Consider the following 112,908-nt stretch of genomic DNA (forward strand, 5'->3'; position numbering starts at 1 on the left):
CCCCGGGTGCGTAGTCCGCCAGCCGGTCGGCGAGCTCGATCGCCGAGGGATGCGCGTACGACCAGATCGGGAAGAACGCGAGCTGCTCGGCCTGCTTGGCGGCGACCTCGGCGAGGCGCCGGCGTCCGTGGCCGGCGTTCACGACGAAGAGGCCCGAGAGGCCGTCGAAGTACTTGCGGCCCTCCACATCGAAGATGTGATGGCCCTCGCCGCGGGTGATGATCGGCACTCCCGACGTCGCCATCGTGGACTGCCGGGAGAAGTGCATCCAGAGGTGGTCCTTGGCCTTCTGCTGCAGGTCCGCGTTGTCGTAGCGCACGTCGAGGCTCGTCGGTGAGTCGAGGGTGGTCATGGCTGTCCTCCTGGTTCGGGTCGCCCGCTCAGCGGGTGCCCCAGTTGTAGAACTGCTTCTGCAGCTTCAGGTATACGAAGGTCTCGGTGCTCTGCACGCCGGGCAGGTTGCGGATGCGCGAGTTCAGCAGGTTGATGAGTTCCTCGTCGTTCTCGCAGACCACCTCGGCGAGCAGGTCGAAGCTGCCGGCCGTGAGCACGACGTAGTCGAGCTCGGGGATCTCGGCGAGCTGCTCGGCGAGTTCTCGGGTGTCGCCGCCGGCGCGGATGCCGATCATGGCCTGCCGGGTGAAGCCCAACTGCATCGGATCGGTCACGGCGACGATCTGCATGACGCCCGATTCGGTGAGCCGCTGCACGCGCTGACGGACCGCGGCCTCCGACAGGCCGACCGCCTTGCCGATGTCGGCGTACGACCGCCGGCCGTCGGCCTGGAGCTGCTCGATGATCGCCTTGGAGACGTCGTCGAGGTGCACCGGCCGCAGCTGCGCCGAACGCGCGGAGTTCGTCATGCGTCGATCATGTCAGCGACGGATGCCGCTGGCAAGCGATTCCGTCGAAACCAGCGCGGTTCGCAACTGATTCCATACAATGCCATCTCCTATGTGGTGGATCCCACGGGATGAGTCCTTCGGGGACGTGTCGTGGCGCACGATGCCAGACTGGTCCACATGGTGGTCGGATCCGTCACGAGCGCGGCGGTGCCGGGCGCGCCCGCATGGGACATCGTCGTCGGCGACCGCTTCATCGCCGCGATCGCCGCGCCGGCGCCCGACGCGGCGACCACGGCCCTGGCGGCGGCAGCTGCCGACGAGACGGTGACCATCGAGGCCCTCGTCGGCCTGGTCCCGCTCGGCGGCGCCGACGCGGTGGAGTCCTTCGGCATCGTCTGGTGGCCGGGCGACTCGCCCGCCGAGGTGACGGCCGTCGTGCGCGGCGACGCCGTCGTCGACCTCACGTCGCCCGGCGGCACGAGGCGGTTCGACGCGCGCGACATCCGTCCCTGGCACCTCGCCGACTTCGACGCCGTGATCGCGATCCGCATCGTCGGGGCGGATGCGCCGCTCGATCACCTCGGCGAGACGAACGACGTGGTGGCGCACGCGCGCGCCAGCCTGCGCGCCTCGGCCCTCGAGTGGAACTCGCCCGCCGCGCCCCGGCGACCCCGGGCATCCGCCGCCGATGCCGACACCATCCTCATGGGCCGCGCACGGCCCGTCGCCGGCGCGGCCGGGCCGAACGCCGACGCTGAGCCCGGTACGCCCCTGGACTCGGCCGACACGATCCTCACTCCACGCCGGTCATCCGGTGCCGGCAGCCCGGTCCCCTCCGGACACGCGGCGGGTGCGCCCGTCACCGAGTCGCAACCGTCGTCGGCGGTGGATGCGCCCCAGCGGACGTCGACCGTGCCGTTCGTCGCCGAGGGGATACCCACGGCACCCGCGCCACCACCGCCGACCCTGGCCATCCCGGCGTTCCGGATCGGCGACGGCCGGCCGCATCCCATCGCCGGCCCGGTGCTCATCGGGCGCCGCCCGCTGGCGCCGCGCATTCCCGCGGCCGGAGCCCCGCCGGAGCTCGTGACCGTCTCCTCCCCGCGCGGTGCGGTCTCGGCCACGCACCTCGAGCTCCGGGTGGAGGGCACCCGCGTCGTCGCGACCGACCTGCGGTCGACGAACGGCACCACCGTGCACGGCAGGTCGGGCACGCGTCGCCTGCGCGCCGGCGAATCGATCGTCGTGGCACCGGGCACGCGACTCGACCTCGGAGACGATACGATCGTCGAGATCCTCCCAGCCCCCGTCGTTCCCCCCTCGAGCGAACCGAGCAGACAGCAGGCAGCGCCGTGACGCAGATCGGCAACGGAAACGCCAAGCACCGCATCACGCTGCCCGACGGCACCGAGGTGACGATCGCGTGGGCCGCCGTGACCGACACCGGCCTGCGACGCGAGGTCAACGAGGACAGCTTCGTGGCGCAGGCGCCCATCTTCGCGGTGGCCGACGGCATGGGCGGCCATGCCGCCGGCGACTTCGCGAGCGCCGCGGTCGTGACCCGCCTGGCCGAGCACGGCGGGCGCCTCACGATGGGCACGCCCGAGATCGACTCGGCCCTTCGTCTCGCCGTGCAGGACATGGGCCGGGGCGCCGGCGTCACCGATGAGGGCAGCGGCACCACGGTGACCGGCGCGGCCCTCGGGGCCATCTCCGACGAGCCGGCGTGGATCGTCTTCAACATCGGCGACTCCCGCGTCTATCGCCTCGTCGGCGGCGTGCTCGAGCAGCTCACCGTCGACCACTCGATCGTGCAGGAACTCGTCGACGCCGGCCAGATCACGCGCGAGGAGGCCGACACCCACCCGCATTCGAACGTCATCACGCGGGCCGTCGGGTTCCACGAGGCGCCGATTCCCGACTACCGCGCGATCGCCGTGGAGGAGGGCATGCGCCTCCTGATCTGCTCCGACGGGCTGACCAAGGAGCTGACCGCCTACGGCATCCGCCACTTCCTCGTCGCGAACCAGAAGCCCGAGAAGGCCGCGCGACAGCTCGTCGAGGCCGCGCTCGGCAACGGCGGCCGCGACAACGTCACCGTCGTCGTGGTCGACGTGCTGAAGGTCGTGCGACCGGCCGGTGCGGTGTGGCGCGGTCGCGGCGACGACAGCGACCTCGACTGACGGATGCCGCGGGCCCGCGGCCTTCTGCACAACCTCAGGTGCGGCATCCGCGGCCAATCTACAATGGGGGCACCGGGCGCCCGCCGGACCTCCGAGCGCCGACGCACCCGACGCTGGGAGGAACGTGACGAGGCGCCTGCCGTCCACCCCGCCGAACCTGCCCGGGTTCGCGTTCATCAGGGTGCTCGGATCCGGCGGATTCGCCGACGTCTTCCTCTACGAGCAGAACATGCCGCGACGCCTCGTCGCCGTCAAGGTGCTCCTCGCGGAGGTCGTCAACGACGAGCTCAGGCAGATGTTCCAGGCCGAGGCGAACCTCATGGCGCAGCTGTCGTCGCACCCGTCGATCCTCACCGTCTACCAGGCGAGCGTCGCCGCCGACGGACGGCCCTACCTCGTCATGGAGTACTGCTCGTCGACCCTCGGCCAGCGGTACCGGGCCGTGCAACTGCCGCTCGCCGAGGTGCTCTCCATCGGCGTGCGCATCGCGAGCGCCGTCGAGACCGCGCACCGCCAGGGCGTGCTGCACCGCGACATCAAGCCCTCGAACATCCTCACAACGGCCTACGGACATCCCGTGCTGTCGGACTTCGGCATCGCGTCGACCCTCGGCGAGGCGGAGACCAGCGACGCGGTGGGCCTCTCCATTCCGTGGTCGGCGCCCGAGGTGCTGCACGACGACGTGTCGGGCACCGTCGCGAGCGAGGTCTGGTCGCTCGGCGCGACCGTCTACTCGCTCATCGCCGGTCGGAGCCCGTTCGAGGTGCCGGGCGGCGACAACGGCACCGCCGCCCTCATGGGGCGCATCGAGAAGGCCAAGCCCGCGCCGACGGGTCGCGTCGACGTGCCGCGCAGCCTCGAACGCGTGCTCGCACGGGCGATGTCGAAGCGGCCGCAGGACCGCCAGGCCAGCGCGCTCGAGTTCATCAGGGACCTGCAGGCGGTCGAGGAGGGGCTCGGGCTGCTGCAGACGCCGCTGGAGGTCGCCATGGACGACTGGGCGCTCGCCACGGCCGTCGACCTCGACGAGCGCACCCGCATCGGCGGGCAGCACGCCGTCGCCGACGCGAAGGGCTCCCGTCGCCGCACTCGCCGCTCGGCCCCGCGCGGCCCGGGCACCATCCTGAGGACGGACACCCGGTCGCACGACGACACGACCGGCCGCGCACGCACCGCACCGCCGACCACGAAGCGGGTCGTCTGGGGAATCTCGATCGCCGCGGCGCTCATCGTCGTGCTCGTCGGCGCCGGCGTCTTCGCCGCGGTGCAGGGGGCACGCGGCATCCCCGTCGTCACCGACGTGCACGGCACCGCCGCGGGCACCACGGTGACCTTCACCTGGGACGACCCCGGCATCGAGGGCGGTGACGCGTACGTGGTCGCCGTCGACGGCGTCGCGTCCCCCATGCAGCGGGACGCGAGCTACGTGGTGACCGTGGCAGACGGCGACCGCGTGTGCGCGACCGTCACCGTCACCCGCGACGGCAAGTCCGGTGCGCCGAGCGCGGAGCGCTGCGTCGACGTCGAGGAGGGCGTCGGATGATGCGGGTCCCGCAGCTCGGACGCCACCGGTCGGCCCTCGCCACGGTCGGGGCGGTCACCGCCGTCGTCGCCGTGGTGGCCGTCGTCGCCGTGGCCTCGGGCGGGTACGCGGCGCAGCGGATGGACCTCGGCGACGCCTCGGTCTGGGTCGTGAACGACGAAGACCAGTCGGTCGGCCGGGCCAACACCGCCATCCTGGAGCTCAACTCGGTCGTCGAGACCGGTGGATCCACGTCCGACATCCTCCAGCAGGGCGCGACGGTGCTCGTCCTCGACCAAGACCGCGCGAGCGTCGGCATCGTCGACCCCACCACGTCGAAGATCACGAAGTCCGTCGCGGTGCCCCCCGACGAGACGACCCTCGCGCTCGCCGGCGACCGGGTCGTCGTCGCGTCGGGCGGTGCGGTGTGGTCCGTGCCGGCCTCCGGGTTCGCGGACTTCGACAGCGACGCCGAACCCTCCCTGACGTTCGGAGCGGGCGCCGTGACCTCGGTCGACCCCGCGGGGGTGCTGTTCGCCTACACGCCCTCGACGGGTGACGTCGCGCGCGTCGACGCCGCCGATGAGGAGACGGTCGCCGAGCGTTGGCAGGCGCGCCCGCTCGACGGCGATCCCGAGGTGCAGATCACGTCCATCGGCGAGCGGTGGGTCGTGCTCGACGCCGATTCGCGGCGCCTCCTCCTCGACGGGCGCGAGGTCGACCTCTCGGGGGTGCTCGGCGCCACCGACGACCCGGTGCTCCAGGTTCCGGCGCTCACCGGCGATTCGGTCGCCATCGCGTTCCGGGGCGGCGTCATCAGCGTCGGCCTCGACGGCGGCGAGCCCCGGGTCGTCCGCGAGGGCGTGAACGGTGCGCCCGCCGCGCCGGTCATGCACGACGGTTGCCTCCACGCGGCCTGGGGCCGAGATGCCTGGCGCTCGTGCGCGCCGGACGATCCCGGCGACCTCACCCGGCTCGACGGTGCCGCCCCGGGCAGCGCGCTGGCCTTCGCGGTGAACGGCACCACGCTCGTCCTGAACGATCGCAAGTCCGGACGGACCTGGACCGCCGCCGACGGCTACGCGCTCATCGACAACTGGGACGAGCTCCTCGAGACCCAGCACGACGAGGAGACGATCGAGCAGAACGATCCCGAGACCGAGCCGACCGTCGAGAAGACGCAGGTTCCGCCGATCGCCGTCGACGACGAGCTCGGCGCCCGTCCCGGCCGCTCCACGCTGCTGCCCGTGCTCCTGAACGACTACGACGCGAACGGCGACGTCCTCGTCGTCGACGCCGTCGACGGCGAGATGCCGCCCGGTGCACGCCTCGACCCGGTGTCGAACAACCAGCAGCTGCAGCTGACGCTCGATCCGGCGGCATCCGGCAGCATGTCCTTCGGCTACACCGTCGGCGACGGCCGTGGCGGAACGGCGCACGCGGTGGTGGCCGTGACGGTGCGCGACCCCGAGGAGAACTCGCCGCCGAAGCAGCAGCGCGAGAACCACGCCTCGGTCGAGGCCGGCGGCCGCGTGACCACCGCGGTGCTGGGCGACTGGATCGACCCCGACGGCGACCCGTTCTTCCTCGAGTCCGCCGCGGTGGACGCGCCCGATCGCCTGTCGTCGACCGCGGAGGGCATCGTCGTCTTCGACGAGGCCGGCGGCGCCGGAGCCGCCCGCACCGTTGGGCTCGCGGTCTCCGACGGCCGCGACACCGGCAGCGGCGTCCTCACGGTCTCGGTGCGCGCACCAGGCGACGTCCCGCTCATCGCCGAGCCGTTCGTGGAGCTCGCCACGGCCGGCGAGGAGATCAAGATCGATCCGCTCCGGCACGTGCGGGGCGGATCGGGGACCTACCGACTGAGCGCGGTGCCGGCCAAGCCCGACGTGCAGGTCGTGCCCGACTTCGACGGGGGCAGCTTCCGCTTCACGAGCGCCGACGTGCGCACCCACTACCTCGAGTACTCGGTGACCGACGGCACGCAGACGGCCACGGGCCTGGTCCGGGTCGACGTCTCGGCGCCGCCCGACCGCGACACGACGCCCATCACCGTGCCGCACACGGCGTTCCTGCGCGTCAAGCAGCCGGTCGACGTCGACGTGCTCGCGACCGACATCGATCCGACGGGCGGCGTGCTCATCGTCACGGGCATCACCGACGATGCCGGCGACGAGGGGGTGCGCGTCGAGGTCGTCGACCATCGGATCCTGCGCATCACCCTCGACCGGCCGCTGGCGACCGGGTCCACGACCGTCGGATACCGAGTGAGCAACGGGCTCGCCGAAGCCGACGGCCAGGTGACGCTCGTCGAGGTGCCGCCTCCGACCCGCGCCCAGCCCCCGGTCGCCGCGCCCGACACCATCGCGGCGCGCACGGGCGACGTCATCGACATCCGCGTCCTCGACAACGACGAGCATCCCGATGCGATGCCGTTCACGCTCGCCCCCGACCTCGAAGCGAAGCCCGCCGGCGGGTTCCTGTTCGCGGCGGGCGACCGGCTGCGGTACTACGCGCCAGAGGAGGCGGGCGAGTTCCAGGCGACGTACCGCATCGTGGCGTCCGACGGGCAGACCGCGACCGCCACCGTGAGCATCTCGGTCCGCGACGCGGACCCCGAGACCAACTCCGCGCCCGTGCCGCCGTCGATCACCGCGCGCGTGATCGCGGGCGAGAAGGTCCGCATCCCCATCCCCCTCGGCGGTACCGACCCCGACGGCGACTCCGTGCAACTGCTCGGCCAGGAGTCGAACCCCGAGCGCGGCGCCGTCATCGCACGCGGCGCGGACTGGCTCGAATACCAGGCCGGCGACTACTCCCCGGGAACCGACACCTTCCAGTACTCCGTGGTCGACGCCCTCGGGGAGCGCGCCATCGGCTCCATCCGGGTCGGCATCGCCCCCAAGTTCGACGGCGCCCGGCTGCCGATCGCGGTGGCGGACGAGGTCACCGTGCGCCCCGGGCGCACCATCTCGGTGCGCGTGCTCGACAACGACTCCGATCCCGACGGGGGCTCGCTCGAGATCACGAAGCTCGAGCCGAACACCGAGGGGGCGACGGGCGAGATCGACGGCGACACGGTGCGGGTCGAGGTGCCCGACGTCGAGGGCGAGACGGCCTTCTGGTACACGATCGAGAACGACCGGCTGGGTACCGCGTCCGCCTTCCTGCGAGTCATCGCCGCCGACGACGCTCCGCTCGCACGCCCCGAGGCATCCGACACCGTGCTGAGCCTGAGCGACATCCTCGACGAGGACGTCGTCGACGTCGAGGTGCTGCGCAACGTGTTCCTCGCCGACGGCGATGCCGCCGACCTGACCGTCGGGCTCGTATCGGGCTACGACTCGGGTGCACAGGTGCGTCGCGACGGCAGCATCCGCGTGACCGTCGAGGACCGTCGCCAGATCATCCCGTTCTCCGTGAGCCACCGCGAGGATCCGAGCGTCGTCTCGTACGCGTTCATCTGGGTGCCGGGCCGCGACGACGCGCTGCCGCAGTTGCGCCGGGACGCGCCCGACGTGGAGGTGCGAAGCGGCGCGGAGGTCGTCCTCGAGCTCGACGACTACGTCATCGCCGCGTCGGGCCGTCCGGTGCGGATCGCCGACGAGGCCAGCGTGCGCGCCTCGCACAGCGACGGCACCGACCTCGTCGTCGACGAGGACACGGTGCGGTTCCGCAGCGAGACGGGCTACTTCGGCCCGGCATCGCTGTCGATGACCGTGACCGATGGCGAATCCGGCACGGATCCCGCCGGCCGCACCGGCACGATCGTCATCCCCATCGACGTGCAGCCCACCGAGGACCAGCCGCCCACGTTCGTCGGCGGGGTGATCGACTTCGAACCCGGCCAGTCGAAGACCATCGACCTCGTGAAGCTCACCACCTACCCCTACCCCGAGCACCAGGACGAGCTGGCCTTCCGCATCCTCGAGCCGCGGCCCGACGGGTTCTCGCTGTCGCTCGACGGGCAGGAGCTCACCATCTCGGCCGCCGAGGCGAGCCGGACCGAGGGCAGGCCCACCGTCTCCATCGCCGTGCGCGACGAAGCGCACGAGGGCACGGCCGGCCGCATCGAACTGCGCGTGGTGCCCTCGACTCGCCCCCTCGCCCAACCCGCCCCCGACTACGCCGTCACGGCCCGCGGCCGCACGACCACCATCGACGTGCTCGCGAACGACCGGGGTACGAACCCCTTCCCGGGCACGCCCTTGCGCGTCGTGCGGGTGACCGGGATCGGCGACGACCTGCCCGCCGGCGTGCGCGTCGTTCCGAGCGCCGACCGGTCGACGCTCACTGTCGACGTCGACCAGCGCGCCGAACCCATCAACACGACCCTGCAGTACCAGGTGGCCGACGCGACCGAGGATCCCAGCAGGTACGCCTGGGGCTCCGTCACGATCTCCGTACAGGACCGGCCGGATCCGGTGACCCAGCCGCAGGTGACCGGATTCGGCGACCGCACCCTCGACGTCGCCTTCGGGGCGGGCGGCTTCAACAACTCGCCGATCACCGGCTACGAGATCTCCCTGATCGACGCCGTCGGGGGCGAGGTGCTCGACACCTCCTCCTGCGCGGCGACGACCTGCACCGTGCCGACGCCGGGGAACGGGCAGGGCAACGCCGTGCGTGTCCGCATCCAGGCCCGCAACGACATCGGCCTCTCCGATGCGGTCGAGGCGCCGGGTCCCATCTGGTCCGACGTCATCCCGCCGCCGCCGGCGGACCTTCGCGCGCTTCCGCTCGACGGGCGCCTCCGGATCGAGTGGTCGCCGGTCGACTCGGGCGGCGGCAGCCAGGTCGGCTCCTACGTCGTGAACGTCGCCGGCGTCTCGAGCGAGGTCGACGCGGGCGCCGCCTGCACGCCCACGCTGTGCACCACCGAGTCCCAGGGCATCGCGAACGGCACGCAGGTCCCGTTCACCGTCAGCGCCCGCAACCAGGCGTACCCCGCACTCGCGGCCTGGACCGAGGCCGGGGGCACCGGCACGCCGTTCGGGTCGCCGATCGCAGGCGGCATCTCCGTGGTCGGCGACGCGGCCGCGGGCACCGTCACGGTCTCGTGGTCGCCGTTCGAGGGGAACGGCGACGCGATCGGCGGCTACTTCGTGCAGCGGCTCGCCGACGGGCAGACGGGCGTGCCCTCCGGTCCGCAGGCCTGCTCGGTCACCGCGCCCGCGCCCGGCCAGGTCCTCGCTCCTGCCAGCGGCGGCTCCGTCGCCGAGGTCGTCCAGGTCGGGTCGGATGCCTCGAGTGTGCAGTTCTCCGGCACCGTGACCGAGTCGACGCGGTACTCGTTCGTCGTCTGGGGATTCAACCGTGCCGCCTGCGTGAACACCGAGGTCGCCGGCATCGTCGTGCGCCCGGCACCGGGTGCCGTCAACAGCGTGCAGAGCGACATGTCGTGGATGAACGAGGAGACGTGGGACCGCTACATCTCGAGCGTCGACGCCGGTGCGCCTCGCCTCCAGATCGTCGCGGTCGACGGCAACGGCGCGCAGCTCGGACAGCCGACGGACTTCCGCGGGTCGGGCTGGCTCCGCGCGCTCCTCAACCGGCCGTTCGGCGAGTCCGCCCGCTTCCAGGTGCGTTCGTGCTCGCTCTGGGGCAGCTGCGGGCCGTGGTCGGCGATCATGCCGTCCAGCGCGAGCCCGTCGCTGACGTTCGCCTTGTCGAGCCGGGTGTGGGATGCGGCGTCCAAGACGTGGTCATGGGCGGCCGCCCCCGACAACTCCGGCCTGCCCGCCGCTTTCAGCTGCGGCACCGAGGACGGCCGCAACTCGCGGAACGCGCAGTCGGCGAACACCTGCCAGGTGCCCGACGCGAACGAGGCCGACCGGGTCTGGTTGGATGTTGAGGTCGCGGGTGTGACCGCCAGGTACTGGAACCGATGAGCGAGGAGCAACGATGACGATGACCCCCGAGGAGGCGACGCGCTTCGCCGCGAACCTCGACCGACTGGTCGGTGCGGTCGAGGAGGTGCTGCTCGGCAAGAACCGGGTCGTGCGCCTCGCGTTCACGGCGCTCCTCAGCGAGGGCCACCTGCTGCTCGACGACGTGCCCGGCACCGGCAAGACCTCGCTCGCTCGCGCCATGGCCCAGTCGGTCGCGGGCACCAGCAACCGGGTGCAGTTCACGCCCGACCTGCTCCCGGGCGACATCACCGGCGTCACCGTCTACGACCAGCGCAGCGGCGTGTTCGAGTTCCACCCCGGTCCGATCTTCGCGAACATCGTGCTCGCCGATGAGATCAACCGTGCCAGCCCCAAGACGCAGTCTGCGCTGCTCGAGGTGATGGAGGAGGGCCAGGTCACCGTCGATGGCCGGACGCATCCGGTGGGGCATCCGTTCATGGTCATCGCGACCCAGAACCCCGTGGAACAGGCTGGCACCTACCGGCTGCCCGAGGCGCAGCTCGACCGGTTCCTCATGCGGTCGTCCATCGGCTACCCCGATCACGCATCCACCATTCGCATCCTCGAGGGCGCCGACCAGCGGGCGCACGACCAGCGGGTGCCGTCGCAGCTGGACGCCGCCGAGATCGTCGACATGGCCGCCCTCGCGCGCACGGTGTACGTCGACCCCACCATCCACGACTACGTCTCCCGACTCGTCGACGCCACCCGCACGGCCCGCGAGGTGCGTCTCGGAGTCAGCGTCCGCGGCGCGCTCGCGCTCATCCGCGCTGCCAAGACCCACGCCGCCGGGCGCGGACGACACTACGTCGTGCCCGACGACGTCAAGGCGCTCGCCGAGCCCGTGCTCGCGCACCGCCTGATCCTCGACCCCGAGGCCGAGTTCGACGGCGTGACGACCTCGAACATGATCGCCCAGGTGCTCATCGAGACGCCGCCTCCCTCCAGCAGGCAGGCCGTGTGAGTTTCACCCAGACCCGCACGACGATCCCCGAGGAGGCCAAGACAGAGGGCCTGCTCGCGGTCGTCATCGGTCGCGTCGTCGTCGGCGTCCTCGCCGCGGCGGGGGTCGTCGCGGGCTGGGCGCGAGCCGTGCAGGGCGTCGTCACGCCGGTCGGCTGGGCGACCATCGCCGGCAGCGTGGCCGCGCTCGCCGTCGGCTACGCCTGGGGCTGGGCCGAGTTCATCGCCATCGGCTGGGGCCTCGCCCTCCTCGTCGCCGCGGCATCCGTCTGGCTGATCGGTCGCGGCGCCTCGACGATCGAGCTGACCCTGCCGACACCGCGCGTGGTCGTGGGCGAGCTCGCCGAGGCCCGGCTCGTGGCGGCGAACCCCGGACGGCGGCGGTTCGGCGGCGTGCAGCTGGAGCTGCCCGTCGGCGGCAAGGTGCTCGAGCGGGTCCTGCCCGGCCTGCCGAAGGGCGGGGCGTTCGACGAGCAGTTCCGGATTCCCACGGACCGGCGGGGCATCGTCCCGATCGGACCCGCCCGAACCGTGCGAGCCGATCCGGTGGGGCTGATGCGGCGCGAGATCGTCTGGTCGCAGACGGTCGACCTGCACGTGCACCCGCGCACCATCGCCATCGCTGCCCTCAGCTCGGGCTTCATCCGCGATCTCGAGGGCTCGCCGACGCGCGACCTCACGGCGAGCGACATTGCCTTCCACGCATTGCGCGAGTACGTCCCGGGCGACGACCGCCGATTCATCCATTGGAAGAGCTCGGCGAAGACCGGCACGTTCATGGTGCGCCAGTTCGAGGAGACGCGCAGGAGCCGGCTGATGGTCCTGCTCGACCTCGAGCCCGGCGCCTACGTGGACGACGCGGAGTTCGAACTCGCCGTGAGCGCCGCGGCCTCCGTCGGCGCTCGCGCCATCCGCGACGCGCGGACGGTGTCGTTCGTGGTGTCCGGCCGGAACCACGACGGCATCGCGTCGCGCATCAGCGGCATGCGTGAACTCCCGACCGTCTCGCGCGACCGGCTGCTCGACGCGCTCTGCGTGGTCGAGCCCGATGAGCAGGCCGTGCTGCTGCCCGACGTCGCCCGGGCCGCGGCCGAAGGACTGCCCGGGCTCTCGCTCGCGTTCCTCGTGAGCGGCACGGCCCGCGGCGTCGCGCCCCTCCGCTCGGCCGCCTCCCGCCTGCCCGGGGGTGTGGAGGCGGTGGCCGTGCAGTGCTCGCCCGAAGGCGAGGCCACCGCTCGCACCGTGGCCGGCCTGACGGTGTTCGGCATCGGCTACCTCGAGGACCTCCGGTCGATGCTCGCGAGATCGGCGTCGGTCACATGAGCACCGCACGTCGGCCGGTGCCGACGCGGCGATTCTGGTCGACCGCGATCAGCGTCGCGCTCGTGGTCGCCATGCTCACGGCGGCGATGATCCCCTGGTGGCCGGTCTACGAGAGCCCGGCATTCCTCATCGCGGCCGGTGTCGCGATCGTCGCCGGGTCGGCCATCGGGATCGGCGGCGCGACCTTCCACTGGCCCGCCTGGGCGGTCGTGATCGTCCTGTTCGGCGCCTACGCGCTCCTGGGCGTGCCCGTCGCCGTGCCGAGCCGCGCCATCGGGGGAGTGATCCCGAGCCCGCAGGGCCTCATCGAGCTCGTCGCCGGCGCAGCGCTCTCGTGGAAGCAGCTCGTCACGATCGCCGTGCCCGTCGGCTCCTACCAGGCGCTGCTCGTCCCGCCGTTCCTGCTGGGTCTCGTGGCCTCGACCTGCGCCGTGACCATCGCGCTGCGCAGCCGGAGGCCGGCAGCGGCCGTCATCCCGCCGGCGGTCCTGCTCCTCACCGGGATCGCCATGGGCGTGGTGCACGCGGCCCTCGCCGTCGAGACGGGCCTCATCTTCCTCATCACGGCCGTGGCCTGGCTCGTGCGCGTCGCGATCGCCAACCGCCGCGCCATCACGAGCGGCCGACCCGTGGAGGCGGCGCTCGCCGACGCCCGCCGTGTCCTCGGCGCGTCGGCGATCGTCGCCGTCGCGCTGATCGGCTCGGCCGCGGCATCCGTCGCACTGCCGACACCAGCGCGCAGCGTCGTTCGCGCCGAACTCCAGCCGCCGTTCGAGCCGCGCGCGCAGCAGAGCCCGCTCACCGGGTTCCGTGCGGCGTTCGAGCCCGACGTCGCCGACGACGAGATGCTGGCCGTCCGCGGCCTCCCGCCGGGGAGCGGGCTGCGCATCGCGGCCCTCGACACCTACGACGGGATCGTGTACTCGGTCGGCGGCACCGACGGCTCGGCCGAGTCCGGTCGCTTCACCCGCGTGCCGTATCGGCTCGACCAGACCGACGTCGACGGCGAGCAGACCGAGATCGAGGTGGAGGTCCTCGGCTACTCGGATGTGTGGGTGCCGGGCATCGGGCAGCTCGAGCGCATCTCCTTCGCCGGACCGCGCGCCGAGGTGCTCGCCGACGGATTCTTCTACAACGACGTGACCGGAACCGGGGCGATCAGGGCCGGCCTCACCCAGGGCGATCGCTACACGGCGAGATCGGTGACGCCCGTGCGGTCCGAAGCCCTCGCGGAGCTCGATCCGGGCACCAGCGTGCTTCCCGCCGCGCCCGACCTGCCCGACGGGTTGTCGGAGCTCCTCGACGCGTGGGCTCCCGCGTCGGAGGAACCCGGTGAACGGCTCCGTGACATCGTCGACGGGTTCCAGCGCGACGGGTTCGTGAGCCATGGGGTCGGCGACGAGCAGCCGAGCCGCTCGGGCCACGCGCTCGACCGACTGGACGAGCTCGCGAACGTTCGACCGATGCTCGGCGACGGCGAGCAGTACGCCGTCGCCGCGGCGCTGATGGCCAGGGAGATCGGCTTCCCGGCGCGCGTGGTGGTGGGATACCTCGCGTCACCGGATGCCGCTGCAGCCGACGCGCCTGCCGATGACGACGGCACCGTGGTGTTCCGCAGTCGCGACCGACAGGCGTGGATCGAGATCCAGACCTCGGATGGCGCATGGGTCCCCGTCAACCCGAACCCCGACGTGCGCGACATCCCCGAGCGCGAACCCGACCAGCCGACGGTCGTCTCACGGCCCCAGTCGGCCCTGCCGCCACCGGCCGAGCGCACGCCCGTGGAGGAGCTCGACTCGGACCCCGACCTCTCCCTGGACGAGCCTGATGACGGCGCCGAGCCGTGGGTCGCCGCGCTGCTGGCCGGACTCACGATCGCCGGGTTCGTGGCGCTGGGACTCGCCCTGCTGATCAGCCCGTTCCTCGCCGTCATCGTCGCCAAGATCCGGCGACGCCGGGTGCGCCGCCGTGCACCGACGCCCGTGGAGCGCATCGAGGGCGGCTGGCAGGAGTTCGCGGACACCGCGGCCGACTACGGCTACCCGATCCGGCCGAACACGACCCGTGCCGAGCAGGCCGCCACGGTCGGCGGACTGGCACCGCTCGTGCTGGCCTCCGTCGTGGATCGTGCGGTGTTCGCGCCCGACGGTCCGACCGACGGAGACGACGAGCGCGTGTGGGACGTGGTCGACGAGCTCCAGGAACGACTCGGCGCGCCCCGCAGCCGCCTCGAGCGACTCCGGGCGGCGATCTCCCTCACCTCGCTCGGCGGGTACGCTGTCACGCGGAGAGGAGCCAAGCCGTGACGTGTGCGATCTGCGGGGCGGAGCTCCCCGAGGGGGCGATGTTCTGCGGCGACTGCGGCAGCTCCACCAGCGCCACACCCGAGTCGCGTCGTCGATCCGACCCGCGTCCCGGTGATACCACGGCGATCGAGCGCCCTGCACGGCGCAACAGCGGCGTCATCAGCATCCCGGTGGACGGATTCCGGGCAGCGTCGGCGATATCCGGGCCGGACGCGCCCACCGCCGACAGCGCGGTCGAAGACGTCGAGGCGATCGCGGCTCCGACCTTCGTGCTGGCGTTCAGCACCGGCGAGACGCGCATGGTCTTCGGCACCGGGCTCATCGGTCGCAAACCTCTGCCGCAACCGGGGGAGCGGTTCGACCATCTCGTGCAGATCGCCGATGGTTCGCTCTCCGTCTCGAAGACCCATCTCGAGTTCGGCGAGCACGAGGGGGTGCTCTGGATCGCCGATCGGTTCTCAGGCAACGGCACGATCGTGCGTCGTCCCGACGACGGGGCCGTGAGGTGCGAGCCCGGACGGCGATACCTCGTGCCCCGGGGCAGCCGGGTCGAGCTCGCCGAGCAGTCGTTCGTCGTGGCCTGATCACGCCCCCGGGGCGGTCCAGGCCGCCGCAGGCGGCTCCGAGCACTCGTCCTCGACAGGTGAGCGGATGCCGCGAGCGCGGCTTCACACGGCCGAGGGGCTCGCTCCCGCGCTCGGGGATGATCGGATCACGGGGTGGACGCACCGCCGAACGACACCGCCGCTCTGCTCCCGGAGCACGCCCACGTCACCCCACTGGCCCTGCCGGCGCATCCGCCGCCGCCCACCTCACCGGGCTTCCCGTGGATCGCCTCGGTCGCCCCGATCGCGGGTGCCGCCATGCTCTGGGCGATCACGGGATCCGCCCTCTCCCTGGCGTTCGCAGCGCTGGGTCCCGTCGCCGCAATCGCCTCGCTCGTCGACGCGCGGCGACACGCTCGCCGGGCGACGAGGCGGGCCGCGGTCGACCGCGCGGCGGCGATCGACGAGCTGAGAGCGGCCGTGGCGGCACGGCACGAGCTGGAACGAGCCGTCGCGTGGCATCGGGCCACCCCGTCCCGTCGGATCACGGAGGACGTCCGCCCGTTCGAGTGGCGCGAGGGGCCACCCGGCTTCGTCCTCGTCGGCAGCGGCGGCGCGCAGAGCTCGCTCCGCATCGACGGCACGGCGGTCGACGACGGCGATCGTGAGCTCCTCGCGCTCGCGGCTCGGCTCGATCGCGCGCCGGTCCACGTTCCCGTCGACGGGGGGATCGGCATCGTCGGCCCCTCGCCGCTCGCGCATGCCCTCGCTCGTGCCCTCGTCGTGCAGCTTGCCCATCGCTGCCGTCCCGACACCACGCACATCGCCGTCCCCGAAGGTGACGCGTGGGATTGGGCGTCGCGCCTCCCGCATCGGGGCGGCGACGCCCGGGTACGCGTCGTCGACCTCATCGACGGCCGTCGGGACATCGGGGCACCCCGAAGCGACGCGGAGGTGCAGATCGTGCTCGCTCGGACGCTCGAGGAGTTGCCGCCGGGCCTCGCGACCGTGCTCCTCGTGCACGGCCCGGGCAGGGCGACCGTCGACCGGCGGGGCGATGCCGCTCCCCGACGGGCCGTCGTACCCGAACTGCTCGGCATGTCCGAAGCCGGCGCCTGGGCCGCACGCGTGCAAGCGGTCGCCGCGCGGGACGGGTTCGGCGCGGCGACCGCCCTTCCTGACCGCATCGAGCTGCAGCGACTCGGTCGCGCGACAGGGGTCGCCCGCTCGAGGAGCACGCTCCGCGTGCCCGTCGGCGTGACGGACGCCGGCCCGCTGGAACTCGACCTCGTGGAGCGTGGGCCGCACGCCATCGTCGCCGGCACCACCGGCAGCGGCAAGAGCGAATTCCTCCTCGCGTGGATCGCGGCCATGGCGCGTGATCACCTTCCCGACGCCGTCACGTTCCTCCTCGTCGACTTCAAGGGCGGAGCCGCCTTCGAACCGGTCCGCGAGCTTCCGCACGTCGTCGGCGTGGTGACCGATCTCGATGAGGCGGAGGCCGAGCGGGCCGTGCTGAGCCTGCGCGCAGAACTCCGCCACCGCGAGTCGGTGCTCCACGCTGAGCGCGCGCGCGACATCACCGATCTCGGCGCAGCCGTGGAGCTGCCACGACTCGTGATCGTCGTCGACGAGTTCCAGGCCATGATCGAGCGGTTCCCAGAGCTCGGTGCGGTCATCGCCGACATCGCCGCCCGCGGGCGATCGCTCGGGGTGCACCTGATCCTCGCCTCCCAGCGCCCGAACGGAGTCGTCCGCGAACAGGTCACGGCGAACTGCGCGATCCGCGTCTCCCTCCGCGTGATGGACACGGCCGACAGCATCGCCGTGGTGGGCAGCCCGGCCGCCGCATCGATCGGGCCGGCCACGCCGGGCCGTGGCATCGTCGACCCCGGCGACGGTCGCGTCGTCCCCTTCCAGTCGGCGATCGCCGACCGGGTCACGGTCGACGCGATACGCGTCGCCACCCCGTCCGCCTCGCGGCCACGGCGGCCGTGGGTGGGCCCGTTGCCCCAGCGGCTCGACTCCGAGGCGCTCGCCGCCGCGTTGGTGACCGCGCCTGTTCCCGACGGATCACTGGCTCTCGGCCTCGTCGATGCGCCTGAGCGGCAACGCCACGAGATCCTCGCGTGGGCCCCGGCGCGCGACGGGCACCTCCTCGTCGTCGGAGCGCCCGGAAGCGGGCGCAGCACGGCCCTGTCCGCCATCGCGCGGGCCGCTCGCCGGGCGGGCATGCCGGTCACGATCATCGGCGGGCCGCAGAGCGTTCAGTGGGACCGCCTCTGCGATGCGGTGCAGCGGATGCGCGGGGGAGTCGCTGCGTCGGGCGAACTCGTCGTCATCGACGACCTCGATGTCGGCTTCCGCGATTGGCCGGAGGACCACCGCATCGCCGCGCTGGGGATGGTCGAGACCATGCTGAGGGAGGGTCGGGGCCGCGGTGTCGGCATCGCCGCAGCCGCAGGCTCGGCGCACCGCCTCGGCTCGGCCGCCAGGGAGCTGTTCGGGCAGACGCTGCTGCTCCGCCACGCGTCCCGGTCCGACCTCGTGCAGGCCGGCGGCGCCGGCGCGATGTGGCGAGCGGATGCGCCGACCGGTTCCGGCCAATGGCACGGACGCCGGGTGCAGGTCGTGGAGGCGCCCGTGATCCCAGGGTCACCCGCCGAATCCCTCCGACCGCTCCGGATTCGCGCCTCCGGCGTGTGTGCCGTCGTGACGGCGTTCCCCCGGGCCGACGCCCAAGCGCTCCGGGCGCTGGGATTCCACCCCGTCGTGCTCGGACCCTTCGGGGATGCGGAAGTCCGCGCGGCGATGGCGGCACCATCCGGGGCCGAAGCCTCGTGCGTCATCGTCGTCGGCGACGCCGACGCGTGGATGGGCAATTGGGCCATCGCCGCGCAGATCCGCGAGGAGGCCGACGTCGTCGTGCGCGGCGGCATGCGGGAGTTCCGGGTCTTCGGCCGGGGCGCGGCGCCGCCATCGCTGCTCGATCCCGCGACGGACGCCTGCTGGCACTCGCCGAGTGGGGGCGGCCTGCCGGCCCGGGCGGGCTGGCCACCGAGCGCGAACGACTGAATCCGTGCATGAAGCGCGCCGAACGGTACTGAAACCGCATGCGATGTTCCCAGGAATTAACGATTCGGACATGATCCGGTGAATGTTGCCAAGCAGTGTGGCAGTATCGACGGCACCCCAGCTTGTGCCCGCAACCCGAATGGAGTTCCCGTGAGCGCTCGGCCCCTTCCCGAGGACCCGATGATCCGATCCCTGATCGCGCAGGCCCGCCGCGCCCAGCTGAATCGACGCGCGTTGCTGGCCGGCGCGGGTGCGTCCGCGTCGGCGCTCGCGCTCGCGGCCTGCTCACCGGGTGGCGCGAAGGGCAAGCCGACGCCCGCCGCCGACACCTCCGACTCCGACAAGACCCTCAACTGGGCGAACTGGGCGGCCTACATCGACGAGGACGACAACGGCGACTACCCGACGCTCGTGCAGTTCACCGAGGAGACGGGCATCAAGGTCAACTACGACGTGGCCGTCGACGACAACAACACGTACTACGGCAAGGTCAAGGACCAGCTCGCGCTCGGCCAGGACATCGGCGCCGACACGGTCTGTCTCACCGACTGGATGGTCGGTCGCTGGATCCGGTTCGGATACACGCAGGCGCTCGACCACGCGAACATCCCGAACCTCGCGAACCTCACGCCCGCGCTGCAGGACCCCGACTTCGATCCCGGTCGCAAGTTCTCCGTTCCGTGGCAGGGCGGCTTCGCCGGCATCTGCTGGAACACCGAGGCGATCCCCGGCGGCTTGGCCTCGGTCGAGGACCTCTGGAACTCCGAGCTCAAGGGCCGGGTGGGCGTGCTCTCCGAGATGCGCGACACGATGGGCCTGATCATGCTGCAGAACGGCGTCGACATCGCGGGCGACTGGGGCGACGACGAGTACTCGGCGGCCATCGACATCCTCCGCGAGCAGGTCGAGAACGGCCAGGTCCGCAACATCAAGGGCAACTCCTACCTCGAGGACCTGAAGAGCGAGGACACGCTCGCGGCGATCTGCTGGTCGGGCGACATCACGGTCATCAATGCCGAGGCCGGCGACAAGTGGCAGTTCGCCATCCCGACGGCCGGCGGCACGCTGTGGAACGACAACTTCCTGGTGCCCGTCGGCTCGCCGCGCAAGACCAACGCGGAGACCCTCATCAACTACTACTACGAGCCCGAGGTGGCGGCCGAGGTCGCCGCATGGGTGAACTACATCACGCCGGTCGTCGGCGCGAAGGAGGCGGCCGCGGCGATCGATCCCGAGCTCGCCGAGAACCAGCTCATCTTCCCCGACGAGGACACGCTGTCGCAGGCGCACATCTTCCGCACCCTCACCGGCGCCGAGGAGCAGAAGTACCAGGCCGAGTTCCAGAGCATCCTCCTGGGCGCCTGAGGCCGTGGCGACGATGATGGCGATGCGCGAATTCGCCGAACGCGGCGCAGACCTCCAGCTGGTGGGCATCCAGAAGCGGTTCCCCGGCTTCACGGCGATCGAGGAGCTCGACCTCACCATCCCGGCGGGGTCGTTCTTCGCCCTGCTCGGGCCCTCGGGCTGCGGCAAGACCACGACGCTCCGGCTCGTCGCCGGCCTCGAGGAACCCACCCGTGGCCGCATCCTCATCGGCGGCACCGACGTGACCGACACCAAGTCGCACGAGCGACCCGTGAACACGGTCTTCCAGAGCTACGCGCTCTTCCCGCACATGAGCGTCATCGAGAACGTCGCGTTCGGGTTGAAGCGGCGGCGCATCGGCGACCCGCTCGGCAAGGCGCACGAGGCGCTGCGGCTCGTCGAGCTCGACCACCTCGCGCAGCGGCGGCCCCAGCAGCTCTCGGGCGGTCAGCAGCAGCGGGTGGCGCTCGCGCGCGCCATCGTGAACCGACCGGCGCTGCTGCTCCTCGACGAGCCGCTCGGCGCCCTCGACCTGAAGCTCCGGAGGCAGATGCAGCTGGAACTCAAGACCATCCAGGAGGAGGTCGGCCTGACCTTCCTGCACGTCACGCACGACCAGGAGGAGGCCATGACCATGGCCGACACGGTCGCGGTCATGAACAAGGGCGCGATCGAGCAGATGGGTGCCCCCGCCGAGCTGTACGAGCTCCCGCGCACGGTGTTCGTGGCGAACTTCCTCGGACAGTCGAACCTCTTCACGGGCGAGGTCGTGGACACCACGAGCACCGCGATCACCGTCGACGCAGGCGGCACCCGCATCGTCGTGCCCGCGGCGCGGGCCCAGCGTCACCGTGGAACGGTGACGGTCGGCGTGCGGCCCGAGAAGGTCACCCTCCACACGCAGGCGCCGGCCGCATCACCGGACCGTAACGTGGTCGGCCCCGGACGGGTGCTCGACGTGTCATTCTCCGGGGTGAGCACGCAGTACCTGGTCGACCTCGGCGCGCTCGGAACGGTGCTCGTGTTCGCCCAGAACGTCGGCTTCGGTCCGGTCGCGGCGCTCGGCTCAGACGTCTGGGTCAGCTGGGAGGTCATGCACGGGTTCGGCCTCGATGACGTGGCGGGCGAGGCGGGCCGCTTCCCGGCCGACGACTCGACGACCTCGATCGCCGCCCAGCGGCGCGAGTCGCTCGTGTCGGAGCTCGAGGAGGGCTGAGCATGGCCTTCGCAGCATTCGCGACCGCGGAGGCGCAGGCACCGGCCCAGGCTCCGAAGCGGCGCAGCCGCATCGCGCTCTTCCTGCTCCTGCCCGGCATCCTCTACCTCATCCTGTTCTTCCTGACGCCGCTCATCTCGCTCCTGCTCACGTCACTGCAGGCGCCGGCCGAATTCGGGGACATCGGCGAGTACGACTACGCGTTCAACTGGCAGAACTACGTGGACGTGGTGCAGCAGTACCTGCCGCACATCGCCCGTTCCTTCGGCTACGCCCTCGCGGCGACGGTGTTCGCGCTGCTGTTCAGCTACCCGCTCGCCTACTTCATCGGCGTGAAGGCCCGGCGCTGGCCGCTCCTGCAGAGCCTGATGCTGGTGCTCGTCATCGCGCCGTTCTTCATCAGCTTCCTGCTGCGCACCCTGGCGTGGAAGCAACTGCTCTCCGACGAGTCGTTCATCATCACCTCGCTGAAGGCGCTCTCGCTGATGGCTCCCGACGCGCACTTCACGGGCACGCCGTTCGCGGTGATCTTCGGTCTCACCTACAACTTCATCCCGTTCATGACGCTGCCGCTCTACACGACGCTGGAGCGCCTCGACACCCGCTACCTGGAGGCAGGCAGCGACCTCTACGCGAGCCCATTCGCGGTGTTCCGCAAGATCACGATCCCGCTGTCGATGCCCGGCATCGTGGCGGGCACGCTCCTCACGTTCATCCCGGCGGCCGGCGACTACGTCAACGCCAGTCGTGACTTCCTCGGCGGTCCCGACACCCAGATGATGGGCAACGTCATCGAGGCGAACTTCCTCGTGCTGCTGAACTACCCGGCGGCCGCGGCCCTGTCGATCATCCTGATGGCGGCGATCCTCGTGCTCGTCGGCATCTACGTGAAGCGTTCCGGAACGGAGGACCTGCTGTGAGCGGTGAAGTCCAGGCGGCCGCCGTGCTCGGCGGATTCTCCGAGAGCGAGCAGCAGGAGGACGCCCGAGGTCCGGTCCGTGCCCCCCGCCGCCGCCGGATCGGCCTGGGCGACTGGCTGCTGCCCGCCTACACGATCATGGCGTTCGTCTTCCTCATGATCCCGATCGCCTACACGTTCGTGTTCTCGTTCAACGACTCGATCAAGTCGAACATCTCGTGGCGGGGCTTCACCTTCGACAAGTGGCTGAACGTCTGCAACGTCGAGGGCGGCGCGGTCTGCGAGGCGTTCGCGAACAGCATCATCATCGGCCTGGTGGCGACGGTGATCGCCACCGCGCTCGGCACGGCGATCGCGATCGCGCTGGTGCGGTATCGCTTCCGCGCACGATCGGTGATCAGCCTGTTGCTGTTCCTGCCGATGGCGACTCCCGAGGTGGTGCTCGGCGCCGGGCTCGCCGCACAGTTCTTGGCGCTCGGCGTGCCCAAGGACATGACGACGATCATCCTGGCGCACACGATGTTCTGCATCAGCTTCGTGGTGGTGACGGTGAAGGCCCGGGTGTCCAGCCTCGATCCGGCGCTCGAGGAGGCCGGCCGCGACCTGTACGGCTCGCCGGCGCAGGTGTTCTGGCGCATCACGTTCCCGCTGCTCACGCCGGGCATCATCGCCGCGGCGTTGCTCTCGTTCGCGCTGAGCTTCGACGACTTCATCATCACGAACTTCAACTCGGGATCCACCTCGACGTTCCCCAAGTACATCTACATCTCCGCATCGCGCGGCATCCCGGCCGAGGCGAACGTCATCGCCTCGGCGGTCTTCCTGTTCGCGATCGTGCTCGTGGTCGCGTCCCAGATCTCGCGAGCGGCACGGGCGAAGCGGCTCGCGAAGCTCGGCTGAGCGCGCACGGCCGCTGAGGGCGCAGGGCCGCCGAGCCCGCTGTGCCGCCCAGCCCGCTGTGCCGCCCAGATGACGGATGCCGCGCCGGGCGGCCGGGCGCGGCATCCGTCGAAGCGACGATCAGATCGTGGCGCGGATCTGCCCGACCCGGCGCTCGCCGCCCATGACCCACAGGTCGAGCTCGGTCTGCACATCGTCGACCGCGGCGTCGTCGACGGCACCGGCGGCCGCGAGCAGCCGCAGGGCGATGATCGTCGAGGCCCGCGACGAGCCGTCGAGCACCTTCAGCGCCGTGGTCGTGCCGTTCGGCGCGGTCATGACCATGACACCCTCGGCGCCCACCTTCGCGAACACCCCGAGACGTTCCATCGCCACCGTGTCGGGCTGGCCGGGTCCGCCGACCGCCCACGGGTGCTCGCGCGCGGCCTCGGTCAGCGCGGCCGCCTCCCGGTAGAGGGCGAACGGCGACGAGGTGGCGGCCGTCGTGATCTTCTGGATGCCGCGCGCCAGCGCGACCAGGCTGATGGCGTGCACGGGCGCGCCGCAGCCGTCGACCGCGGTCGCAGCCGGTCGCTCACCGGTGAACCGCTCGAGCACGTCCAGGATGCGCTTCTGCAGCGGATGCTCGGGGTCGAGGTAGCCGTCGAGCGGCCACTCGTTCGCCACGCAGGCGAGCAGCATCGCAGCGTGCTTGCCGGAGCAGTTCATGTAGACGCGATCGCGCGGCGCGCCGCTTCGGATGAGCTCGTCGCGTGCGACCTGATCGGTCGGCGCCGCGGGCGGGCAGCCCAGCGTCGAGGTGGGCAGCGAGGCGCGGCCGAGGAGGCCGCGCACGAGGGCGACATGTGCGGCAGTGCCGGAGTGGCTGGCCGTCGCGATCGCCGCGTCCTCCCCGCGGAGGGACACGCCCGACGTCATGACGGCGACCGCCTGGAACGGCTTCAGGCACGACCTGGGGAAGACGGGGGTGCGGGTGTCTCCGAGGGAGCGCAGGACCTCGCCCTCGGGGGAGAGCACGACGGCGGAGCCGGCGTGCCTGGACTCGATGAAACCACTGCGCTCGATCACGGCGAGTTCGACGGCGTCGCTGACGGAGAAGGTACCGGTCACCGGGTCATCCGAGCGCCGCGAATGCGTCGTCGAGCACGCGGAGCCCGTCGTCGATCAGCTCATCGCTCACGGCGAGGCTCGGCAGGAACCGGAGCACGTTGCCGAAGGTGCCCGCGCTGAGGAACAGCACGCCGTGCTGCGCCGCGTCGGCGATGAGCGCGGAGACCGCCTCGGGATTCGGGAGCTTGGTCGTCTGCCCGGTGCCCGGCTGCACGAGCTCGATGGCGATCATCGCGCCGAGGCCGCGGATCTCGCCGATCACGTCGTAGCGCTGCGCGAGCCGCTCGAGTCCGGCCTTCAGGCGCGCCCCGATGCGCTCGGCCTCGGCGAGCAGGTGGCCTGCCTCGATGGACTCGAACACGGCGATGGCGGCGGCGCAGGCGACCGGGTTGCCGCCGAAGGTGCCGCCGAGGCCGCCCGGCTGGGACGCGTCCATGATCTCGGCGCGGCCGGTGACGGCAGCGAGCGGCAGGCCGCCCGCGATGCCCTTCGCGGAGAGCACCAGGTCGGGCTCCCATCCGAAGTGCTCGCTGGCGAAGTACCGGCCGGTGCGGGCCATGCCGCTCTGGATCTCGTCGGCGATCATGACGACGCCGTGCTCGGTGCACCAGGCCTGCAGCCTGGGCAGGAAGCCCTCGGCCGGGACCATGAAGCCGCCCTCGCCCTGGATGGGCTCCACGACGAGGCAGGCGAGGTCGGTGGCGCCGACGACCTTCTCGAGGTAGGTGATGGTGCGAGCCGCGGCATCCGCACCCGAGAGGCCGTCGCGGTAGGGGTAGGAGCTGGGCGCGTGGTACACGTCGCCGGCGAGCGGGCCATACCCCGTCGCGTACGGGTGCGCCTTGTAGTTCATGGCCATCGTGAGGTTGGTGCGGCCGTGGTAGGCGTGGTCGAGCACCGCCACGGCGCGGCGGCCGGTGAACTTGCGGGCGATCTTCACGCCGTTCTCGACGGCCTCGGCGCCCGAGTTCACGAGCACCGACTTCTTCTCCCAGTTGCCGGGGGTGTGCTCGGCGAGGAGCTCGGCCACGCGTACGTACTCCTCGTAGGGGGTGATGGTGAAGAGCGTGTGCACCACGTCCTGCAGCTGGTCGGCCGCGGCCTGCACCACGCGCTGCTCGGTGTGGCCGACGGTGGTCACGCCGATGCCGGCGCCGAAGTCGACGAACTGGTTGCCGTCGACGTCGACGAGGATCCCGCCGTTCGCGCGGTCGATGTACACGGGCAGCGCGGAGGACACGCCGGCCGACACGACCTTCGCGCGTCGGGCGTGCAGCTCCTGTGATCTCGGGCCCGGGATGGCGGTCACGACGCGGCGCTCCTGCACCACGGAGTACACCGGGGCGGACGCGGTCTCAGCGGGGATCTGGGTGTCAGTCATGATGCTCCAACCCTATCGTCGCGGCCGCCTCGGGCCGCAGCCGTCGGACGGCCTCCGACCCGTCGGATGGTGCCAGAATCGAAGGACGCGCGCCCGGCCCGGATGCCGCGGAATGCGCGCGCGACGGGAGGAACGGCATGCTCGGCGAACACCACTACGCGGTGGAGGTGGAGTGGCAGGGGGATCGGGGCGAGGGCACCTCCGGGTACCGCGCCTACGGACGCCAGCACGTCGTGCGCGCTCCCGGCAAGCTGCACGACCTCGCGGGGTCGAGCGATCGGGTCTTCCACGGCGATCGCGAGCGGTGGAACCCCGAGGAGCTCCTGCTCGCCGCCCTCAGCCAGTGCCACATGCTCTCGTACCTGCACGTCGCGACGCGTCACGGCGTGGTGGTGCGCGAGTACACGGATGCCGCGACGGGAACCATGATCGAGGACGGCCGTGGTGGCGGCGCGTTCAGCGAGGCCACGCTGCATCCGCGGGTCGTGGTGGCGGATGCCTCGATGCTGGCCCTCGCCGACGAGATCCACGCCGAGGCGGCCGACCTGTGCTTCATCGCGGCATCCGTCGCCTTTCCGGTGCATCACCGGCCGACGGCGGTCGTCGCGGACTGAGGTCAGCCCGCCGCGGCAGGCACCACCGGTTCGACGGCCGGGCAGGGGTGGCCGCCGACGAGGCGCGAGCACGGGGGGAAGAACGGCGGCAGCCGCTCGGCCTCGGGGTCGCCGAACCAGCGGTGCCAGATGCGCCAGAAGTTCAGGTTGCCGAACGCCGAGCACCCGTCGCCCGTGTCGGGGTCGGCGAGCGTCGCGTCGCTCGGCTGGTACGGCGTGTAGTTGTAGAGGTTCGCGGTGGCCTGGTTGCGGATCTCGACGGGTGCGGCGCCGCACTCCGCGTTCGGGTGGAAGCCCACGTCGACGGTGCCGATGCGGTACTGCCGGTCGGGTTCCTCCGTGTACTGCCGGAACTGCCAGGCCGCGTTGTAGACCTGGTTGAAGAAACCGAAGTACTTCGTGTCGCAGTCGGCCGTGTCGGGGCATCCGTAGCCCGTCGCCCGCTCGTAGCCGCTCACGCTCGGCCGCGTCAGCAGCGACTGCTCCTTCTGCAGGAGCACCAGCAGGGTGCGGGGGCTGATGCCGCAGGCCTCGGCGACCTTCGCGACGATGCGGCTGGCGCGTTCACGGATGCCGCCGCGGTACTCCGCGCAGTGCAGGCCGCCCACGGCGGGCTGCGTCGTCGTCGTCTGGGTGAAGTCCGCGAGGCAGCGAACGCCCTCGTCGGGCCGGCACGGCACGGACTCGAGGAAGTCCTGGATCTGCTGCTCGTCCATCGCGGTGCTGTCGTAGAACGACTCGTCGCTGACGATGAGGCCCGGGTCGAACTCGGTCGCGGGCGGCTCGGGCAGGGTCGAACGCGTCCGGGCCGGCTCGGATGGCGGTGCCTCCCCGGCAGCGGACGTGCACGCTGCGAACGCGGCCACGACGAGAGCCGCCGCGGCACAGCGGGCGGCGACCTCGGCGATGCTCATCGTGTCGACGATACCGGGCGGATCGAGGCGTCGGCTGGGAGCCGCTTCAGATGCGCTCGCGCGGCACGACGCGGTCGGCGATCTTGGCGAACGTACCCGACGGCGGCGTCTCGTTGTAGCGACCGGCGAGCTCCTGCCCGCTGAGCTCGTGGATGGCTGCCATGATCTCGTCGGTCGCGGCCCGGCGGGCGCGCCCTGAGGACGCGGGCCCGTGGCCGCTGAGGTCGAGCGGTGCGCCGAAGCGCACCGTCACGGGCCGGATGCGGGGGAGCTTCGCGCCGACGGGCTGGATCTCCTGGGTGCCGATGAGGCCGACCGGGACGACGGTGGCTCCCGTCTCGAGCGCGAGCCACGCGACGCCGGTGCGGCCGCGGTAGAGCCGGCCGTCGAGCGAGCGGGTCCCCTCGGGGTAGAGCGCGAACGCGGCGCCCGACTCGAGGATGCGGCGGCTCTGGTCGAGGGCCTCCTGCGCCTGCGCGCCGGCGCCGCGTTCGACGGCCACGGCGCCGATCGCGGAGAAGAACGTGCGCGACACCCATCCCGAGAAGCCGGTGCCGGTGAAGTAGTGGGACTTCGCGAGGAACTGCACCGGGCGCGGCGACGCCAGGGGGATCACGATGCTGTCGACGAAGGAGAGGTGATTGCTCGCGAAGATGACCGCGCCGCGCTTGGGCACGTGCTCGGTCCCGGTGATCGTGGGGCGGTACACGAGGCGCACGAGCGGACGGAGGAAGCCGCGGACGATCGGGTAGAGCGGGCCTTGGCGCACGGTCGCTGCGGGTACGGCGTCGGCCTCGATCTCGCTCACCGTACGACCTTAGGCCGTCGGGCATGCCGGGGCCGGTATATGGGCGCGCCCGATTCGGCGCCCCAGGACCTCACGACGGAGCCCGGATGCGCGAGGATAAGGGCATGGACCTTCCCGCGGACGGCGAGCTCATCGAGCTCGAGGCCGCCGGCGCGCGCGTGTTCGTCCTCGGCGGCGGTCGTCGGCTGCCCGCTGCCGACGCCGTCCTGCGCGGGCTCATCGCCGACGCGTCGGGCGTGCCGGCCGACGACGTCGAACTCGAGCACGCCTGCGGCGTCTGCGGAGCGAGGCACGGTCGCGTGAGCGTGCCCTATCCGCTCACTCCGTCGGGCGCGTCGTGGTACGCCGACGTGGCGGTGTCGGGTGATGCGATCGTCGCGGCAGCGGCCACGCGGCATCCGCTCGGCGTGGGCATGGAGGTGGCCACGCTCGACGCGGGCTCGGTGATCGACGAGGCGGCGTTCCACTCGACTGAGCGCGCCGCGCTCGACGAGCTCGATCCCGCTCGTCGGGCGCTCGTGCGTGCGACGCTCTGGGCGCGCAAGACCGCGTTGCTCCGCGCGGTCGGCCACACCGACTTCATCGAGCCGTCCAGGCTCGCCCTGTCGATCCCCGGCGACGACGGCGGCACCGGCAGCATCGTGCGGAGCGTGCCCGAGTTCGGCTCGGGGTGGCGCAAGGTGCGCTTCCACGACGTGCCGGTGCCCGGCAACCGCGCCGCGTCGGTGGCCGTCATCGCCTGAGCGGCCCGTCATCGCCTGAGCAGTACGATCGACGGTCCGACCGGCCCCTATCCCGGTCGTCGCCCTACAGTGGGAACGTGCGCAGCGTCATCATCCTCGGCTCATCCGGTTCGATCGGCACCCAGGCGCTCGACGTCATCCGGGCGAACCCGCGACGGTTCGAGGTCGTGGGCCTCGCGGTCGGGTCGAACCGGGCGCTGCTCGAGCAGCAGGCGGCGGACTTCGGCGTCGAGCACACGGCGGTCGGGATCGACGAGGCCGTGCAGCTCGTGCGCGACGTGGACGCCGACGTCGTGCTGAACGGCATCACCGGATCGGTCGGCCTGGCGCCGACCCTCGCCGTGCTCGAGCGCGGCACGACACTGGCGCTCGCGAACAAGGAGTCCCTGATCGTCGGCGGCGACCTCGTTACGCGCATCGCCGCGCCGGGCCAGATCGTGCCCGTCGACTCCGAGCACTCCGCCATCGCCCAGGCGCTGCGATCGGGCACCGACGACGAGGTGCGCCGGCTGGTGCTGACGGCGTCGGGCGGTCCCTTCCGCGGACGGACTCGCGCCGAGCTGGCCGACGTCACGCCGGCCCAGGCGCTCGCCCACCCCACGTGGGACATGGGGCTCGTCGTGACCACCAACTCGGCGACCCTCGTGAACAAGGGCCTCGAGGTCATCGAGGCGCACCTGCTCTTCGACGTCGAGTACGACCGCATCGACGTGGTCGTGCACCCGCAGTCGATCGTGCACTCCATGGTCGAGTTCATCGACGGCTCGACGATCGCGCAGGCCTCGCCGCCCGACATGCGCCTGCCGATCTCACTCGGCCTCGACTGGCCCGATCGCGTCGGCGGCGTCGGTCGCCCGCTCGACTGGACGACCGCGACGAGCTGGACGTTCGAGCCGCTCGACGCCACGGCGTTCCCCGCCGTCGCCCTCGCCAAGCAGGTGGGCCGCGCGGGGGGCGAGTACCCGGCCGTCTTCAACGCCGCGAACGAGGAAGCGGTCGCCGCCTTCCACGCCGGCCGCATCGGCTTCCTCGACATCGTCGACACGGTCCGCGACGTGGTCGACGCGCACGAGGCGTCCTCCGACCGGCTCACGGTCGAGTCCCTCGCCGAGGCCGAACGCGCGGCGCGCCGCGCGGCGCAGGCGCACATCGCCCGAGTGGCCCGCTGAGGCGGATGCCGCGGGCTCGCGGCATCCGCTTCTCACAGCCGAACGACAGCGGGCACCAAGCCGGCGGCAGTACGCTCGGGGCGTGGATTCCGTGCTTCCCTTCATCCTGGGCGTCGTCATCATCGTCGTCGGCCTCGCCCTGTCGATCGGGCTGCACGAGATCGGGCACCTCGTGCCTGCCAAGCTCTTCGGCGTCAAGGTGACCCAGTACATGATCGGGTTCGGGCCGACGATCTGGTCGCGGCGTCGTGGTGAGACCGAGTACGGCGTCAAGGCCATCCCGCTCGGCGGCTACATCGCGATGATCGGCATGTTCCCGCCGGGCAAGGGCGAACGGGTGCAGGAGGACTCGACGGGCTTCTTCCGCGGCCTCGTGCAGGACGCCCGCGACTCGAGCATGGAGTCGATCACGGCCGGCGATGAGGATCGCGCCTTCTACCGGCTGCCCGTCTGGAAGCGCATCATCATCATGTTCGGCGGGCCGTTCATGAACCTGGTGCTCGCGGTGCTGCTCTTCGGAGTGCTGCTCATGGGCTTCGGCGTCGCGCAGGCCTCGACCACCGTCGGCTCGGTCTCGGCGTGCGCGCTGCCCGCGACGAGCGAACGGCAGACCTGCGAGTCCGGCGATCCGGCGGCGCCCGGTGCGGCTGCGGGCATCGCGCCGGGCGACCGCATCGTCTCGGTCGCGGGCCAGCCGATCGACACGTGGAACGAGTCGACCGCGATCATCCGCGACCACCCGAACGAGCAGATCGACATCGTCGTCGTCCGCGACGGCGAGGAGGTCACCCTCGCGGTCACCCCGATGCTGAGCGAGCGGTACCAGACCGACGCCGACGGGGTGGTGGTGACGGATGCCGCGGGCGAGCCGGTCACGGTGCAGGCGGGCTTCGTGGGCATCAGCCCCGCGACCGAGACCGTGCAGCAGCCCGCCACGGCCGTGCTGCCCGCCGTCGGCGAGAACGTCGCCGGCGTCGCCGGCATCATCGTGAACCTGCCGCAGCGCATCATCGACGTCGCCAACGCGGCGTTCGGTCCGGGGGAGCGCGACCCGAACGGACCGATCTCGGTCGTCGGCGTCGGGCGCGTCGCGGGCGAGATCGCGAGCCTCGACGAGATCCCGCTCGCGTCGAAGGCGGCCGGGCTCGTCGGCATCCTCGCGTCGCTGAACATCGCGCTGTTCGTCTTCAACATGATCCCGCTGCTGCCGCTCGACGGCGGCCACATCGCGGGGGCGCTCTGGGAGGCCATCCGTCGCGGGTTCGCGAAGCTGTTCCGGCGCCCCGACCCCGGGCCCGTCGACCTCGCGAAGCTCATGCCGCTCACGCTCGGCGTCGTGGTGGTCTTCGGTGCGATGAGCGCGCTGCTCATCTATGCGGACATCGTCAAGCCGGTGCAACTGCTCTGACCGTGCGGCACCTGCGGTACTCCTCGTGGAGTAGGCGATGAGCCTCCGACAGGCCGATCCGCAGCGGCGGCCCCGGAGATACGATCGGGGCATGCCCGCCACCCAGTCGGACGGTCGGCCCCACTGGGACGCGCGGTGGGACGGCCGGACCGACCGCTTCCGCCCACCACCCGGGGTGGTGCTCGGCGCCCCCGTGGTCATCAGCCTCCTCGTGCAGGTTCCCGCGGCGATCGGCATCGCCGTGTGGCTGCACCTCGGCTGGGCGGCCGGAGCCCTGCAGGTGCTGCTCGCCCTCATCGGGCCGCTCGCGCTGCTCGGGTCCCGCCGGTTCCCCGGGCCCACCGTGGCTGTGGTGTCCGCCGCCGCGCTGGCCGACCTCGTCACCGGCCCCGACGTGCGGCCGCCGTACGTCGCCCTCGCCTTCGCCATCGTGCTCGCCGTCGCCCGTGGGGCGGTGGTGTGGGCCGTGGTCTCCGTGGTGGCCGCGTGGGTCGCCGCGATCGTGCTCGGAGCCCTCATCGGGCTCGACTGGCATCCGTTCCGGATCGCCCTGACCACGCTGCTGCTCGCGGCGTGCTTCGGCATCGGCGCCTTCGTGCGCACCCGTCGGCAGCGCGCCGCCGCCTTCCGTGCCGAGGCCGACCGACGGCGCCAGACGGCCGAGCAGCGGGAACGTGTGCGCATCGCCCGCGAGCTGCACGACGTCATCGGCCACGCGCTCTCGCAGATCAACGTGCAGGCCAGCGTGGGGCTGCACCTCATGGACCGGGACCCCGAGCAGGCCCGCACCGCCCTGGCCAGCGTCAAGGAGACGTCGAAGACCGCGCTCGAGGAGGTGCGCAGCGTGCTCGGTGTGATCCGCTCAGACGGCGAGGCCCCGCTGGCGCCGCAGGCCGAGCTCGCCGAGCTGCCGCGGCTCGTGGCCGGCGTGCGCTCGCCGGGGTTCGAGGCGGAGCTCGTGGACCGGCTCGACGGCGCGCTCCCGGCCCGTGCCGCGCAGTTCGCGGCGTACCGCATCGCGCAGGAGGCCCTCACCAACGTCGTGCGCCACGCCGGCGCGACCCGTGCGGTGGTGGCGGTCGAGCGACTCGGTGACGAGCTGCTGCTCACCGTCGACGACGACGGCTCGGGGGCCGACGGCTCGGCGGAGGGCAGCGGCATCCTGGGCATGCGCGAACGGGCGGCGCTGCTCGGCGGCTCGGTGGAGCTCGCTCCGTCGCCGCGCGGCGGCACCCGGGTGACGGCCCGGCTGCCGTGGGGAGCGCCCTCGTGATCCGCGTCGCGCTCGCCGACGACCAGGTGCTCGTGCGCGCGGGCTTCCGTGCGCTGCTCGATGCGGAGGACGACGTCGAGATCGCGGGGGAGGCGTCGACCGGTGCGGACCTCCTCGCGCTCGTGCGCCGCGAGCCCGTCGACGTCGTGCTCATGGACATCAGGATGCCGGGCGGCGACGGCCTCTGGGCGACCGAGCAGATCGCCGCCGACCCGGGGCTCGCCGACGTGCACGTCGTCATCGTCACCACGTTCGAGCTCGACGAGTACGTCGCCCGCGCCATCCGGGCGGGGGCGAGCGGATTCCTCGTGAAGGACACCGAGCCCGTCGACCTCATCCGCGCCGTGCGGGTCGTCGCGAGCGGCGAGGCGCTGCTCTCCCCGGGCATCACGAAGCGCCTGCTGGAGCGCATGGCCGTCGGGCTCCGCGACGCCCCCGACGACGCCCGGCTCGACACCCTGACCGAGCGCGAGCGGGAGGTGCTGCGCCTCGTCGGGCACGGGCTCACGAACGACGAGATCGCCGCGCGGCTCGTGCTCTCCCCGCTCACCGCGAAGACGCACGTGTCGCGGATCATGGCGAAGCTGCACGCCCGCGACCGCGTGCAGCTGGTGGTCGTCGCCTACGAGTCGGGGCTCGTGGCCCCGGGCTGGCAGGAGTAGGCGCGGCATCCGCCATGCTCCCGGGGGAGCAGCGCAGGTGTCTCCACCGGTCGGATTCGCGGATGCCGCGACCCGGCGAGCATGGGTTCGACGGTCCACTCCCGGGCCGCGCGAACCAAGGGAACACATCATGCTCGCCACCCTCGCGACGACCGCGGTCGTCACCCACGCCGGCCCCTGGGCGGCCGGGTTCGGATGGGTCTTCTTCCTCATCCCGATCTTCTGGTTCCTCGTGATCGGACTGATCATCTTCCTCGTGACCCGCGGCCGACGCCGTGCATGGGCCGACGGCTCCTACGGTCCGCCGTGGGCGCGCGGCGGCAGCGCCGAGTCGACGCTCGGCGAGCGCTTCGCCAAGGGCGACATCGACGAGGTCGAGTACCGGGCGCGCCTCGAGGTGCTCCGCGCGAATCGACCGAACGCCTAGCGGCCGATCGACACGCGAGGGGCGGATGCCGCGGCATCCGCCCCTCGTCGTGTGCCGTCTCCGCGGCATCCGCTTCGCGCCCTGCGGACGCCGGAGTCAGTCGCCGAGCGCACGCCGCAGGGCTGCCGCCTCGTGCCGGTGGCCGACCGTCTCGTAGCCGACCACGACGACGAACGGCGACGCCGCCGTGATGAGGATCCCCACCCCGAAGCTCGCCCCGGCGGCCACGGCCGCGACCGCGAGCACCAGCACCACGACGCTGCCGACGAACAACCAGAGGTGGAAGGGGTCGAACTGCCGCAGCAGCAGCGAGTAGATGGTGAACAGCGCGATCATGAAGACGCCGACGGGCACGACGACGGTGAGCAGCGCCGGCACGAGGCCGATGTGGGCGACGCCCTCGATCTCGTAGGCCGCCACGTGCAGGCCCGCTCCCGCGCCTGCGAGGGCGATGAAGATGAAGTAGTGCAGGTAGCCCCACACGAACCCGCGCTCGCGGAAGCGCTGCAGCACCTTGCCCGACGGCATCGTGAAGTACACCCACCATAGGCCGAACGCGAGCGCCGTGCCGCCGAAGGCCACGGTGACGGCCTCGACCGACCAGTCCTGCTCGTCGATCACGGCCGAGATCGCGAGGATGGTGCCCAGGATGATCTCGCCGAGCGTGATGATGACGAGCAGTCCGTAGCGCTCGGCGATGTGGTGCGCGTGCCACGGCGTGCCGCCCTCGCGTCCGTGCTCGGCGACGTACGGCCCGACGAGTTCGAGCGCGATGAGCGCCGCCGTGATCGCGAGCGTCGGGACGAGCGGCACGTTGATGAAGATGACGGCGATCCAGCCGAGCTGGGCGATCGAGACGAAGACGGCGTAGGTGAGCGCCGTGCGACGGCGGGCGCCGTCGTGCTTCGCGGCGCGCAGCCAGAGGGCGATCGTGGCGACGCGCATGACGACGTAGCCGGCGACCACCACGCCGTTGTCGACGTGCTCGCCCCCGTCGAGCGAGTGGAACAGGTCGGGAAGGCCGAGCGCCAGGATCAGCACGCCGAGCATCTCGACCATGGTCGCGACGCGGAAGAAGATGTCGTCGTTGTCGTACGCCGACGCGAGCCACGAGTAGTTGATCCACGCCCACCAGATCGCGAAGACGGCGAACAGGAACCCGATGATCGCGGGCGTCCAGTGCCCGAGCTCGAGCAGGTGCGCCGTCTGCGCACCTGCCTGGCTGAAGGCGACGACGAAGGTGAGGTCGAACAGGAGCTCGAGCGGCGTGGAGGCGCGATGGGTCTCGTTCGGATCGCGGCCCACCATGCGCCGCAGGCGGTGGTCGAGGGGCGGCCGGGCGGATGCCGCGGTGCTCGCGTCCTGCGTCTGCTGATCGCTCATCGTGAGGCCCTCTCGGGGCGCACCGGCGGCGCCCGTCGCATCATGCTGCCACAGGCGCCGCGGGTGCCGCAGCGTGCGTCGGATCCGCTCGCTCAGCGCGAGAGCAGGAGCGCCTCGCCCTGCCCGCCGCCGCCGCAGAGCGCGACCGCGGCCAGGCCGCCACCGCGACGCGAGAGCTCGAGCGCGGCGTGCAGCGCGAGCCGCGCGCCCGACGCGCCGATGGGGTGGCCGAGCGCGATGGCGCCGCCGTGCACGTTGACGACGTCGGCCGAGAGGTCGAGGTCGCGCATCGACTGCAACGACACCGCGGCGAACGCCTCGTTGATCTCGACGAGGTCGAGGTCGGATGCCGCGGCGCCCTCACGCTCGAGGGCCGCCGCGATGGCGTTGGACGGCTGCGAGTGCAGGGAGTTGTCGGGCCCGGCGACCTGGCCGGAGGCGCCGATGAGGGCGAGCCAGGGAAGGCCCCGCGACTCGGCCCACTCGCGACTGGCGACCACGACCGCCGCCGCGCCGTCGGACAGGGGTGAAGAGTTGCCGGCCGTGATGGCGCCGCCCTCGGCGAAGGCCGGACGAAGGCGGCCGAGCACCTCGGCGGTCGAGTCGGGGCGCACCCCCTCGTCGGCGGCGACGACGACCGGGTCGCCCTTGCGCTGGGGCACCTCGACCGGCACGATCTCGTCGTCGAAGACGCCGTCGGCCTGCGCCCGTCCCGCGCGCGCGTGCGATGCGGCCGCGATCTCGTCCTGCTCTTCGCGGGTGAGGCCGTAGCGGGCGTTGAAGCGCTCGGTCGACGCGCCCATCGACTCCTGGTCGAACGCGTCGGTGAGGCCGTCGTAGGCGGCGTGGTCGAGCATCTCGACGCTGCCGTAGGCCCAGCCCTTGCGGGATCCCGGCACGAGCAACGGCGCCTTGGTCATCGACTCCTGGCCGCCGGCCACGATGACGGATGCCTCGCCGAGGCGGATCATGCGCGCGGCATCCGTGATGGCGACCAAGCCCGACAGGCAGACCTTGTTGATGGTGGTCGCAGGCACCCGCCACGGGATGCCGGCCGCGACGGCGGACTGCTTCGCGGGGTTCTGGCCGGCGCCGGCCTGGAGGACCTGACCCATGATCACGGCGTCGACGTCGTCGGGGGAGACGCCGGCGCGCTCGAGGGCGCCGCGGATGGCGGCCGTGCCGAGCTGCACCGCCGTCTGGCCCGCGAGGTTGCCGTTGATGCGGGCGAACGGCGTGCGTGCCCCCGCGATGATGACGACGTCGGGGATGCTCATGTTCCGGGACTCCTTCGTTCGGGTTGCGAGCGTTGCGTGTTCGACCCTATTGTACTTTCCTGAGACCTGAACCACCTGTCAGGTTCTGCAGCACACGTCCAGCCATTCACTGTTGAGAGGCACTCACATGCGGGTTACGAAGAAGTACCTCGCGACGGCCGTCATCGCCGCCGCATCCATTGCGCTCGTCGGGTGCGCCCCGACCGCGGCCACCGGCGGCGACGCCGGGGCGACCGACGCCGGAGCTCCGGTGAAGGTGGCGATGCTCACGAGCCAGACGGGGCCGCTCGCCGCGTACGGCGCCGCCTACACGGCGGGGTTCGAGGCCGGGCTCGACTACGCCACCGACGGCACCGGCGCCGTCGACGGCCGCGAGCTCGACATCGAGTGGGCCGACGACCAGGGCAACCCCGACACCGCGGTCTCCAAGGCCAAGGACTTCATCGGCCAGGGCTACCAGATCCTCGCGGGCACCGCGGCGTCGGGCATCGCGACGGCACTCGCCGAGCAGGCCGAGCAGAACAAGATCCTCTACATCTCGGGCCCCGCTGCGGCCGATGCGATCACCGGCGTGAACGACTACACGTTCCGGTCCGGCCGGCAGACCTACCAGGACGTCGCCACCGCCGGCACGTTCATCGGCGACCCCGACGGCAAGAAGGTCGTCGTCTTCGCCCAGGACAACGCGTTCGGCCAGGGCAACCTCGCCGCGGTGCAGGCCGTGCTCGGCGGCCAGGGCGCGAACGTCGAGGGCGTGCTCGTCGCCGAGGACGCCACCGAGTTCACGCCCTTCGCGCAGCAGTTGCTCGCCGCGTCGCCCGACCTCGTCTTCGTCGCCTGGGCCGGCGCCTCCTCGGGCGCCATGTGGACGGCACTCGCGCAGCAGGGCGTCTTCGACGCGGCACCGGTGGTCACGGGTCTCGGCGACGCGGCGACGTACGGCGCGTACGGCGACGCATCCGACGACATCTCGTTCCTCAACCACTACTTCGGCGGTGCGGCCGGCACCGACGCCGAGGCCGCCATGATCGAGTACCTCGAGACGAACGGCGAGACGCCCGACCTCTTCTCGCCCGACGGCTTCGTCGCCGCGCAGATGATCGTGCAGGCCGTGCGCGAGGGCGGCGACACCGTCGACGGCATGATCGACGCACTCGAGGGCTGGTCCTTCGACTCGGTCAAGGGCGAGATCACGGTGCGCGAGGAGGACCACGCCATGATCCAGCCCATGTACCAGGCCAAGCTCGTGCAGGACGGCGCGAACTGGGCGCCCGAGCTCGTCGACACCATCGAGGCCGAGACGGTCGCCCCGCCCGTCGCCGGCGAGTGACCGAACGGACCCGAGAGCAGCCATGACCGACCACCCGATGCTCGCCCTCGAGCACGTCGGCCTTCGCATCGGCGGGGCGCGCATCCTGCACGACGTGTCGCTCCCGGTCGTCGCGGGCGAGATGCTCGGAGTGATCGGCCCGAACGGCGCTGGCAAGACGACGCTCTTCAACGTGATCTCGGGAGTGGTGCGACCCACCGAGGGCGCCGTCCTCCTCGACGGCCAGGAGGTCACGCGGGAACCGATCCACCGGCGTGCGAAGGCCGGCCTCGGGCGCACGTTCCAGACGTCGAGCCTGTTCCCGGCGCTCACCGTGCTCGAGAACGTGCGACTCGCCGCCCAGGCGCATGCCGGCCACGCGGCATCCGTGTTCCGCACCCCGCGTCGCACGGATGCCGCGACCCGCGCCGCGCTCGACGCCCTCGCCGAGGTGGGCCTTGCCGATCGCGCCGATGCCGATGCCTCAGGGCTCGCCCACGGCGAGAAGCGCAAGGTCGAGATCGCCATGCTCATCGCCATGGATCCGAAGGTGGTCCTGCTCGACGAGCCGATGGCGGGGGTCGCGTCGGGCGACGTGCCCGCGATCACCGAGGTCATCCGGGGCCTCCACCGCGGCGGGCGCACCGTGCTCATGGTCGAGCACCACATGGAGGTCGTGCTCGGCCTCGTCGACCGCGTCGCGGTCATGCACCACGGCGAGCTCCTCGCCGTCGACACCCCGGAGGCCGTCATGGCGAACCCGACCGTGCAGTCCGCCTACCTGGGGGAGTCGGTGTGAGCGAGCCCATCCTCGTCGTCGACCGGCTGAGCGGCCGCATCGCCGGCCAGCAGGTCGTCGAGGACGTCTCCTTCGAGGTCCCGGCGCTCGGCGTCACGGCGCTCCTCGGACGCAACGGCGTCGGCAAGACCTCGACGATCAAGTCGATCCTCGGCCTCATCGAGCGCACGGGCGAGGTGCGCCTCGCCGGCACGCGCGTCGACCGACTGCCCACCCACCGGATCGTGCAGCGCGGCGTCGGCTACGTGCCCGAGGACCGCGAGGTCTTCGGCGCACTGACCGTCGCCGAGAACCTCCGCCTCGCCGAGCGCGACGACCGGCCGCGCCGCGACCTCGTCGATCGCCTCTTCCCCGACCTCGTGGAACGGCGGGCGCAACGTGCGGGCACGCTCTCGGGAGGACAGCAGCAGATGGTCTCCCTCGCCCGCGCACTCGTGAACGAGAACCGGCTGCTCCTCGTCGACGAGCCGACGAAGGGGCTCGCGCCCCGCATCGTCGACGAGGTGGCGGCGGCGCTCGCCGAGGCGGCGACCACCGTGCCGATCCTCCTCGTCGAGCAGAACCTGCAGGTGGTGCGCAGGCTCGCCGAGCGCGTCGTCGTGCTCTCGGGCGGCCGGGTGGTGTTCACCGGCGCGGCATCCGACCTGCTCGATGACGAGGACCGGATCCAGCGCTACCTGGGCGTCCACGACGCCGCAGACGGCAGGGATGCCCCGCACGAACGCGACGCCTCGAAGGGAGGGGCACGATGAGCACGCTGCTGCTGCTCCTCATCACCGGGCTCGGCCTCGGCGCACTGTACTTCCTCGTCGCCAGCGGCCTGTCGCTCATCTACGGGCTCATGGGCGTGCTGAACTTCGCGCACGGCTCGTTCCTCACGATCTCGGCGTTCCTCGGCTGGGAGGTCGGGCGCCGCGTCTCCGACGGCACCTGGGCGGGCCTGGCCGTGTCGGCCGTCGTCGGGATGGTCGTGGGCGCGGTCGTGGCCGCGGCGACGGAGTACCTCCTCATCCGCCGGCTCTACGAACGCCACATCGAGCAGGCGCTCGTCACCGTCGGCCTCGCGCTCGCGAGCGTGGCCCTGTTCGAGGGCATCTGGGGCACCGACCCGATCTACACGCAGAAGCCCGAGTGGCTCGGCCAGACCACCGAGATCCTCGGGGCGAAGATCCCGAACGACCGGTTCCTGCTCATCGCCTGCGCCGCGCTGGTGCTCGCCGGCATCGTGCTGTTCCTCCAGCGCACCCGGTACGGGCTCATCATCCGCGCCGGCGTCGAGAACCGGTCGATGGTCACCGCGCTCGGCATCGACGTCCGTCGGTCGTTCACGATCGTCTTCGCGATCGGCGGGGCGGCGGCCGGGCTCGGGGGCGTGCTCGCCTCGGTCTACTACGGCTACGTGTCGGCGCACCTCGGCTCGGTGCTGCTCATCTTCGCCTTCATCGTCACGGTGATCGGCGGGCTGGGGTCGCTCACCGGGGCGGCGATCGCGTCGGTGCTCGTCGCCGTGCTGCAGCAGTTCGCCAACTACTACCTGGGCGGCACCGGCGACCTCGTCGTGGTCGTCGCGCTCGCCGCGGTGCTGCTCGTGCGCCCGCGTGGACTCATGGGGAAGGTCGCATGAACCCGCAGAGAACGGATGCCGCGTCGCCGACGCGCGGGGTCGACCCCGTCGAGCGGGCCGACTCGGGCGAGCGCTCGGCCGTGGCATCCGGCCGTCGCACGCTACTCCTGATCGGCGGGGGCGTCGCCCTCGTCGTCGTCCTCGCCATCCTGCCGCTGCTCGCGATCGACCTCCCGGGCGTGCTGCCCGGCCCGACCTACACGCCCGGGACCCTGCAGCTGCTCGCCTACGCGATGCTCATCGCGGCGCTCGCCCTGAGCTACCGCATGATGTTCGGGCTCGCCGGCCTGCTCTCGTTCGGCCACGCGCTGTTCTTCGCCGCGGGCGCCTACGGGCTCGGCATGACCCTCGACGCGTTCGCGCCGGTCGGCTGGCCGAGCGAGCTCATCTTCGTCGGCTCGATCGCGGTCACGCTCGTGCTCGGCATCGTGCTGGCCGCGACCGTCGGCTCGCTCGCCCTGCGGGTCACCGGCATCTCGTTCGCGATGGTCACGCTCGCGTTCGCGCAGGCCGGGTCGGTGCTCATCCGGCGCAACCCGGGCGGCGCGACCGGCGGCGACGAGGGGCTCTCGCTCGACATCGAGCACGTGCCCGACGCGCTCGTGGGCGTGGTGAACACCCGGAACCTCTACTGGCTCGCGCTCGGCGTGCTCGTCTTCGTGTACCTGGTCGTGCTGTGGGTCGAGCGCAGCCGCGCCGGTCGCGTGGCCGAGGCAGTTCGAGAGAACGAACTGCGGGTGCGCGTCATCGGCCTGCGGCCCTACACCGTGAAGCTGCTCGTCTTCATCGTCGCGTCGGTGCTCGCCGCGATCGCCGGCATGGGCTACCTCCTGCTGCAGTCGGGCGCCTCGCCGCGCATCGCCACGGCGGACTTCACGCTCACGCTCCTCGTCATCGTGGTGCTCGGGGGAGTGGGCTATCGCTGGGGCGCGATCGTGGGCGGTATCGTCTACACACTGCTCGATCAGCGGCTCACGGCGCTCGCGGGCTCCGACGTCATCGCCGGACTGCCCGCCGTGCTCCGGGTGCCGCTGTCCGAGCCGCTGTTCATCCTGGGCACGCTGTTCATCCTCGTGGTGCTGTTCCTTCCCGGGGGGATCGCGGGAATCCCGCAGCGCATCAGCACGGGCCGGAAGCAGCATCCGGTCGAGACGGAGGAGGCCGTGGATGCCTGACGGCCTGAACACGCTCGGACGCTGGACCCGCGACCGGGCCCGCGCCACCCCCGAGCGCATCGCGATCGACGACCGCGGCGTCGTCGTGACGTATCGCGAGCTCGACGCCCGCTCGGAACGGCTCGCGGAGGCGTTCCGAGCGGCCGGCTACGCGATCGGCGACCGCATCGCGACCATCACCGGCAACAGCGCCGACCACGTCGTGCTGTTCTTCGCCTGTGCCAAGGCCGGCCTCGTGCTCGTGCCGCTGTCGTGGCGGCTCGCCCCGCGCGAGCTCGCCGAACAGCTCGAGATCGCCGACCCGGCGCTGCTCCTCCTCGAGAGCGAGTTCGAGTCGCTCGCCCGGGCGACGCTGGCGCGCCTGCCGCAGCGCATCCCCAACGCGCCGCTCGGGGCGCACGGGGTCGAGGCGGAGGTGCCCCCGGCCGCCGACGCCCGCCGCGCGGCATCCGGAACGCGTCGCGACGTCGCCGACGACGACGCGCTGCTCATCATCTTCACCTCGGGCACGACCGCCACTCCAAAGGGTGCAATGCTCACGCATCGCAACTGCTTCTTCACGAACCTCTCGCTCTCGCGCATCGCCGAGATCGGCGCGGCCGACACCGTGCTGGCGGTGCTCCCGCAGTACCACGTCGGCGGGTGGAACATCCAGCCGCTGCTCGCCTGGTGGACGGGTGCCACGGTCGTGCTCGAGCGCACCTTCGATCCCGGCCGGGTGCTGCACCTGATCCAGGAGCGCGGCATCACGACCATGATGGGCGTGCCCGCCAACTACCTGTTCCTCGCGCAACATCCCGACTTCGCCGGCACCGACCTGTCGAGCCTCGCGCACGCGATCGTGGGCGGCGCCCCCATGCCGCCCGCGTTGCTGCGCACCTGGCACGCACGCGGGGTGGCGCTCACCCAGGGCTACGGGCTCACCGAGGCGTCGCCGAACGTGCTGTGCCTCCCCGACGAGGACGCGCGCGTGCGCGCCGGCTCGGCCGGCAAGCCGTACCCCCACGTCGACGTGGCCGTCGCCGATCCCGCGACGGGCGAGCACCTCGACGGCGCGGCCGAGGGCGAGCTGCTCGTGCAGGGGCCGTCGGTGTTCGCGGGGTACTTCCGCGACCCGGCGTCGACCGACGCCACCCTCGTCGACGGCTGGCTCCGCACCGGCGACCTCGTGCGCCGCGACGCCGACGGGTTCTTCACGATCGTCGATCGCATCAAGGACATCTACATCTCGGGCGGCGAGGGCGTCGCCCCCGCAGAGGTCGAGGCCGTCCTCATGGGGCATCCGGCCGTCGCCGACGTCGCCGTGGTGGGCGTACCCGACGAGCGCTGGGGCGAGGCTGGCGCCGCCTGGGTCGTCGCGCACCGTGGGCGGGTGACGGATGCCGCGGAGCTGGTCGAGTTCGCCGCAGGCTCGCTCGCCCGCTACAAGGTGCCGCGCGAGGTGCACTTCGTCGATGAGCTGCCGCGGTCCACGGCGGGCAAGGTGCTGCGGCGGGTGCTCGCCGAGCGCACAGCCGGCTACACCGCGGCATCCGTCGGATCGGAGGAAGCGCGATGAGCGCCGCACCGCGCACCGCCCGCGGGGTCGAGACACGCCGCAGGCTGCTCGCCGCGGCCGAGCGCGTGTTCGCCGAGCACGGCTACCACGAGGCATCCGTCTCGCGCATCACCGATCGCGCCGGCGTCGGCCAGGGCACCTTCTACCTGTACTTCGACACGAAGCTCGACATCTTCAACGAGCTCGTCGAAGACCTGAACCGTCGTGTCCGCCAGGCCATGAGCGAAGGCTCTCGGGGCGCATCGAGCCGGCTCGAGGCCGAGCGGGCCGGCTTCGCCGCGTTCTTCCGGTTCACCGCCGAGCATCCGGCGCTCTACCGCGTCGTCCGCGAGGCCGAGCTCGTCTCGCCCGACGCGCTGCGGCTGCACTACACGCGCATCGTCGAGGGCTACATCGACGGGCTCCGCGACGCCGCCGACGACGGGGAGATCGGCGACATCGACCCCACGGTGGCGGCCTGGGCGCTCATGGGCATCGGCGAGATGATCGGCATGCGCTGGGTGCTCTGGGGCGACGGCGACGCGGCGCCCGGCGACGACGCCGACCCCACCGCGAGCGGCACCCGCGAGGTGCCCCAGCACGTGCTCGACGAGATGATGCGCTTCATCGGGGGAGCCCTCGGCCGCCCCGAGCTCGCAGGAGACCGGCGCGAGGACGCGCCCGACAAGGAGGAATCGTGACCGATCTCAGCGGGCGGCGCGCCGTCGTGACCGGTGGCGCGAGCGGCATCGGCGAGGCATGCGCGCGCGCCTTCGCGGCGGCCGGAGCGCACGTCGTGATCGCCGACCTGAACGGCGAGGCCGCCGAGCGGGTCGCCGACGAACTGGGCGGGGACGCCTGGCAGGTCGACCTCGGCGACACCGCTGCGCTCGCCGACCTCTCGCTCGAGGCCGACATCCTCGTGAACAACGCCGGGATCCAGCACGTGCGTCCGATCGAGGACTTCGAGCCCGAGCGGTTCTCGCTCATCCTGCGGCTCATGCTCGAGTCGCCGTTCCTGCTGATCCGCGCCGCCCTGCCGGGCATGTACGAGCGCGGCTTCGGCCGGATCATCAACATCTCGAGCGTGCACGGGCTGCGCGCGTCGGCGTTCAAGTCGGCCTACGTCGCCGCCAAACACGGCCTCGAGGGACTGTCGAAGGTCACCGCGCTCGAGGGCGGCCCGCACGGGGTCACGTCCAACTGCATCGACCCCGCCTACGTGCGCACCCCCCTCGTCGAGAAGCAGATCGCCGACCAGGCGCGCCTGCACGGCATCTCCGAGGAGGAGGTGGTGCCGAAGATCATGCTCACCGAGTCGGCGATCAAGCGCCTCGTCGAGCCGTCCGAGGTCGCGAGCCTCGCCCTGTGGCTCGCCGGCCCCGACGCCGGGATGGTCACGGGTGCGAGCTACACGATGGACGGCGGATGGAGCGCACGATGAGCGACACCGCATTCGCCGCGCCCGTCGCCGGCGGCTCGCTCGCGGGCGGACAATGGCGCCCGGATGCCGCGGGCACGCCCGTGCTCGCGGTGCATGGGATCACGGCCACCCACCGCAACTGGGACCTCTTCGCGGCGGCGCTCCCCGACCGGCGGGTGATCGCGCCCGACCTGCGCGGACGCGGACGCAGCCATTCCCTCCCGGCCCCCTACGGGCTGGTGCAGCACGCCGACGACCTCGCAGCGGTCCTGGATGCGCAGGGCGTCGAGCGGGTCTTCGTGGTGGGACATTCGATGGGCGCGTTCGTGTCGGTGCGCTTCGCCGAGCGGCATCCCGACCGTGTAGCCGGCCTCGCGCTCATCGACGGCGGCCTCCCGGTGCCCAATCCCGACGGCATCGCGCCCGACGACCTGCCGGCGGTGCTGCTCGGTCCCGCGCTCGAGCGGCTCTCCATGACCTTCCCGAGTCGTGGCGCCTACGTGGACTTCTGGCGGCGGCATCCGGCCCTCGGCCCGTACTGGAACAGCGCGATCGAGGCGTACGTCGACTACGACATCGTCGGCGAGGAGCCGTCGCTGCGCAGCTCGGCGAGCGCCGACGCGGTCGCCGTGAACGCGGTCGAGCTCGACGGCTCCGCGGGCTACGGCCGGGCCCTCCTGGCGGCTCCGGGCCCGGTCGACTTCTTCCGCGCGCCCCGCGGCCTGCTCGACGCGGCGCCGCTCTATCCCGAGTCCATCGTCGCCGAGTGGGCCGAGCGGATGCCCCAGCTCGTCGTCCATGACGTCGTCGACGTCAACCACTACACCATCGTCATGTCGGAGGCGGGTGCGGGTAGCGTGATCCCCGTCATCCGCGCCCGCATCGAGGCGACGGACACACAGGAAGGTGCATCGTGACACTCGACAAAGTCGTCGGGTCCGCTCAAGAGGCGGTCGCCGACATCCCATCAGGAGCCAGCCTCGCCGTCGGCGGGTTCGGACTCTGCGGCATCCCGATGGTGCTGATCCAGGCGCTGCTCGATGCGGGCGTCGACCGGCTCTCCGTCGTCTCGAACAACTGCGGCGTCGACGACTGGGGCCTCGGCGTGCTGCTCGCGCAGCAGCGGATCGCCAAGATGACCTCGTCGTACGTGGGGGAGAACAAGGAGTTCGAGCGCCAGTACCTCTCGGGCGAGCTCGAACTCGAGCTGACGCCGCAGGGCACCCTCGCAGAGAAGCTCCGTGCGGGCGGCAGCGGCATCGCGGCGTTCTTCACGCAGACGGGAGTCGGCACGCAGGTCGCCGAGGGCGGGCTGCCGCGGCGCTACCAGTCCGACGGGTCGATCGCGATCGCGAGCCCGCCGAAGCCCGTGCAGACGTTCGAGTTCGCCGGCGAGCCCCGTGAGTTCGTGCTCGAAGAGGCGATCACGACCGATTTCGCCCTCGTGCACGCCTTGAAGGGCGACCGCTTCGGGAACCTCGTGTTCGACAAGTCGGCGCGCAACTTCTCGCCCCTCGCCGCGATGGCCGGGCGCGTCTGCATCGCGCAGGTCGAGGAGCTCGTCGAGCCCGGCGACCTCGACCCCGACGCCGTGCACCTGCCCGGCATCTACGTCGACCGCATGATCGTGGTCGGCACCGACATCGAGAAGCGCATCGAGCGGCGCACCGTGAGGGAGAACTGAGATGGCGCTGACGCGATTCGAGATGGCCGCCCGGGCCGCCCGGGAGCTCGGCGACGGCTCCTACGTCAACCTCGGCATCGGGCTTCCCACGCTCGTGCCGAACTACGTGCCCGAGGGCGTCACCATCCTGCTGCAGTCGGAGAACGGCATCCTCGGCGTCGGGCCGTACCCGACCGACGACCAGGTCGACCCCGACCTCATCAACGCCGGCAAGGAGACCGTCACGGTGCTCCCGGGCGCCGCCTACTTCGACTCCGCCACGAGCTTCGGCATGATCCGCGGCGGCAAGATCGACGCGGCCATCCTGGGAGCCATGCAGGTGTCGGCCACGGGCGACCTCGCGAACTGGATGATCCCCGGCAAGATGGTGAAGGGCCCCGGCGGCGCGATGGACCTCGTGCACGGCGCGCGCCGGCGCATCGTGCTCATGGAGCACGTCGCGAAGGACGGCTCGCCGAAGATCGTGAACCAGTGCTCCCTGCCCCTCACGGGCAAGGGCGTCGTCGACCGCATCATCACCGACCTCGCCGTCATCGACGTCACCTCCGATGGCCTCGTGCTCGTCGAGTGCGCGCCGGGCGTCACCGTCGACGAGGTCGTCGCCGCCACCGAGCCGCCGCTCGACACCAACGCCGTGTCGGAGTGAGCGCGGCGATGCTCGAGACGATCTTCCCCGGCATCCGGGCGCAGCGGGTCACCACTCCGCGACTCACGGCCAACGTGCTCGAGCGCGAGGCGGATGCCGCGGCCGATGTGGTGCGCACCGTTGTGTTCGTGCACGGCAACGTGTCGTCGTCGCTGTTCTGGCAGCCGACGATGCTCGACCTGCCCCGCGGCATCCGTGCCATCGCCGTCGACCTGCGCGGATTCGGCGACAGCGACCCGCTGCCCGTCGACGCGAGCCGCGGCGTGCGCGACTTCTCCGACGATGTCGCGTCGGTGATCGACGAGCTCGGTCTCGGTACCGTGCACCTCGTCGGGTGGAGCATGGGCGGGGGCGTGGCGATGCAGCTGTTGCTCGACCGCCCCGAGCTCGTCGCCAGCCTGACGCTGCAGTCGACGGTGTCGCCCTACGGGTTCGGCGGCACGGCCCTCGATGGCTCGCTGCTGACGACGGATGCCGCGGGCACGGGCGGCGGGGGAGCGAATCCCGACTTCGTGGCGAGGCTGGCCGCGGGCGACCGATCCGACGACCAGGGCTCGCCGCGGGCGGTGTACCGCTCGAGCTATGTCGCGCCCGGATTCGCGTCGGAGTACGAGGACGTCTGGGTCGAGTCGATGCTGTCGACGCGCACCGGCCTCGACCACTATCCCGGCGACGCGACACCCTCCGATTCGTGGCCGGGCTTCGCGCCGGGAACCCGCGGCGTGCTCAACACGATGGCGCCCACCGTGTTCGACACGTCGGCCATCGTCGAGGTGGAGCCCAAGCCGCCCATCCTCTGGATCCACGGTGCGCAGGACGCGATCGTCGGCGACGCGTCGTTCTTCGACCTCAACCAACTCGGCAAGGCCGGCATCATCCCGGGCTGGCCCGGCGACGACGTCGCCCCCGCGCAGCCGATGCTCGCGCAGACCCGGGCGGTGCTCGATCGCTACGCCGCCGAGGGCGGCGCGGTCAGGGAGCTCGAGCTCGAGCACTGCGGCCACTCGCCCCACCTCGAGAAGCCGGCCGAGTTCCGGGCGGCGCTGCTCGAGCTGCTCGACGCCTGAGCGGCGCTCGGGGGCGGACGACGAAGTGTTGCCGATTCGTTGCGCGCCCTCGTGAGCCTGCGGGTCGCGCTGGTGGCATGATCTTCGCACGGGCATCGGACGGATGCCTCCGCTTTCCTGATTCGGAGTTCCATGCCGCGTTTCACTGCAGCCCGAATCTCGCTCGTCGCCGCGCTGCTGCTCGTCCTCACCGGATGCGCTGCGCCGTCGACGGTCGTGTCGCCTTCGCCGGCCTCGCCGGCGGCTGCGGCGTCTCCGACGCCGACCCCGACTGCGATGGCCGACCCGTTGACGACGGTGACGACGCTCGTGATGCGTCCCGAGGCGCTGCAACTCGTCGACCGGTCGGGTGAAGTCGTCGCGGAGCTGGGTTATCTCTCCGAGGCGTCGGAGTCGCTGGACGCACTGGCAGAGGTCTTCGGGTCGGAGCCGATCGACGAGGAGTACCGGGGCGGCAGCCATGATGCTCCCAGCACCGCCCACCGCTGGGCGGGCTTCACGCTCTGGGAGATGCGCTACGTCGACAACTGGGCCGACGTGGAATCGGCCGGGTCGAACCTCTACCTCCCTGCGTTCCGGGTGCAGTTCACGGCTCCCGAAGCATTCGGCGTCGCGCTGACCGACCTCGGCGGACGCCAGGTCGGCGGGTCGTGGGCGGACCTGACGAGCGATCCCGCGATCCAGACGAACCCGTCGGGCTGCTCGGGACCCTACGTGGACTTCATCTCCCAACCCGAGACGTGGCCCGACGGCACCGAGCACGTGCAGAAGGTGAGTGTCGACTTCCAGCCCGATGAGGCCGAGGCCTTCATCGCGCGGATCGGCGCGCCCATGTCGGTGCACGAGGACGGCTGCGCCTGATGAGCCGCGTGATCCGGACCAGTGCCCTCGCGGCTGTGGCCGTCATCCTCGCCATGGCGTTCACCGGGTGCATCGGGGACGCGCCCCCGGCTGAGACCGGTTCGTCCTCGACGCCCTTCGCTGAGTCGGGCCCGACGCCGACCGGAGGCGAAGGAGGTGAGCCGGTCATCGCCACGATCGTCGTGCGTCCGGAGCAGCTCGACCTGCAGGACGCCTCGGGCGCCGTCGTGCAGACACTCTCCTACGATCTGACGGCCGAGGAGATCGTCGGCGTTCTGAGCGTGGCCTTCGGTGGGGAGCCTGTGGTCGAGGAGTTTCCCGGGCGCTGCTGCGAATCGCGGCCGGCCACGGTCTTTCGCTGGGACGGATTCCAGGTCCGCGACGATCACATGGGCCAGTTCGCCGAGGACGACCGGTCCGTGTGGATACCCGATGACCGCCCCGACTACGTGGACATGAACCTGTTCGTGCAGGTTGCCGGTCCTGAGGCGCGCGGCGTGGCCATCACGACCACCCCGGGCTTCGCGGTGGGCGGGGACCTCGAGGAACTCGCCGCCGGGCTCGGGCAGCCGCATCCCGACGGCCCGTTCGTCGAGATCGCCGTGGAGACCGGGCCCGAGCTCGGCCCACCCGAGATCGAGGGAAAGGTGAACGCCTACTCGGTCGTCGTGCAGGCTCCGGGGAGCGAGTCGGAGGTCCAGATCTCGGCGCCTGTCAATATCGGCGTCGGCCGAGTCTGAGGCGGACGCCACTGCGCCAGATCGGCCTGGCCTGAGCGGCATCCGTTCGCGCGAGTCCGAGGAGGAACGGCCCGCACTATAGCGGCTGGTTCTCGGCGGCGGGAGGGTCTATCGCCGCTTCGAGCCGCATCGAACACTGGAAGCACGGGCCGAGCACGCCCGGAGAGGTCGGCGCCCTTCCGTCCGGCATGACGTCGCCTCGTCGCATCCGTGGATCGAGGAGGACATCGTGGACGAGAAGGGGACCAGCCAGGAGCGGTCGGACGCACCGTCGCCCGACGACAGCCGCAAGCCCGACTCGCCTGGCGACGTGACGAAGCGCTCGTGGAAGTACGTGTTCCGCAAGAGCTTCCGCGAGTTCGTCGACGACCAGTGCCCCGACCGCGCGGCGTCGCTCACCTACTACGGCGTGCTCGCGCTCTTCCCGGGCCTCTTGGCGCTGACCTCGCTGCTCGCGCTCGTCGGCCAGGGCCAGCGCGCGATCAACGGACTCTTCAAGATCGTCGAGCAGTTCGCTCCCAGCGACGCCCTCGACATCATCCGTGAGCCGATCGAGGATTTCAGCGCATCGCCGGCGGCGGGCCTCGGCTTCGTCACCGGACTCCTGATCGCCATCTGGTCGGCTTCGGGATACGTCGGCGCCTTCAGCCGCGCGATGAACCAGATCTACGAGATCGACGAGGGCCGCCCGTTCTGGAAGCTGCGGCCCATGCAGCTCCTCGTCACCATCATCACCCTCGTGCTGGTCGTCATCATCGCGGTGATCCTCGCGATCTCGGGACCGGTCACGGATGCCCTCGGGGACGCGCTCGGCGTCGGCCAGGCCGTGAGAGTCGTCTGGGAGATCGCGAAGTGGCCGGTGCTCGCGCTCGCGCTGATCCTCGCCATCGCGATCCTGTACTACGCCACGCCGAACGCGAAGCAGCCCAAGTTCCGCTGGATCAGTCTCGGCGCAGTGATCGCCATCGTCGCCCTCGTCATCGTGTCGGCGGGCTTCGCGCTCTACGTGGCCAACTTCGCGAACTACGACCGCACGTACGGGTCGTTCGGCGGGGTCATCGTCTTCCTGCTCTGGCTCTGGCTCGCGAACTGCGCGTTGCTCTTCGGTGCGGAGTTCGACGCGGAGCTCGAACGCGGGCGTGAGCTGCAGGCGGGCATCGAGGCGGAGGAGGACATCCAGCTCCCGCCGCGCGACACCCGCAAGAGCGAGAAGGCCGAGAAGAAGGAGCAGGAGGACATCGAGCTCGGCCGGCAGATCCGGCTCGAGCACGAGGGCGATGGGGACGGGAGCGGGGACCACGACGGCGATGGGACCCGGAAGGACGACGCCGCGACGCAGGATGACCGCGATCGCGCCCGGAGCTGAGGGAGCATCCGTTCGATGGAGACCGCGCCCAGCGGGCCGGACGTAGACTCGACACGTGCCTGCTGTGAATCTCGGAATGCCCAAAGTCCCTGAGGTCCTGGCCCCGCGACGCAAGTCGCGCCAGATCAAGGTCGGCAAGGTGCTCGTCGGCGGCGACGCGCAGGTGAGCGTGCAGTCGATGACCACGACGCCCACGCCCAACATCAACGCGACGCTGCAGCAGATCGCCGAGCTCACGGCGTCGGGCTGCGACATCGTCCGCGTGGCGGTGCCGAGCCGGGACGATGCCGAGGCGCTGCCGATCATCGCCAAGAAGAGCCAGATCCCGGTGATCGCGGACATCCACTTCCAGCCGAACTACGTGTACGCGGCCATCGACGCCGGATGCGCCGCGGTGCGCGTCAACCCGGGCAACATCCGCAAGTTCGACGACCAGGTCGGCGAGATCGCGCGCCGTGCCAAGGCGGCCGACGTCTCGATCCGCATCGGCGTCAACGCCGGCTCGCTCGACCCGCGCCTGCTGCAGAAGTACGGCAAGGCCACGCCCGAGGCGCTCGTCGAGAGCGCCGTGTGGGAGGCGAGCCTCTTCGAGGAGCACGACTTCCACGACTTCAAGATCTCGGTGAAGCACAACGACCCCATCGTCATGGTGAAGGCCTACCGGCTCCTCGCCGAACGCGGCGACTGGCCGCTGCACCTCGGCGTGACCGAGGCCGGCCCGGCGTTCCAGGGCACCATCAAGAGCGCGACGGCGTTCGGCATCCTCCTCTCCGAGGGCATCGGCGACACGATCCGCGTCTCGCTGTCGGCACCGCCCGTCGAGGAGGTCAAGGTCGGCCTGCAGATCCTGCAGTCACTGAACCTCCGCGAGCGCCGCCTCGAGATCGTGTCCTGCCCGTCGTGCGGGCGCGCGCAGGTCGACGTCTACAAGCTCGCCAACGACGTGACCGACGGGCTCGAGGGCATGACCGTGCCGTTGCGCGTGGCCGTCATGGGCTGTGTCGTGAACGGTCCGGGTGAGGCCCGCGAGGCCGACCTCGGCGTGGCATCCGGCAATGGCAAGGGGCAGATCTTCGTCAAGGGCGAGGTCATCAAGACCGTGCCCGAGTCCGAGATCGTCGCGACGCTCATCGCCGAGGCGAACCGCATCGCCGACGAGATGGGCGCGGATGCCCCGGTCGGCTCGCCCGAGGTCCTGACGCCGTAGCGCGGCCCGCGAAGAGCGGGCACGGCAACACTTCAGGTCTGCGCTGAGAGCAGACGCAGGCGCCACGAATCGGGCGCCAGGCCGCGCGCGACCGTCACCGCGGAGCGCACGGCGCCCTCGTGCGAGTCGACGTCGTGCGTGGCGACTCCGGCGAGCCACAACCCGTTCCGTCCGTTCAGCTCCCTGAGCCGGGCCTGCGCATCGAAGTAGGTGGGCGTGACCATGCCGTGCTCATACGTGACCACGGCGTAGAGCGGATCGGGGAGTTCGGTCGCGTAGGTGATCCAGCTCTTGAACACGGGAAGGCCACGCCGTGGGTCCCACACGGTCAATGCGCTGTGGGCTCCGTCCCACCGCGCGTTGACGACCGACCAGGATGCCTCGTCCCGTGGCATCAGGCGGCGGTCGCCGTGGATCGCGATCCTCGTGTCGAAGGTCTCGAATCGACCGAGCAGTTCGCGTTCCGCCTCATGTCCGGTGAGCCCGTCCATCAGGGCGGCGGCCCGCCGCGGATTGCACGCGAGGACGAGCCGATCGAAGGTGTGCACCGTCCCGTCCTGCTGCTCGACGTCGAACTGCTCGCGACGGCGCGTCACACCGCGGATCCCGGAGTCCAGACGGACGCGGGTGCGGGTGAGGTCGTTCACGAGCGCGTCGACGTAGACCCGCATCCCGCCGGGGATCTCGCTCTGCACGGGCGCTCGGAGCCCGCTGTTCGCGTTCGATCCCAGGTAGTAGAGGGCGTTGTAGGCCGCGAATCCGCGGAACTCCGCGAGCTCCACGCACCAGAAGGAGCAGAGCAACGGCAGGAGGAATCCGTCGACGAACGCCCTCGGCAGCCGTGCGCGTTCGAGGTATTCGGCGACCGTGACGGACGTGTCGTGTCGCGCGAGGAAGGCGGGCAGGTCGTCGAGGAATGCGCGGAACCGGATGAGCGTGCGCAGCGTCGTGGGCCTGAATGACGACAGGATCGGCGCGCCGGCACGGAACGGCGGCATCGCGACCGACCGATCTCGCCGTTGGTCGTACACCGTGAGCGACGCGGCGTACGACGCTCGCGCCACCCCGAGCAGGTCGAGCAGGCGGTTGAAGGTGGCGTATGTCGCCCCGGGTGCGAAGAACTGGAAGCCGGCGTCGATTCCGAGTCGCCGTCCGTCCACGTCGATCTCGATGGTGTGCGCGTGGCCGCCGAGCCGGGCCTCGCGTTCGAAGACCGTCACGTCGTGCTCGCGCTCGAGGAGCCAGGCCGTGGTCAATCCGGCGGCGCCTCCACCGACGACACCCACCCTCATCCGAGGCCCGGCGTCACGCGACCTGGGGTCTGGCTCACGCGCTCACCATACTCCCGGTGACCGAACCGCCCGATCGCCGCAACCCGTGGTCGATCCTCTCGTCGCCGGGTATCGTGGCCCGAACCCGGATGCCCCACTGCGGCATCCGATCGCGAAAGGGGACCGCGATGAGCGGAGACGGCACGGAGTACGAGTACCCCGACGAGGCGGGCTATCCCGACGGGACGGGCACGTTGCACGAGGGCGCCGAGGGCGCCGAGGGTGCGGAGGGTGCCGGGGACGCCGCCACGGCGGCGGGCGATGACCTTGAGACGTTCGCCATGGAGGACGAAGAGGACGTCACCGGGGACTGACTGCGCCGACCGGGTGGAATCACGTCCTGGGCGCTCAGGCGCCCGCGTCCTCGTCCCGCATCGCGTCGGCGAGGAGCGGCCAGAGCGCCGCCAGCGTCGCGGCCCCGTGTTCCAGGACGTCGAGGCGCACCCGTTCGTCGGAGCCGTGCCAGCGGTCGCTGATCAGCCCCGTTACGAAGAAGACGAGTGGCGCGTCCATCGTGCGGGCGAGGAGCTCGGCCGGGCCGCCGCCTGCGTTGCCCATGCGTCCCACTGCGTCGACGCCGAACCCGATGCGCATGGCCTCGGCCAGGGCCTCGACGGCCGGATGCTCCGGCGTGCGGTACGGGGCCTCCGCCGTCTTCCGTGAGATCGAGACCTCGGCACGGATGCCGCGTGCCGCCGACTCCTCGGCCACCCATCGTTCGAGCTGCGCCGCGACCTCCTCCGGGGTCTGGCCCTCCACGATCCGGATGCTGAGCGCGGCGCTGGCCGATGCGGGGATGATGGCCCGGGGAAGCTCCTCGAGGTCGCCGCCGCTGACGCTGATCACCTCGACCGCGGGCCGGGCCCAGAGCAGCTCGGGCACGGAGTAGCCGCGCTCGCCGGTGATGCGGCCGGTGTCGGACTCTCGTAGCCACCACCGGTCGTCGAGCTCGAGGGCCGCGTACGACTCGCGCTCCTCGGGCGTCGGCGTCGTGACGTGGTCGGAGAAGCCCGGCAGGGTGACGCGGCCGTCCGCGTCGTGCAGCGCGGAGAGGAGCGTCGCGAGATCGAGGATCGGGTTGGGCGACGGTCCCGAGACCGCCCCGCTGTGCACGTCGTGCGTGGGGCCGTGCACCGTGAGCTCCGCGCCGATCAAGCCGCGGACGGTGGTCGTCACGGCCGGGCGCGCCGGGTCGAGCAGGGTCGTGTCCGAGTAGACGATGAGGTCGCACCCGAGGTCGGCGGCATGCGCGTCGAGCAGGTCCGCGAGGTTCGGGGAGCCGAGCTCCTCCTCGCCGTCGACGAGGAGCTTCAGCGTCACCGGTGGCGTGCGGCGGCCGCCGGCGAGCAGCGCGCGAAGACCCCAGAGGTGGGCGATGACCTGGCCTTTCGCGTCCGAGGCGCCTCGGCCGAAGAGGCATCCGTCGCGCTCCACCGGCGTGAACGGCTCCGTCTCGCGCCACGGCTCGCCGATGACGGCGCGCACGTCGTGGTGGCTGTAGACGAGCACGGTCGGCGCCGCGGCATCCGCGCGCCACTCGGCGAACACGGCGGCGGTGGTGTCGCCCTGCGGCCAGACCTCGACCCGGGGGAAGCCGACGGCGCGGCAGAGACCGGCGAGGTGGTTCGCCGACTGCGGCAGCGCGGCGGCGTAGTCGGGGTCGCCGGCGATCGACGGGATGCGCACCCACTCCGCGAGCCGGTCGAGGAACTCGCGGCGATGATCGCGCACCTCCGCGTGCAGCCCGCTCGACGCAGCGGCGGGCATCACGCCTCGTCGAAGGTGACGGCCGGTGTCCGCGACGGCGGACTCGTGCGGAAGCCGACGAGCTTGTGGGATCCGTCGCAGAACGGGCGGATCGCCGAGGCGCCGCAGCGGCACAGCGCGAACGTCCGCCGGTTGGGCTGAACGGGCTGGCCGTCGTCGTCGAAGAGCTCCAGGTCGCCGCGCACGAGCAGGGGGCCGTCGGGACATGCGGTGATCGAGACGGGGTGAGCGGATGCCTCGCTCATGACAGGGCAATCCTCAGCGCCGACTCGCCACGCTCGAACCGCTCCCGCAGGCCGCCCCAGAGCCGCCCGTCGATCGCGAGGCAGGCCGCTGCGCCGAACAGGATGTCGTTCGCGAGCTGCGGCTCGTCCTCGGTGAGCGAGCCGGCGAGGTCCCGCGCGGCGAGCTGCTCGTGCACCGCATCCGCTTCGACGTGCTCGTCGAAGTAGTCGGTGACCTCGGCACCGAAGCCGAGTCGCCGGAGGCCCTTCGCATAGGCGCGGCAGGGAAGCGACGACGTCATCTCGTAGGCGGCGAGGTGCCCGACGATCGCGCCGCGGAGGCGCCGATGCAGTCCGAACAGCGACATGAGGTTCATCGATGTGTACACCTCGACCGGCACGTGGTCGGCGTAGGCGCCGTAGCGATCGTCGAGCCCCGCTCCGAGCAGCGCGTTCGCGAAGATCGTCGCGTGGAGTCGCTCGGGCCGGCCGCCGCCGTACTCGTCGGCCTGGATCTCGACGAGGGCGGCCTTCGCGCGGGCGTGCAGCCGCGGGATGGCCCAGCTGTGCGGGTCCGCCTCCTTCAGCGTGTAGATCGTGCGACAGGCGAGGATCTCGAGCACCTGCTCCGACGTGGCGTCGCGCTCCACGAACGCCGACAGGCTCGGGCCGTCGTCGGCCTCGACGAGGGCGAAGAGCGCCTCGGGGACGTCGCGCGTGGCGACCGGCTGTGGCACCGCGGCCCGCAGGGCGGACTCGAACGCGTGCTCGATCGTCTCGCGCACGGCCAGGAGGCGCGGGTCCCACTCCCAGGCGTCCGAGACGCCCTCGAGGCCGCCGTAGTGCAGCTCGTACATGAGGAACAGGGTCAGCTGCAGGTCGTCGTCGGCGAGCACGTCGTCGGATGCCGCGAGCGACTCGGTCGCGGCATCCGCGAGCCCCTGGAGGGGTGCCTGCCGGGGGCCTGTGAGCAGGCCGATGAGTTCCTCGCTGACCCGGCCCCGCGGGCTCGGCAGCGACATCGGCCGCATCGGGGACGCAGGACCCGGTGCGCCGCTGGTCGTGGTGTCGCGCCCAGGCTCCGCGGTGATCGTCATTCCAGCTCCCTCGCTCGGTCTGCCTCCACCGTAGGAAGCGGCGAGGGGAGTGTCACCGGGCTTGACCCGCGCGCGGGGGAGCGATAGCCGGCGAAGGCACCGGTCGTCGCCACGCCGCTCGGCGGCACCGCGGTGCTCACTAGAATCGTCGGGTGCCCACACGCCTTTCGAACTACTTCCTCCGCACGCTCCGCGAAGACCCCGCCGACGCCGAGGTGGCCAGCCACCGGCTGCTCGTCCGCGCGGGCTACATCCGCCGACAGGCCCCGGGCGTGTTCGCGTGGCTGCCGATCGGCCTTCGCGTCAAGGCCCGCATCGAGCAGATCATCCGCGAGGAGATGACGGCCGCCGGCGCGCACGAGGTGCACTTCCCGGCGCTGCTGCCGCGAGAGCCCTACGAGGCCTCGAACCGCTGGACCGAGTACGGCGACGGGCTCTTCCGCCTGCAGGACCGAAAAGGCGCCGACTACCTGCTCGCCCCGACCCACGAAGAGGTCTTCACGCTGCTCGTGAAGGACCTCTACGGGTCGTACAAGGACCTGCCCCTGACGATCTACCAGATCCAGGACAAGTACCGGGACGAGGCCCGCCCCCGGGCCGGGCTCCTCCGCGGCCGCGAGTTCACGATGAAGGACGCCTACTCGTTCGACGCGAGCGACGAGGGCCTCGACACCAGCTACCAGGCGCAGCGCGACGCCTACGAGCGCATCTTCGCCCGGCTCGGCCTCGACTACGTGATCGTCGAGGCGGATGCCGGGGCGATGGGCGGCTCGAAGAGCGAGGAGTTCCTGCACCCGAGCCCGATCGGCGAGGACACGTTCGTGCGATCGTCGGGCGGGTACGCCGCCAACGTGGAGGCGTACACGACGACGGCACCCGACCCCGTCCCCTTCGATGGGCTGCCCGAGCCCGCGATCCTCGACTCGCCGAACACCCCCACGATCGCGACCCTCGTCGACCTCGCCAATGCCGAGTACCCCCGGCCCGACGGTCGTGCGTGGACCGCGGCCGACACACTCAAGAACGTGGTGCTCGCGCTCGTGCACCTCGACGGCACCCGCGAGCTCGTCGTCGTCGGCCTGCCCGGCGACCGCGACGTCGAGATGAAGCGCGTCGAGGTCGCGTTCGCTCCTGCGGAGGTCGAGGCGGCGACGGAGGCCGACTTCGCGAAGCACCCCGGTCTGGTCAAGGGCTATATCGGCCCCTGGTCGCCCGACGGCGCCGTGCTCGGGGAGGATTCGGCCACCGGCATCCGCTTCGTCGTCGACCCGCGGGTCGTTGACGGCACCGAGTGGATCACGGGCGCGAATCTCGACCAGAAACACGTGTTCGGGCTCGTCGCGGGCCGTGACTTCGTCGCGGACGGCGTCGTGGAGGCCGCCGAGGTTCGCGAGGGCGACCCCGCACCCGACGGCTCCGGCCCGGTGGAGCTCGCACGGGGCGTCGAGATCGGCCACGTGTTCCAGCTCGGCCGCAAGTACGCCGAGGTGCTCGGCCTGAAGGTGCTCGACGAGAACGGCAAGCTCGTGACCGTGACGATGGGCTCGTACGGCATCGGCGTGACGCGCATCCTCGCGATCATCGCCGAGGGCCACCACGACGAGAAGGGGCTGATCTGGCCCGCGTCGATCGCGCCCTTCGACGTGCACGTGCTCGCCACCGGCAAGGACGACAGCGTGTTCGAGGCGGCCGAGTCCATCACGGCCGCGCTCGAGACCGCAGGCTACGACGTGCTGTACGACGACCGTCCGAAAGTGTCGCCGGGGGTGAAGTTCGGCGACGCCGAGCTGATCGGCGTGCCGAAGATCGTGATCGCCGGCCGCGGCGTCGCCGACGGCGTCGTCGAGGTGTGGGACCGAGCCACGGGTGACCGGGTCACTGTGCCGATCGACGAGGTCGTGGCGACGCTCGCCGGCTGACGCTCAGAGCCTCGCGTAGCGCGCCCGCGCGAAGCAGTAGACGCCGTAGATCACGAGTCCCGCTCCGACCAGCCAGAGGATGATCTGGCCGAACGGCAGTGCCGCGAGGCTCTTCAGGGCGGAATCGAGGCCGCCGGCCTTCTCGGGATCGTGGGTGAACGCCGCGACGACGAACAGCACGCCCACGACCGCGACGGCGATGCCCTTGGCGACATAGCCGACCGTGCCGAACATGCGAATGCCGTCTCCCGCCTTGCCCGCCGGCAGCGACAGCTGCTTCGCGAAGTCCTTCCGGATGCCGCGGACGATGAAGGCGACGCCGATGCCGAGCACGACCAGTCCGATGAGCACGAGCACGAGGATCCCGCCGGGGGCGGCGAGGAGCTGCGCGCTCATCGTCGTGCTCGACTCCGACGAGTCGGACCGGCCGCCGAGCGCGTAGACGAGCGCGGTCGCGCCGATGGCGAAGTAGGCCACGGCCGTGCCGAGTTCCTTGATGCGGCGTCCCCACTTCTTCTTCGAGTCGGAGTCGCGCTCGAGCAGCGCCTCCGCGACCTGCCAGATGCCCAGCGCGGCGAGGCCGATCACGATGACCCACAGCACCACGACGCCGAAGGGCAGGCGTGCGATCTGCTCCATGGCACCGCTCTGGTCCGCCTCGCCACCGCCCGGGCCGACGGCGACCGAGATCGCGATCACGCCGATGATGAGGTGCACGATGCCCAGCACGACGTAGCCGATGCGGGCGAGGGCTCTGAAGGGACGCGAGCTCTGGGCGGCGCTCGCGGTCTCCTTGATGGTTTCGGGTTCCATCGGCACAGCGTATCGAGCCGGCTCGTCTCTGCTCGCCCCCTTGCGCGAAGGCCGCGAGTGCGCACTGGACCCTCTGAGCCGCGACGGACGCGGGGGCTCCTCACGACCGACGCAGGCCGACGACGCCCACCGGCGGATGACGGCGCCTCGCGACATCCGCTACGGTAGAGAGTCGTCCGCTCCGAGGGGAAGCGGCACTGAGAGCTGAATAGAGGAGGCCGGCGTGGACATCGACCTCAGCGTGCTCCGCATGATGGAGCGCGAAAAGGAGATTCCGTTCGACGAACTGGTGGAGATCATCGAGCAGGCGATCCTCATGGCCTACTTGAAGCACACCAACCCCGGCCAGCACGGCCACGCGAACCCGAGCGGCGCCCGCGCCCACCTCGACCGCAAGACCGGCCACGTGTCGGTCTACATCCCCGAGCTCGACGAGGACGACAACGTCATCGGCGAGGTGGAGGACAGCCCCAGCGACTTCGGCCGCATCGCCGCCTTCGCCGCGAAGCAGGTCATCAACCAGCGCCTGCGCGACCTGGCCGACGACGCCGTGCTCGGCGAGTTCCGTGGGCGCGAGGGCGACATCGTCGCCGGCATCATCCAGCAGGGTCCCAACCCGCGGATGGTGCACATCGACCTCGGCACCGTCGAGGCGATCCTCCCGCCCGAGGAGCAGGTCCCCGGCGAGGAGTATCCCCACGGGCAGCGCATCCGCGTCTACGTGACGAGCGTCTCGAAGGGCCAGAAGGGCCCCTCCATCACCGTGTCGCGCACCCACCCCGCCCTGGTGCGCAAGCTGTTCGCGCTCGAGGTGCCCGAGATCGCCTCGGGTGTCGTCGAGATCGTGTCGCTCGCCCGCGAGGCCGGGCACCGCACGAAGATCGCCGTGCGCGCGAACCAGCCCGGCGTCAACGCCAAGGGCGCGGCGATCGGCGAACTCGGCCAGCGCGTGCGCGCGGTGACCGCCGAGCTCGGCTCGGAGAAGATCGACATCGTCGACTGGTCCGACGACCTCGCCACCTTCGTCGCGAGCGCGCTGTCGCCGGCCAAGGTGACGAGCGCCTACGTCATCGACGAGTCGACGCGAGCCGTTCGCGCGCTCGTGCCCGACTACCAGCTTTCGCTCGCGATCGGCAAGGAGGGCCAGAACGCCCGCCTCGCCGCCAAGCTCACGGGCGCGAAGATCGACATCCAGCCCGACTCGATCCTCGAGTCGAACTGAGCCCCGGGCCCGCGTCGGCGGGCTCCCAGCCCAGAGGTGTAGGATGGAACCCGTCAGAACGTGCATCGGATGCCGTTCGCGCGCCCCGCGGTCCTCACTTCTGAGGGTCGTCTCCCAGAATTCCCACGTCGTGGCCGATGCCTCGGCCGTGCTTCCGGGCAGGGGTGCGTGGTTGCATCCGACGCTCGAGTGCTACCGGCTCGCCGTGCGGCGACGCGCCTTCGGACGCGCACTCCGCATCCGCGGCGAGGTGGACACCAGCAACGTAGAGAACAGGCTGAACGGCTAATGGACAACTCATGAGCGGCTCGAAATGAGACCCGTCCGCCATTGATGGTCCGCCCTGTTTCGGGGTGGGCCCGGAACAGGAGAGAAGTGGCTGCCAAACCACGCGTACACGAGATCGCATCCGAACTCGGTGTCGACAGCAAGATCGCCCTTGAGAAGCTCAAGGAGATGGGCGAGTACGTCAAGGGACCCTCGTCGTCCATCGAACCCCCCGTCGCGCGCCGCCTGAAGGCCGCGCTCGAGGCGGCAGGCGCCGCCTCCAATGGGGCACCCGCCGCGCCGGCGAAGCCCGCTGCTGCTGCGGTGAAGCCGGGCCCCAAGCCCGCGCCGAAGCCCGCTGCGGCTCCCGCAGAGCCCGCCGCTCCCGCGGCCGACGTGCCCGTCGCCGAGGTGCCGATGACGGTCGCCGAGCGCCAGGCGCAGGCCGAGGAGAAGGCGGCCCAGGCCGCCGCCAAGCCGGCCGAGGCACCCGCCGCGCCCGCCGCATCGGATGTCGCGACGCCCGGTGCCGCCGGTCCCAAGCCCGGTGCCGCCATCCCGCGTCCGGCCCCGCGGCCCAACGCGCCGCGCCCCGGCAACAACCCGTTCTCGAGCTCGCAGGGCATGGGCTCGCGCCCGGCCCAGCCGCGCCCGGGCAACAACCCCTTCTCGAGCTCGCAGGGCATGGGCCAGCGCCCGTCCCCGGGCAACATCCCGCGCCCGCAGGCTCCCCGACCCGGCTCGCCGCGTCCCGGCGCCCCGCGTCCCGCGGGTGCCGGCGGTCGTCCCGGCGGCGGCTTCCAGCGTCCTGGCGGCGCCGGTGCAGGCGCCGGTGCCCGTCCCGGTGGTGGTGGTGGCGGCTTCCAGCGTCCCGGCGGTGCTCCCGGCACCGGCTTCGGCGGCCCGCGTCCCGCGGGCGGCGGCGGTCGTGGTCGTGGACCCGGCGGCGGCACGGCCGGCGCCTTCGGCCGCGGTGGCGGCAAGAGCAAGGCCCGCAAGTCGAAGCGCACGAAGCGCCAGGAATTCGAGATGCGGGAGGCTCCGTCGCTCGGCGGCGTGAGCGTGCCCCGCGGCGACGGCAACACCGTCATCCGGCTGCGTCGTGGCGCGTCCATCTCGGACTTCGCCGACAAGATCGACGCGAACCCCGGTTCGCTCGTGACCGTGCTGTTCCACCTCGGTGAGATGGCCACGGCGACGGAGTCGCTCGACGAGGCCACCTTCCAGGTGCTCGGCGAGGAGCTCGGCTACAAGATCCAGGTCGTCTCGCCTGAAGACGAGGACCGCGAGCTCCTCGAGGGCTTCGACATCGACCTCGACCAGGAGCTCGAGGACGAGACCGACGAGGATCTCGAGATCCGCCCGCCGGTCGTCACCGTCATGGGCCACGTCGACCACGGTAAGACCCGACTCCTCGACGCCATCCGCAACGCGAACGTCGTCGCGGGCGAGGCCGGCGGCATCACGCAGCACATCGGTGCGTACCAGGTGCACACCGAGCACGAGGGCATCGAGCGGGCCATCACCTTCATCGACACCCCGGGCCACGAGGCGTTCACCGCCATGCGTGCCCGTGGTGCGCAGGTGACCGACATCGCGATCCTCGTGGTCGCGGCCGACGACGGCATCATGCCGCAGACGGTCGAGGCCCTGAACCACGCGCAGTCGGCCAACGTGCCGATCGTGGTCGCGGTGAACAAGATCGACAAGCCCGACGCCAACCCGGCCAAGGTGCGCCAGCAGCTCACCGAGTTCGGCCTGGTCGCCGAGGAATACGGCGGCGACGTCATGTTCGTCGACGTGTCGGCTCGGGAGAACATCGGCATCCAGGACCTGCTCGACGCAGTGCTCCTCACCGCCGACGCCGGCCTCGACCTGCGTGCGAACCCCAACAAGGACGCCCGAGGCGTCGCCATCGAGGCGAAGCTCGACAAGGGCCGCGGTGCGGTTGCGACCGTGCTCATCCAGTCGGGTTCGCTGCGGGTCGGCGACGCGATCGTCGCCGGCACGGCCTACGGCCGCGTTCGCGCAATGGCCGACGAGAACGGCGACGCCGTGCTCGAGGCGACGCCGTCGCGTCCCGTGCAGGTGCAGGGCCTCTCGAGCGTCCCGCGCGCCGGTGACACGTTCCTCGTCACCGAGGACGACCGCACCGCGCGTCAGATCGCCGAGAAGCGCGAAGCCGCACAGCGCAACGCGCAGCTGGCGAAGGCACGCAAGCGCATCTCGCTCGAGGACTTCACCCGTGCGCTCGAAGAGGGCAAGGTGGAGGCGCTCAACCTCATCATCAAGGGCGATGTGTCGGGTGCCGTGGAGGCGCTCGAGGAATCGCTCATGAAGATCGAGGTCGACGACAGCGTGCAGCTGCGCATCCTCCACCGCGGTGTGGGTGCCGTCACCGAGAGCGACATCGACCTCGCGACGATCGACAACGCGATCGTCATCGGGTTCAACGTGCGCCCCGATGTGAAGGCGCGCGAGCGTGCCGCCCGCGAGGGCGTCGACGTGCGCTTCTACTCGGTCATCTACAACGCGATCGACGACATCGAGAACTCGCTGAAGGGCATGCTGAAGCCCGAGTTCGAAGAGGTGCAGTCGGGTGTCGCCGAGATCCGCGAGGTGTTCCGCTCCTCGAAGTTCGGCAACATCGCCGGTGTCATCGTGCGATCGGGAACGATCACGCGAAACGCCAAGGCCCGCGTCATCCGCGATGGCGTCGTCGTCGGCGACAACCTCGCCATCGAGTCGCTGCGTCGTTTCAAGGACGACGTCACCGAGGTGCGCACGGACTTCGAAGCCGGTATCGGCCTCGGCAAGTTCAACGACATCCAGGTGGGCGACGAGATCGAGACCATCGAGATGCGCGAGAAGCCTCGCGTCTAATCGTGGTCGGGGCCCCCGGATCTTCTCTTCAGGTGAAGAACGGGGGCCCCTTCACCCCGATTCACGTCGAGGCGGCCAGGCGGCGAAGCCGCCCGGCCTTGCCCCGAAAGGAGATACATCATGGCAGATCCCGCACGGGCCAGGAAGATGGCCGATCGCATCAAGGAGATCGTGGCCAAGCGGATCGACAAGGGGCTGCGCGACCCGCGCCTCGGGTTCGTGACCATCACCGACGTGCGCGTCACCGGTGACCTGCAGCACGCGAGCATCTTCTACACCGTCTACGGCTCCGAGGAGGAGCGCCGCGACTCGGCGCTCGCCCTGAAGTCCGCCACGGGGATGCTCCGCACCGAGGTGGGTCGCAACATCACGGCTCGGCTCACCCCCACGCTCGAGTTCATCGCCGACGCGATCCCCGAGAACGCCGAGCACATCGAGTCCCTGCTGCAGGAGGCGCGCAGCCGTGACGCCGAGACGAGCGTGCTCGCCGCGACGGCGGAGTACGCCGGCGACGCCGACCCCTACGTCAAGCCGCGCGACCTCGACGAGGACGCCGACGACCTCGACGAGCTCGACGACGAGGCATCCGACCTCGCTGACGACGCCGAGGCGGGCGGACCCCGCTAGTCCGACGAGCGCCGCCGGCCGAGTAGTTCGTGCTCGACGGCGGCGATGCGAGCGCGCAGTGCCTCGATGAAGACCAGCACGGTCGGCTGCCGCAAGGCCTCGGGCCGGCAGACCAGCCAGTACGGCAGGTGCTCGTCGATCTCGTCGGCGAAGAGTCGCACCAGGTCGTCGTGCCGGTCGGCGAGGAACGCGGGCAGCAGCCCGAACCCGGCGCCGGCGCGCGTGGCGTCGACGTGCACGTCCACGTTGGTGCTCGACACGGCATCCACCATGTCGGGGGCCGCTCGCCGCGCCACGTCGAGGGCGTCGACCTGCAGCATCGACTCGATGAAGTACACCAGGGGAGCCCCGGCGAGTTCCGCCGTCGTGGCGGGCGTACCGTGCCGCTCCAGGAAGTCGCGGCTCGCATAGAGCCCGAGCGCGTAGTCGGCGAGGTGGATCGCCTCGGCGCGGTGCACGTGAGGGCGACCGACGACCACCTCGAGGTCGACGCCCACCCGCTGCTGTGCCGCGCGTCGCGTGGCGGCGATCACCTCGAGCGAGACGTCGGGATGGGCGCGCCGGACCGCGACGATCGCGTGGGCGGCGATGAACCCGCTGAAGCCGTCGGTCGCGCTCAGGCGCACCACTCCGGAGAGCCGCGGCGCGCCCGGCGCCAACGACCCGATCGCACGTTCGACGCCCTCCGCCGCGGAGATCGCGTGCTCCCCGAGCGGGGTGAGCACCCAGCCGGCGGCGCCGCGCGCCAGCACGCGTCCGCCGAGCGCATCCTCGAGCGCGCCGATGCGCCGGGCGATCGTCGTGTGGTTGAGTCCCAGCTCCGCGGCGGCCGCCGTGTACCGGCCGGCACGCGCCACGGCGAGCAGCACGAGCAGGTCGTCGGGGCTCGGACGACGGCCCGGCAACGGCGTCACGGACATCCCTGCATCCTCGCACACGCACTACGCTCCAGCCGTGCCCGGATGCGGGCCGCCCGGTCAGGCGTCGGGCAGCCGGAGCCCGTCATCGTCGGCGATCGCGAGCCCGTCGGCGACGAGGCCGGCGACGGCCCGGTCGAGCTGCGCCGCGTCCTCCCACACCCCCGCGAGCTCCGGCCGGGTGATCGGCCGGTGGGCCGCGCGCAACTCGCGCATCACGACGCCGCGTGCCTGGCGATCGGAGCCCTCGAACCTCGCCTGCGTCCGACGTCGTGGACCCTCGTGCTCCGGGTATCCCGCCCGCCGCCAGGCGCACCGCGACGCGATCGGGCATGCGTCGCAGCGCGGGGCCCGGGCGGTGCACACCGTGGCCCCGAGCTCCATCGCGGCCGCGTTGAACACGCGCGCCGCGTCATCCGGAGCCGGGAGCAGCGCCGTCATGTCGGCCAGGTCGCGCGCCGTCGACGGCGGACCCGCGTGCTCCCGACCCGACACGGCGCGGGCGATGACGCGGCGCGTGTTGGTGTCGACCACCGGATGCCGCTCGCCGAACGCGAACGCCGCGATCGCCCGCGCAGTGTAGGGGCCGACGCCCTGCAATGCGAGCAGGTCGTCGAGCGCTGACGGCACCTCCCCGCCGTGCCGCTCCACGATCTCGACGGCGGCACGATGCAGCCACAGCGCCCGGCGCGGATACCCCAGTCGATCCCACGCGCGCACCGCCTCGGACGGCGGCTCGGCCGCAAGCGACGCCGGGGTCGGCCAGCGCTCGATCCACGCCTCCCACCGCGGGATGACCCGTGACACCTGGGTCTGCTGCAGCATGAACTCGCTCACGAGCACCGCCCACGGCGACACCTCCGCCGCCCGCCACGGCAGCGGCCGCGCGGCATCCGCGAACCAGGCGTTCAGCGGGCCGGCGAGGTCGGGGGAGGCGGGCCGGGGCATCCCCTCAGCCTATGTCGGGCCCGATGTCGCGCGGCTAGGCTCGCACCATGGAGCTCGTCACCACGCCTCGCGTCGCGTTCCTGCGCGGCCTGGCCGACGAGATCCTGCAGCAGTATGGGCGCGGCCGCATGATCGTCGCCGTCGACGGGCCCCTCCGGAGCGGCAAGACCCAGCTCGGCGACGACCTCGCGGCCGTACTGCGCGAGCGCGGGCATCGCGTCTTCCGCGCGAGCATGGAGCGGTTCCATCGCTCGCGGGCCGCTCAAGGAGAGTTCGGCGACGACACCCCCATGCGGTACTACCGGCACGGCTTCGATGAGGCCGCCCTGCGGCGCGTGCTCGTGGAGCCGTTCCGCATGGGTGGTTCGACCGCGTTCGTCACCGCGGTGTTCGATCCGTCGCGCGACGCCTGGGTGGAGCCGAAGTGGTTGACCGGCCCCGCCGACGCCGTGCTCGTGCTCGACGGGCGTTTCGTGCTGCGGCGACGGCTGGCCGACCTCTGGGATTTCCGGATCGCGCTCGACGGCGACCCCGAGGACCCCGCCGACGTGATCGCCTACGCCGAGGAGGACCCACGGCTCGTGGCCTCCGCCGTGGTCGACGACCGAGATCCGGCCCATCCGCGGCGCCGGTTCCTCGACAGCTGCTGAGGGGTGCCCCCCAGTTCGGGGGAGTGGGCGCCTTCCGCGCCCGAAATCAGCGGAATCCACCCTCCGGTTCAGACATACTTGAGCACACCCGCCCCACCCCACTTGGCACGAACCCGATCTTCGGTCGTCACCCGACCTCGCGCGCGCACGGCCCGAACGTGCTCGATGCGGCATCCGGAGACCCGGTGCGTCGTGCCCACTTACCCGACCACCAGGAGAACCCACCGATGAGGATCCCCCGCGCCTTCGTGGCAGCGGCGGCCGTAGCAGGAGCGCTCGCGCTCGCGCTCGGCACCGCCGCGCTGCCCGCCCAGGCCGACCAGCCCGCGTTCATCTGCGAGAGCTATGCCCCCAACGGCACCGATAAGATCGACACCGTCGGCAGCCCCAAGACCGTGCTGGTCACAGCGCCCGAGGGCAAGCTCATCGATGAATACTGCGTCAAGGCCGGTACCACCCGCTACATCGTCACGGTCAACCCGCCGATGCCCTCCGTGACGGTGGACCACCCCGACAAGGACTCGGTGAGCCACTACGCGGTGCACTACATCGACGTCCCGACGGTCGAGGAGCTTCAGGTCCCGGCGAAGCCCGATGTCTTGGATCTCTGCGGCATCGACAACGACAAGGTCGTCGTGCCTGCGGACACGACCGACCTCGACTGGTCGGGTGGCGAGATCTCGGGCAACACGGCGACGGTCACCGTCGCCGCGCTCGGTGGCAAGACCTTCGTCGGCGGCGGCACCACCAGGACGTTCGAGTTCTCGTTCACGACTGCTGCGTGCGACGAGCCGCCGGTCCTGACCCAGTGCACCGCCTACACGAACGTGCACACCACCGACCTCAAGACGTGGAACCTGACGGAAACCCGTGCGACCGGGCACAACGAGCTCGTCGCCGGTGGACTCCGCATCTGGACGGAGGGCACGACGACGACCGACAAGGCCGCCGGCTACTTCCCGACGAACCTCCCGCTTGCGGGCCTGGGCACGGGCACGATCGACGCGTCGCTCGACTACACCAGCTCGACCGGTCCTGAGCCCGGCCTGCAGCTCGTCGTCGACTTCGACGCCAATGGCACGCCCGACGGCATCCTCGTCGGCGAGAAGGTCTACGGCGAGAACTGGTGGCTCACGGGCAGCGCCGCCGACGCCGTCAAGGCGCTCGCCCCGCACATCGATGGCGGCAACGGCTCGCAGTGGTACGGCACGGCGCAGGAATGGCTCAGCAAGTTCCCGAACGCCGTCGTCAAGGCGATCGGCTACTCGCTCGGCTCGGGCGTCCTCGGTGACGGCGTCATCACGAAGATCACGCTCGGTTGCGCCACGCACACATTCGGCACTGTTATGACGCCCCCGGTCATCGAGCCGAAGCTCACGGGCGTCGTCGCCAGCGGCGAGTGCGTCGCGGATGCCCCGTGGATCTCCTACAGCCTGACGCTGGACGACCCGCAGCACCGCTCGACGAGCAACACGGCCCGGCTGGTCTTCACAGCTGGCGAGCTCACCCACACGGTCATCCTCGGCGACCTCGTCAACGGGAAGCTGTCGGGCAAGATCCTCTGGCCCGGAGCCTCCGTGGCCGCCGACCAGGTGACCCCGACCGGTTGGCCGGGCTGGGAGCAGCTCGAAGACGGCACCTGGGTCGAGACCGACGGCAACTTCGCCTGGACGCGCGACCTGACCGAGGTGACCCTCGCGGTGAACCCCGAGGTGGTCGTGGACCTCGCCTACCCCGAGGCGACGCCCGACTGCGACCTCGCACCGACCCCGTTCGACTCCGGCACGCCGGGCGGTGGCGGCGGGTCGGCGACGACCGCGAGCACTGACCCGAGCGGGCTGGCTTCCACCGGCTTCGACGGTGCCACCTTCGCCATCATGGCTGCGGGGCTCATGGCGCTGGGCGGCGGCGTGGTGCTGACGGCAAGGATGCGTCGCCGGGCCTGATCCTCGGACGCTGAGCGGGGGTTCGGCATGGCGCCGGACCCCTGCTTCGCCGTCGGGAGGCGGGGAATCGGAGGGTTCGGTCCCCAAAAGGGGGGACAATTGTCCCCCATCGTGGAAAACGGGGTACACAAGTCCCCGGAAACCGACATACTGGTGCATACAGCCAGCCCCTCCGGCCCTGCGAACCCCCCCTGCTCCACCCGAGTACCCGAACCCCGACGGTCGCGCATGCCCCTTCGCGCGGCCGCTTCTGCGCCGTCTTGGCGCGTCATCGTGTCCTCCATCGGTTCGCCGTGCGCCGGATCGACCGATGGAGACAGACCGCATGAGCAAGCCCCGCGCCGGGTCGGCGCACGCTGCCCCCGGCGATCCCGGTGCGCGATCGCGCCCCGAATCCCGAACAATCGTCCGCCGTATCGCGGCGGCGCTGACCGCAGTCGCGCTCGGCGCAGGCCTCGCCCTCGTCGGCGTGGCCGCGCCCGCGAGCGCGCACCACAACACGATCACGGCCGTCGCCGCATGCGACGCGGACTCGAGCACGTTCGACATCACGTGGACCGTCGAGAACTCCGAGGCGAAGGTCGAGAAGGTCCTCACCTCGTCCGACCCCGACGTCGTGCCTGTGGGCACGGAGATCGGCAAGAACAAGTCGGAGAAGTTCGTCGAGTATGGCGTCGAAGCCGGCACCTATGAGCTCACGCTGAAGACCGAATGGTCGAACGGCACGCAGAACACCGACACCGGCCGACTGACCATCTCCGCCGCGAACTGCGGCGACGGCACCGTGAAGAAGATCACGTTCTGTCACGCCACGGGCAGCGCGTCGAACCCCTACGTGCGCCTCACGACCTCGGTGAGCGCGTTCTTCCACGCGGGCCACATCGACCACCAGGACAAGCGCGACATCTACCCCTCCTTCTCGTACGTCAAGAAGGGCGAGACGATCAACGTCGCCGCCCAGGGCGACCAGAGCCTCCTGCAGTACGAGGACTGCACGAAGCCGTTCGACTCGAACTGGCAGTACGCGGCTCCAACCTGTGAGGCGCTCGTCGTCGTCTACCCTGCCGGGCTCCCCGCCGGTCAGGCGAACGACGTCAACGTGCGGGTGGTCGTCGAAGGCAAGGACCTGACGCTCAACTTCCACAACAACTCCGGCACCTGGTCGGGCACGAAGACCTTCACGTTCGCGGAGCACCCCAAGTGGCCGAACCCCGACCAGTGGTCGATCCGTTGGATCCAGGTCGCAGGCACGAACTACCACTGGGAAGGCCAGATCGATTGCGGCGTCGCACCCCAGCCGGTGAAGGTCTGCCACTGGAACACCGACGGCACCTACGATCGGGCATTCATGTCCGTCGCCGACTTCCTGATCGGTCACTCCCTGCACTCGAAGGACATCCACTCGGCATTCAGCTACTGGTTCTTCGGTACCAAGAACGTGCCGGCACAGGGCGACCAGTCCCTGCTGCAGTACGAGGACTGCGTGAAGCCCCCGACCCAGCTGTCGCTGCCGGCGAAGCCTGCCTTCGTCGATGAGTGCGGTGTCGCGGACGATCGGATTCTCACGCCTTCCGCCGTCACGGGTGTCGAATGGAACGTCACCCCGGTGTCGGGCGGCTCGGCGACGGCGACCGCTACGGCCCAGCCGGGCTACGTGTTCGTGGGCGGCGAGACGAGCCACACCTGGACATTCGCCTTCACCGACGTGCCCTGCGTGACGACGGTGCCCGTTCCCGCGGAGCCGCAGAAGACCGACGAGTGCGGCGTCGACGCCGATGCGATCGTGCCTCCCGTGGCGGTCCAGGGTGTCGAGTGGGTGCTGAGTCCGGTCACCGACGGTGCGGCCACCGCGACTGCGACGACGAAGCCCGGCTACATCTTCGCCGACGGCACGACTCGACACGACTGGATCCTCGCGTTCACGGACGTGAAGTGCCCGCCCACGACGATTGCGCTCAACGGGACCCCGACTCGCGTGGACGTCTGTGGAACGGATGATGACCGCATCGATGTGCCTGCCTCGACCGACCTGATCACCTGGAAGATCGAGGGCGATCACGCCTCGGGCGCCGCGAAGGCGATCGCCACAGCGGCCGACGGATACACGTTCGAGGGCGGTTCCGTCCGCGAATTCCCGTTCACCTTCGACCTGACCCCGTGCCCGAAGTTGATCGAGGTGCCCGCTGCACCCGACCACATCGACCGGTGTGGAGTCGAGGACGATGCGGTGACGCTGCCGGCCGAGACCGAGAACGTCGTCTGGACGATCGAGGGCGACCCCACGTCGGGTGCAGCCACCGCGGTCGCCACCGCGAAGCCCGGCTTCGTGTTCGACAAGGACCTCACCGAGAAGCGCTTCTCATATGAGTTCACCGACGCGGACTGCATCGAGCCCTCGCTCGACGGATCGCTCGCGACCGGGATCTGCCTCGCCGATGCTCCGTGGATCTTCTTCGACGTGACGCTGATCGACCCCGACAAGCAGTCGACCGGCCGTGACGTGAAGCTCGTGATGAGCGACGGCACCAACTCGCACACCATCGAGCTCGGCACGCTCTCCGACAAGGGCACGCTCGAGGGCAAGGTGCTCTGGCCCGGCGCGTCCGTCGCCGACGACGGCGTCACCCCGACCGGCTGGCCGGGCTGGGAGAAGATCGGCGACGCATGGGTCGAGACCGATGGCAACTTCGCGTGGACGCGTGCGCTCACGGGCGCCACGCTCGAAGTGAACCCGACCCTTGCGGTCGACGTCACCTACCCGCCGGCCACGCCCGACTGCGCGACGGGACCCAACGCGAACACGACGACGGCAGCTGCCGGCGGCGGCACGGGCCTCGCGAGCACGGGCTTCGCAGGCACCACCATCGCGATCGTCGCGGGCATCATCGTCATCGCGGGTATCGCCTTCCTGGTGATCGCCCGGATCCGACGCAAGCGCGCCTGATCCGCTGACACGCACTGAGAGGGTCCGGGAAACCGGGCCCTCTCGGTCGTTTCCGCGAGGAAGTCAGACGCCCGTGGCGGCGAGCACCCGACTGGCGGGAAGGCTTCCGCTCCGCTCCACCTCGTGCACGAGATCGACGAGCGCGCGATTGACGGGCGCGTCCGAGCCGGCGGCGGATGCCTCGCGCACGACGGCGCCGTTGAGGTAGTCGACCTCGGTCGGCTGCCCCCGGCGCACGCTCTGCTGCGTCGACCCGAGGTTGGGCACGCGGCCCATTCGCCGGGCCATCAACCACGGCAGCACCTGGCCCACGGCGAGCGGCAACCGGGCGAAGAGGCGCAGGCGGCCGTTCGCGAGCCCCTGCAGCGATCCGAAGCGGATGCCGCGGGCCACTCCCGTTCGCACGCACTCCCGCATCGACGCGGTGACCACGCGCCGGAGTCGCCGGTCGCCGATGACGTCCTGCACGCTCCGGCCCACGATGGCCGGTACCGCGTTGACCATGTTGACGACGAGCTTCGTCCATTGCGCACCGCGGAAGTTGCCGATCGCGATCACCGGAACGGCCTCGGAGAGCAGTGCGGCGATGCGCGTGCACTCCTCGTCGGCGGGCCCCTCGCCCCGACCGAGGTAGCTGGCCGCGGTGGTGGTGACCCGCACCACCCCCGGCTCCGTGTAGTTGGCGGCGATGATCGAGAGGACGCCCATGCACGAGGAGCCGGGCAGCAGCCGTGCGGCCGTGTCGACGCCGTCGAGGCCGTTCTGCACCACGACGACCGGTACGCCGTCGATGAGGGCGGCGTTCGCCGTGATGGCGGCCTCGGCATCCTGCGCCTTCGTGCACACGAGCACGAGCTCGGGGCGCCGCGTCAGCACCTCCCCCGCCGCGACGGTCGCCGCCGCATCGCCGAATCCGCCGGTCAGCCGGATGCCGCCGGTGCGGATCGCCTCGAGGCCGGCACCGCGCGCGGTGACCTCGACGTCATGACCCGCGCGGGCGAGCAGCACGGCGAACGTGCCGCCGAGCGCGCCGGCGCCGATGATCCCGATCCTCACCCTCCCAGCGTAGGGGCGCGTCGTCAGGGGCTGTCGCCGTGGCTGTTAGCCTGTACGGCGTGAACAGCGGCATCCTCCTCGTCGATAAGCCGCAGGGAATCACCAGCCACGACGTCGTCGCGCGCATGCGCCGGCTCGCCGGCACCCGCAAGATCGGCCACGCGGGCACCCTCGACCCGATGGCCACGGGCCTGCTCGTCCTCGGCGTCAACCACGCCACGCGACTGCTCCACTACCTCGTCGGTCTCGACAAGGAGTACCTCGCCACCATCCGGCTCGGCTGGGACACGACGACCGACGACGCCGAGGGCGAGCCACTGCCCGCGGCATCCGCGGCCCTGGTCGACGCCGTCGACGACGATGCCCTGCGCACCGCGATGCAGCGCCAGACCGGCGTGATCGAGCAGGTGCCGAGCGCCGTCAGCGCGGTGAAGGTCGACGGCAAGCGCGCCTACCAACGCGTGCGCGAGGGCGAGGCGGTCGAGCTCGCCGCCCGCACGGTGACCGTGTCGGCGTTCGAGGCGCTCGCAGTGCGACGCGGCGACGGCTTCGTCGACGTCGATGTGCGCGTCGAGTGCTCGTCGGGCACCTACGTGCGAGCGCTCGCCCGCGACATCGGCGCCGACCTGGGCACCGGCGGTCATCTCACCGCCCTTCGTCGCACGCGCATCGGGGCGTTCTCGGTCGAGGAAGCAGCGGCGCTCGAGGGCTTCGACGTGGCGCAGGCGCTGATGAGCCCAGCGGATGCCGCCCGGCGGGCGCTGCCCGTGGCATCCGTCACCGACGACCAGGCCGTCGACCTCGGGCACGGCAAGCGCATCGACGCCGCCCCGGCTGCGTCCGTCGCCAAGGCCGACGCGGGAGCCATCGCCGCCATCGCCCCCGACGACCGCCTCGTCGCGATCGTGGAACGCCGGGGACAGACGCTGAAGGTGGTCACCGGGTTCCCGGCCGAGGCCGGCGCATGATCGAGTGGTTCACCTGGGTGCAGCTCGCCGTCGCGGTCGCGGCCGGCCTGCTCTGCCTCGTGCTCGGCCTCGCGGGCCGGGTGCCCAACGACCTGACGAACGGCGCGCTCGTGCTCGTCGAGCTGCTGCTCATCGTGCAGCTCGTCGTGGCCATCGCCGCGCCCGCGTTCGGCAACCAGCCGACGGGCAGCATCCTCGAGTTCTACGTGTACCTCGTGGGCGCGCTCCTCATCCCGCCGGCGGCGATCTTCTGGGCGCTCCTCGAACGGAATCGCTGGAGCACCGTGATTCTCGGCGTCGCTGCGCTCTCGGTCGCGGTCATGATGTATCGCATGTTCCAGATCTGGACCGTGCAGCAGGCCTAGCCGCGGATGAGAGAATCGAACGACATGACTGACGTGCGGAGTGCCCGGCCCCAGACGAACGGTGGGCGGCGGATGAGCGGCATCGGGCGCGTGCTCGTGGCGGTCTACGCCGTGCTCGCCCTCGCCGCGATCGGCCGCTCGTTCGTGCAGATCGCCACGAAGTTCGACGAGGCGCCGCTGGCGTACTCGCTCTCGGCGCTCGCAGCCGTCGTGTACGTGGTCGCGACGATCGCCCTCGTGCGGTCGGGTCGCGGCTGGTACCGAGTGGCGTGGGTGACGATCGCGTTCGAGTTCACCGGCGTCGTCGTGATCGGCGCGCTCAGCATCGCGTTCCCCGAGCTCTTCCCGCACGACACGGTGTGGTCGTGGTTCGGCCGCGGCTACCTCTTCATCCCGCTCGTGCTTCCCCTGCTCGGCATGTGGTGGCTTGCGACGCATCGGCCGGTGTCGCAGCAGGCGGCGACGCCCGAGACGGCGTCGGCGGGCCCCACGAGCGGGGCGGATGCCGCGTGAAGACGTACAAGGGCCTCGACGCGGTGCCCGCCGGCTTCGGTCCGAGCGCGGTCACCATCGGCAAGTTCGACGGCGTGCACCGCGGTCACCGCGCGGTGATCGACCGGATCCGCACGATCGCCGCCGAGGGCGACCTGCGAGCGGTGGTCGTCACGTTCGACCGCAACCCGCTGGCGCTCCTCGCGCCCGACAAGTGCCCCGACTCGCTGGTGAGCGTTCGGCAGAAGCTCGAGCTGCTCGCAACCACGGGCGTCGACGCGACGGTGCTGCTGCCGTTCGACCGCGCGCTGGCCTCGGTGCCGGCCACGGAGTTCGTCGAGCGGGTGCTCGTCGACACCCTGCAGGCGAAGGCCGTGCTGGTCGGCAGCGACTTCCGGTACGGCGCCCGCGGCGCCGGCGACGTCGCCCTGCTGCAGGACCTCGGCGCGAAGTTCGGCTTCACGGTGGAGGTCGTCGACGACGTGCGCCCCGAGGGCGAGCGTCGCGTCTCGTCGACCTGGATCCGCGAGCTGCTCGCGGAGGGCGACGTGCGCCACGCCACCCGGCTGCTCGGCCACACGCCGGCGGTCTCGGGCATCGTCGTGCACGGGGCGAAGCGGGGTCGCGAGCTCGGGTACCCCACGGCGAACCTGTCGCCCGAGTCGGAAGGCCTCATCCCTGCCGACGGCGTGTACGCGGGGTGGCTCACCGACGCGGGCACGCGCTACCCGGCCGCGATCTCGGTCGGCGACAATCCGACCTTCGAGGGCGTCGCGAAGAAGCAGGTCGAGGCGTACGTGCTCGACCGCGAGCTCGACCTCTACGACCATGTCGTCGACGTCGAGTTCGTCGAGCGCCTGCGCGGCATGGTCGCGTTCACGAACATCCCCGACCTCATCGAGACGATGCGAGGCGATGTCGACCTCGCCCGCGACCTGCTCGCCGACTAGCGGGGACTCCGCCGATCACTTCGACGGCGATCGCTCAGGCGTCGCCCAATTCGCCAGGTCGTGCTGAGCGGGGGGCGTGATCGCCGATGCCCGCCAGGAAGCGGATGAGCTCGTGCGCCGTGCCGACGAGCACGGGGCCGTGGCCGATGGTCCATCCGGCATCCGTCGCGTGCAGGCTGTGGCCCGAGATCACCGCGCGGATCGGCGTCGGTGCTGCGGCCGCGCGGCGCAGCGCGACCGCGCCGGAGGCGAGCGGGGGAACGGCGATCGGCCTGCCGAGCGCGTCGCCGATGCGGACGGCGGCGACCACGGCGTCATCGAGCTCGACGAGCCGGGTCGGCCGCGGCCGCTCGGTGATCGTGACCGCGCGGGCGTCGAGGGCGGCCGCGGCGTCGTTCGCGCCCTCGGCTGTGACATCGGCGTCACCCTCGCGCGGGCTCATCCCGAGCGCGTGCTGGGCGGTCTCGAACGCGCGGCGCGCCGGCGCACGGTCGAATCCGGCCATGAGCTCGGCGATCGCGGTCGGCACGGCGGGCGGGAGCTCCCCGGTGCTCGCCGACCAGCCCGCATCGCCGCCCGCCCGAACGGCCGCGGCGATCGCGCGCAGGACGATCGCGGTGGGCTCCCGGCGGTCGCTCGTGACGCCGCGCTCGTCGAAGCCGGAGCGCTGGCTGAGCGGGAGGTACCGGGCGAAGTCGGCCACGCCACCAGCCTAGACTCGGACGGGTGAAGCCGACCCAGCCCCGACCGCTCTGGGCCGGCCGAACGCTCGCGCTGCTCGGCATCGTGCTCGTCGCCTTCAACCTGCGCACGGCCGTCGCCTCGCTCTCGCCGATCCTCCACCAGCTCGAGCGCGACATCCAGCTCAGCCCGGCCGTGGTCGGCCTGCTCGGCATGCTGCCCCCGCTCTGTTACGCGGTGTTCGGCATCATCACCCCGCTCATCACGAAGCGGTTCGACCTGGAGCCCACCCTCGTCGTCGCGCTCGTCGCCCTGTCGATCGGCCTCATCGGTCGGGGGCTGGCGGGCGACGCCCTGTGGCTGATCGCCGCATCCACCCTCACCTTCGCGGCGATCGGGGTGGGCAACGTGCTGCTGCCGCCGCTCGTGAAGCGCTACTTCCCCGATCGCGTGGGTCTCATGACCTCGCTGTACGTGACGGCGCTGTCGGTGAGCACCTTCGTGCCGCCGCTCGTCGCCGTCCCGGTGGCGGATGCCGCCGGCTGGCGTGTCTCGCTGGGGGAGTGGGGGCTCGTGGCCGCGGTCGCGCTCATCCCCTGGATCGTGCTGCTGCTGCATCCCGACGGCCGTCGCCAGCCGGCGCGTCCCGAGGAACCGCAGCCCGGGCTGCTGCGCTACGCGCTGCGCTCGCCGCTCGCGTGGTCGCTCGCGGTGCTGTTCACGGTCGCGGGCTTCAACGCCTACGCGCTGTTCGCGTGGCTGCCGTCGATGCTCCACGACATCGCCGGCACGCCGCCGGCGGAGGCGGGGGCGCTGCTGTCGCTGTACGCGGCCATGGGCCTGCCCGCCGGACTGGTCGTTCCGATCATCGCCGCGCGGTACGGCCGGGTACGCCTCCTCGTGGCCATCGGCATCGGGTCCTTCGCGGCCGGCTACCTCGGGCTCCTGCTCGTGCCCGGCACGGCCACGTGGTTGTGGGTCGCCCTCGCAGGCGCGGGTCCGTTGTTCTTCCCGCTCTCGCTCGTGCTCATCAACCTGCGCAGCCGCACGCACGAGGGCGCGGTCGCCCTGTCGGGATTCGTCCAGTCGGCGGGATACCTCATGGTCGCCGTCGGCCCGCTCGCCGTGGGGCTGCTCCACCAGGCGACCGGCGGCTGGACCGGGCCGTTGGTGCTGCTGCTCGTCGCGTCGACCGTGCCCGCGGTGATCTCCGGCGCCATGGCGGCCCGCCCCGGATACTTCGAGGACGAGCGCGCGGCCTGAGCCGTCCTGGCGACGTCGTGCGCGAGCGCGAGTCGCCCCCGGAGTTCCGCGGCGCGCCCTCGCCGGCCCCAATGGTGGCGCGCCGCGGGTGCGCGGCATCCGCTCACGGTGCTCATATGAGCAGGATCACCCGCGAGTGTTGCCGATGCGCACGCACCTGCCTACGCTGGAAGCGAGCGGAAGGACACTGTGGACGAGATCGACGAACTGCTCTCCATCCGGGCGGCCGAGCTCTACTACGAGGAGAACAAGACCCAGGACGAGATCGGGCAGGCGCTCCGGCTCACGCGCTGGAAGGTCGGCCGACTCCTCGCCCAGGCCAAGCAGCGCGGGTTCATCCGCATCGAGATCCTGCATCCCCGCGCACGCCGGCTCCCGATCGAGCGCCGCCTGCGCGACGAACGCGGGCTCACCGACGCCATCGTCGTCTCGACGGCGGGCGTGCAGTCGCCCGAAGAACTGCAGGAGCGCACCGCCCAGGCGGCCGCCGACTACCTCACCGCCCTCCGGCCTGTGCCGCGCACCCTCGGCGTGAGCTGGGGACGCACCCTGTTCGAGCTCTCGCAGCACCTGCGCAACGGGTGGGCCACGGGCGTCAACGTCGTGCAGATCAACGGGGGAGTGAGCCTCAACCGCCGGCCGGGCACCGCAGCGGCCACGGCGGTCGGGATCGCCCAGAAGGGCGGCGGCAGCGCGACCCTGCTGCCGAGCCCCGCGATCCTCGAGCGCCTCGCCACGAAGGAGGCGATCGAGTCCGACCGCGTCGTCGCGGGCGTCATCGAGCTCGCCCGCTCGGCCGACGCCTACGTCTTCAGCGCGGGTGCGGCCGACCACAACTCCGTGCACGTCGAGAGCGGCTACCTCTCGGTGGCCGACGTCGACGTGCTCGTGCAGAAGGGCGCCGTGGGCGACGTCGTCGGGCGCTACATCGACTCCGACGGCAACATCGTCGACCCCGCCCTCGATGCGCGCACGGTCGGGCTCACGCTCGACGAACTTCGGGCGGCCCCGCTCGCCATCGCCGTGATCGCAGGCAGCGCCAAGCACCCGGTCGCCGATGCCGTCGTGCGCAGCGGCCTCTGCTCGGTGCTCGTCACCGACGAGGCCACCGCCCTCCACCTCCTCGACGGCTGAGGCGCCCGCGCGGGCCCCGCCACACCGACACCGCACCACACACGAAAGCCAGGTCATCACCATGTCAGGCACCTCACTCGTCACCGCCCGGGAGCGGGCGCTCGCCGTGCTCGGCGGTGAACCCGACGACGCCACGCTCGGCCGCTACCTGCACGGCATCCCCGGGGTCGACGCGGTCGGCCTCGAGCAGCGCGCCGCCGGCCTCGGCACCCGCTCGATCAAGACCACCTCGAAGCAGCGGGCACTCGACACGATCATCTCGCTCATCGACCTGACGACCCTCGAGGGTGCCGACACGCCCGGCAAGGTGCGCTCGCTCGTCGCCAAGGCGATGACCCCCGATCCGTCGGATGCCTCGACCCCGCGGGTCGCCGCGGTCTGCGTGTACGGCGACATGGTGCCCTACGCCGTCGACGCGCTCGGCGCCGCCCACGGCGACCCCGATGACGGGCTCATCTCGGTCGCGGCCGTCGCGACGGCGTTCCCGAGCGGCCGCTCGTCGCTCGATATCAAGCTCGCCGACACGGCAGAAGCCGTGGCCGCGGGTGCCGACGAGATCGACATGGTCATCGACCGCGGCGCGTTCCTCGCCGGTCGCTACGGCCTCGTCTTCGACCAGATCGCCGCGGTGAAAGAGGCATGCCGCCGCGCCGACGGCACGAGCGCCAGCCTCAAGGTCATCCTCGAGACCGGCGAGCTCGTCACCTACGACAACGTGCGCCGCGCCTCGTGGCTCTCGATCCTCGCCGGCGGCGACTTCATCAAGACGTCGACGGGCAAGGTCCAGCCCGCGGCGACGCTGCCCGTCACGCTCCTCATGCTCGAGGTCGTGCGCGACTGGCACCTGCTCACCGGCCAGCGCATCGGCGTGAAGCCCGCGGGCGGCATCCGCACCTCGAAGGACGCGATCAAGTACCTCGTGACCGTGGCCGAGACCGTCGGCGAGGAGTGGCTCGTGCCGCACCTGTTCCGCTTCGGCGCGTCGAGCCTCCTCAACGACGTGCTGCTGCAGCGCCAGAAGATGACCACCGGACACTACTCCGGCCCCGACTACGTGACGATCGACTGAGACGAGAACGACGAACATGAGCTTCCTCGACTACGCACCGGCACCCGAGTCGCGGGCGATCCTGTCGCTCCGCGACCAGTACGGCCTTTTCATCGATGGCGAGTTCGTCGACGGCCGCGGCACGCCCTTCCAGACCATCTCCCCGGCGACCGAAGAGCGCATCGCCGAGATCTCCAGCGCCAACCAGGCAGACGTCGACGACGCGGTCGCCGCGGCTCGCCGCGCCTACGACCGCACGTGGTCGCGCATGAGCGGCCGCGACCGGGGCAAGTACCTCTTCCGCATCGCACGGCTGGTGCAGGAGCGCGCCCGCGAGCTCGCCGTCGCCGAGTCGCTCGACAACGGCAAGCCCATCAAGGAGTCGCGCGACGTCGACGTGCCGCTCGTCGCCGCGTGGTTCTTCTACTACGCCGGCTGGGCCGACAAGCTCGACCACGCGGGGCTCGGCGCGAACCCCGGCTCGCTCGGGGTGGCCGCGCAGGTCATCCCGTGGAACTTCCCGCTGCTCATGCTCGCCTGGAAGATCGCCCCGGCGCTCGCGGCCGGAAACACCGTCGTGCTGAAGCCCGCAGAGACCACGCCGCTGTCGGCGCTCATCTTCGCCGAGATCCTCCAGCAGGCCGACCTGCCTCCCGGCGTCGTGAACATCATCACCGGCGCGGGCGACACCGGCGCGGCGCTCGTCGCGCACGACGGCGTCGACAAGGTCGCGTTCACCGGCTCCACCGCGGTGGGTCGTGCGATCGCCAAGCAGGTCGCCGGCACCGACAAGAAGGTCACCCTCGAGCTCGGCGGCAAGGCCGCGAACATCGTCTTCGACGACGCGCCCATCGACCAGGCCATCGAGGGCATCGTCAACGGCATCTTCTTCAACCAGGGCCACGTCTGCTGCGCCGGCTCGCGGCTCCTCGTGCAGGAGAACGTGCACGACGAGGTCGTCGAGCGCCTGAAGCTGCGCCTCTCGACGCTGCGCCTCGGCGACCCGCTCGACAAGAACACCGACATCGGCGCGATCAACTCGAAGGAGCAGCTCGAGCGCATCCGCGAGCTGTCCGACATCGGCGTGGCCGAGGGCGCCGAGCGCTGGAGCGCGCCGTGCGTGATCCCCGAGAACGGGTTCTGGTACGCGCCGACGATCTTCACCAACGTGCAGACGTCGAGCCGCATCGCCCGTGAGGAGATCTTCGGGCCGGTGCTCTCGGTGCTCACGTTCCGCACCCCGGCCGAGGCGATCGCGAAGGCGAACAACACGCCCTACGGCCTGTCGGCCGGCATCTGGAGCGACAAGGGCAGCCGCATCCTCGCCGTCGCCGACGAGCTGCGCGCCGGCGTGATCTGGGCGAACACGTTCAACCGCTTCGATCCGGCGAGCCCGTTCGGCGGCTACAAGGAGTCGGGCTACGGCCGCGAGGGCGGCCGCCACGGCCTCGCCGCCTACCTGTCGCCGACGCCCATCGGCCAGGGCGCCACCCGGGAGAGCCTCGCCGCTCCGGCCACGACGAAGCCCATCGAGACCGCGGATGCCGCACCCAAGCGCACCCGGCGGAGCACGCAGCGCCGAGCAGCCGACACCACCACGAAGGGATCGAAGCGATGACCCGCCTCGCCGTGCCGAAGACGTACAAGCTCTACATCGGCGGCGCGTTCCCCCGCAGCGAATCAGGCCGCACCTACGAGGTCCTGCGTGCCGACGGTGCCTTCCTCGCCAACGCTGCGAAGGCGTCGCGCAAGGACGCCCGTGACGCGATCGTCGCCGCGCGCGGCGCAGTGGCCTCGTGGAGCGGGGCGACCGCGTACAACCGCGGCCAGGTGCTCTACCGCATCGCGGAGCTCCTCGAGGGCCGTCGCGCGCAGTTCGTCGCCGAGATCGAGGAGGCCGAAGGCGTGTCGCGCGCGGCAGCCGAGACGCAGGTCGACGAGTCGATCGATCGCTGGGTCTGGTACGCGGGCTGGGCCGACAAGTTCGCCCAGGTGGCCGGCAACGCCAACCCGGTCGCCGGGCCGTACTTCAACATCTCGGTGCCCGAGCCCACGGGCGTCGTGGCGATCGTCGCACCTCAGGACAGCTCGCTGCTCGGGTTCGTGTCGGCCGTCGCCCCGGCACTCGTCGCCGGCAACGCCGTCGTGGTCGTGGCGAGCGAGCGGTTCCCGCTCTCGGCGATCAGCCTCGCCGAGGTGCTCGCCACCAGCGACGTGCCGAAGGGCGTCGTGAACGTGCTCACGGGCTCGCCCGCCGAGATCGCGCCGTGGCTCGCGAGCCACGCCGACGTCAATGCGATCGACCTCGTGGGCGCGGGTGCGCTCGACTGGATCTCCCTCGAGATCGATGCGGCCGACACGCTGAAGCGCGTACTGCGCCCCGAGTCCGGTCCTGACGCGGCCGCTCCGGCGCTGGGCCGCATCAGCGCGTTCACCGAGACCAAGACCGTCTGGCACACCAAGAGCCTGAGGTAGCCATGAGCGGCCGCGACGGGGCATCCGACGAGCGTGGGCGACTGGTCGCCGACCCGTTCGACTACCGCGTCACGAAGCAGGGCGGCGTGATGGTGTCGCGCGGCGGCCGGGTCGTCATGACGGTGGGCGGGTCGGATGCCGCACGGCTGATCGTGGCACTGCAACGCGCGGACGATTCACAGGCGCAGCACCTGCTGGCGCGCGCGACGGGCAACTATCGTCGAGGGAACGAACGGGCCTGACCGACGTGCGGGCCCGGAACGGGGGTCCACGTGCGCGTGCTCGTCACCGGCGCGACCGGCTACATCGGCGGCCGGCTCGTTCCGCGCCTGGTCGAGGCCGGCCACGACGTCAGGGTGCTCGTGCGCCGGGCGGATCGGCTGCGGGACGTCCCGTGGGCGGCATCCGTCGACCTCGTCGAGGGCGACCTCGTGGACCGTGCGGCGGTGGACCGCGCGATGGAGGGCGTCGAGGTCGTCTACTACCTCGTGCACTCGATGGGCGGACGCGGCGACTTCGAGGCGTCCGAGCTGGCCATCGCGCGCAACGTGGCGGCGTCGGCGCGCGAGCACGGCGTCGGCCGCATCGTGTACCTCGGCGGTCTCCACCCCGAGGGCGTGGCGCTGTCGCGGCACCTGCGATCGCGGATGCAGGTGGGGGAGATCCTCCTGGCGTCGGGGGTGCCGACGATCGTGCTCCAGGCGGGCGTGATCATCGGATCCGGATCCACGTCGTTCGAGATGATCCGCCACCTCACCGAGGTGCTGCCGTACATGCCGGCACCTCGGTGGGTGCGCAGCTTCATCCAGCCGATCGCCGTGCGCGACGTGCTGCACTACCTCCTGCGCGCCGCGGAGGTGGCGCCCGAGGTGAACCGGGCGTTCGACATCGGCGGACCCGACGTCTTCCGGTACGGGCAGCTCATGAACGGCTACGCGGTGGAGGCGGGGCTGCCGCAGCGTCCGATCGCCGCGCTGCCGGTGCTCACGCCGTGGCTGGCCGGACAATGGGTGAACCTCGTCACGCCGATCCCGCGGCGGCTGGCCGTGCCGATCATCGAGTCGTTGCAGTTCGACTGCGTGATGCGCGAGCACGACATCGACGCCGTCATCCCGCCGCCGCCCGAGGGGCTGCTGCCCTACCGCCGCGCGGTGCGGCTGGCGCTGGAGCGTGAGCGCGAGGGCGAGGTGGAGACGAGCTGGCGCAACGCCGAGGTCGAGGGGGCACCGAGCGACCCCCTGCCGAGCGACCCCGACTGGGCTGGCCACACGGTCTACGTCGACGAGCGCTCCCGTCGATCGTCGGCCCCGCCTTCCTCCCTCTGGCGCGTCATCGAGGGCGTGGGCGGGGAGAACGGCTGGTACTCGTTCCCACTCGCGTGGGCGCTTCGGGGGTGGGTGGACAAGCTGACCGGCGGCGTGGGCCTCCGCCGCGGCCGGCGCGATCCCGACACGCTGCATGTCGGCGACGCCGTCGACTTCTGGCGGGTCGAGGCCATCGACCGGGGACGATTCCTCCGGCTGCGCGCCGAGATGCGGGTGCCGGGGCGCGCCTGGCTGGAGCTCGGCGCCGCCGCGGCATCCGACGGCGGCTCCGACTACCGGCAGCGGGCGGTCTTCTTCCCCAAGGGACTGGCCGGCCGCCTGTACTGGTGGGCGATCCTGCCGTTCCATGGCGTGATCTTCTCGGGCATGGCGAATCGCATCACGGCGGAGGCCGAGGCGGAGGCGACCCCCGAGGCGACCGCCGACGCGCAGGCCGACGCGACCCCCGAAGAAGTGGTAACGAAACGGTAACGACGTTGCTAGAGTGACCTGCACCGCGGCGCGACGGCGCGCCCGGTGGGAAGGCCCGACTCCCGTGACCCGCACGCCCGCTGCGCTCGCCCCCACGACCGCACCGTCCGTTCGCCTGCCGCGCCCCGTGACCGGACGGTTCGGACGGCTCGAACGGTTCGAACGGTTCGCGCATCCGCCGCGCCGCGCCGTGCGCGTGGCCTGCGCGCTCGTCGGCACCATCGCCATGGCGGCCGTGCTCCTCGTCGCGACCACGCCGACGACCGCGTCGGCCGTCGACGTGTTCGGCGCCCTGCGGCTCCCGGGCGATGCGGCCTTCATCGTCGGCCACCGCGGCGACCGTGCCGAGGCCCCCGAGAACACCATGCCCTCGCTCGAGCTCGCCATGGACGACCTCGCCTTCGTCGAGACCGACGTGCAACTCACGCGCGACGGCGTGCCCGTGCTCTTCCACGACACCACCCTCGAGCGTGTGACGGGAGACCCGCACATGGTCGGGGAGCTCGACCTCCAGCAGCTGCGGCGGCTCGACGTGGGCGCCTGGTACGGCCCCGACTACGCGGGCGAGCGGATGCCGACGCTCGACGAGTTCCTCACCGCGCTCGCCGCCCGCGACGACGCCCGTGCGCTCGTCGAGCTCAAGGCCGACTGGCGCGCCGACGAGGTGCGCACCGTGGTGGGCCTCATCGAGCAGCACGGACTGCGGGGCCGCGTGGTGCTGCAGAGCTTCAGCCTCGAGACGCTGTTCGCGCTGCAACGGGTCTCGCCCACGACCCCGCGCATCATGCTGATCCGCGAGCTGCCCGCCGATCCGGTGCCGCTCGCCGAGCGGCTCGGCATCATCGGCTTCGGCACGACGGCGGCCTCGGTGACGGCGGTGCCCGGCGCGCTCGAGGCGTTGCACGAGGCCGGCGTCGCGGTGCTCTGCTACACCCTCAACACCCACGAGCGCTGGCAGGAGGTGAGTGCGCTCGGGGTCGACGGCATCATCACCGACCAGCCGAGCGACCTCGACGAGTGGCTCGCGGTAACCGCGCCCGGGACCTGAGTCGCGCGCGACGATCAGTTCAGGTCGAGCCCGAGCTGCTCGGCGGCCGCCCGGAACGCTGCGTGCATGCGCTCGGAGAACAGCACGAACCGCACCAGGGCAGGGGCGGCATCCGCACCGGCCGTGGTCTCGAGCGCGACGAGGGCGGCGTCGTCGGCGGGCCACCCGTAGATCCCGGCGGAGATCGCGGGGAACGCGACGGATGCCGCGCCCAGGCCGGCCGCCAGCGCGAGCGACTCCCGGTACGCCGAGGCGAGGAGCAGCCGCCGCGAGGCCTCCTCGGGCCCCGGCCCGGGCCACACGGGGCCGACGGTGTGCACGACCCACCGCGCGTGCAGGTTCCCGGCCCCCGTCGCGACCGCCCGGCCGGTCGGCAGGCCGTCGGGCAGCACGGTGGCCCGGAGCTCCCGGCACTCCGCCAGGATCGAGGGGCCGCCGGCGCGGTGGATCGCCCCGTCGACGCCACCGCCGCCGAGCAGGCTCGAGTTCGCCGCGTTCACGATGGCGTCGACGTGCTCGGCGGTGAGGTCGCCGGTGACGAGTTCGATCCGCGGCATCCGCTCGGCTACCCGCGGTTGTTGGAGAGCTCGAAGATGCGCAGCAGTTCGGCGACGGCCGCGTCGCGCTGGTCGCCGCCGGCTTCGTACATCTCGGTCACGTGCGTGCGGAGGTGGTTCTCGACGAGGAGCTTGTTGAGCGAGCCCAGCGACTTCTGCACCGCCAGCGAGAGCGTGATGATGTCGACGCAGTAGTCCTCGTTCTCGATCATCTTCTCGATGCCGCGCAGCTGGCCCTCGATGATCTTCGTGCGGTGCAGGGCGCGCTTCTTGATGTCGTCGATCACCGGATCAGGATACTCCGCGTCCTCCGATACCCGGCCGGGTATCCCCGAACGCGGGCTCGTCGCCCCGGCCGAGCGGGCGCTAGCGTGGCCTCATGATCCGTCGTTCCGGCCGCGCCGTCGCGTCCGCCCTCGCCGCGCTGGGCGCCGTGGCATCCCTCGCCGCCCTCGCGCTCGCAGGCACGCCAGGTGCCCCCGCCGCCGCTGCGACCACGGTCACGACTGTCGGGCATGAGGCGACGATCTCGCCGGTGTCGTCGGTGCCCGCGGGCGTCGACGACTTCACGTTCGCGTCGTTCGACGCGGTCTACGAGCTCGGGCGCGACGCGGCGCGGCGATCCACCCTCGCCACGACCGAGACGCTCGTGGCGCAGTTCCCCGAGTTCGACCAGAACCACGGCATCCGCCGGGCCATCCCGATCGACTACCAGGGGCACCCGACCGACCTCCGCATCGAGTCGGTGACGGATGCCACGGGCTCGCCGCGCTCGTACGAGGCCGAGGCCGACGACGACGGCGAATTCCTCCTCGTGACCATCGCCGACGACGGCTTCGTCCACGGCGAGCAGACCTATGTCATCCGCTACACGCAGCACAACGTGACGCTCGAACCCGACGACGCGACGATCGACGAGTTCTACTGGGATGTCAACGGCACCGGCTGGGCGCAGCCGTTCGGCCGCGTCAGCGCGGAGCTGCGCATGTCGCCCGAGGTCGCCGAGGGCTTCGCCGGCGACACCGCGTGCTACCGGGGAGGGGCGGGCTCGACGACACCGTGCGATTCGCTGGCGGTGACGGATGCCGCGCCGCCGGCGGTGCTCGCCACGGCGGTCGCCCTCGGCCCCTACGAGAACCTCACGCTCGCCGCCGCGTTCGATCCGGGGACGTTCGAGCCGCGCGATGAGTCGTTCGCGGCGTCGCCCGCCGCCATCGCCGGAGCGGTCGCCACCGCCCTCGCCGTCGCGGCCCTCGTCGCCGCGATCGTCCTGTATGCGCTCCGCTGGCGCGATCACCCCGGGCGGGGCACCATCATCGCGCAGTACGAGCCGCCCGAGGGCGTCAGCGCGATGGTCGCCGCCGACCTCGTCGGCCGCGCGGACAAGGGCGTGACCGCCACCATCCTCGAGCGGGCGGTGGCCGGAGAGCTCCGTGTGGTCGAGACCGGCCGCAAGCAGTACGCCGTCGAGTTCGTCGGCGGCGCGTGGGGCGACGCCGACGCGATCTCGGTGGTCTCCGCGCTCTACAGCGACGCGCCGTTCCCCGGTGCGCGGCGCGAGCTGAAGTCGCGAGACACGACACTCGGCCGCCGCCTGCTCGCGCTCCGCCAGGGCGTCGCGAAGCGCGTGGCGCAGGAGGGACTCCGCCGGCGTCCCGACCCGGTGCTGCGTCTGTTGCTCGCCGTCGCGGCGATCGGGGCCGCGACCCTCAGCGTCGTCTTCGGCGTCGTGGCACTCGACGACCACCGCGGCGGCGCCTGGCCCTTCATCCTGTTCGCCGGAGCCATCGTGGCCGCCATCGCCGCGGTGTTCGTGGTCGCCGGGGTCCGGCCGCTCACCGAGCGGGGCCGCGAGATCCGCGACCACCTCGAGGGGCTCCGCCTCTACATCCGGCTCGCCGAGGCCGATCGGCTGCGGGTGCTGCAGAGCCCGAGCGGCGCGCTGCGCGTGGACCGTCCCGCGGCGGCATCCGTGGCGGGAGTGCCGACGGCACCGGATGCCGCGGCCACCGCCGTGACCCTCGACCCCGCCGTGGTGCTGAAGCTGAACGAGCGCCTGCTGCCGTACGCCGTGCTCTTCGGCCTCGAGCAGGAATGGAGCCGCGAACTCGCGGCCCTCTACGAGGCCCGCGGGGAGACACCCGGGTGGTACGCCGGGCGGGGCGCCTTCGACTCACGCGCGTTCGCGGTCGGCGTGGCATCGTTCTCGTCGGCGTCGAGCACGTCGTGGTCGGGGTCGAGCTCGAGCTCGTCGTCGAGCGGATCCGGCGGCGGAGGATCGTCGGGCGGTGGTGGCGGCGGCGGAGGCGGTGGCGGCGTCTGAGCCGTCAGTCCTCGGAGTCGGGGGCGCGCTCGTCGCGGAGGTCGACCCGGCGCTCGGCGTCGAGGCCGGGCACCTCATCGGCGAGGCTGTCGTCGAGCGGCCGGTCGTCGTCGTCGGCCGCGAGCTCCTCCTCGTCGAACTCCGTGTCCTGCGACACCGTGAATTCGTCGTCCTCGGGCGAGATGGCGCCCGCTCCCGCGCGTTCGTCCATGGCTGAAGCATAGGCCGACTCCATGGCGGCCGCACCGGTGGATCCGGCGTCGTGGGTGCCATCGTCGCGTCACGGGCGCCCGTCGGCCGCGCAGTCGGGCTAGAATAGGCACGCGCCCGACGAATCCGTTCTTCGGCCCGACCACGTGAGCCCGGCTCGCGTGCTGCTCGGTTCGGGATTCGGCGTACCGCGTGCGGCGACACCACGGTCGCCCCGAGCGGTCCCGACCACCGCCACCGGTGACGAGGGGGCGAGCCGGAGACGGCCCGAGAGCGGGAGGACCATGGCCCAGACGAGGCAGCGCCAGCGCACGAGATCACGTGACGACGACGCACCCATCATCCCGATCCTCGCGCGCAAGGTGCGCGAGGTCGAGACCAAGGCGCAGAAGGGCAAGCTCGGGCCGACCAACCGCACGAAGTTCCAGGTCATCGCGCTGCTCATGCGCGAGGAGCGGGCGCGGGTGAAGTCCGACCCCGAGGTCGCCGACGCCGCACGGGCCGAGCTGCTGAAGCGCCTCGACGGCATCGCGCAGATCCTCGCGAAGACGGCCGCGCGCGACACGAGCCTCATCCAGTTGCTGGAGCCCGACGCCTCGATCTCCACGGTCGCGCAGCGCTTCCGCCGCGACTGGCTGCTCGAGTCCGGCGCCGAGCTGAGCCCCGACGAGCTCATCATCACGCGCGAGCCCGAGGCCAAGCCCGAGCTCGGCGAGAACCAGGTCATCCCGGCCTCGGTGCGGTCGCGCCTGCTCGCGAACCCCTTCCTCGCGCCCGACTTCTCCAAGCCGCCGGCGCCCGTGGTGCCCGTGCGCCGCCTCGCCAACTGGGAGCTGCTCGGCCCGCTGTTCAAGTCGTTCGAGCTCGGCTCGGGCGGCCAGGCGGCCACCATGGAGCTGCCCGAGGCGCCCGCCGTCGACCGGCTCGCCCCCCGCGGCCTCGAGCTCATGAAGCACCAGGCGCGGTTCATCGAGTCCGCCCGGCTCGGTCACCGCACGTTCCTGCTCGCCGACGAGCCGGGCCTCGGCAAGACGGCGCAGTCCGTGCTCGCGGCATCCGTCGCCGACGCCTACCCGCTCCTCGCGGTCGTGCCGAACGTGGTGAAGATGAACTGGGCCCGCGAGGTCGAGCGGTGGACCCCGCACCGGCGAGCCACGGTCATCCACGGCGACGGCGACACCCTCGACGCCTTCGCCGACGTGGTGATCGTCAACTACGACGTGCTCGACCGGCACATGGCGTGGCTGTCGACCCTCGGGTTCCGCGGCATGGTCGTCGACGAGGCGCACTTCATCAAGAACCTGCAGTCGCAGCGCTCGCGCAACGTGCTCGCGCTCGCCGACCGCATCCGTCGCGCCGCTCCCGGCGGCGACCCGCTGCTGCTGGCCCTCACCGGCACGCCGCTCATCAACGACGTCGACGACTTCCGGGCCATCTGGCAGTTCCTCGGCTGGATCGACGGCGACAGGCCTTCACCGGCGCTGCTCGGCAAGCTCGAGGAGACCGGGCTGACCCCGGCCGATCACGGCTTCTACGTCGAGGCCCGCCGCACGGTGATCGACCTCGGCATCGTGCGCCGCCGCAAGGTCGACGTCGCGGCCGACCTGCCCGACAAGCGCATCGCCGACCTGCCGGTCGAGCTCGACGACGAGCTGGGCCGCTCGGTCCGGGCGGCCGAGCGCGAGCTCGGCAATCGCCTCGTGGGCCGCTTCCGAGCCCTCGTCGAGGCGCGCAACCTTCGCATCGGCGACCTCGACGACGACCAGCGCGACCAGTACATCCGCGCCGTCGCGAGCGCCGAGCTCGAGGAGTCGAAGTCGGCGAAGTCGGGCGAGAACGTCTTCACGATGGTGCGCCGCATCGGGCAGGCCAAGGCCGGCCTCGCGGCCGACTACGCGGCCCAGCTGGCCCGCTCGGTGGGCAAGGTCGTGTTCTTCGCGAAGCACATCGACGTCATGGACCAGGCCGAGGCGGCGCTCGCCGCGCGCGAGCTGCGCACCGTGTCGCTGCGCGGCGACCAGACCGCGCTGCAGCGCCAGGCAGCTATCGACGCGTTCAACACGGATCCCGAGGTCGCCGTGGCGGTCTGCTCGCTCACGGCCGCCGGCGTCGGCGTCAACCTGCAGGCGGCGTCCAACGTGGTGCTCGCCGAGCTCAGCTGGACGGCCGCCGAGCAGACGCAGGCGATCGACCGGGTGCACCGCATCGGCCAGGACGAGCCGGTCACCGCCTGGCGCATCATCGCCGCGCACACGATCGACGCGCGCATCGCCGAGCTCATCGACTCGAAGCAGGGACTCGCGGCGCGAGCGCTCGACGGCAGCGACGTCGAGCCGGGCTCCGCGGATTCGGTGCAGCTCGACGCCCTGCAGCACCTGCTGCGTGCGGCCCTCGACGGCACGCTCTGACGCCGCGGGCCGGGGTCCCGCACCGTTCGGGCGGGACCTGAGGAACCCTATAGACTGCCGCAGTCGATACGCCCCGACGCTGCGGCCCGGCAACACCACTGTTCGCTTCGAGCACCTTGGAGTCGTCCACACATGAAGATCGGGATCCTCACCAGCGGCGGCGACTGCCCCGGCCTGAACGCCGTGATCCGCGGCGCCGTGCTCAAGGGCGTCATCGCCCACGACACGGAGTTCGTCGGGTTCCGTGGTGGCTGGCGTGGTGTCGTCGAGGCCGACATCATGGAGATCACGCGTCACGACGTGCGGGGCCTCGCGAAGCAGGGCGGCACGATCCTCGGCTCCAGCCGCACCAACCCGTTCGAGGGCGAGGGCGGCGGCCCCGAGAACATCCAGCGCATGCTCGACGAGCACGGCATCGACGCGATCGTCGCCATCGGCGGCGAGGGCACGCTCACGGCGGCACGCCGTCTCTACGACGAGGGCGGCATCAACGTCGTCGGCGTGCCCAAGACCATCGACAACGACCTCGCGGCCACCGACTACTCCTTCGGCTTCGACACCGCCGTGCAGATCGCGACCGAGGCGATCGACCGGCTCCGCACGACGGCCGACTCCCACGGCCGCTGCATGGTGCTCGAGGTCATGGGCCGGCATGTCGGCTGGATCGCGCTGCACTCGGGCATGGCGGGCGGCGCCCACGCCATCCTCATCCCCGAGCAGCCCCAGTCCATCGAGCAGATCTGCGAGTGGGTCGAGTCCGTGCGCCAGCGCGGGCGTGCGCCGCTCATCGTCGTGGCCGAGGGCTTCAAGTTCGACGGCATGGAGGAGGCGCACTCGCACAAGGGCCTCGACGCGTTCAACCGCCCGCGCCTCGGCGGCATCGCCGAGCTCATCGCCCCGATGATCGAGGAGCGCACCGGCATCGAGTCGCGCGCGACCGTGCTCGGGCACATACAGCGCGGCGGCGAGCCGACCGCCTACGACCGGGTGCTCGCGACCCGCCTCGGCATGGCGGCGGTCGACGCCGTCTACGAGCGCGCCTGGGGCTCGATGGTGACCCTCCGCGGCACCGACATCGCGACGGTCTCCATCGCCGACGCCACGCACAGCCTCAACCGCGTTCCCCAGTCGCGCTACGACGAGGCGAAGATCCTCTTCGGCTGACGGATGCCGCTGCCCCAGGTCTGCGTCTGCTACCTCCTGCGCGAGCGGGCGGGCACGACCGAGGTGCTGCTCGGACGCAAGAAGCACGGCCTCGGCATGGGCAACTTCGTCGGACTCGGCGGCAAGCTCGAGGCGGGGGAGTCCGCCGTCGACGCCGCCGTTCGCGAGGTGTTCGAGGAGTCGGGTGTCGTCGTCGCGGCATCCGACCTCGAACCGCGGGGGCTGCTGACCTACCACTTCCCGCATCGCGAGGCCTGGAGCCAGGAATCAAGCGTGTTCGTCTGCCGTGCGTGGACCGGGACACCGTCGGGCTCCGACGAACTGGACCCCGAGTGGTTCGCAGTCGACGCGGTGCCGTACGGCGAGATGTGGGACGACGCGCGTCACTGGCTGCCCGCGGTGCTCGCCGGAGGGCGGGTGCGTCGCACCTTCGTCTTCGGTGAGGATCTCGCCACCGTGGTGGATGCACCCGAACCGGTCGCGTAGTATCGACGGGGCACGGCGCTCGCCGCATCCGCAACCCACGGTCCCTGAACACTCGGTGAATCGCAGCACCGATCCAGAGAAAGACGCCGGTGGAACTCACCCTCCTCGTCGTGCTGGTCATCGTACTGGCCCTCTTCTTCGACTTCACGAACGGCTTCCACGACACCGCGAACGCGATGGCCACGCCCATCGCGACCGGTGCGCTGAAGCCGAAGGTCGCCGTCACCATCGCCGCCATCCTGAACCTGGTCGGCGCCTTCCTCTCCACGGAGGTCGCGCGCACCATCTCGGGCGGGATCATCAAGGAGGGCGACGGCGGGGTCCTGATCACCCCCGAGCTGATCTTCGCCGGCCTCCTGGGCGCGATCGTCTGGAACATGATCACCTGGCTCCTCGGGCTGCCGTCGTCGTCGAGCCACGCGCTCTTCGGCGGACTCATCGGCGCCACCATCGTGGGCTTCGGCGTGTACGCGATCGACTTCAGCGTGGTGCTGTCGAAGGTCGTGCTGCCCGCGGTGCTCGCGCCGCTCACAGCCGGACTCATCGCCTACACGGCCACGAAGCTCGCCTACGCGATCACCCGCCGCTACGACGGCAAGCCCGACGGCCGCGACGGGTTCCGCTACGGACAGATCTTCTCGAGCTCGCTCGTCGCACTGGCGCACGGCACCAACGACGCCCAGAAGACGATGGGCGTGATCACCCTCCTCCTCATCTCGGTCGGGCTGCAGCCCGTGGGCAGCGGTCCCGAGTTCTGGGTGATCACGGTCTGCGCCGTCGCGATCGCGCTCGGCACCTACGTGGGCGGCTGGCGCATCATCAAGACCCTCGGCACGGGGCTCACCGAAATCAAGCCCGCGCAGGGCTTCGCCGCCGAGACCTCGACGGCGGCGACCATCCTGGCGTCCACCCACCTGGGCTTCGCCCTCTCGACGACGCAGGTCGCGTCCGGCTCGGTCATCGGGTCGGGCATGGGTCGCCGCGGCTCGAAGGTGCGCTGGGGCACCGCCGGCCGCATCGGCGTCGGGTGGCTCCTCACCCTTCCCTCGGCCGGCATCGTGGGCGCGCTGGCGGCCTTCGTCGCCACGTTCGGCGTCATCGGCATCGTCATCGACACGATCGTCGGGGCCGTGGTCATCGGCGGGATCTTCCTCTGGTCGCGGCGCAACGAGGTCGACGCCTCGAACGTCGTGAGCGAGGTCGCCAGCTCGGGTCGTGCGGTGAAGATCAAGAACAACCCCAAGCCCAAGAAGAAGGTGGCGCCGTGATCGACTGGCTCGCGTTCCTCCTGGTGCTCGTCTCGGCGCTCCTCGCGACGGTCGTCGTCGTGAGCACCTATTCGCTCGGCCTCCGCCTCCTGACCGTGTCGGGTCGCACCCCGATCGTCACGCCGGCGGAGTTCACCGACGCGATCGCGGTCATCACCCCTGCCGAGGCGAAGGCCGCGGCGAAGAAGGCGGCCAAGGCCGCGAAGAAGAGCCCGCTCACCGAGGGGCAGAAGCGCGCGGCGCTCATCGGCGCCCGGGTGTGCTTCGTGGTCAGCGCGATCGCCGTGGTCGTCGGCATCTACCTCATCGTGCCGGTGCTCCACGGGTTCCTCAACTGACGCAGAGGATCCCTCAGGTGTGCAGCGTCAGCCGATGCGCGGCTAGGGTCGTCGCGTGACGACTTCCACCCGTACCGACGTCCCGCCCGAGAGCCCGCGCTCGACGTCCGCCCTCGACCGCTTCTTCGAGATCACCGCACGCGGCTCGTCCGTGGGCGCCGAGGTGCGCGGCGGCCTCGTGACGTTCGTGACGATGGCCTACATCGTCATCCTGAACCCGATCATCCTGTCGAGCGCGACCGACGTCGACGGCGACCAGCTCGGGTTCGCCCAGGTCGCCGCGGTCACCGCCCTGACCGCCGGGGTCATGACGATCCTGTTCGGCGTGGTGGCGCGGCTGCCGTTCGCCTTCGCCGCGGGCCTCGGCATCAACTCGTTCCTCGCGGTGAGCGTCGTCGGCCAGGTCACCTGGCCCGAGGCCATGGGCCTCGTGCTCATCAACGGCCTCATCATCGTGCTGCTCGCCGCGACCGGCCTGCGACGACTCATCTTCGACGCCGTGCCGTTGCAGCTGAAGATCGCCATCACCGTGGGCATCGGCCTGTTCATCGCCTTCATCGGGTTCGTCGACGCGGGATTCGTCACGTCGACGGGCCTGTCGTCGCCGCCCGTCGGGCTGGGGGTCGGCGGCTCCATCGCCACCGTGCCGACGCTGGTGTTCGTCGTCACCCTCCTGCTCACGGGCATCCTCGTCGCGCGCAAGGTGCGCGGGGCGATCCTCATCGGCCTGCTGAGCGGCACGGTGCTGGCCCTCATCGCCGAGGCCATCTGGCACTTCGGCTCCAAGGTCGACAACGACGGCGGATGGGGACTCTCGGTGCCCGCGCTTCCCGAGCAGTGGGTGAGCCTGCCCGACCTCTCGCTCGTCGGCCAGGTGAGCTTCGGCAGCTTCGAGCGGATCGGCGTGCTCGCCGCCCTCATGCTCGTCTTCACCCTGGTGTTCACGAACTTCTTCGACGCGATGGGCACGCTCACGGGCCTGTCCAAGGAGGCGGGCCTCGCCGACGAGCGCGGAGACTTCCCGCGCCTGCGCTCCGCGCTGATCGTCGAGGGCGTGGGCGCCGTGGCCGGCGGCTTCACGTCGAGCTCGTCGAACACGGTGTTCATCGAGTCCGGCGCGGGCATCGGCGAGGGAGCGCGGACAGGCCTCGCGAACCTCGTGACCGGCGCACTGTTCCTGCTCGCGATGTTCTTCACGCCGCTGACCTCCATCGTGCCGTCGGAGGTCGCCGCCGCCGCGCTCGTCATCGTGGGCGCGTTGATGATGGCGCAGATCCGCGGCATCGACCTCGTCGACTTCTCGGTGCTGCTGCCCGTGTTCCTCACCATCACGGTGATGCCGCTCACCTACTCCATCGCCAACGGCATCGGGGCGGGCTTCATCAGCTGGGTGGTCATCCGCTCGTGCTCGGGCAAGGCCCGCGAGATCAGCCCGCTGCTCTGGATCGTCGCGGCCGGATTCCTCGTCTACTTCGTGCGGGGTCCGATCGAGACGCTGCTCGGCGGCTGATCCGGTCGCGCGGCCGGCGGGCCGTCGGTGCCCCGCACGCGGGCGATGCCGCGCATCAGGTGGTAGATGACGATCGCGGCGATCGTGCCGAGCGCGATGCCGTTGAACGAGACCTCCCCGAAGCTGAACGTGAAGTCGGCGATGCCGATGATGAGCGCCGTCGCGGCGGTGAACTGGTTCACGGGGCTCGTGAAGTCGACCCGGTTGTCGATCCAGATCTTCACGCCGATGATGCCGATCAGGCCGTAGAGCGCGGTGGTGATGCCGCCGAGCACGCCGGGCGGGATGGTGTTGATCACCGCGCCGACCTTGGGCGAGAGGCCGAGCAGCACGGCGAAGAGGCCGGCGACCCAATAGGCGGCCGTCGAGTACACGCGCGTCGCGGCCATGACGCCGATGTTTTCGCCATAGGTCGTGGTGCCCGAGCCGCCGAAGAAGCCCGCGATCGTGGTGGCGAGCCCGTCGGAGAACAGCGCGCGTCCGGTGGAGGCGTTGATCGACGCATCCGTCATCTGCGCGACGCCCTTGATGTGTCCCACGTTCTCGGCGATGAGCACGAGCACCACGGGCAGGAACGCCGGCAGCATGCCCCAGACGGCACTGTCGGCGAACGGGTTCGCGGGCAGGTGGAACTGCGGCAGGCCGACCCACGCGGCATCCGCCACCGCGCCGAAGTCGACCTCGCCCTGCACGACCGCGGCGACGTAGCCGATCACGACGCCGAGCAGGATCGACATGCGCCCGAGGATGCCGCGGAAGGCGACGCTCGCCACGATGACCGCGGTGAGCGTGATGAGGGCCGTGAGCGGCGCCTGCTCGAAGTTCGACTTCGCCACCGGCGCGAGGTTGAACCCGATCAGTGCGACGATGGCACCCGCGACGACCGGTGGCATGAGCGCGTCGATCCAGCCGGTGCCGCCCCACTGCACGATGAGGCCGACGAGGGCGAGCAGGATGCCCACCACGACGATGCCGAACAGGGCGGCGCCCATGGGGTCGTCGACGTCGGCGCCCATCGCCGCGAGGATCGGTGCGATGAACGCGAAGGAGGAGCCCAGGTAGCTCGGCACCCGGTTCCGCGTGATGACGAGGAACAGGATGGTGCCGACGCCCGAGAAGAACAGCGTCGTCGCGGGCGGGAAGCCCGTGAGGATGGGCACGAGGAAGGTCGCGCCGAACATCGCGACGACGTGCTGGGCGCCGAGGCCGATGGTGCGCGGCCAGCTCAGGCGCTCGCCGGGCGCGACGACCTCGCCGGGCGCGACGTGGGCTCCGTCGCCGTGGACGGTCCAGGGCAGGTGCATGCTGCTCCGATCGTGAGGGGCCGAATCCCTGCGATCGTATCCGTCGGGGAGGGCGCCACCGGGGGCACGCGCGGGCGTGCCACCGCGGGATCGGGGGGATAGCCCCATGTCGCCGGCCGTGCGGCATCCGTAGCGTGGAAGCACACCCCACGAACAGGAGAACATGACCATGACCACCGCAACGCCCACCTCGCAGCCGCAGGCGCCGTTCGGCGAGCCGAACCCATATGCGCCGGGAGCCGCGCCCACGGCGGAGTCGCGCGGGTTCAGCATCGCCAGCCTCGTGCTCGGCCTCGTCTCGATCGTCGCGAGCTCGACCTTCTTCGTGCCGGTCGCCGGCCTCGTGCTCGGCGTCATGGCCCTGCAGCGCGAGCCGCAGTCGCGCACGATGGCGATCTGGGGCATCGTCCTCAACGGCGTCATGCTCGCCGGCACGGTGCTCTTCACCATCGGCGCACTGGTCTTCGGCCTTGCGATGCTGCCGTTCGCGTTCCTCTGATCGCACGCTCGCGTCGCACGTCCAGGACGGGCCGCTCCCCACGCGGGGGGCGGCCCGTTCGTCGCGTCCTGGCCCACCGGGCGCCGACCGGGCGCCGTGCGGGCGCCCACCGGGCGCCGACCGGACGCCGGCGGGCCACGGCGGCCCTGCCGTCCGCGACGGTCGGCGGTAGGCTCGGAGTCGAGTACCAGCGCGGCGACCCCGCGTGCACACCCAGCGCGGCGATCCCGCGCGTACGAGGCAATGGAGCCCAACCGTGTCGATGACCCGACCCGACCACCTGCCCGACCACCTGATTGCGGAGGAGGAGCACGTGAAGCTCCCCGTCGACCCCGGCACCGCCACCCGTGTCGAGACCGACTCACTCGGCACCGTGGAGGTGCCCGCCGACGCCTACTGGGGCGTGCACACGATGCGGGCGCTCGAGAACTTCCCGATCTCGAAGCGACCCATCTCCGTCTACCCCGAACTCATCCGGGCCCTCGCCTCTGTCAAGCAGGCCGCTGCGCGCGCCAATCGCGAGGTGGGCGTGCTGAGCGACACGAAAGCCGCCTTCATCGACCAGGCCTGCCAGCGCATCATCGACGGCGACTTCCACGACCAGTTCGTCGTCGGCGTCATCCAGGGCGGCGCCGGCACCTCGACGAACATGAACGCGAACGAGGTCATCACGAACGTCGCCCTCGAGCTCGCCGGCTACGACAAGGGCCGCTACGACATCCTCCATCCCATCGACGACGTGAACCGCAGCCAGTCCACGAACGACACCTACCCGACCGCGCTGAAGATCGCGCTGGCCTTCTCCCTGGCGACGCTCCTCACCGAGCTCGAGCTGCTGCGGCAGTCGTTCCTGCGCAAGGCCGACGAGTTCCACGAGGTCCTCAAGGTCGGTCGCACGCAGCTGCAGGATGCCGTGCCGATGACGCTCGGGCAGGAGTTCCACGGGTTCGCCACGACGCTCGGCGAGGATCACGCCCGGCTCACCGAGACCATCTGGCTGCTCTCGGAGATCAACCTCGGCGCCACGGCCATCGGCACGGGCATCACCGCCGACCCGGGGTACGGCGCGGCCGCGGTGCGCCACCTCAACGCGATCACCGGACTCAGCCTCGAGTCGGCGCCCGACCTCATCGAGTCGACCAGCGACGCGGGCGCGTTCATGTCGTTCTCGGGCTCGCTCAAGCGCAGCGCCATCAAGCTCTCGAAGATCTGCAACGACCTGCGGTTGCTGTCGTCCGGTCCGCAGGCCGGGTTCGGCGAGATCAACCTGCCGCCGCGGCAGGCGGGCTCGAGCATCATGCCCGGCAAGGTGAACCCCGTCATCCCCGAGGCCGTGAGCCAGGTCGCCTATGCGATCGCGGGCACGGATGTCACGGTGACCATGGCGGCGGAGGCGGGCCAGCTGCAGCTCAACGCGTTCGAGCCCGTCATCGCGCACTCGTTGCTGCAGTCCATCACCTGGATGCGGCAGGCGTGCTGGACCCTTCGAGTCAACTGCGTCGACGGCATCACCGCGAACGTCGAACGCCTCAGCGCCATGGTGGCCTCGAGCGTCGGCGTCATCACGGCCCTCATCCCGTTCATCGGCTACGGTGCGGCCTCGACGCTCGCGAAGGAGGCTCTCGCCACCGGTCGTCCGGTCGCCGACCTCGTGGTCGAGGCGGGCCTCATGACGCGCCACGACGTTGAGCGCCAGCTCGCGCCGTCGCGTCTCTCGGGTATCCACCCGGTCACGAGCGCGATCCCGGTGATCGACCTGCAGGGCGAACCGCACGAGTGAGCCGGCCGGCATCCGGCGCGCACGCTCATCGCACGCCGGATGCCGCGTGCGCCCCGTCTGCGCGCCCGGGCTCGTCGTCCCGGGCAGGCGACGACCTCAGATGACGCGGCAGTGGGTGGTGAGAGAGCCGATGCCCTCGACCGACACGGTGACGGTCGACCCGTCGCGCAGGAACACCTGCGGGTTCCGCGAGTAGCCGGCGCCGCCAGGGCTGCCCGTGGAGATGAGCGTGCCCGCGGGGATCGTCGCCGAGCGGGAGAGGTACGAGATGATCTCGGCCACGCCGCGCACCATCTCGTTCGTCGAGGCGTCCTGCAGGATCCGGCCGTCGAGGTTCGTCGTGAGCCAGAGGTCCTGGGGGTCGGGGACCTCGTCGGCGGTCAGGACGACCGGCCCCGTCGGGGTGAAGCCGTCGAACGACTTGCACCGCGACCACTGGGCCTCACTGAACTGCAGGTCGCGTGCGGTGATGTCGTTGACGACGGTGTAGCCCCACACGTAGTCGAGGGCGTCGCGGACGTGCACGCCACGGGCGGGCCGGCCGATGATGACGCCGAGCTCTGCCTCGTAGTCGACCTGCGAGGTGAGGTCCTCGGGCCAGGTCGTGGTGCCGCCATGGCCGGCGAGGGAGTTGGGCCAGAGGGAGAAGATCGTCATCGCGGTCTCGGAGCGGAGCTTCAGCTCCGACGCGTGGGCGGCGTAGTTCGCGCCGATGGCGATGACCTGCGCGGGCCGCAGCACCGCCGAGGAGTGCCGCAGCTCGGAGACGGGCGAGAGTTCGACGCCGGCGGCGAGAGACGCGTCGACCGCGGTGCGCACCTCGTCGAGCCCCTCGGGGCCGCGTTCGATGAGATCCTGCAGGTCGCGCGGCGCGCACTCCATGACCTCGTCGAGGAAGAGCGCCGACTCCGCCACCACCGCCGCGAGCCGAGGGGTCGTCTGGCCTTCGACTCTGAGGTGCGCGAATCTCACCTGTCTAGGCTATCGGCCACAGCGCCCGCCCGGATGTGCACGGCGTACAACGAAGGCGGGTGCGAGCGACGCGATGTCGACAAGCATGGCTACGCGGCCCGCCAGAGGTGCATCGACGCGTAGCTCCGCCACGGCGCCCACTGCACGCCCTCGGCCGCGAGGCGCGACGCGTCGCCAGGCAGGCCGAGCGCGACGGCGCCGTTGCGCAGGGCGAGGTCGCCAGTGAGCAGCACGTCGGGCGCACGGGTGACGCGCATCGCCACGTAGCCGGCCGTCCATGGTCCGATGCCGGGCACGGCGAGCAGGTCGCGGGCCAACTCCTCGCGCTCACGTTCGGGCGCCACGACCAGGTCGCCCGTGTCGAGCCGACGTGCGACGTCGACGATCGTGCGGATGCGGGCCGCCGGTCCGCGCAGCACCCGCTCGCCCTCGGCGGCGATGGCTCCCGCCGTCGGGAAGAGCAACGTCGGGCCGTCGCCTGTCTCGCCACCAGCACCGCGACCAACGACCAGACGATCCCCGAGTTCGGCGGCGAGCCGCGCGAGCGCCGTGCGGGCCGCCTTCACCGAGACCTGCTGCCCGATGAGCGCGCGGAAGACCAGCTCGTGGGGGTCGAGGCATCCGGGGACCCTGATGCCGGGCACGGCGGCGACGGATGCCGCGAGCCGCGGATCGGCGGACAGGGCGGCGTCGATCGCCACGGCATCGGCATCGAGGTCGAAGAGCCGGCGCACGCGGGCGACGAGCGGGGGGAGGTCGGCGAGCGTGGCGAGTCGCGCGTGGACGTCGATGGCGGGGCTGCCCGCATCGCCTGCGGCCTCCAACCGCACGAGCGCCGCACCGCCCGGCAGCCGGAGCGTGCGCCGGTACTGCAGCGGCCCGGCCTCTTCGACGCCGCCGAGGGCGCGCGCGCCGAGCCACGCGAAGACCCCCGCGGCGTCGAAGGGCGCCCTGGCCGGGAGGCGGAGGTGCACGACGCCGGCGTGGGCGTCGCCCGCGACCGCGTCGTCGTCGGGCTCGACCGCCGCGACCCTCGCCCGATCGCGGAGGCGTGCGGCCGCGCGCAGCTCGAGCGGGCTGCGCTCGTAGACCGCGCGGATGGTGTCGTTGAACTGCCGGATGCTGCCGAAGCCCGCCGCGAACGCGACATCGGCGACCGGCAGCGCCGTCGAGTTGAGCAGCGCGCGCGCCGTCTGCGCGCGGTGGGCCCGCGACAGCGCGAGCGGGCCCGCACCGAGCTCGGCGGTGAGCACCCTGGTGAGGTGGCGCGGCGTGTAGCCGAGGCGTGCCGCGAGGCCCGGCACGCCCTCGCGCTCGACGATGCCGTCGGCGATGAGCCGCATGGCACGCGCCGCGAGGTCGTCGCGGAGGTCCCACTGAGGGGACCCGGGCACCGCATCAGGCAGGCACCGCTTGCAGGCGCGCAGCCCCGCCTCGTGTGCGGCGGCGGCGGTGAGGTAGAAGCTCACGTTCGACGGCTTCGGCGCGACGGCCGGGCAGCTCGGGCGGCAGTAGATGCCGGTGGAGTGCACGCCGGTGATGAACTGGCCGTCGAACCGTGCGTCGCGGGCCTGCATCGCCCGGTAGCGCTCGGCGAACACCGGGTCGGCGAGCGGGTCGGCGGCGGCGCGTCCGACGGTGCGGGCCGGGCTCGCGATGGTGGCGGGATGGGGCGTCATGCATCCAGCCTCGCACGCACGGCCGACATCGACCGGCGGGAATCGGACATGGCCGCGTCGCCGGTCAGCCGGCCGTTGAGGCTAGCGTGGAGGGATGCCCCAGGACCTGCTCGACCGCCTCCGGGACGCCCTCGGGGCATCCGTCACCACCGACCCCGCCGCCCTCGACGCGAGCCGGGAGGACCGTTCCGGATGGCGCAGTGCGAGCCGACCGCTCGCCGTCGTGCACGCGGCATCCGTCGACGAGGTGCAGGCCGTGCTGCGCCTCGCCCACGAGACGCGCACGCCGGTCGTGCCGCGCGGCGCCGGCACGGGCCTGGCAGGCGGCGCGATCGCGAGCCCCGGCGCGATCGTGCTCGACGTCTCGCGGATGAACCGCATCCTCGAGGTCTCCGAGGCGGACGAGCTCGCCGTCGTCGAACCGGGCGTGCTCAACGGCGACCTCAACGACGCGCTCGCGCCGCTCGGCCTCTGGTTCGCGCCAGATCCGGCGAGCCGGGCGATCTCGTCGATCGGCGGCAACATCGCCACGAACGCCGGCGGCCTGCTCTGCGCGAAGTACGGCGTGACCCGGGAGGCGGTGCTGGGACTGGCCGTCGTGCTCGCCGACGGCCGGTTGCTGCGCACGGGCCATCGCACCGTGAAGGGCGTCACGGGCTACGACCTCACGGCCCTCCTCACCGGGTCCGAGGGCACCCTCGGCGTCATCGTCGAGGCGACGGTGCGGCTGCGTCCCATCGTGCCGGGCGAGGTCGTCACCGTCGCCGCGGCGTTCCCGGGCGTCGAGGCCGCCGCCGCGGCATCCGCTGCCGTCACCGCCGCCCGCATCCGCCCGGCGGTGCTCGAGCTCATCGACGCCGCCGCGCTCGCCCGCATCGCCGCGCACCTCGGCGACGCGGCGCTCGCCGGCACGCCGCTCGAGCAGACGGCGACCGGCGAGGCGTTCCTGCTCGCGCAGAGCGACGACGGCGGCTCCGCCGAGGAGGCCGCACGCATCGCCGAGGCCTTCGCCGCCGGGGGCGGGCGGGTCTCGGTGTCGACGGATGCCGCGACCGGCGAGCGACTGCTCGACATCCGCCGCGCCATGCACCCGGCACTCGCGGCATCCGGCAACGTGCTCATCGAGGACGTGGCGGTGCCGCGTTCGCGACTGCCCGAGATGTTCCGGGCCATCGAGGAGATCGGTGCGCGGTACGGCATCGAGATCCCCACGATCGCGCATGCGGGCGATGGCAACCTGCACCCGAACTTCGTGTTCACGGGCGACGAGGTGCCGTCGGATGTCTGGGCCGCGGCCGACGACCTGTTCCGCGCCGCGGTGACCCTCGGTGGCACCCTCACGGGCGAGCACGGAGTGGGCGTGCTCAAGCGCCGGTGGCTCGCCGATGAGCTCGGCGACGACTCGTTCGGCCTGCAGCGCGGGATCAAGGCCCTCTTCGATCCGACCGGCATCCTGAACCCCGGCGTGATGTTCGCGGCTTCCGACGACTGAGCCGTTCGAGGGGACCCGCCCGCGAGCCGCTGGCAACCCGCTGCTTCGAGGTGCGCGGGGTCGATAGGCTGCGCGGATGACCAGCGCCCCACCGCCCGAGCTGAACCCGACGCCCGCCGCACCGCTCTGGTCGGCGCCGCCGCCGCGCGGGCGGCGGGGTGGCACGGTGTTCGGGGTGATCGGGATCGTGCTCGCCGGACTGGTCGGACTGCTCGTCCTCGCATATCTCGGCCTCGCCCTCGGCGTGTCGACACTCGTCATCGGCACGCTGCTCGCGCTCGTGCCGCTGGGCGTCGTGCTGCTCGCCGTGCGCTGGATCGACCGCTGGGAGCCCGAGCCGCGGTGGGCGCTGTGGTTCGCGTTCCTGTGGGGCGCGGCGGTCGCGGTCGCGATCGCGCTCGTCGTCGATCTCGGCGTGCAGCTCGCGATGGCGTTCGCGCAGCCGGGCGGCAGTCCCGACGAGGCCCTGCAGGCGGTCGTGCAGGCGCCGCTCGTGGAGGAGCTCGCCAAGGGCCTGGGCGTGCTGCTCATCTTCGCGTTCTCGCGGTCGCATTTCGACGGCCCGGTCGACGGCCTCGTCTACGCCGCCACGGCGGCCGCGGGGTTCGCGTTCACCGAGAACATCCTCTACTTCGGGCAGGCGCTCGCCGAGGGCGGTGCGAGCGAGCTCGGTGCCACGTTCGTGCTGCGCGGCATCTTCTCGCCCTTCGCGCACGTGCTGTTCACCGCGTGCATCGGCATCGCGATCGGCATCGGCGCGAGTCGTGGGGGCGGCCCCGGCGTGATCGGATGGTTCCTGCTCGGCCTCACGGGTGCGGTGCTGCTGCACGCGCTGTGGAACGGCTCGCTCGCATTCGCCGACGACGCGATCGGCCTGTACTTCACCGTGCAGGTGCCGATCTTCGTCGGTGCGCTGCTCGTGACGGTGTACCTCCGTCGCCAGGAGGCGCGCATCACCCGCACGCGGCTCGCCGAGTACGGCGCGGCCGGCTGGTTCAGCCCGGCGGAGGTCGAGATGCTCGCCACGCCCGCCGGACGCCGGCAGGCGAAGGCGTGGGCGAGGGCGCAGACCCCGCCGCGCACGGCATTGATGCGACGCCTCATCAGGGATGCGACGCACCTCGCCTTCACCAGGCAGCGGATGGTGACCGCGCGTGAAGGACGCCGGGGCGCCGTCGACGAGCATGCGCTGCTGGAGGCGGTGGCCGCCGACCGGGCCGCGCTGCTGCGCTGATCTTCCCGCGGCTCGGGCGCCGGCGGAGCGCCGCCCCCGCACAAGGAAACTCGCCGCCCTGTGGTGTGGCACTGCCGACATCTCTACGGGGCGACGAGTTCTCGGATTCCAGAGTGCGTGATGTTCGCAGTCAGCGCAAGAGGGGGGTGGACGGTTGTCCATGCCCGTCGCGTCCGTTTGGATGGGAGCCATGACTGACACGAACAGCAAGCCCGAGATCGACGCCCCCGAGGGTCCGGCCCCCGTCGAACTCGTCATCGAGGACATCGTGGTGGGCGACGGCGCGGAGGCCACCCCGGGCTCCACCGTCGACGTGCACTACCTCGGCGTGGAGTACGAGACCGGTGAGGAGTTCGACTCGTCGTGGAGCCGCAGCCAGTCGATCAACTTCCCGCTGCAGGCGCTCATCGCCGGCTGGCAGGAGGGGATCCCGGGCATGAAGGTCGGCGGTCGCCGCAAGCTGACCGTGCCGCCGCAGAAGGCCTACGGTCCGGCCGGCGGAGGGCACCAGCTCTCGGGCAAGACCCTGATCTTCGTGATCGACCTCCTCGGCGTCAGCTGAGCCGAGCGATCCCGTACGACGAAGGCCGGTGGGCATGAGCCCGCCGGCCTTCGTCGCGCCCGGGCACCGAGTGGCCAGATGGGGGTTCCGGATGCCGCGTGCTCGGGCCGCGCTCGGTACCATCTGGTGACGCCCGACGGGCGAACCCCACGAGAGGCACGACGACGTGACCGGATCCACGACCGATCCACGACCTGACCGCGGAGCGGCACCCAGCAGCGGCGACCGCCGACGCGTCCTGCTCGCCTTCGCGCCGTACCTCCTCCTGTCGATCCTGCATGTCGCCGTGCTCGTGGTCGGCCTCGACGACGTCGCACGCGTCTCGAAGCTGCTGCTCATGCCCGCCCTCGGCCTCGCGGTCGTGCTCATCGCCCGACCGCTCCGTGCCGCCGCCCCGGTGCTGCTCCTGGTGGCGATCGGCTTCTCCTGGGGTGGGGACGCGTCGCTGACGTTCACGGGCGACCTGTGGTTCGTGGTGGGCCTGGCCTCGTTCCTGCTCGCGCACGTCACCTACATCGTGCTCTTCCTCCGCATGCGTCGAGGTGACCGGCGCCTCCCGCCCTGGACGGCCGCCTACGCCGTCTGGTACGCGGCGTTCCTCGTCCTCCTCGGACCCGATCTCGACGCGCTGTTCGCACCGGTCGCGCTGTACGGCCTGGTGCTCGGCGCGATGGCGGCGCTGGCCGGCCGACTCGGCGGGCTCATCGCCGCCGGCGGTGCACTGTTCGTCGTCTCCGACTCGGTGCTCGCCCTCGGGCGGTTCCTGCCGGGCTACGACTTCGCCCCGCATGACCTCGTGGTGATGTCGACGTACCTCGCCGCTCAGGGCTTCATCGCGTTCGGGGTGGTGCGGACGGCCCGGTCGGCGCCGGTCGACCCTCGCCGCTCGCGCCGCTCGAGCCGCGCGCCGGCTCCGTGACCTGCTGCACCCGGTCGACGAGCTCGCGCCAGGGACCGGTCAGCTGGCGCTCGGCCAGCGTCGCCTCGTGCGGCTCGCACCGGATGCGGTAGATGTACCGGTCGGGCTCGGGCGGCACGGGCGGAGGCTGGCTCCACGGGATCTCCTCGATGAGGAGGTACCACCGGTCGGCGTCGGGCTGCTCGTCGACGCGCACCTCCCACGTGAGTCGAAGGCCCGCCAGGCCGCCCGTTCGGGACACGATGACGTCCATGCCCGCGATGGTACTCCCGCGATGCGAGGGCCGCTGGGGCGGACCTGCAGGACGTGCGGACGTGCCGCGGCAGGTGCGGCGGCATGGTGCCGGTTCAGGCGGCCGCCGGCACCGTCTCGATGCCCACCGCAGCCCAGCCGCCCTGCACCGCCCGGGTCTCGCGGGACGCGCGGCCGAAGCGTTCGGTCGCAGCGCGCACCGTCTCGTTCGCGAACGTCTTGAAGTCGGTGTCGGGTCGCAACCGGCCTGACGTGAGCACGTCGTACCAGACCCGCCCCACGGTCTCCCACGCGAACCCGCCGAGTTCGATGGCCGCGAGGGCGAAGGCGCGGTTGGGGATGCCGGAGTTCAGGTGGACGCCCCCGTTGTCGTCGTCGGTCTCGACGTAGCGGTCGAAGTGGTCGGGCTGCGGGTCCTTGCCGAGCACGTCGTCGTCGTAGGCGGTGCCGGGCGCCTTCATCGAGCGGATCGCCCGCCCCTCGACCGCATCGGTGAAGACCCCCTCGCCGATGAGCCACGTCGCCGACGCGGCATCCTGCCCCATGGCGTACTGCTCCACGAGCGCGCCGAACACGTCGGAGACGTGCTCGTTCAGGGCGCCCGACTGGCCCTGGTAGCGGAGCCGCGCGGTGCGCTCGGTGACGCCGTGCGCGAGCTCGTGGCCGATCACGCTGATCGACTGGGTGAAGCCGCGGAACACCTCGCCGTCGCCGTCGCCGAAGACCATGCGCTCGCCGTCCCAGAAGGCGTTGTCGTAGCGGTCGCCGTAGTGCACGGTGGCCTCGAGTGGCAGGCCCGCGTCGTCAATCGAGTCGCGCGCGAACACCCGGGCGAACATCTCGAACGTGTCGCCGAGGCCGTCGTAGGCCTGGTCGACCGCAGCGTCGCCGCTCGCGGGCTGGCCCTCGCGGCGCACGAGGCGGCCGGGCAGCTTGTCGTCGCCCTGCGCATCGGAGATGCGCCGGTCGGGCTGCGGAGCCGTGCCGGGGGCCGCAGCGGGTCGCTCGTCGCGCGCCGGGTGCTCGGGTGCGATGAACGAGGGCAGTTCACCGCTGCCGCGCCATTCGCGCACGGGCGCGTCGCGCAGGAGCGAGCGGCGGGCGGCGTCGGCGGCCGCGTCGAAGCGCGGGTCGTCGAGGTTCGCGATGCGCGCGAGGAGGTAGGGCGGCACGATCGCCGCGTGCGGCGTCGGATGAGGGTAGGGCCGGGGCATCCGCGTCATGCACCGATCGTGACACGTCCTCCCGACACCGGGGGAGACCCGCGCCGGGCGCGCCGTCGCACGGCGTCACGATCCGCGGCGACTTGCCGCGCCGCGTCGCGACGGCGAAGCTGGGAGGGTGTCCACCGCCCTCGTCGCGCCGCCCGAGGTGCGCACGCACCCCATCGCATTGCTCCCCGCCGTGCTCGTCTGCGGCGCCGCGGTGCTCCTCTTCGGGTTCCAGCTGCGACTGGCGGGCTACGCCGTGCTCGTGCTCGGCCTGGGCGTGGCGTGGCTGGTCGACCGGTCGGGCCGCACCAGTCGGCTCTTGCCCGACCTCGCCCTCATCGCGCTCGGCCAGGTCATCATCTCCACGATGTCGCTCGAAGCCGACATCAGCTACCCGAACATGGTCCGCTTCACGGTCGTGCTCGGCAGCGCGGTGGCGGTGCCGTACCTGATCTCCCGGTTCGTCTACCGCGACCGGGTCATCCGCTTCCCCTGGCGCACGGGCCAGCGGTGGACTCGGGTGCAGTGGGCGTACCTGCTGCTCGTGCTCTTCCTCGGCTGGGCGATCCTGCCGTTCTACTTCATCACCTCGGGCGTCTACACGAACTGGCCGACGGTCACCGCCCCCGACGAGATCGCGCGCCTGTTCGTCGGCGTGAACGCGGTGGGCACGTGGGACGAGCTGTTCTTCATCTGCACCGTGTTCGCGCTGCTGCGCCGGCACTTCCCGACCTGGCAGGCCAACCTGCTGCAGTCGATCGTCTTCGTCTCGTTCCTGTGGGAGCTCGGCTACCAGTCCTGGGGCCCGCTGCTCACGTTCCCATTCGCGCTGCTGCAGGGCTACACGTTCAAGCTCACGAAGTCGCTCACCTACGTGCTCGTCGTGCACCTGCTCTTCGACGCGATCGTGTTCGCGGTGATCGTCTACGCGCACAACGGCTGGCCGGCGATCTTCGTGCTGGCGCCCTAGACGACGGGTCGCCGCGGCCCCCGCATGCTGCGCACCGACAGTGCCGCGAGGGCGATCGCCGCCGCCGCCGTCGCCGCGCAGAGCGCCCACTCGAGCGCGCCCGGCCGCGCCGGCGGTGTCTCGAACACCGCACCGGAATCGCTGCGGTAGACCGTCGCGGAGGCGCCGACGGCGAGATCGTCGCTCTGCAGGTCGGCGCGAACCTCGTCGGGCAGCTCCACGGTCACGATGCGGACCGACTCGATGCTGCTGCCCCGTCGGTCGGCGACCAGCCGATGATCGGAGTGCTCGCCGACGACCGTCGCCTCGATCGGCGCATACGACGTGGACGCACGGCTGGAGGTCTCGATGATCACCCCCACGGCGCACACGGCGAGCACGACCGCGGACAGCGCGAGCACGATGGCGGTGAGCGCCGGCGGCGGGTTCCCGGCGGCGGCGGTCCGCGAGACGCTCCGGTGCGGCATCCGCTCGCTCACGGCTCGACGGATGCCCCGTGATCGGCGAGCCATCCCAGCAGCACCGCGACGTGATTGACCTGTTCGTCGCGTGCGGCATAGAGGAGCGTGACCCGGTCGTGTGCGCGCCCCGTCTCGAGCAGCGCCTGCGCGGCCGGATCGGCGTCGAGCTCATCGCGGTAGCGGGCGGCGAACTCGTCGAATCGCTCGCGGTGGTGGTGCCACTCGGTGCGCAGTTCGGGGGAGGGGGCGGCGTCCTTCGCCCACTCGTCGAGCTCGGCGCGCTCCTTCTTCACCCCGCGGGGCCAGAGCCGATCGACGAGCACGCGGTAGCCGTCGGATGCCGCGGCGGGCTCGTACACGCGCTTCATCACGAACGCCATGGCGCCAGTCTGCTCCGTGCTCGACGGTGCGGCAACGACGAGGGCCCGTCAGGCGGCCGTCGCCCCGGCGACGGCGGGCGACGCGGTGGAGCGTTCGTCGTCCCCCGCGCGCTCCGCGACGATCTGCTGCACCGCCGCGCGACCGGCGCGGTTGGCGCCGACGGTCGACTGTGACGGGCCGTAGCCGATGAGGAAGAGGCGCGGCTCGTCGAGCGAGCGGGTGTCGGCGACGCGGAACCCGCCCTCGCGGGTGCGCAGCCTCAGCGGTGCCAGGTGGTCGAGCGCCGGGCGGAAGCCGGTCGCCCAGAGGATGACGTCGGCGGGGATGAACGAGCCGTCGGGCATGCGCACGCCGTGCTCCTCGGCAGCGGCGAACATCGGATGCCGCACGAGCACGCCGCGCGCCTCGGCGGCCCGCGCCCACGGCGTCCAGTGCATGCCGGTGACCGCGATCACGCTGCCGGGCGGCAGGCCCTGGCGCACCCGCGCCTCGACCCCGGCGATCGCGGCACTCCGGGCGGGGAGGTCGAAGTCGTCCTCGACCCACTGCGGCTCGCGGCGCGTCATCCACACGGTCTCCGCGACGTGCGAGATCTCGTCCAGCAGTTGCACCGCCGAGACGCCCGCGCCCACGATGATCACGCGCTGCCCGGCGAACTCGTCGGCCGAGACGTAGTCGGCGACGTGCAGCTGGCGCCCGCGGAATCGATCGAGCCCCGGGTAGAAGGGGCGGAACGGGCGGGTCCACGTGCCCGTCGCGTTGATGACGTGACGCGCCGCCCAGTCGCCCCGGTCGGTCTCGACGAGCAGGCGCCCGTGCGGGTCGTCGTCCGCGCGGCGCACGGCCCTCACCTGCGCCGGGCGCTGCACCGCGAGGTCGAAGCGCCGCTCGTACTCGGCGAAGTACGGCGGAAGCGCCTCGCGGCTCGGCATCGCCGGGTCGGCGGGCGGCACGGGGAATCCCGGCAGCTCGTGGATGCCGTTGACGGTGGCCATGCGCAGCGACGGCCAGCGATGCTGCCACGCCCCACCAGGCGCTGGGTTCGCGTCGAGTACGACGAACGTCTGCGCCGCGCTCGCGTCGCGCACGACCGGCACGAAGCCGCGACGCTGCAGGTGGTAGGCGGCCGACAGTCCGGCCTGCCCGGCGCCGATGACGGCGACGTCCACCTCGATCGCATCCATACGCATGGAAACCCTTCCGCAGGGCCGGGTATTCCGGCGCATGCCGGCGCGACTGCGGCGTGGATAGGCTCGCCCCATGCGCGCGATCCGGTACGAGCGGTACGGCGGTCCCGACCGCCTGCGCGAGGTCGACCTGCCGACACCCGTGCCGGGTCCCGACGAGGTAATGGTGCGCGTGCTGGCCTCGTCGGTGAACTCCTGGGACTGGGACCTGCTGCACGGCACGCCACTGATCACCCGGCTCGGCGGGGGCGTGCGCCGGCCGGTGCACCCAGTGCTCGGCGCCGACGTGGCCGGCGACGTGGTGGCGGTCGGTGCCGGCGCGACGAGCCTCGCGGTCGGCGACCGGGTGCACGGCGACCTCGCCGGAGCAGGATGGGGCGGCTTCGCCGAGTTCGTGGCGGCGCCCGCGACCGCGTTCCGTCGCATCCCCGATGCGATCGGGTATCCGGATGCCGCGGCGCTGCCGCAGGCCGGCGGGCTGGCCGTGCAGGGCCTCGGGCTCGGGGGCGTCGTCGCCGGCGATCGGGTGCTCGTGAACGGCGCGGGCGGCGGAACGGGGACGCTCGTCGTGCAGCTCGCACGCCGCGCGGGCGCCGAGGTCACGGCGGTCGACCGCGCCGGAAAGCTCGACCTGCTGCGACGGCTGGGCGCGACTCGTGCCATCGACCTCACGGATGCCGCGGCGGACCGCCCGATCGACGGGGGCTACGACGTGATCATCGAGCTGGTGGCGCGCCGGAGCCTCCGCGAGTACGGCCGCATGCTCGCGGACGGCGGGCGCCTGGTGATCATCGGCGGTCGAATGCGCACGATCCTCGCGGCGTTCGCGTTCGGCCGCCTTCGCGGGCGCGACGGTCGTGCGTACCGCGTGCTCGCCGCACGTCCCAACGGCGGCCTCGAGGAGCTCGACGCCATGGTCGCGGCCGGAGAGGTGCATCCGGTGATCGACGCGGTGCTGCCGCTCGCCTCGACGCCGGAGGCGCTCGCCCGCATCGGCGCGGGCGACGTGCTCGGCAAGCTCGTCATCGACCCGACGCGCTGACGCGCCGCCTCAGGGTGTGGGCCGCTTGCGGAGGCCCAGCACCACGAGCACGATGCCGACGATCGCGATGATGGGGCCGAGCACCGCCCACAGGGTCGAGCCCGACATGGCGCTGCCACCGACCACGCCGAGGCCCTGCAGCGTGAACAGCAGGCCGAGCAGCGCGACGACGACGCCGATGATGATGAGGACGGGCTTGCTCATGTGGGCTCCTTCGTGCGGCGGGGGAGCGGGGCGCCCGGGTGGGCGGCCACGCGGCATCCGCTCTGGTAGACTCCTGAGGTTGCCGTGAAATCGGCCGCGCATCAAGAGAGCCCAGGCATTCGGCCCCGGGCAGCGCGCAACAAGGAGAAAGGGGATCCCATCTATGGCACTTGAAGCTGATGTCAAGAAGGCGATCATCGAAGAGTACGCGACGCACCCCGGTGACACTGGATCCCCCGAGGTCCAGATCGCGCTCCTCACGAAGCGAATCAAGGACCTCACCGAGCACCTGAAGGAGCACAAGCACGACCACCACTCGCGTCGTGGCCTGCTGCTCCTCGTCGGTCAGCGTCGTCGTCTGCTCGGCTACCTCGCCGATGTGGACATCACCCGCTACCGCACGCTCATCGAGCGTCTCGGGCTGCGCCGCTAAGCGGAGTAGTCTCGCGCGGCTCTCGAAGACACCGCGAACTTCTTGCGAAGGCCCCCGCTCTGCACTCTCGAGTGCGGCCGGGGGCCTTCGTCATGCCCGGCGACCGGCGATGCGGGTCAGGCGGTGCGGGCGCGGTAGGCGCGCACGGCCATGCGGTTGCCGCAGCGCGTGGAGCAGAAGCGGCGCGAGCCGTTCTTCGAGAGGTCGAGGAAGATCCCCGAGCAGTCGTCGGCGGCGCACGCGCGCATGCGGTCGGTCTCATCGGCGCGGATGACGTCGACGAGCGCCATCGCCGCCTCGACCAGGATGCGCTCGGCGAGCGGGGTCTCGGATGAGGTCGCGTGGATGTGCCAGTCGAGCGTGTCGTGGCGCACGAGCCGGGGCACCGCATTGGCCTCGGCGAGGATCTCGTTGACCGCGAGCACGGCGTCGTCGCGGTCGAGCGCCCAGAGCGCACGCAGCCGGTCGCGCGCGGCGACGACCTCGGCGAGCTCGCGTGCGTCGCCGTCGCGGCGGCCGGAGTAGATCCAGGCGTCGAGCAGGGCGTCGAGCTGATCTGGCGTCGCGAGCTCGTCCGCGCCGGACTCGGAGGCCTCGGGCACGGTGTCGGCCAGGGCGGCGACGAAGTTCAGCGCCGCCACCGTGTCATCGGTGAAAATCATTTGACTCCTGACATCCGGAACCGGTAGCGTCATCAGCATAACGGTGTTCGCCCATGACGGCGGCGAGTTCCATGAACTTTCGGGGGAGGCAGTCGTGCGCAACTCGCGGGGCATGCTCGGCATCGCACTCGGCCTGGCGGCGGGCCTCGCCTTCGGCGCCGGCGGGGTGTTCGTGAAGCCGCTCCTCGAGAGCGGCTGGTCGCCCGGCGCCGCGGTGCTGGCGCGCATCTCGGTCGCCGCCGTGATCCTCGCGGTCCCGGGCCTCGTCGCGCTGCGCTTCGACCTCCGGCCGCTGTGGCGGGCGCGCTGGACCGTGTTGGTGTACGGGCTCGTGGCCGTCGCCGGCGTGCAGTTCGCGTTCTACGCGTCGCTCGAGCGTATCCCCGTCTCGACGACGCTCCTGATCGAGTACCTCGCGCCCATCGCGCTCGTCCTCTTCGCCTGGCTGCGCACCCGCCGCCGGCCGCAGGCGATCGTGCTCGCCGGGTCGGTGCTCGCCATCGGCGGCCTCGTGCTCGTCATCGGGCCCGGCGGTGGATCGCTCGACCCGCTCGGCCTCGCGTTCGCCGCGATCGCCATGATCGGCGTCTGCGTCTACTACGCGATCGGTGAGCGGGCGGCCGAGCAGCTGCCGCCCATCGCGCTCGTCGCCGCGGGCTTCGTGGTCGGCGCGGTGGCCCTCGCCATCACGGGCGCCGTCGGACTGCTGCCCATGGAGGCCGTGTTCACCGAGGTGCCGTTCCTCGGCGGCAGCGCCCCGTGGTGGGTGCCGCTCGTCACCGTCGGGGTCGTGTCGACCGCCTTCGCCTACGTGGCCGGCATCGCCGCGATCGGCATGCTCGGCTCCCGGCTCGCAGCCTTCCTCGGGCTGTCCGAGGTCGTCTTCGC

The 112,908-nt window shown here is 71.5% G+C and carries 104 protein-coding genes (2 of these 104 cut by a window edge); 74 read left to right on the top strand and 30 right to left on the bottom strand.

The features are described 5' to 3' along the window. Both AC1DZA_RS04970 and AC1DZA_RS04975 read right to left on the bottom strand, forming a co-directional pair. A protein-coding gene (locus AC1DZA_RS04970) for an aspartate aminotransferase family protein (RefSeq protein ID WP_476761126.1) crosses the window boundary here: on the bottom strand, positions 1-352 show its 5' end (the start). Its footprint begins 1,061 nt before the window's first position; only the first 352 of its 1,413 coding nucleotides appear in the window; it begins with the start codon at positions 350-352; its stop codon lies off the left edge, out of view. A gap of 28 nt (positions 353-380) precedes the next feature. Continuing rightward, positions 381-863, bottom strand: a complete 483-nt coding sequence (locus AC1DZA_RS04975) for an Lrp/AsnC family transcriptional regulator (protein WP_476761125.1) — start codon at positions 861-863, stop codon at positions 381-383. A 159-nt stretch (positions 864-1,022) separates the two neighbouring features. On the opposite strand from AC1DZA_RS04975, the gene AC1DZA_RS04980 reads away from it, so the two are divergent. The 13 genes from AC1DZA_RS04980 (at position 1,023) to AC1DZA_RS05040 (ending at position 23,074) form a co-directional block, all read left to right on the top strand. After that, complete coding sequence (locus tag AC1DZA_RS04980; RefSeq protein WP_476771930.1) at positions 1,023-2,201, top strand: FHA domain-containing protein; 1,179 nt, start codon at positions 1,023-1,025, stop codon at positions 2,199-2,201. Further along, a complete protein-coding gene (locus AC1DZA_RS04985) occupies positions 2,198-3,028 on the top strand; it encodes a PP2C family protein-serine/threonine phosphatase (protein WP_309972963.1) in 831 nt (276 codons plus the stop codon). Before AC1DZA_RS04980 ends, AC1DZA_RS04985 begins: the two co-directional genes overlap by 4 nt. Before the next feature lie 124 nt (positions 3,029-3,152). After that, positions 3,153-4,571: a serine/threonine-protein kinase gene (locus AC1DZA_RS04990; RefSeq protein ID WP_476771931.1), complete on the top strand. Its 1,419-nt coding sequence runs from the start codon at positions 3,153-3,155 to the stop codon at positions 4,569-4,571. Continuing rightward, entirely contained in the window at positions 4,568-10,441 is a 5,874-nt protein-coding gene (locus AC1DZA_RS04995; RefSeq protein WP_476771932.1) for an Ig-like domain-containing protein, read from the top strand. The genes AC1DZA_RS04990 and AC1DZA_RS04995 overlap by 4 nt, the downstream gene beginning before the upstream one ends. Before the next feature lie 13 nt (positions 10,442-10,454). Continuing rightward, complete coding sequence (locus tag AC1DZA_RS05000; RefSeq protein WP_309972956.1) at positions 10,455-11,426, top strand: AAA family ATPase; 972 nt, start codon at positions 10,455-10,457, stop codon at positions 11,424-11,426. Next, positions 11,423-12,748 (top strand): DUF58 domain-containing protein, encoded by a 1,326-nt coding sequence (locus AC1DZA_RS05005; RefSeq protein ID WP_476771933.1) that lies wholly within the window; start codon positions 11,423-11,425, stop codon positions 12,746-12,748. The genes AC1DZA_RS05000 and AC1DZA_RS05005 overlap by 4 nt, the downstream gene beginning before the upstream one ends. Further along, on the top strand, positions 12,745-15,054 hold the full coding sequence (locus tag AC1DZA_RS05010) for a transglutaminase TgpA family protein (RefSeq protein ID WP_476771934.1): 2,310 nt from the start codon (positions 12,745-12,747) through the stop codon (positions 15,052-15,054). The genes AC1DZA_RS05005 and AC1DZA_RS05010 overlap by 4 nt, the downstream gene beginning before the upstream one ends. Then, on the top strand, positions 15,051-15,638 hold the full coding sequence (locus tag AC1DZA_RS05015) for a hypothetical protein (protein WP_476763403.1): 588 nt from the start codon (positions 15,051-15,053) through the stop codon (positions 15,636-15,638). The genes AC1DZA_RS05010 and AC1DZA_RS05015 overlap by 4 nt, the downstream gene beginning before the upstream one ends. Positions 15,639-15,773: 135 nt before the next feature. Beyond that, positions 15,774-18,674 carry an FtsK/SpoIIIE domain-containing protein gene (locus AC1DZA_RS05020; RefSeq protein WP_476771935.1) on the top strand — a complete coding sequence of 967 codons (2,901 nt, stop codon included), beginning with the start codon at positions 15,774-15,776 and terminating at the stop codon, positions 18,672-18,674. A gap of 180 nt (positions 18,675-18,854) precedes the next feature. Further along, positions 18,855-20,039, top strand: a complete 1,185-nt coding sequence (locus tag AC1DZA_RS05025; protein ID WP_476772011.1) for an ABC transporter substrate-binding protein — start codon at positions 18,855-18,857, stop codon at positions 20,037-20,039. 16 nt (positions 20,040-20,055) lie between these two features. Continuing rightward, entirely contained in the window at positions 20,056-21,255 is a 1,200-nt protein-coding gene (locus tag AC1DZA_RS05030) for an ABC transporter ATP-binding protein (RefSeq protein WP_476772012.1), read from the top strand. A gap of 2 nt (positions 21,256-21,257) precedes the next feature. Continuing rightward, positions 21,258-22,175: an ABC transporter permease gene (locus AC1DZA_RS05035; protein WP_309972942.1), complete on the top strand. Its 918-nt coding sequence runs from the start codon at positions 21,258-21,260 to the stop codon at positions 22,173-22,175. Between the two features lie 137 nt (positions 22,176-22,312). Continuing rightward, positions 22,313-23,074, top strand: a complete 762-nt coding sequence (locus AC1DZA_RS05040; protein WP_309977754.1) for an ABC transporter permease — start codon at positions 22,313-22,315, stop codon at positions 23,072-23,074. Between the two features lie 120 nt (positions 23,075-23,194). On the opposite strand, the gene AC1DZA_RS05045 is transcribed toward AC1DZA_RS05040, so the two are convergent. Together AC1DZA_RS05045 and gabT are read right to left on the bottom strand one after the other, a co-directional pair. After that, the gene (locus AC1DZA_RS05045) at positions 23,195-24,184 is read right to left on the bottom strand and encodes an asparaginase (protein ID WP_476771936.1); all 990 of its coding nucleotides are present in this window, start codon (positions 24,182-24,184) and stop codon (positions 23,195-23,197) included. Positions 24,185-24,188: 4 nt separating this feature from the next. After that, on the bottom strand, positions 24,189-25,565 hold the full coding sequence (gene gabT / locus AC1DZA_RS05050) for a 4-aminobutyrate--2-oxoglutarate transaminase (protein WP_476771937.1): 1,377 nt from the start codon (positions 25,563-25,565) through the stop codon (positions 24,189-24,191). Between the two features lie 137 nt (positions 25,566-25,702). On the opposite strand from gabT, the gene AC1DZA_RS05055 reads away from it, so the two are divergent. Further along, positions 25,703-26,179: an OsmC family protein gene (locus tag AC1DZA_RS05055; protein WP_476771938.1), complete on the top strand. Its 477-nt coding sequence runs from the start codon at positions 25,703-25,705 to the stop codon at positions 26,177-26,179. 2 nt (positions 26,180-26,181) lie between these two features. Here AC1DZA_RS05055 and AC1DZA_RS05060 read toward each other — a convergent pair whose 3' ends face one another. Then, positions 26,182-27,093 (bottom strand): hypothetical protein, encoded by a 912-nt coding sequence (locus tag AC1DZA_RS05060; RefSeq protein ID WP_476771939.1) that lies wholly within the window; start codon positions 27,091-27,093, stop codon positions 26,182-26,184. Between the two features lie 46 nt (positions 27,094-27,139). Further along, the gene (locus AC1DZA_RS05065) at positions 27,140-27,901 is read right to left on the bottom strand and encodes a lysophospholipid acyltransferase family protein (RefSeq protein WP_476762456.1); all 762 of its coding nucleotides are present in this window, start codon (positions 27,899-27,901) and stop codon (positions 27,140-27,142) included. Positions 27,902-28,005: 104 nt separating this feature from the next. Here AC1DZA_RS05065 and AC1DZA_RS05070 point away from each other — a divergent pair, with 104 nt between their 5' ends. The 6 genes from AC1DZA_RS05070 (at position 28,006) to AC1DZA_RS05095 (ending at position 33,583) form a co-directional block, all read left to right on the top strand. Continuing rightward, complete coding sequence (locus AC1DZA_RS05070; protein WP_309972934.1) at positions 28,006-28,644, top strand: 4'-phosphopantetheinyl transferase family protein; 639 nt, start codon at positions 28,006-28,008, stop codon at positions 28,642-28,644. A 77-nt stretch (positions 28,645-28,721) separates the two neighbouring features. Then, positions 28,722-29,813 (top strand): 1-deoxy-D-xylulose-5-phosphate reductoisomerase, encoded by a 1,092-nt coding sequence (gene dxr / locus AC1DZA_RS05075; protein ID WP_476762457.1) that lies wholly within the window; start codon positions 28,722-28,724, stop codon positions 29,811-29,813. A gap of 82 nt (positions 29,814-29,895) precedes the next feature. Next, positions 29,896-31,221: a M50 family metallopeptidase gene (locus tag AC1DZA_RS05080; RefSeq protein WP_476762458.1), complete on the top strand. Its 1,326-nt coding sequence runs from the start codon at positions 29,896-29,898 to the stop codon at positions 31,219-31,221. Between the two features lie 91 nt (positions 31,222-31,312). Then, positions 31,313-32,494: a sensor histidine kinase gene (locus AC1DZA_RS05085; RefSeq protein ID WP_476771940.1), complete on the top strand. Its 1,182-nt coding sequence runs from the start codon at positions 31,313-31,315 to the stop codon at positions 32,492-32,494. After that, positions 32,491-33,156: a response regulator gene (locus tag AC1DZA_RS05090; RefSeq protein ID WP_476771941.1), complete on the top strand. Its 666-nt coding sequence runs from the start codon at positions 32,491-32,493 to the stop codon at positions 33,154-33,156. Before AC1DZA_RS05085 ends, AC1DZA_RS05090 begins: the two co-directional genes overlap by 4 nt. 130 nt (positions 33,157-33,286) lie before the next feature. Next, a complete protein-coding gene (locus tag AC1DZA_RS05095; RefSeq protein ID WP_476771942.1) occupies positions 33,287-33,583 on the top strand; it encodes an SHOCT domain-containing protein in 297 nt (98 codons plus the stop codon). A 96-nt stretch (positions 33,584-33,679) separates the two neighbouring features. Here the strand turns inward: AC1DZA_RS05095 and AC1DZA_RS05100 are convergent, their stop codons facing one another. Both AC1DZA_RS05100 and AC1DZA_RS05105 read right to left on the bottom strand, forming a co-directional pair. Further along, positions 33,680-34,966: a low temperature requirement protein A gene (locus tag AC1DZA_RS05100; protein WP_476771943.1), complete on the bottom strand. Its 1,287-nt coding sequence runs from the start codon at positions 34,964-34,966 to the stop codon at positions 33,680-33,682. Between the two features lie 92 nt (positions 34,967-35,058). After that, entirely contained in the window at positions 35,059-36,243 is a 1,185-nt protein-coding gene (locus AC1DZA_RS05105) for an acetyl-CoA C-acetyltransferase (RefSeq protein WP_476771944.1), read from the bottom strand. Positions 36,244-36,370: 127 nt separating this feature from the next. On the opposite strand from AC1DZA_RS05105, the gene AC1DZA_RS05110 reads away from it, so the two are divergent. The 16 genes from AC1DZA_RS05110 (at position 36,371) to ispG (ending at position 51,681) form a co-directional block, all read left to right on the top strand. After that, entirely contained in the window at positions 36,371-37,573 is a 1,203-nt protein-coding gene (locus AC1DZA_RS05110) for a substrate-binding domain-containing protein (RefSeq protein WP_476771945.1), read from the top strand. Positions 37,574-37,595: 22 nt separating this feature from the next. Next, positions 37,596-38,351: an ABC transporter ATP-binding protein gene (locus tag AC1DZA_RS05115; RefSeq protein WP_476771946.1), complete on the top strand. Its 756-nt coding sequence runs from the start codon at positions 37,596-37,598 to the stop codon at positions 38,349-38,351. Continuing rightward, positions 38,348-39,103, top strand: coding sequence for an ABC transporter ATP-binding protein (locus tag AC1DZA_RS05120; RefSeq protein ID WP_476771947.1), 756 nt, complete (start codon positions 38,348-38,350; stop codon positions 39,101-39,103). Before AC1DZA_RS05115 ends, AC1DZA_RS05120 begins: the two co-directional genes overlap by 4 nt. Then, the gene (locus tag AC1DZA_RS05125) at positions 39,100-39,975 is read left to right on the top strand and encodes a branched-chain amino acid ABC transporter permease (RefSeq protein ID WP_476761082.1); all 876 of its coding nucleotides are present in this window, start codon (positions 39,100-39,102) and stop codon (positions 39,973-39,975) included. The genes AC1DZA_RS05120 and AC1DZA_RS05125 overlap by 4 nt, the downstream gene beginning before the upstream one ends. Beyond that, entirely contained in the window at positions 39,972-41,150 is a 1,179-nt protein-coding gene (locus tag AC1DZA_RS05130) for a branched-chain amino acid ABC transporter permease (RefSeq protein WP_476771948.1), read from the top strand. The genes AC1DZA_RS05125 and AC1DZA_RS05130 overlap by 4 nt, the downstream gene beginning before the upstream one ends. Beyond that, positions 41,143-42,708 (top strand): class I adenylate-forming enzyme family protein, encoded by a 1,566-nt coding sequence (locus AC1DZA_RS05135; RefSeq protein WP_476771949.1) that lies wholly within the window; start codon positions 41,143-41,145, stop codon positions 42,706-42,708. Before AC1DZA_RS05130 ends, AC1DZA_RS05135 begins: the two co-directional genes overlap by 8 nt. Continuing rightward, positions 42,705-43,388: a TetR/AcrR family transcriptional regulator gene (locus AC1DZA_RS05140; protein WP_476761079.1), complete on the top strand. Its 684-nt coding sequence runs from the start codon at positions 42,705-42,707 to the stop codon at positions 43,386-43,388. Before AC1DZA_RS05135 ends, AC1DZA_RS05140 begins: the two co-directional genes overlap by 4 nt. After that, positions 43,385-44,131, top strand: coding sequence for a 3-hydroxybutyrate dehydrogenase (locus AC1DZA_RS05145; RefSeq protein WP_476771950.1), 747 nt, complete (start codon positions 43,385-43,387; stop codon positions 44,129-44,131). Before AC1DZA_RS05140 ends, AC1DZA_RS05145 begins: the two co-directional genes overlap by 4 nt. Beyond that, positions 44,128-45,027, top strand: coding sequence for an alpha/beta fold hydrolase (locus tag AC1DZA_RS05150; protein WP_476771951.1), 900 nt, complete (start codon positions 44,128-44,130; stop codon positions 45,025-45,027). The genes AC1DZA_RS05145 and AC1DZA_RS05150 overlap by 4 nt, the downstream gene beginning before the upstream one ends. Beyond that, positions 45,024-45,794 carry a CoA transferase subunit A gene (locus tag AC1DZA_RS05155; RefSeq protein WP_476761076.1) on the top strand — a complete coding sequence of 257 codons (771 nt, stop codon included), beginning with the start codon at positions 45,024-45,026 and terminating at the stop codon, positions 45,792-45,794. The genes AC1DZA_RS05150 and AC1DZA_RS05155 overlap by 4 nt, the downstream gene beginning before the upstream one ends. 1 nt (position 45,795) lies before the next feature. Next, a complete protein-coding gene (locus AC1DZA_RS05160; RefSeq protein ID WP_476771952.1) occupies positions 45,796-46,440 on the top strand; it encodes a CoA transferase subunit B in 645 nt (214 codons plus the stop codon). An 8-nt stretch (positions 46,441-46,448) separates the two neighbouring features. Next, entirely contained in the window at positions 46,449-47,507 is a 1,059-nt protein-coding gene (locus AC1DZA_RS05165) for an alpha/beta fold hydrolase (RefSeq protein ID WP_476771953.1), read from the top strand. Between the two features lie 132 nt (positions 47,508-47,639). Next, positions 47,640-48,368 carry a hypothetical protein gene (locus AC1DZA_RS05170; RefSeq protein ID WP_476771954.1) on the top strand — a complete coding sequence of 243 codons (729 nt, stop codon included), beginning with the start codon at positions 47,640-47,642 and terminating at the stop codon, positions 48,366-48,368. 182 nt (positions 48,369-48,550) lie between these two features. Further along, entirely contained in the window at positions 48,551-49,108 is a 558-nt protein-coding gene (locus AC1DZA_RS05175) for a hypothetical protein (protein WP_476761073.1), read from the top strand. A gap of 229 nt (positions 49,109-49,337) precedes the next feature. Further along, positions 49,338-50,474: a YihY/virulence factor BrkB family protein gene (locus tag AC1DZA_RS05180; protein ID WP_476761072.1), complete on the top strand. Its 1,137-nt coding sequence runs from the start codon at positions 49,338-49,340 to the stop codon at positions 50,472-50,474. Positions 50,475-50,550: 76 nt separating this feature from the next. Continuing rightward, positions 50,551-51,681, top strand: coding sequence for a flavodoxin-dependent (E)-4-hydroxy-3-methylbut-2-enyl-diphosphate synthase (gene ispG / locus AC1DZA_RS05185; RefSeq protein ID WP_476761071.1), 1,131 nt, complete (start codon positions 50,551-50,553; stop codon positions 51,679-51,681). 32 nt (positions 51,682-51,713) lie between these two features. On the opposite strand, the gene AC1DZA_RS05190 is transcribed toward ispG, so the two are convergent. Then, on the bottom strand, positions 51,714-52,973 hold the full coding sequence (locus AC1DZA_RS05190) for an FAD-dependent oxidoreductase (protein ID WP_476771955.1): 1,260 nt from the start codon (positions 52,971-52,973) through the stop codon (positions 51,714-51,716). Between the two features lie 167 nt (positions 52,974-53,140). Here AC1DZA_RS05190 and AC1DZA_RS05195 point away from each other — a divergent pair, with 167 nt between their 5' ends. Further along, complete coding sequence (locus tag AC1DZA_RS05195) at positions 53,141-53,326, top strand: hypothetical protein (RefSeq protein ID WP_476761069.1); 186 nt, start codon at positions 53,141-53,143, stop codon at positions 53,324-53,326. A 34-nt stretch (positions 53,327-53,360) separates the two neighbouring features. Here AC1DZA_RS05195 and AC1DZA_RS05200 read toward each other — a convergent pair whose 3' ends face one another. From AC1DZA_RS05200 to AC1DZA_RS05210, 3 genes are read right to left on the bottom strand one after another with little or no spacing between them, the layout of a single operon-like run. Continuing rightward, a complete protein-coding gene (locus tag AC1DZA_RS05200) occupies positions 53,361-54,779 on the bottom strand; it encodes a M20/M25/M40 family metallo-hydrolase (protein ID WP_476771956.1) in 1,419 nt (472 codons plus the stop codon). After that, positions 54,779-55,024 (bottom strand): CDGSH iron-sulfur domain-containing protein, encoded by a 246-nt coding sequence (locus AC1DZA_RS05205; RefSeq protein WP_476761067.1) that lies wholly within the window; start codon positions 55,022-55,024, stop codon positions 54,779-54,781. Before AC1DZA_RS05205 ends, AC1DZA_RS05200 begins: the two co-directional genes overlap by 1 nt. Next, the gene (locus tag AC1DZA_RS05210) at positions 55,021-56,025 is read right to left on the bottom strand and encodes an iron-containing redox enzyme family protein (protein ID WP_476772013.1); all 1,005 of its coding nucleotides are present in this window, start codon (positions 56,023-56,025) and stop codon (positions 55,021-55,023) included. The genes AC1DZA_RS05205 and AC1DZA_RS05210 overlap by 4 nt, the downstream gene beginning before the upstream one ends. A 227-nt stretch (positions 56,026-56,252) precedes the next feature. Here AC1DZA_RS05210 and AC1DZA_RS05215 point away from each other — a divergent pair, with 227 nt between their 5' ends. Then, a complete protein-coding gene (locus AC1DZA_RS05215) occupies positions 56,253-58,019 on the top strand; it encodes a proline--tRNA ligase (RefSeq protein WP_476771957.1) in 1,767 nt (588 codons plus the stop codon). 3 nt (positions 58,020-58,022) lie between these two features. On the opposite strand, the gene AC1DZA_RS05220 is transcribed toward AC1DZA_RS05215, so the two are convergent. Next, entirely contained in the window at positions 58,023-58,832 is an 810-nt protein-coding gene (locus AC1DZA_RS05220; RefSeq protein ID WP_476762955.1) for a DUF1206 domain-containing protein, read from the bottom strand. Positions 58,833-59,055: 223 nt separating this feature from the next. On the opposite strand from AC1DZA_RS05220, the gene nusA reads away from it, so the two are divergent. From nusA to rbfA, 4 genes are all read left to right on the top strand, one after another. Then, a complete protein-coding gene (nusA, locus tag AC1DZA_RS05225) occupies positions 59,056-60,054 on the top strand; it encodes a transcription termination factor NusA (RefSeq protein WP_309972881.1) in 999 nt (332 codons plus the stop codon). Positions 60,055-60,097: 43 nt separating this feature from the next. After that, positions 60,098-60,343 (top strand): YlxR family protein, encoded by a 246-nt coding sequence (locus AC1DZA_RS05230; protein ID WP_130351151.1) that lies wholly within the window; start codon positions 60,098-60,100, stop codon positions 60,341-60,343. Positions 60,344-60,387: 44 nt separating this feature from the next. Further along, positions 60,388-63,204, top strand: coding sequence for a translation initiation factor IF-2 (gene infB / locus AC1DZA_RS05235; protein WP_476771958.1), 2,817 nt, complete (start codon positions 60,388-60,390; stop codon positions 63,202-63,204). A gap of 120 nt (positions 63,205-63,324) precedes the next feature. Further along, a complete protein-coding gene (gene rbfA, locus AC1DZA_RS05240; protein WP_476771959.1) occupies positions 63,325-63,831 on the top strand; it encodes a 30S ribosome-binding factor RbfA in 507 nt (168 codons plus the stop codon). On the opposite strand, the gene AC1DZA_RS05245 is transcribed toward rbfA, so the two are convergent. Together AC1DZA_RS05245 and AC1DZA_RS05250 are read right to left on the bottom strand one after the other, a co-directional pair. Next, positions 63,828-64,751 (bottom strand): LysR family transcriptional regulator, encoded by a 924-nt coding sequence (locus tag AC1DZA_RS05245; protein ID WP_476771960.1) that lies wholly within the window; start codon positions 64,749-64,751, stop codon positions 63,828-63,830. The two genes, rbfA and AC1DZA_RS05245, sit on opposite strands and share 4 nt — an antisense overlap. Before the next feature lie 57 nt (positions 64,752-64,808). After that, positions 64,809-65,696: an HhH-GPD family protein gene (locus AC1DZA_RS05250; protein ID WP_476771961.1), complete on the bottom strand. Its 888-nt coding sequence runs from the start codon at positions 65,694-65,696 to the stop codon at positions 64,809-64,811. 47 nt (positions 65,697-65,743) lie between these two features. Between AC1DZA_RS05250 and AC1DZA_RS05255 the strand changes: the two genes are divergently transcribed. From AC1DZA_RS05255 to AC1DZA_RS05265, 3 genes are all read left to right on the top strand, one after another. Then, positions 65,744-66,346, top strand: coding sequence for a nucleoside/nucleotide kinase family protein (locus AC1DZA_RS05255; RefSeq protein WP_476761631.1), 603 nt, complete (start codon positions 65,744-65,746; stop codon positions 66,344-66,346). Positions 66,347-66,573: 227 nt separating this feature from the next. Further along, a complete protein-coding gene (locus tag AC1DZA_RS05260; RefSeq protein ID WP_476771962.1) occupies positions 66,574-68,292 on the top strand; it encodes a hypothetical protein in 1,719 nt (572 codons plus the stop codon). A gap of 325 nt (positions 68,293-68,617) precedes the next feature. Continuing rightward, a complete protein-coding gene (locus AC1DZA_RS05265) occupies positions 68,618-71,236 on the top strand; it encodes a hypothetical protein (RefSeq protein WP_476761629.1) in 2,619 nt (872 codons plus the stop codon). A gap of 63 nt (positions 71,237-71,299) precedes the next feature. Here AC1DZA_RS05265 and AC1DZA_RS05270 read toward each other — a convergent pair whose 3' ends face one another. Further along, complete coding sequence (locus AC1DZA_RS05270) at positions 71,300-72,292, bottom strand: ketopantoate reductase family protein (protein ID WP_476761628.1); 993 nt, start codon at positions 72,290-72,292, stop codon at positions 71,300-71,302. Between the two features lie 59 nt (positions 72,293-72,351). Between AC1DZA_RS05270 and truB the strand changes: the two genes are divergently transcribed. The 4 genes from truB to AC1DZA_RS05290 are packed head-to-tail and all read left to right on the top strand — an operon-like array spanning position 72,352 to position 75,067. Then, entirely contained in the window at positions 72,352-73,260 is a 909-nt protein-coding gene (gene truB, locus AC1DZA_RS05275; RefSeq protein ID WP_476761627.1) for a tRNA pseudouridine(55) synthase TruB, read from the top strand. Then, positions 73,257-73,625, top strand: coding sequence for a hypothetical protein (locus AC1DZA_RS05280; RefSeq protein WP_476761626.1), 369 nt, complete (start codon positions 73,257-73,259; stop codon positions 73,623-73,625). The genes truB and AC1DZA_RS05280 overlap by 4 nt, the downstream gene beginning before the upstream one ends. A gap of 24 nt (positions 73,626-73,649) precedes the next feature. Next, positions 73,650-74,138, top strand: a complete 489-nt coding sequence (locus tag AC1DZA_RS05285) for a hypothetical protein (protein WP_476761625.1) — start codon at positions 73,650-73,652, stop codon at positions 74,136-74,138. Then, positions 74,135-75,067: a bifunctional riboflavin kinase/FAD synthetase gene (locus tag AC1DZA_RS05290; RefSeq protein WP_476771963.1), complete on the top strand. Its 933-nt coding sequence runs from the start codon at positions 74,135-74,137 to the stop codon at positions 75,065-75,067. Before AC1DZA_RS05285 ends, AC1DZA_RS05290 begins: the two co-directional genes overlap by 4 nt. A gap of 34 nt (positions 75,068-75,101) precedes the next feature. Here the strand turns inward: AC1DZA_RS05290 and AC1DZA_RS05295 are convergent, their stop codons facing one another. Beyond that, complete coding sequence (locus tag AC1DZA_RS05295) at positions 75,102-75,770, bottom strand: hypothetical protein (protein ID WP_476771964.1); 669 nt, start codon at positions 75,768-75,770, stop codon at positions 75,102-75,104. 23 nt (positions 75,771-75,793) lie between these two features. On the opposite strand from AC1DZA_RS05295, the gene AC1DZA_RS05300 reads away from it, so the two are divergent. The 8 genes from AC1DZA_RS05300 to AC1DZA_RS05335 all read left to right on the top strand — a co-directional run bounded on the left by AC1DZA_RS05300 (position 75,794) and on the right by AC1DZA_RS05335 (position 84,512). Next, positions 75,794-77,011: an MFS transporter gene (locus tag AC1DZA_RS05300; RefSeq protein ID WP_476763715.1), complete on the top strand. Its 1,218-nt coding sequence runs from the start codon at positions 75,794-75,796 to the stop codon at positions 77,009-77,011. Between the two features lie 189 nt (positions 77,012-77,200). Continuing rightward, a complete protein-coding gene (locus AC1DZA_RS05305; RefSeq protein WP_476763714.1) occupies positions 77,201-78,145 on the top strand; it encodes a sugar-binding transcriptional regulator in 945 nt (314 codons plus the stop codon). A 61-nt stretch (positions 78,146-78,206) separates the two neighbouring features. After that, complete coding sequence (deoC, locus tag AC1DZA_RS05310; RefSeq protein WP_476771965.1) at positions 78,207-79,214, top strand: deoxyribose-phosphate aldolase; 1,008 nt, start codon at positions 78,207-78,209, stop codon at positions 79,212-79,214. Between the two features lie 16 nt (positions 79,215-79,230). Beyond that, entirely contained in the window at positions 79,231-80,811 is a 1,581-nt protein-coding gene (locus AC1DZA_RS05315) for an aldehyde dehydrogenase family protein (protein ID WP_476771966.1), read from the top strand. Beyond that, positions 80,808-81,668, top strand: a complete 861-nt coding sequence (locus AC1DZA_RS05320) for an aldehyde dehydrogenase family protein (RefSeq protein ID WP_476771967.1) — start codon at positions 80,808-80,810, stop codon at positions 81,666-81,668. Before AC1DZA_RS05315 ends, AC1DZA_RS05320 begins: the two co-directional genes overlap by 4 nt. Before the next feature lie 2 nt (positions 81,669-81,670). Beyond that, on the top strand, positions 81,671-81,910 hold the full coding sequence (locus AC1DZA_RS05325) for a hypothetical protein (protein WP_476763242.1): 240 nt from the start codon (positions 81,671-81,673) through the stop codon (positions 81,908-81,910). Positions 81,911-81,940: 30 nt separating this feature from the next. Further along, on the top strand, positions 81,941-83,464 hold the full coding sequence (locus tag AC1DZA_RS05330; RefSeq protein ID WP_476771968.1) for an SDR family oxidoreductase: 1,524 nt from the start codon (positions 81,941-81,943) through the stop codon (positions 83,462-83,464). Between the two features lie 64 nt (positions 83,465-83,528). After that, the gene (locus AC1DZA_RS05335; protein ID WP_476771969.1) at positions 83,529-84,512 is read left to right on the top strand and encodes a glycerophosphodiester phosphodiesterase; all 984 of its coding nucleotides are present in this window, start codon (positions 83,529-83,531) and stop codon (positions 84,510-84,512) included. Between the two features lie 14 nt (positions 84,513-84,526). Here the strand turns inward: AC1DZA_RS05335 and AC1DZA_RS05340 are convergent, their stop codons facing one another. Both AC1DZA_RS05340 and AC1DZA_RS05345 read right to left on the bottom strand, forming a co-directional pair. After that, positions 84,527-85,069, bottom strand: coding sequence for an O-acetyl-ADP-ribose deacetylase (locus AC1DZA_RS05340; RefSeq protein WP_476771970.1), 543 nt, complete (start codon positions 85,067-85,069; stop codon positions 84,527-84,529). 8 nt (positions 85,070-85,077) lie between these two features. Further along, positions 85,078-85,356, bottom strand: a complete 279-nt coding sequence (locus AC1DZA_RS05345) for a metal-sensitive transcriptional regulator (RefSeq protein WP_130351132.1) — start codon at positions 85,354-85,356, stop codon at positions 85,078-85,080. Positions 85,357-85,448: 92 nt separating this feature from the next. On the opposite strand from AC1DZA_RS05345, the gene AC1DZA_RS05350 reads away from it, so the two are divergent. After that, positions 85,449-87,392 carry a DUF2207 family protein gene (locus tag AC1DZA_RS05350; protein WP_476771971.1) on the top strand — a complete coding sequence of 648 codons (1,944 nt, stop codon included), beginning with the start codon at positions 85,449-85,451 and terminating at the stop codon, positions 87,390-87,392. A gap of 4 nt (positions 87,393-87,396) precedes the next feature. Here the strand turns inward: AC1DZA_RS05350 and AC1DZA_RS05355 are convergent, their stop codons facing one another. Continuing rightward, a complete protein-coding gene (locus tag AC1DZA_RS05355; RefSeq protein ID WP_476771972.1) occupies positions 87,397-87,603 on the bottom strand; it encodes a hypothetical protein in 207 nt (68 codons plus the stop codon). A 283-nt stretch (positions 87,604-87,886) separates the two neighbouring features. Between AC1DZA_RS05355 and AC1DZA_RS05360 the strand changes: the two genes are divergently transcribed. The 6 genes from AC1DZA_RS05360 to AC1DZA_RS05385 all read left to right on the top strand — a co-directional run bounded on the left by AC1DZA_RS05360 (position 87,887) and on the right by AC1DZA_RS05385 (position 94,776). Then, positions 87,887-90,010, top strand: a complete 2,124-nt coding sequence (locus AC1DZA_RS05360) for a DEAD/DEAH box helicase (RefSeq protein ID WP_476762098.1) — start codon at positions 87,887-87,889, stop codon at positions 90,008-90,010. 132 nt (positions 90,011-90,142) lie between these two features. Then, positions 90,143-91,174, top strand: a complete 1,032-nt coding sequence (locus AC1DZA_RS05365) for a 6-phosphofructokinase (RefSeq protein WP_476771973.1) — start codon at positions 90,143-90,145, stop codon at positions 91,172-91,174. Positions 91,175-91,177: 3 nt separating this feature from the next. Then, positions 91,178-91,660 (top strand): 8-oxo-dGTP diphosphatase, encoded by a 483-nt coding sequence (locus AC1DZA_RS05370; protein WP_476771974.1) that lies wholly within the window; start codon positions 91,178-91,180, stop codon positions 91,658-91,660. A gap of 89 nt (positions 91,661-91,749) precedes the next feature. Beyond that, the gene (locus tag AC1DZA_RS05375; protein ID WP_476762095.1) at positions 91,750-92,928 is read left to right on the top strand and encodes an inorganic phosphate transporter; all 1,179 of its coding nucleotides are present in this window, start codon (positions 91,750-91,752) and stop codon (positions 92,926-92,928) included. After that, on the top strand, positions 92,925-93,266 hold the full coding sequence (locus tag AC1DZA_RS05380) for a peptidase (RefSeq protein WP_476762094.1): 342 nt from the start codon (positions 92,925-92,927) through the stop codon (positions 93,264-93,266). The genes AC1DZA_RS05375 and AC1DZA_RS05380 overlap by 4 nt, the downstream gene beginning before the upstream one ends. A gap of 55 nt (positions 93,267-93,321) precedes the next feature. After that, positions 93,322-94,776, top strand: a complete 1,455-nt coding sequence (locus tag AC1DZA_RS05385) for an NCS2 family permease (RefSeq protein ID WP_476771975.1) — start codon at positions 93,322-93,324, stop codon at positions 94,774-94,776. Here the strand turns inward: AC1DZA_RS05385 and AC1DZA_RS05390 are convergent. Continuing rightward, positions 94,734-96,080 (bottom strand): uracil-xanthine permease family protein, encoded by a 1,347-nt coding sequence (locus AC1DZA_RS05390; protein WP_476771976.1) that lies wholly within the window; start codon positions 96,078-96,080, stop codon positions 94,734-94,736. The genes AC1DZA_RS05385 and AC1DZA_RS05390 overlap by 43 nt on opposite strands. Positions 96,081-96,249: 169 nt before the next feature. On the opposite strand from AC1DZA_RS05390, the gene AC1DZA_RS05395 reads away from it, so the two are divergent. Further along, the gene (locus AC1DZA_RS05395) at positions 96,250-96,579 is read left to right on the top strand and encodes a DUF4190 domain-containing protein (protein ID WP_476762091.1); all 330 of its coding nucleotides are present in this window, start codon (positions 96,250-96,252) and stop codon (positions 96,577-96,579) included. A 262-nt stretch (positions 96,580-96,841) separates the two neighbouring features. Continuing rightward, the gene (locus AC1DZA_RS05400) at positions 96,842-98,359 is read left to right on the top strand and encodes an aspartate ammonia-lyase (protein ID WP_476763451.1); all 1,518 of its coding nucleotides are present in this window, start codon (positions 96,842-96,844) and stop codon (positions 98,357-98,359) included. Between the two features lie 96 nt (positions 98,360-98,455). Here AC1DZA_RS05400 and AC1DZA_RS05405 read toward each other — a convergent pair whose 3' ends face one another. Then, positions 98,456-99,331 carry a fumarylacetoacetate hydrolase family protein gene (locus AC1DZA_RS05405; protein WP_476771977.1) on the bottom strand — a complete coding sequence of 292 codons (876 nt, stop codon included), beginning with the start codon at positions 99,329-99,331 and terminating at the stop codon, positions 98,456-98,458. 89 nt (positions 99,332-99,420) lie between these two features. Further along, the gene (locus AC1DZA_RS05410; protein ID WP_476771978.1) at positions 99,421-101,010 is read right to left on the bottom strand and encodes an AlkA N-terminal domain-containing protein; all 1,590 of its coding nucleotides are present in this window, start codon (positions 101,008-101,010) and stop codon (positions 99,421-99,423) included. A 94-nt stretch (positions 101,011-101,104) separates the two neighbouring features. On the opposite strand from AC1DZA_RS05410, the gene AC1DZA_RS05415 reads away from it, so the two are divergent. The 4 genes from AC1DZA_RS05415 (at position 101,105) to AC1DZA_RS05430 (ending at position 105,217) form a co-directional block, all read left to right on the top strand. Next, positions 101,105-102,502, top strand: a complete 1,398-nt coding sequence (locus AC1DZA_RS05415) for an FAD-binding oxidoreductase (protein ID WP_476771979.1) — start codon at positions 101,105-101,107, stop codon at positions 102,500-102,502. Between the two features lie 76 nt (positions 102,503-102,578). Further along, positions 102,579-103,736 carry a PrsW family intramembrane metalloprotease gene (locus tag AC1DZA_RS05420; protein WP_476771980.1) on the top strand — a complete coding sequence of 386 codons (1,158 nt, stop codon included), beginning with the start codon at positions 102,579-102,581 and terminating at the stop codon, positions 103,734-103,736. Between the two features lie 190 nt (positions 103,737-103,926). Then, the gene (locus tag AC1DZA_RS05425) at positions 103,927-104,298 is read left to right on the top strand and encodes an FKBP-type peptidyl-prolyl cis-trans isomerase (RefSeq protein ID WP_309972804.1); all 372 of its coding nucleotides are present in this window, start codon (positions 103,927-103,929) and stop codon (positions 104,296-104,298) included. Between the two features lie 166 nt (positions 104,299-104,464). Beyond that, complete coding sequence (locus AC1DZA_RS05430) at positions 104,465-105,217, top strand: lysoplasmalogenase (RefSeq protein ID WP_476771981.1); 753 nt, start codon at positions 104,465-104,467, stop codon at positions 105,215-105,217. Here AC1DZA_RS05430 and AC1DZA_RS05435 read toward each other — a convergent pair. Next, entirely contained in the window at positions 105,129-105,470 is a 342-nt protein-coding gene (locus tag AC1DZA_RS05435; RefSeq protein WP_476762561.1) for a protealysin inhibitor emfourin, read from the bottom strand. The two genes, AC1DZA_RS05430 and AC1DZA_RS05435, sit on opposite strands and share 89 nt — an antisense overlap. A gap of 94 nt (positions 105,471-105,564) precedes the next feature. Further along, entirely contained in the window at positions 105,565-106,692 is a 1,128-nt protein-coding gene (locus AC1DZA_RS05440) for a M4 family metallopeptidase (protein WP_476771982.1), read from the bottom strand. A gap of 118 nt (positions 106,693-106,810) precedes the next feature. On the opposite strand from AC1DZA_RS05440, the gene AC1DZA_RS05445 reads away from it, so the two are divergent. Further along, positions 106,811-107,650: a CPBP family glutamic-type intramembrane protease gene (locus tag AC1DZA_RS05445; RefSeq protein WP_476771983.1), complete on the top strand. Its 840-nt coding sequence runs from the start codon at positions 106,811-106,813 to the stop codon at positions 107,648-107,650. Here the strand turns inward: AC1DZA_RS05445 and AC1DZA_RS05450 are convergent. Genes AC1DZA_RS05450 through AC1DZA_RS05460 form a run of 3 tightly spaced genes read right to left on the bottom strand, consistent with a single transcriptional unit; the run spans position 107,647 to position 109,676 of the window. Next, positions 107,647-108,129 carry a hypothetical protein gene (locus tag AC1DZA_RS05450; protein ID WP_476762558.1) on the bottom strand — a complete coding sequence of 161 codons (483 nt, stop codon included), beginning with the start codon at positions 108,127-108,129 and terminating at the stop codon, positions 107,647-107,649. The genes AC1DZA_RS05445 and AC1DZA_RS05450 overlap by 4 nt on opposite strands. After that, complete coding sequence (locus AC1DZA_RS05455; protein ID WP_476762557.1) at positions 108,126-108,491, bottom strand: DUF488 domain-containing protein; 366 nt, start codon at positions 108,489-108,491, stop codon at positions 108,126-108,128. Before AC1DZA_RS05455 ends, AC1DZA_RS05450 begins: the two co-directional genes overlap by 4 nt. Before the next feature lie 48 nt (positions 108,492-108,539). Next, positions 108,540-109,676 carry an NAD(P)-binding domain-containing protein gene (locus AC1DZA_RS05460; RefSeq protein ID WP_476772014.1) on the bottom strand — a complete coding sequence of 379 codons (1,137 nt, stop codon included), beginning with the start codon at positions 109,674-109,676 and terminating at the stop codon, positions 108,540-108,542. Between the two features lie 76 nt (positions 109,677-109,752). On the opposite strand from AC1DZA_RS05460, the gene AC1DZA_RS05465 reads away from it, so the two are divergent. Further along, entirely contained in the window at positions 109,753-110,721 is a 969-nt protein-coding gene (locus tag AC1DZA_RS05465) for an NAD(P)-dependent alcohol dehydrogenase (protein WP_476771984.1), read from the top strand. 9 nt (positions 110,722-110,730) lie between these two features. Here the strand turns inward: AC1DZA_RS05465 and AC1DZA_RS05470 are convergent, their stop codons facing one another. Beyond that, on the bottom strand, positions 110,731-110,925 hold the full coding sequence (locus AC1DZA_RS05470; RefSeq protein WP_476771985.1) for a hypothetical protein: 195 nt from the start codon (positions 110,923-110,925) through the stop codon (positions 110,731-110,733). A gap of 163 nt (positions 110,926-111,088) precedes the next feature. On the opposite strand from AC1DZA_RS05470, the gene rpsO reads away from it, so the two are divergent. After that, positions 111,089-111,358, top strand: a complete 270-nt coding sequence (gene rpsO / locus AC1DZA_RS05475; RefSeq protein ID WP_159606651.1) for a 30S ribosomal protein S15 — start codon at positions 111,089-111,091, stop codon at positions 111,356-111,358. 116 nt (positions 111,359-111,474) lie between these two features. Here the strand turns inward: rpsO and AC1DZA_RS05480 are convergent, their stop codons facing one another. Continuing rightward, on the bottom strand, positions 111,475-112,020 hold the full coding sequence (locus AC1DZA_RS05480; RefSeq protein WP_476771986.1) for a CGNR zinc finger domain-containing protein: 546 nt from the start codon (positions 112,018-112,020) through the stop codon (positions 111,475-111,477). 94 nt (positions 112,021-112,114) lie between these two features. Between AC1DZA_RS05480 and AC1DZA_RS05485 the strand changes: the two genes are divergently transcribed. Then, positions 112,115-112,908: the 5' portion of an EamA family transporter gene (locus AC1DZA_RS05485; RefSeq protein WP_476761952.1), read on the top strand. It continues 175 nt past the right edge of the window; the window shows 794 of its 969 coding nt (coding positions 1-794); the start codon lies at positions 112,115-112,117; the stop codon falls past the right edge of the window.

Source organism: Agromyces sp. P2_B3 (assembly GCF_056404815.1).

What these genes read in the sequence shown, in the direction of transcription:
- AC1DZA_RS04975 (WP_476761125.1), bottom strand. Translation starts at nt 863, where the DNA reads ATGACGAACTCCGCGCGTTCGGCGCAGCTGCGGCCGGTGCACCTCGAC.
- AC1DZA_RS04980 (WP_476771930.1), top strand. Translation starts at nt 1,023, where the DNA reads ATGGTGGTCGGATCCGTCACGAGCGCGGCGGTGCCGGGCGCGCCCGCA.
- AC1DZA_RS04995 (WP_476771932.1), top strand. Translation starts at nt 4,568, where the DNA reads ATGATGCGGGTCCCGCAGCTCGGACGCCACCGGTCGGCCCTCGCCACG.
- AC1DZA_RS05000 (WP_309972956.1), top strand. Translation starts at nt 10,455, where the DNA reads ATGACGATGACCCCCGAGGAGGCGACGCGCTTCGCCGCGAACCTCGAC.
- AC1DZA_RS05010 (WP_476771934.1), top strand. Translation starts at nt 12,745, where the DNA reads ATGAGCACCGCACGTCGGCCGGTGCCGACGCGGCGATTCTGGTCGACC.
- AC1DZA_RS05025 (WP_476772011.1), top strand. Translation starts at nt 18,855, where the DNA reads ATGATCCGATCCCTGATCGCGCAGGCCCGCCGCGCCCAGCTGAATCGA.
- AC1DZA_RS05030 (WP_476772012.1), top strand. Translation starts at nt 20,056, where the DNA reads ATGGCGATGCGCGAATTCGCCGAACGCGGCGCAGACCTCCAGCTGGTG.
- AC1DZA_RS05035 (WP_309972942.1), top strand. Translation starts at nt 21,258, where the DNA reads ATGGCCTTCGCAGCATTCGCGACCGCGGAGGCGCAGGCACCGGCCCAG.
- AC1DZA_RS05040 (WP_309977754.1), top strand. Translation starts at nt 22,313, where the DNA reads ATGGCGTTCGTCTTCCTCATGATCCCGATCGCCTACACGTTCGTGTTC.
- gabT (WP_476771937.1), bottom strand. Translation starts at nt 25,565, where the DNA reads ATGACTGACACCCAGATCCCCGCTGAGACCGCGTCCGCCCCGGTGTAC.
- AC1DZA_RS05055 (WP_476771938.1), top strand. Translation starts at nt 25,703, where the DNA reads ATGCTCGGCGAACACCACTACGCGGTGGAGGTGGAGTGGCAGGGGGAT.
- AC1DZA_RS05060 (WP_476771939.1), bottom strand. Translation starts at nt 27,093, where the DNA reads ATGAGCATCGCCGAGGTCGCCGCCCGCTGTGCCGCGGCGGCTCTCGTC.
- AC1DZA_RS05070 (WP_309972934.1), top strand. Translation starts at nt 28,006, where the DNA reads ATGGACCTTCCCGCGGACGGCGAGCTCATCGAGCTCGAGGCCGCCGGC.
- AC1DZA_RS05085 (WP_476771940.1), top strand. Translation starts at nt 31,313, where the DNA reads ATGCCCGCCACCCAGTCGGACGGTCGGCCCCACTGGGACGCGCGGTGG.
- AC1DZA_RS05095 (WP_476771942.1), top strand. Translation starts at nt 33,287, where the DNA reads ATGCTCGCCACCCTCGCGACGACCGCGGTCGTCACCCACGCCGGCCCC.
- AC1DZA_RS05100 (WP_476771943.1), bottom strand. Translation starts at nt 34,966, where the DNA reads ATGAGCGATCAGCAGACGCAGGACGCGAGCACCGCGGCATCCGCCCGG.
- AC1DZA_RS05105 (WP_476771944.1), bottom strand. Translation starts at nt 36,243, where the DNA reads ATGAGCATCCCCGACGTCGTCATCATCGCGGGGGCACGCACGCCGTTC.
- AC1DZA_RS05110 (WP_476771945.1), top strand. Translation starts at nt 36,371, where the DNA reads ATGCGGGTTACGAAGAAGTACCTCGCGACGGCCGTCATCGCCGCCGCA.
- AC1DZA_RS05115 (WP_476771946.1), top strand. Translation starts at nt 37,596, where the DNA reads ATGACCGACCACCCGATGCTCGCCCTCGAGCACGTCGGCCTTCGCATC.
- AC1DZA_RS05125 (WP_476761082.1), top strand. Translation starts at nt 39,100, where the DNA reads ATGAGCACGCTGCTGCTGCTCCTCATCACCGGGCTCGGCCTCGGCGCA.
- AC1DZA_RS05130 (WP_476771948.1), top strand. Translation starts at nt 39,972, where the DNA reads ATGAACCCGCAGAGAACGGATGCCGCGTCGCCGACGCGCGGGGTCGAC.
- AC1DZA_RS05135 (WP_476771949.1), top strand. Translation starts at nt 41,143, where the DNA reads ATGCCTGACGGCCTGAACACGCTCGGACGCTGGACCCGCGACCGGGCC.
- AC1DZA_RS05140 (WP_476761079.1), top strand. Translation starts at nt 42,705, where the DNA reads ATGAGCGCCGCACCGCGCACCGCCCGCGGGGTCGAGACACGCCGCAGG.
- AC1DZA_RS05150 (WP_476771951.1), top strand. Translation starts at nt 44,128, where the DNA reads ATGAGCGACACCGCATTCGCCGCGCCCGTCGCCGGCGGCTCGCTCGCG.
- AC1DZA_RS05160 (WP_476771952.1), top strand. Translation starts at nt 45,796, where the DNA reads ATGGCGCTGACGCGATTCGAGATGGCCGCCCGGGCCGCCCGGGAGCTC.
- AC1DZA_RS05165 (WP_476771953.1), top strand. Translation starts at nt 46,449, where the DNA reads ATGCTCGAGACGATCTTCCCCGGCATCCGGGCGCAGCGGGTCACCACT.
- AC1DZA_RS05170 (WP_476771954.1), top strand. Translation starts at nt 47,640, where the DNA reads ATGCCGCGTTTCACTGCAGCCCGAATCTCGCTCGTCGCCGCGCTGCTG.
- ispG (WP_476761071.1), top strand. Translation starts at nt 50,551, where the DNA reads ATGCCCAAAGTCCCTGAGGTCCTGGCCCCGCGACGCAAGTCGCGCCAG.
- AC1DZA_RS05190 (WP_476771955.1), bottom strand. Translation starts at nt 52,973, where the DNA reads ATGAGGGTGGGTGTCGTCGGTGGAGGCGCCGCCGGATTGACCACGGCC.
- AC1DZA_RS05195 (WP_476761069.1), top strand. Translation starts at nt 53,141, where the DNA reads ATGAGCGGAGACGGCACGGAGTACGAGTACCCCGACGAGGCGGGCTAT.
- AC1DZA_RS05200 (WP_476771956.1), bottom strand. Translation starts at nt 54,779, where the DNA reads ATGCCCGCCGCTGCGTCGAGCGGGCTGCACGCGGAGGTGCGCGATCAT.
- AC1DZA_RS05205 (WP_476761067.1), bottom strand. Translation starts at nt 55,024, where the DNA reads ATGAGCGAGGCATCCGCTCACCCCGTCTCGATCACCGCATGTCCCGAC.
- AC1DZA_RS05210 (WP_476772013.1), bottom strand. Translation starts at nt 56,025, where the DNA reads ATGTCGCTGCCGAGCCCGCGGGGCCGGGTCAGCGAGGAACTCATCGGC.
- AC1DZA_RS05220 (WP_476762955.1), bottom strand. Translation starts at nt 58,832, where the DNA reads ATGGAACCCGAAACCATCAAGGAGACCGCGAGCGCCGCCCAGAGCTCG.
- AC1DZA_RS05230 (WP_130351151.1), top strand. Translation starts at nt 60,098, where the DNA reads ATGGAACCCGTCAGAACGTGCATCGGATGCCGTTCGCGCGCCCCGCGG.
- infB (WP_476771958.1), top strand. Translation starts at nt 60,388, where the DNA reads ATGGTCCGCCCTGTTTCGGGGTGGGCCCGGAACAGGAGAGAAGTGGCT.
- rbfA (WP_476771959.1), top strand. Translation starts at nt 63,325, where the DNA reads ATGGCAGATCCCGCACGGGCCAGGAAGATGGCCGATCGCATCAAGGAG.
- AC1DZA_RS05245 (WP_476771960.1), bottom strand. Translation starts at nt 64,751, where the DNA reads ATGTCCGTGACGCCGTTGCCGGGCCGTCGTCCGAGCCCCGACGACCTG.
- AC1DZA_RS05250 (WP_476771961.1), bottom strand. Translation starts at nt 65,696, where the DNA reads ATGCCCCGGCCCGCCTCCCCCGACCTCGCCGGCCCGCTGAACGCCTGG.
- AC1DZA_RS05255 (WP_476761631.1), top strand. Translation starts at nt 65,744, where the DNA reads ATGGAGCTCGTCACCACGCCTCGCGTCGCGTTCCTGCGCGGCCTGGCC.
- AC1DZA_RS05260 (WP_476771962.1), top strand. Translation starts at nt 66,574, where the DNA reads ATGAGGATCCCCCGCGCCTTCGTGGCAGCGGCGGCCGTAGCAGGAGCG.
- AC1DZA_RS05265 (WP_476761629.1), top strand. Translation starts at nt 68,618, where the DNA reads ATGAGCAAGCCCCGCGCCGGGTCGGCGCACGCTGCCCCCGGCGATCCC.
- AC1DZA_RS05280 (WP_476761626.1), top strand. Translation starts at nt 73,257, where the DNA reads ATGATCGAGTGGTTCACCTGGGTGCAGCTCGCCGTCGCGGTCGCGGCC.
- AC1DZA_RS05285 (WP_476761625.1), top strand. Translation starts at nt 73,650, where the DNA reads ATGACTGACGTGCGGAGTGCCCGGCCCCAGACGAACGGTGGGCGGCGG.
- deoC (WP_476771965.1), top strand. Translation starts at nt 78,207, where the DNA reads ATGTCAGGCACCTCACTCGTCACCGCCCGGGAGCGGGCGCTCGCCGTG.
- AC1DZA_RS05315 (WP_476771966.1), top strand. Translation starts at nt 79,231, where the DNA reads ATGAGCTTCCTCGACTACGCACCGGCACCCGAGTCGCGGGCGATCCTG.
- AC1DZA_RS05320 (WP_476771967.1), top strand. Translation starts at nt 80,808, where the DNA reads ATGACCCGCCTCGCCGTGCCGAAGACGTACAAGCTCTACATCGGCGGC.
- AC1DZA_RS05325 (WP_476763242.1), top strand. Translation starts at nt 81,671, where the DNA reads ATGAGCGGCCGCGACGGGGCATCCGACGAGCGTGGGCGACTGGTCGCC.
- AC1DZA_RS05340 (WP_476771970.1), bottom strand. Translation starts at nt 85,069, where the DNA reads ATGCCGCGGATCGAACTCGTCACCGGCGACCTCACCGCCGAGCACGTC.
- AC1DZA_RS05350 (WP_476771971.1), top strand. Translation starts at nt 85,449, where the DNA reads ATGATCCGTCGTTCCGGCCGCGCCGTCGCGTCCGCCCTCGCCGCGCTG.
- AC1DZA_RS05355 (WP_476771972.1), bottom strand. Translation starts at nt 87,603, where the DNA reads ATGGACGAACGCGCGGGAGCGGGCGCCATCTCGCCCGAGGACGACGAA.
- AC1DZA_RS05360 (WP_476762098.1), top strand. Translation starts at nt 87,887, where the DNA reads ATGGCCCAGACGAGGCAGCGCCAGCGCACGAGATCACGTGACGACGAC.
- AC1DZA_RS05365 (WP_476771973.1), top strand. Translation starts at nt 90,143, where the DNA reads ATGAAGATCGGGATCCTCACCAGCGGCGGCGACTGCCCCGGCCTGAAC.
- AC1DZA_RS05370 (WP_476771974.1), top strand. Translation starts at nt 91,178, where the DNA reads ATGCCGCTGCCCCAGGTCTGCGTCTGCTACCTCCTGCGCGAGCGGGCG.
- AC1DZA_RS05390 (WP_476771976.1), bottom strand. Translation starts at nt 96,080, where the DNA reads ATGCACCTGCCCTGGACCGTCCACGGCGACGGAGCCCACGTCGCGCCC.
- AC1DZA_RS05395 (WP_476762091.1), top strand. Translation starts at nt 96,250, where the DNA reads ATGACCACCGCAACGCCCACCTCGCAGCCGCAGGCGCCGTTCGGCGAG.
- AC1DZA_RS05400 (WP_476763451.1), top strand. Translation starts at nt 96,842, where the DNA reads ATGACCCGACCCGACCACCTGCCCGACCACCTGATTGCGGAGGAGGAG.
- AC1DZA_RS05410 (WP_476771978.1), bottom strand. Translation starts at nt 101,010, where the DNA reads ATGACGCCCCATCCCGCCACCATCGCGAGCCCGGCCCGCACCGTCGGA.
- AC1DZA_RS05415 (WP_476771979.1), top strand. Translation starts at nt 101,105, where the DNA reads ATGCCCCAGGACCTGCTCGACCGCCTCCGGGACGCCCTCGGGGCATCC.
- AC1DZA_RS05420 (WP_476771980.1), top strand. Translation starts at nt 102,579, where the DNA reads ATGACCAGCGCCCCACCGCCCGAGCTGAACCCGACGCCCGCCGCACCG.
- AC1DZA_RS05425 (WP_309972804.1), top strand. Translation starts at nt 103,927, where the DNA reads ATGACTGACACGAACAGCAAGCCCGAGATCGACGCCCCCGAGGGTCCG.
- AC1DZA_RS05435 (WP_476762561.1), bottom strand. Translation starts at nt 105,470, where the DNA reads ATGGACGTCATCGTGTCCCGAACGGGCGGCCTGGCGGGCCTTCGACTC.
- AC1DZA_RS05440 (WP_476771982.1), bottom strand. Translation starts at nt 106,692, where the DNA reads ATGACGCGGATGCCCCGGCCCTACCCTCATCCGACGCCGCACGCGGCG.
- AC1DZA_RS05455 (WP_476762557.1), bottom strand. Translation starts at nt 108,491, where the DNA reads ATGGCGTTCGTGATGAAGCGCGTGTACGAGCCCGCCGCGGCATCCGAC.
- AC1DZA_RS05460 (WP_476772014.1), bottom strand. Translation starts at nt 109,676, where the DNA reads ATGGATGCGATCGAGGTGGACGTCGCCGTCATCGGCGCCGGGCAGGCC.
- AC1DZA_RS05465 (WP_476771984.1), top strand. Translation starts at nt 109,753, where the DNA reads ATGCGCGCGATCCGGTACGAGCGGTACGGCGGTCCCGACCGCCTGCGC.
- AC1DZA_RS05470 (WP_476771985.1), bottom strand. Translation starts at nt 110,925, where the DNA reads ATGAGCAAGCCCGTCCTCATCATCATCGGCGTCGTCGTCGCGCTGCTC.
- rpsO (WP_159606651.1), top strand. Translation starts at nt 111,089, where the DNA reads ATGGCACTTGAAGCTGATGTCAAGAAGGCGATCATCGAAGAGTACGCG.
- AC1DZA_RS05480 (WP_476771986.1), bottom strand. Translation starts at nt 112,020, where the DNA reads ATGATTTTCACCGATGACACGGTGGCGGCGCTGAACTTCGTCGCCGCC.